The following is a 112,203-nucleotide window of genomic DNA, read 5'->3' on the forward strand; positions in this document are numbered from 1 at the left end:
CTCGCCCACCGTGTCGAACAAAGCGGTGTCCATGGCCTCGCGGGCGGTCTTGCCGGCCCAGACCACGAACTGGAACGCGGGATAATAGCGTTCCACCGCATCGAGGGCGGCTTCCACGATGGCCTCGCACTGGCGATCGGAGGCGGTGGCGCCGCCGGCCAGCACCAGGGCATGGCGGAACATGATGACGCCTTCCTGCGACCACATGTCGAAATGGCCGAGCCACATCTGCTCGTTGACCAGGGCGAGGAGCTTCAGCACCTCGGGGCGCCGGCCTTCCGGCACCTTGAAGTCGAAGGCACAGGCGAGATGCAGGGCCTCCAGCTCGTCCATCCACTGGAACGAGACGTGGCAGTCCGTCCAGCGGCTGGAGAGCGAGAGGGTGATCTCGTCCTCGTCGGAGCGTTCGAACGACCAGTCGCGCAAAGCAGCGAGCTGCTCCACGAGATCAACGGGGTTCGCCGGTGCATCGGCTTCGATGTCGATGAGAGACATGGCCTCGACCTCGCGGTTGGAGGAACGCGGAGAGGGTCGAACGCGGCATCGTCCGCGAGCGAGGCCAGATCAAGGCATGCGCGACGCGGCGTGCCGGGCGGATGACTACTCCCAAAGGTGCGGCCATGACAGGCCCCTTCGGAAAAAACCACCCTGGCGAGGCTGCGCCCCGTCGTATGCCTCAGATACGACGAACCGGCTCCGAATCGCCATGAAAATCAGTATATCGCGGGTGAAGAAGTCGCCGCTACGACAGATTGTGGTCCGCCTTCGCAGCCGTTGCCCCTGCGACCGATTCTCGCAGAGGCGGGGCGTTATCCACTTCCAAATCGTCCCGCCTGGGCAGAATGACGTTACGTCATGCGAGACGATCCGCCGCGGGCCGTCACATGGGATCGGCGGGCGGGACGGGGGCGGGCGGGGCATTGCCCTTCAGCGCCGCTTCGAGCTGGGCGATGCGCGCCGCCAGCCGCTCGTTCTCGGCGCGGGCCTCGGCGGCCATGTCCTTCACCGCCTCGAATTCCTCGCGCTTCACCAGGTCCATGTCGCGAAGGAAGCGCTCCATCTGCGCCTTCATCACGGTCTCGGCCTCCCGGCGCACGCCCTGGGCGACGCCCGCGGCATCGTTCACGAGGCGAGCCATCTCGTCGAAAATGCGGCCCGTGGTCTGGGTCATGGAAGCCTCCTGAGGGTCCGGCCGCGGCAGATGGCCCCCACCTGCCGCGAAAATCTGTAAGCCCCGCGCGGGGCCTCGTTTGGATCAGCAAAGGCGCACGGCGCCCCTGCATCCTGGGTCATGCGTCTTGGCTCATCCACCGGCGCGCCCGGCGCGCCCCTGGCGAAAATGGCGCCCCGGCGCCGCCGACGCAAGGGCACAGAGCCGGCCGGCTTGACGCCGCCTCCCCCGCCGCGGCACATGACGGCGCCTGCGACCAACCGGGGACCAGATGCCGACCCTCGCCCTCCCCTTCCCGGCCATCGACCCGGTGCTGGTGCAAGTCGGCCCCCTCGCCATCCGCTGGTATGCGCTGGCCTATATCGTCGGCCTCGTGCTCGGCTGGCTGCTGGCGCGGCGCATGGTCGCCCGGCCGGCGGTGTGGGGCGGCGTGTCGCCCATGCAGCCGCAGGACCTGGACGACGCCCTGTTCTGGGCCACGCTGGGGGTCATCCTCGGCGGGCGCCTGGGCTATGTGCTGTTCTACAATCCGGTTCATTTCGCCCAGCATCCGGCGGATATCGTGGCGGTGTGGAAGGGCGGCATGTCGTTCCACGGCGGGCTGGCGGGCACCCTTCTGGCCTTGGTGCTGTTCGCCCGCGCCCGCGCCATCCCCGTCCTGTCGCTTCTGGACGTGGCCAGCGTGGTGGCGCCCATCGGCCTGTTCTTCGGCCGCATCGCCAATTTCATCAATGGCGAGCTGTGGGGCCGCCCGGCCGACGTGCCGTGGGCGGTGGTTTTTCCCACCGGCGGCGACGTGCCGCGCCATCCCAGCCAGCTCTACGAGGCGGCTCTGGAAGGGCTGGTGCTGTTCGTGGTGATGCTGGCGCTGGTGCGCTGCGGCGGCCTGAAGCGGCCGGGGGTGGCCGCCGGCGTGTTCGGCATGGGCTACGGCATCGCCCGCATCACCGGCGAGTTCTTCCGCGAACCGGACGTGCAGCTGGGCTATCTGGCCTTCGGCACCACCATGGGCATGTGGCTCTCGGTGCCGCTGGTGCTGGCCGGGGCCGGCCTGCTGCTGTTCGCGCTGAAGCGCAGCAAGGCGCCGTGACCCAGCCGCTGCTGCGGGAGATCCGCACCCTCATCGCCGCCGAGGGGCCCCTGCCGGTCAGCCGCTACATGGCCCTGTGCCTCGGCCATCCGCGCCACGGCTATTACATCACCCGCGATCCCCTCGGCGCTACGGGCGACTTCACCACCGCCCCCGAGATCAGCCAGATGTTCGGCGAGCTCATCGGCCTGTGGGCGGTGGCCATGTGGCAGCAGATGGGCGCGCCCGCCCCGTTCCGGCTGGTGGAGCTGGGCCCGGGCCGCGGCACGCTGATGGCCGACGCCCTGCGCGCGGCGCGGCTGGTGCCGCCGTTCGCCGCCGCCGCCAGCCTGCATCTGGTGGAAACCAGCCCGGCCCTGCGCACGGCGCAGGCGCGCACCCTGGCCGGCCTCGCCCCCGCCCCGGCCTGGCACGACCGCGTGGAGGACGTGCCCGACGGCCCCGCCATCGTCCTCGCCAACGAATTCTTCGATGCCCTTCCGGTGGACCAGTTCGTGTTCGCCCTCGGCGCGTGGCACGAGCGGCGGGTGGGGCTGGAGGCGGACGGCCGGCTGGTGTTCGGCCTCGACCCGGCCCCCTCCCACGCCGCCGCCGCCTTCGCCGCCGGCCTGCCCGGCCCGGCGGAAGGCGCGGTGCTGGAACATATGGAAAGCGGCCCCGCCCGCGCCCTCGCCACCCGCCTTGCCGCCCAGGGCGGCGTGGCGCTGGTGGTGGACTATGGCCATGCCGGCGGCTTCGGCGACACCCTCCAGGCCCTCGCCCGCCACGCCTTCGCCGATCCGCTGGCGGCGCCGGGGGAGGCCGACATCACCGCCCATGTGGATTTTTCCGCCCTCGCCACCCTTGCCCGCGCCGCCGGCCTGAAGGCGTTCGGCCCGCTGGGCCAGGGCGATTTCCTCACCCGCCTCGGCCTGCCGCAGCGGGCGGAACGGCTGAAGCGCGATGCCGGCGCGGCGGCGCGCGCGGCGGTGGATGCGGCGGTGGCGCGCCTTGCCGGCGCGGCGGAAGACCAGATGGGGCGGCTGTTCAAGGTGCTCGTCCTCGCCCATTCTGATGCCGGCGTGCCGCCCGCATTCGACCCGTCCGAGGAGTTCGTCCCATGAAGATCGAGGCGCCATCGCTGGCGGCGCTGCCCGGCATCCGCCACGCCTTCTTCACCCGGCGGGGCGGCGTCTCCCAGGGCATCTATGCCAGCCTCAACGGCGGCACCGGATCGGCCGACGACCCAGCCGCGGTGGCGCAGAACCGCGCCCGCATGGCGGCGGCGCTGGGGGTGGCGCCGGAGGGCTTCCTCGCCTGCTGGCAGGTGCATTCCGCCGATGCGGTGGTGGCCACCGTGCCCTGGACCCGCGCCGATGCGCCGAAGGCGGATGCGGTGGTCACCCGCACCCCGGGCATCGCCGCGGCGGTCTCCATCGCCGATTGCGGCCCCATCCTGCTGGCCGATGCCGGCGCGCGGGTGGTGGCCGCCGCCCATTCCGGCTGGAAGGGGGCGCTGGGCGGCATCGTCGCCGCCACCGTGGCGCGCATGGAGGCACAGGGCGCCCGGCGCGGCGACATCCGCGCCGTCATCGGCCCGCTGATCCGCCAGCACAGCTATGAGGTGGGGGAGGACTTCGTTGCCCGCTTCCTGGCCGAGGACAAGGCCTTCGCGCGCTTCTTCGCCCCCGCCGACCGGTCCCACCATGCCCTGTTCGACCTGCCGGGCTTCATCCGGCTGCGGCTGGAACAGGCCGGGATCGGCCATGTGGAGGACCTCGGCCTCGACACCTATGCGGATGAGGAGCGGTTCTTCTCCTTTCGCCGCACCACCCACCGCAAGGAAGCGGACTACGGCCGGCTGATGGCCGCCATCGCCCTCGCCTGACCTTGAAGCCCCCGCGCGCCCGGACCCCGCCATGCGATCCACCGATGCCTGCCTCCTCATCGTGCCCGGCTGGCAGGGCTCGGAGCCCGACCACTGGCAGAGCCGGTGGGAGCGCAGCCTTTCCACCGCCCGGCGGGTGGAGCAGGCGGACTGGAGCCGGCCGGACCGCCACGACTGGCCGCGCCGCCTGGCCGCGGCGGTGGCGCAGGCGGACAAGCCGGTGGTGGTGGTGGCCCACTCCCTCGGCGTGCCCACCCTGGTGCATGCGGCGCCCCTGCTGCCGCCCGGCAAGGTGAAGGGCGCCTTCCTGGTGGCCCCGCCGGACCTGGACCGGCCCCGCCTCGATCCCCTGCTGGCGGCCTTCGCGCCGGTGCCCACCCATCCCCTGCCCTTCCCCTCGGTGCTGGTGGCGAGCCGCAGCGATCCCTTCTGCACCTATGAGCGGGCGGAGGGCTTCGCCCTCGACTGGGGCGCCGCCATCGTCGATGCGGGGGATGCGGGCCACATCAACCCGGCGGCGGGCTTCGGGCCGTGGCCGGAAGGCTCCATGCGCCTCCTGGGCTTCCTGCAGTCGCTCAAGTGATCCACCGGATCGAGCCCCCACGACGGTAATTCGGGCCACAATTCGGGCGGCAATGATTTTGCCGCCGCGTTAACCAGCCCTTAACCGTTTTTCTGGACCCGGCCCGCGTTTCCCGCTACCCCTTCGGCGAACGGAGCAGCGCCGGGAGCCACCATGCGGGGATATGAGGCACAAGCCGACCGGAACGCGCAGCCGCGCACCCGCTCCGCCTTGAATGCCCTGCCGGCGCGCACCGCCCGGCCCCGCCCGGTTTGCCCGCACGGCCCCGCCCCCACCCGCCTCGCCCGGCTTTTCGCCGCCAGCGGCCTCCTGGCCCTGAGCCTGTCGCTGGGCGCCTGCCAGACCGACGGGGCCGGCATGGCCGCATCCGGCGGCCGCACCCTCGCCTTCGACACCATCGACGGCCCGCCGCCCGCCACCTTCGACAAGCTGGTGGACCAGCTTTCCAGCGAGGCGGAAACCCGGCGCGTGGCCGTGGTCTCCCGCAGCTCCGGCGCCGCCTATCGGGTCAAGGGCTACCTCGCCATGCATGTGGAAAAGGGCAAGGCCTCCGTCGCCTATGCCTGGGACGTGTATGATTCCAGCCGCACCCGGGTGGCGCGCGTCTCCGGCGAGGAGCCGGCCGGCCCGCTGAAGGGCGGCGCGGCCAACGGCTGGGCCGCCTGCGACGACGCGGTGCTCTCGCGCATCGCCGGCCGCTCCATGGCGAGCCTGGCGGAAACCCTTGGCGTGGAAGCCCCCGCCCCGGCCCGCGCCGCCGCCCCGGCGGAGGCGAGCGGGCCCGACGCCGGCAAGCCGGCCGAGGCCCCCGCGCCGGCGATGGAGCCGGGCAGCGGCACGCCCGTGGCCGCCCTCTCCGCGTCCGGCGCAGCCCTGTCATACGCCCAGAACTGAAGTTGCGGCGCGCCGGCGGCCATGGCGCCCCTTTACAAGATTGTGACCGCCCGCATATCAGAACGCCTCAAGCCTTCAGCAGGCCCGGGTGCCGGGCGGAGCATCCAATGTCAGCGGAGAACGGTACCATGAAGCTCGTCGCGGGCAATTCCAACCGCGCGCTCGCGGAAGCCATCGCCGCTTACCTCGCGACGCCGCTCACCAAGGCGGTGGTGCGCCGCTTCGCGGACATGGAGATCTTCGTCGAGATCCAGGAGAACGTCCGCGGTCAGGACGTGTTCGTGGTGCAGTCCACCTCGTTCCCGGCCAATGACCACCTGATGGAGCTTTTGATCATCATCGACGCGCTGCGCCGGGCCTCGGCCAAGCGCATCACCGCGGTGCTGCCCTATTTCGGCTACGCCCGGCAGGACCGCAAGCCCGGCCCGCGCACACCCATTTCGGCCAAGCTGGTGGCCAACCTCATCACCCACGCGGGCGCCGACCGGGTGATGACGCTGGACCTGCACGCCGGCCAGATCCAGGGCTTCTTCGACATCCCCACCGACAACCTCTATTCGGCCCCGGTGATGGTGCGCGACATCAAGGAGCGGTTCGACCTCTCCAACCTCATGGTGGTCTCGCCCGACGTCGGCGGCGTGGTGCGCGCCCGGGCGCTGGCCAAGCGCATCGACGCCCAGCTCGCCATCGTGGACAAGCGCCGCGAGCGCCCCGGCGAGAGCGAGGTGATGAACGTCATCGGCAATGTGGAAGGCCGCTCCTGCATCCTGGTGGACGACATCGTCGATTCGGGCGGCACCCTGGTGAATGCGGCGGAAGCCCTGCTCGCCCGCGGCGCCAAGGAAGTGCATGCCTACATCACCCACGGCGTGCTTTCGGGCGGCGCGGTGGCCCGCATCACCGCCTCCAAGCTGAAGGAGCTGGTGATCACCGATTCGATCCAGCCCACCGAGGCGGTGCGGGTGGCGCGCAACATCCGCGTGGTGTCCATCGGCACCCTCATCGGCGAGGCCATCGCCCGTACGGCGCACGAGGAATCGGTCTCCAGCCTGTTCGACTGAGGCGGGCGGGCTCAGCCGGGACCGGGGCCGTTGCCGCCGCCGGTTCCGTTCTCCGCCTCCACCTCACCCTTGCGCTGCAGCCACACCATCAGCAGCCAGCAGGCCGCGGCCCATGCCGCCCCCAGCGCCCAGCCGCCCAGCACGTCGGTGGGCCAGTGCACCCCCAGATAGATGCGACTGACACCCACCACCATGGTGAGCACCGTGGCGGAGCCGAACAGGAACACCTTCACCCGCGTGCGCGCCTGGGTGCGGGCCAGAAGCGCGCCCAGCGTCAGATAGACCACCGCCGAGAGCATGGCGTGGCCGGAGGGGAAGCTCTGGCTGTAGACCGCCATGCCGTGGGGCACGAGGTCCGGCCGCGGCCGGTCGAAGCCCCATTTCAGCGCCTGCGACAGCGCCGTGCCCCCCGCCACCGACACCGCCACCAGCAGCGCCGCATGGCGCTTGCGGGTGAGCAGCAGGAACACCACCGCCAGCACCGTGAGAAGGGTGAGCACGCCGGTGCCGCCCAGCGCCGTGAAGTCGCGCATGGTCTCCTCCAGCCACGGCGGGCCGAGGGGATCGGAGGCATCGAGCGGGTTGCGCAGGGCGAGCAGGATGTCGCGGTCGATGCGCCCGGTGTCGCCTTCCGCCACCTCGTCGGCCACCTTGAAGAAGGCATAGAAGCCGATGGCGCTGCTGGCGATCACCATGAGCGTCGCCCGCTCCATGGCGCTCACCGAGGCGAGCAGCGGGCCGATGACCGGCAGGGAATCCAGCCGGCGGCGGCCGCGTTGAAAGACCGTTGTCATGGCGCAAGGGTTGGCGCGCCGCAGGGGCCGCGTCAATATCCCCCCGACCGGAGGCTGTCCCGGCTTGAAGATGCAGCGAGGCCGTTGGCGGCCCTTGCGCGCGCGCCTGCCGCCTGCCATCTCGCCCCCATGACCGTGCGTGCCGACCCCATCGCCCTTTATCTCGACGCCGACGCCTGCCCGGTGAAGGAGGAGGCCTACAAGGTGGCCTTCCGCCATCAGGTGCGGGTGTTCGTGGTGGCCAACATGCCGCTGGCGGTGCCGCGCCATCCGCTGATCGAACGCCTCGTGGTGCCCGCCGGGCCGGATGCCGCCGACGACCTCATTGCCGCGCGCGCCTGCCGCGGCGACGTGGTGGTGACCGCCGACGTGCCGCTGGCCGCCCGCTGCGTGGCGGCGGGGGCCGATGTGATCGCCCCCACCGGCAAGCCCTTCACCGGCGATTCCATCGGCATGGCGCTGGCCACCCGCAACCTGATGGACGACCTGCGCTCCGCCGGGGCGGTGACGGGCGGGCCGCGCCCCTTCTCGGCGCGGGACCGCTCGGCCTTCCTCTCGGCCCTCGACCTCGCTCTGGTGCGGCTGAAGCGGGCCGGCTTCAGCGCAGGCGCCGCGCCCGGTGGACGTGCAGACGCCTGACGCAGGGGCACCCCCGCGCCTTCGGCCTCAGAAGCATTCCTCCTCCAGCCGCTTCAGGTCGGCGAGGGCGCGGGCGTCGTCCTGCGCCTCGAACAGCTCCACCATGTAATAGACGTGGGAATGCATCAGCAGCAGCCGGTCGCACAGCGCCGCCGAGCCCGCCTCGGCGGCGGCGAGGCGGGCCCTGAAGCGGTCCCAGAAGGCGTTGCCGAAGGCGGGATCGTCGATATAGCGGAACAGGTGCGCCAGCACCGTGCGCATGTTGCCTTCAAAATCGATGCCCTGGAACGTCAGGTAGCGGTCGGGCTGCTCCAGGGAAACGGGAAGCGACGGAAAGCCGGCAGGTGCGCCCATGGGGAAACCCTCATCCTCGGACCACGCGCAAAATGCGTGGCCTCAAGGGTGCGCAAGGGCGCCCGCCGGGTGCCATGGCGCCGGCACCGGCCCCCGCCGCGGCGCACCAACGGCATCTTGGCTGCACCAACGGCGGCTCACACCGCCAGGAGGCGCCGCACCTGCTCCACCCGGGAGCGGCCCACCGGCACGCGGGTGCGCGCCTCGTCCGCCATCACCAGATGCCAGGCCCCATCCGCGCGCACGGCGGCATGCACGTGGCGGATGTTGACCAGGTAGCGCCGGTGCACCCGCACGAACGCCGCGGGATCGAGCCGGCGCTCCAGATCCGCCAGGGGGCGGGGGCAGAAGGCGGAAAAGGTGAGGGTGCGCGCCTCCGCATAATGGCCCTGGGCCACGAGGCAGGCCACCTGCGCCACGTCGATGAGGCTGATGACGTCGCCCTTGCCCCGCACCAGCGGCAGCTTCAGCAGCGGGCACAGGGCCGCCATGGCCTGCGCGCCGGCGACGGGGAGCGCCGCCCGCGGGGCCGGGTCGTCGCCGGGGCCGGGCGGGGCGGCGCCCATCATGGGCGTGTCGAGGGCGTAGACCATCATGCAATAGCCATCCACCGCGCCGCCGGGGCCGCGCTGCAGCCGGCTCACCTTGGCCACCAGGCTGCCCATCGCGGTGGTGACCACCAGGCTGGAGGTGCCGTCTTCCGCCGCCGCGGCGCGATCCAGCAGGAACGCCACCTTGTCCCGCGCCTCCGGCGGATGCAGATCGAGGATGTGGGCGCCGATGACCCGCGCGCCGGAGGGCGCCAGCAGGCGCAGGGCCACCGGATTCACCGAGCGGATCGCCATCTCGCCATCCAGCACCACCACCCCCACCGCGGTGCGCTGGAGCCGGTATTCGAACGCCGCGGCCGGCGGTGGCGGAGGGTCCTGCGGGGTGGCGGCCATGGCCCACCTTAAAGCGCGATCGGGTTCCATGGAACCGCCGCGGCGCGCCCCGGGGGCCGGGGCTCATCCGCCGGCCGCAAGGCCGGGCGCGCAGCCCCCTCTGCCGCCGCACGCCCAAAGGGCCGGACCCTCCCCGAAAAGCCGTGTTTGCCACGATGAGGCCGCATGGATACTTTACGCGCCCTTTTGCCGGCGCGCCGGCCCACCTGCTCCGCGGACCCCATGACCGACATTTTTCACGAGATCGAGGAAGACCTCCGGCGCGATCGCCTGCGCAAGCTGTGGGACCGCTTCGGCGTGTTCATCATCGCCGCCGCCGTCCTGCTGGTGGCGGGCACGGCCGGCTGGAGCGGCTACAGATACTGGCGCCAGCAGCAGGCGGTGGCCGCCTCCACCGCCTTCCAGGAGGCCGTGGCGCTTTCGGCGGCGGGCAATTTCACGCAGGCTGAAGCCGCCTTCGGCGCCATCGCCAAGGACGGGCCGGCCGGCTACCGCACCCTCGCCCTGTTCCGCGGCGCCAGCGCGGCCGCCGCCCGGGACAAGGCCGCCGGCATCGCCGCGTTCGATGCCATCGCCGCCGACACCCGCCTCGATCCGCTGGTGCGCCAGCTCGCCCAGCTGCGCGCGGCGATGATTCTGGTGGACACCGCCAGCCTTGCCGATGTGACGCAGCGTGTCGGCACCCTGGCCGCCGGCACCGGCCCGCTGCGCCACTCGGCGCGCGAGGTGATGGCGCTGGCCCAGTTCAAGGCCGGCGACCTTGCCGCCGCCAACAAGACCGCTACCGAGATCACCACCGACAGCGAAACCCCGCCGGGCGTGCGCTCGCGGGCGGAACTCGTCCGCCGCCTGACCGCCGGCGCCGCCGCCCCCGCCGAAGGCCCCGCCCCGGCTGCGTCCGCCGGCGGCGCCGCCACGCAGTGAGGACCCCGTTCATGAGCATGACGCGCAGCGCTTCCGGCGCCCTTCGCCTCGCCCTCGCCCTCGCCCTTGCCCTGGCGGCGGCCGGCTGCGAAACGCTGGAGAAGATGAACCCCTTCGAGGAGAAGGAAAAAGCGCTGCCGGGCGCGCGCCAGCCCGTGTTCCCGCAGGGCGTTCCGGGGGTGGATTATTCCACCCCCCTCTCCCAGCCCAGCAACGCCAACGCCCCCATCGACCAGTTGCCGGCGCCGCCACCCAGCGGCCAGCCGCAGCGCTGAGGCGTCCCCTTCGTTCGACCACCCGGCCGGAAGGCCACGAGCCGATCCTATGACCTTTTCCCTGGCCATCGTCGGCCGCCCCAACGTGGGCAAGTCCACCCTGTTCAACCGCCTCGTGGGCAAGAAGCTCGCGCTGGTGGACGATCGCCCCGGCGTCACCCGCGACCGGCGGGAGGGCGACGCGCGCCTCGGCGACCTCGCCTTCCGCATCGTGGACACCGCCGGCCTGGAGGAGGCGGACGCCGCCAGCCTGGAAGGGCGCATGCGCGCCCAGACCGAGGCCGCCATCGGCGATGCCGACGCCATCCTGTTCATGATCGACGCCCGCATGGGCCTCACCCCCACCGACCGCGCCTTCGCGGAACTGGTGCGGCGCGCCGGCAAGCCGGTGATTCTCGTGGCCAACAAGAGCGAGGGCCGCGGCGGCGAGGCGGGCACGCTGGAAGCCTTCGCCCTCGGCCTCGGCACCCCCGTGCCCCTCTCCGCCGAGCATGGCGAGGGCCTGTCCGACCTCTACGACGCCATTTGCGACGCCCTGCCCGACGAGACCCGGCCGGAAGAAGAGGTGGAAGACCCCGCCGAGGCCGCCGCCGAGGCGGACGCCGCCGACGGCGCGCCGCGGCGCCCCATCAAGGTGGCGGTGCTGGGCCGGCCCAATGCCGGCAAATCCACCCTCATCAACCGCCTGCTGGGCGAGGACCGGCTGCTCACCGGCCCCGAGGCGGGCATCACCCGCGATTCCATCTCGGTGGAGGTGGACTATCGCGGCACCCGCCTGGAGCTGTTCGACACCGCCGGCCTGCGCAAGCGCGCCCGCATCGAGGACAAGCTGGAGAAGCTGTCCGCCGCCGATGCCCTGCGCGCCATGAAGTTCGCCGAAGTGGTGGTGCTGCTGGTGGACGCCACCCGCCCGTTCGAGGAACAGGACCTGCGCATCGCCGATCTGGTGGCGCGCGAGGGCCGGGCGCTGGTCATCGGCTACAACAAGTCCGACCTCGTGCCCCGCGGCGGCATCGCCACCCGGCTGCGGGAGGAGGCGGACCGCCTGCTGCCGCAGGTGAAGGGCGTGCCCATCGTGCCGGTGTCGGGCCTCATGGGCCACGGCCTCGACAAGCTGGTGGAAGGTATCTCCAAGGCCCACAAGGTCTGGAACAAGCGCATCGCCACCAATCCGCTGAACCGCTTCCTGCAGCAGGTGACCGATGCCCACCCGCCACCGGCGGTGTCCGGCCGGCGGGTGAAGCTGCGCTACATCACCCAGCCCAAGGCGCGGCCGCCGTCCTTCGTGCTGTTCTGCTCCCGCGCCGATGCCGTCCCGGAAAGCTACATCCGCTATCTGGTGAACGGCCTGCGCGAGACCTTCGACCTGCCGGGCGTGCCGATCCGCCTGACCATGCGCCAGAAGGACAATCCCTACGCGGAGTGAGGCCCCCGGGCGCGCAGTGAGGCAGCGCCCTACCCCGCCAGCGCCGCGATCACCGCATTCAGCACCGGAAAGCCGGCCGCCGTCGCCCGCAGCCGGTCGGCCTCGCGCACCACCAGCCCGTCCGCCTCCAGCGCGGCCATGCGCCCGGGCGCGATCCGCCCGCCCAGGCGGGCATGGCGGGCGAGGTCCACGCCTTCGGCGAGGCGCAGGCCCATGAGCAGCATCTCGTCCGCCTGTTCCTGCGGCAGCAGCGCCTCGTCGGACACCATGCCGTGCCCGGCCGCCGCCACCCGCTGAAGCCAGCCCTCCGGGCTGCGCTCGGTGAAGGTGGCGCGGCGCACCCCGTCCACCACCAGCCGCCCGTGGGCGCCGGCGCCGATGCCGGCATAGGCGCCATAGCGCCAGTAAACGAGATTGTGCCGCGCCTGCGCGCCCGGCCGGGCGTGGTTGGAGACCTCGTAGGCGGGAAGCCCGGCCTGCGCCGTCACCTCCTGCGTCACGTCCCACAGGGCGCGGGAGAGGTCGTCGTCGGGCAGAAGGAGCTTGCCGGCGCCGTAGAGCCGCTCGAACGGCGTGCCCGGCTCGATGGTGAGCTGGTAGAGGGACAGATGCTCGCACCCCTCCGCCAGCGCCCGCTTCAGCTCGTTTGCCCAGGCCTGCGGCGTCTGGCGCGGGCGGGCATAGATGAGGTCGAACGACACCCGCGCGAACGCCTGCCGCGCGATCGCCACCGCCGCCAGCGCCTCGGCCACCGAATGCATCCGGCCGAGGCCCTGCAGGTCGGCATCGTCCAGCGCCTGCACGCCCAGGGACACCCGGTTCACTCCGGCTGCCCGGTAGCCGAAGAAGCGCTCCGCCTCCACCGAGGTGGGGTTGGCCTCCAGCGTCACTTCCGCATCGCCCGTCAGCGGCCAGGCGGCGTCGATGGCCTCCAGGATGGCCCCCACCGTGGCCGGGGCCATGAGGGAGGGGGTGCCGCCGCCGAAGAACACCGTCTGCGCCCGCTGCGGCCCCGACAGCGCCCGCATGTGGGCGATCTCGGCCCGGAAGGCGGCGAGGTAGCGCGCCTCGTCGGGCGGGGCGTGGCGCACATGGCTGTTGAAGTCGCAATAGGGGCACTTGGCCTTGCAGAAGGGCCAGTGGACATAGACGCCGAAGCCGCCGTCGTCGGGCATCGCCGCCCCGGCGCCCTCCCCCGCAGGCGGGAGAGGGTTCGGCCGGTGTCGGCGGGCGCGATCCTGCTCCAAAATTCCCCTCATCCCTTCAGGCAGGCCTGCGACAGCTTCAGAAACGCCCGGGCCCGGTGCGACAGGCCGAAGCCCTTGGGCGGCATGGAATGCTTTTCGTCGGCGGTCATCTCGGCGAAGGTCTTCGCGTGGCCTTCGGGGCGGAACATGGGATCGTAGCCGAAGCCCTTGGCGCCGCGCGGCGGCCAGACCAGGGTGCCGTCCACCACGCCCTCGAACTCCTCCAGGTGCCCGTCCGGCCAGGCGATGCACAAGGCCGAGACGAAGCGCGCCTGGCGCTGTTCCGGCGCGGTGGCGCCCGCCTTCTGCAGCGCCGCCTCCACCTTCTCCATGGCCATCTCGAAGTCCCGGTCCGGCCCGGCCCAGCGGGCGGTGTGGATGCCGGGGGCACCGCCCAGGGCGTCGATGACGAGGCCGGAATCGTCGGCGAAGGCCGGCAGCTGCGCCGCATTGGCCGCCGCCACCGCCTTCAGCCGGGCATTGCCGGAAAAGGTGGTCTCGGTCTCCTCCGGCTCGGGCAGGCCGAGGTCGCCGGCGGAAACCGCCTCCACCCCGTGGGGCTCCAGCAGCATGCGCATTTCAATGAGCTTGCCGGGATTGTGGGTGGCCACCACCAGCCGGCCGGACAGCTGCCGGTGCGCCATCAGCCCACCGCCAGCTTCTGCAGGCCCACCAGCTTGTCCACGCCGGAGCGGGCCAGCGCCAGCAGGGCCAGCAGCTCGTCCTGGGTGAAGGGGGTCTTTTCCGCCGTGCCCTGGATCTCGACGATGCCGCCGGTACCGGTCATGACGAAATTGGCGTCGGTCTCGGCCACCGAATCCTCGGCATAATCGAGGTCGAGCACGGGCGTGCCCTCATAGATGCCGCAGGACACCGCCGCCACATGCTGCTTGAGCGGCATCTCCTTGATCATGGAGCGCTGGCGCATCCACGACAGGCAATCGTAAAGCGCGATCCATGCGCCGGTGATGGCGGCGGTGCGGGTGCCGCCATCGGCCTGGAGCACGTCACAGTCGAGGGTGATCTGCTTCTCGCCCATGGCCACGAGATCGGTGACGGAGCGCAGCGAGCGGCCGATCAGCCGCTGGATCTCCTGGGTGCGGCCGGACTGCTTGCCGGTGGTGGATTCGCGCCGGGTGCGATCGTGGGTGGCGCGGGGCAGCATGGCATATTCCGCCGTCACCCAGCCCCGGCCCTGGCCCTTCAGCCATGGCGGCAGGCGCTCTTCCAGGGTGGCGGAGACGAGCACATGGGTGTCACCGAACTTCACGAGGCAGGAGCCTTCGGCGTGGCGCATCACGCCCCGCTCGAAGGAAACGGCGCGCATCTCGTCGGCGGCGCGCTTGCTGGGGCGCATAGGGATCGTCCTCGTTGTTCCGTGTATCGGGCGCCCCTTTTAGAGCGCGCAGGCCCTGGAGGGAAGCAAGCCGGGCGCGGCGTGCGGGAATGCTTGATGCGGGGCGCCGGAGAGCACACATAATAGGGCGGCGGGCACCCGCCCGCACAGATGGAAGGCATGAGCAAAGTGGCGCTCGATCCGTTCCTGCCCCTCTCCTCCGGCGGCCTCGCCCAGATCGACCAGCGCTCGCGCGAGATCTTCCGGCAGATCGTGGAAAGCTACCTGGCCACCGGCGAGCCGGTGGGCTCGCGCAATCTCTCGCGCCTCATCCCCATGACCCTCTCCCCTGCCTCGGTGCGCAACGTGATGGCCGACCTGGAGGCGGCGGGGCTCGTCTATTCCCCCCACACCAGCGCCGGGCGCCTGCCCACCGAGCGCGGGCTGCGCTTCTTCGTGGATGCGCTGCTGGAAATCGGCGACGTGAACGAGCGCGACCGCACCAACATCGAGACCCAGATGATGGCGGCGGCCAAGACCACCACGGTGGAAGGCGTGCTGCAGGAAGCCTCGGCCATGCTCTCCGGCCTGGCGCGGGGCGCCGGCGTGGTCACCACCACCAAGACCGACCCGCGCCTGAAGCATGTGGAATTCGTGCCGCTGGAGCCCGGCCGCGCCCTGGTGATCCTGGTGTCCGAGGACGGGCAGGTGGAGAACCGCGCCCTGGTGCTGCCGTCCGGCCTGCCGGTGTCCGCCCTCACCGAGGCGACCAATTATCTCAACGCCCGCATCCGCGGCCGCACCCTCAGCGAGGCGCGGGCGGAAATGGAGAGCCTCTTGTCCGAGCTCCGGCGGGATCTCGACGCCCTTACCGCCCGGGTGGTGGAGGACGGCCTCGCCTCCTGGTCCGGCGACGAGCCGGCCGAGCGCAAGCTCATCGTGCGCGGCCAGGCCAAGCTGCTGGAGGACCTGCACGCGCTGGAGGACCTGGAGCGCATCCGCCTGCTGTTCGACGACCTGGAAACCAAGCGCGAGGTGGCCGACCTGCTGGGCCGGGCGGAGGAGGCGCAATCCCTGCGCATCTTCATCGGCTCGGAGAACCGGCTGTTCTCCCTCTCCGGCTCCTCCACCATCGTCGCCCCCTATCGCGACGGGCAGGGCCGGGTGGTGGGCGTGCTGGGGGTGATCGGCCCGACCCGGCTCAATTACGGGCGCATCGTGCCCATGGTGGACTTCACCGCCCGCCTGGTGAGCCGGGTGCTGGGCGCCCCGGGGGTGGATGCGGCGTGAGGCCCATCCGCGGTCGCGACGTCGCGCAGTCTTGATTTTTCCCGCCGTCCCACCGATATGCGCGGGGAATGTTGGCGTTTGTCCGCGCTGGCGGGCGAAATTCATGGCAGGGGAAGAAACCGGATGAGCGAGCAGAAGCGCGCGCCCGAGACCGGCGGCGACGCAAGCGAAAACGGTGCGAACATGAGCGCTGCGAACGAAGCCACGGCCGAGGCGGAAGCCCTCGCCACCGCCGACGCCCAGATCGGCACCGAACTGTTGGCCGAGAAGCAGCGGCTGGAGGCGGAAATCGCCGGCATGAAGGACAAGTTCCTGCGTGCCTTCGCCGAGGCGGAGAACATCCGCCGCCGCGCCGAGAAGGAAGTGGCGGACGCCAGGACCTACGGCATCGCCTCCTTCGCCCGTGACGTGCTGAACGTGGCCGACGACCTCTCCCGGGCGCTCGGCTCGGTGGACGAAGAGGCCAGGGCCGGCGCCGAGGGCGCCTTCAAGGCCCTGCTGGATGGGCTGGAGCTGACCGAGCGCGGCCTCGTCAAGGCGCTGGAGAAGCACGGCATCCGCAAGATCGAGCCGAAGGGCGAGAAGTTCGACCCCAACCTGCACCAGGCCATGTTCGAGGTGCCGGACCCGAGCGTGCCCACCGGCACGGTGGTGCAGGTGGTGCAGGCCGGCTACGTCATCGGCGAGCGGGTGCTGCGCCCGGCCATGGTGGGCGTCGCCCGCGGCGGCCCGAAGCCGGACGTCGCCGCCGCCACCAAGGAAGCCGGCCAGGCCTGAGCCGGCGCGCCGGCCCGTGTGCGAACCGGGCCGGTATTTCCTTTCGCGGGCCGCGGAATGTGACCCGGCGCCGCCCCGTTCGGTGCGAAGAACTCAGCGGCTCCAGGCCGGCGCAAGGCTGGCGCGCCACGCCGGCGGCCCCACCGGCCCGCCGGCGAGGAGCTCGGCCAGCGCATCGGCGATGGCCCGGCTGGTGTAGGGCTTGGCCACCCGGGGCACATCGGCGAATTCCTGCGGCACCCGCACGCTGCCCGTATAGCCCGAGCAGAAGATGAAGGGGATGCCGCGGTCCGCAAGGACAGCTGCCGCCGGATAAACCGGCTCGCCCGCAAGGTTCACATCAAGGATGGCCGCATCCACCCGCTCCACGGCCGCCGCCGTTCGTGCCGCGGCAAGGCTGGAGAACGGCCCGACGACGGTATAGCCGAGGGACCTCAGATTGTCCTCAAGGCCCAGGGCCACAAGGAACTCGTCCTCCACGACGAGCACGCGCCGACCGGAAACATCCATCACCAGGAGCCTTGGATTGTTGCTGTTTTCCGCGACAACGGATGGCGCGCGCAAAAGGTTCCATTTGCACGGCAACACAGGCAACAAAAACGGTGAATGTAGTCTCACATCTCCGGCGCGACACCTTGGCCGGACGGCTCCAATGACTTTGGAATATCGGAAGCGGGGCAGCCGCAGCGCGCGGCGGCTGTCGTTGCACGGGAAAGAGGGGCCCGCGCGGGCGGCAATCTGCCGGCGCGGGCGCGCCTCAGTCCTTGGCGCGCTCCACATAGGAGGCGTCGGCGGTCATGATGACCACGCGGGTGCCGGCGGAGATGTGCGGCGGCACCATGGTGCGCACGCCGTTGGACAGCTTGGCCGGCTTGTAGGAGGACGAGGCGGTCTGCCCCTTCACGGTGGGCTCGGTGTCCACGATCTCCAGCACCACGCGGGCCGGCAGCTCGATGGCGATGGGCACGCCGTTATGGGTGGAGAGCATGCATTCCATGCCTTCCTGGAGATAGACCGCCGAATCGCCCATGACGTCCTTGGACACGGTGACCTGATCGAAATTCTCGGGATTCATGAAGGTGTAGCCGTCCGAATCCTCGTAAAGGAAGGTATGGGGCCGGTCTTCCACGAAGGCCCGCTCCACCTGCTCGGTGGTGCGGTAGCGCTCGGAGATCTTCACCCCGTCCGAGATGCGGCGCATGTCGAGCTGCGTGACCGGCGTGCCCTTGCCGGGATGAATGTTCTCCGCAGTGAGCACCACATAGAGCTTGTCGTCGATATCGACCACATTGCCTTTGCGCAGGGAGCTGGCGATGACCTTGACCACGTCGCGTCTTCCTTGAACTTTGTGCGGCGCCGCGCCGCTGCTGATCTTCGGCGGCAACATAGCGATCTTGGCGCGCAACGCCAGTCTCGCGGTGCCTTTTCCGGGCGCCGCTGCCGGACAGGGAAGGATTCGACCCGCTCATGACGGTATCTGGTTCCGCAAGCCCGCCCCCCGCCAGCCCGTGGTGGGACCGCGGGGTGCACGCCGACCGCCGCCCCTTCCTTCTGGCGCGCGCGCGCATGGCCGGCGCCATACGGGGCTGGTTCGCCGGCGCCGGCTTCCTGGAGGTGGAGACCCCCGCGCTTCAGGTCTCCCCCGGCAACGAGGCGCACCTGCACGCCTTCGCCACCGATCTCGTGGGTCCCGACGGGGCGATGCGGCGCCTTTATCTGCGCACCTCGCCGGAATTCGCCGCCAAGAAGCTGCTGGCGGCGGGCGAGACGCAGATCTTCGAATGGGCGCGGGTGTTCCGCAATCGCGAGCGCGGCATGGCCCACCACCCGGAATTCACCATGCTGGAATGGTATCGCGCCGGGGCCTCCTACACCGTTTTGATGGAGGATTGCGCCCAGTTGCTGGCGATCGCGGCGCAGGCCGGCGGCACGCCGCGCTTCGCCTACCGCGGCCACACCTGCGATCCCTTCGCCGCGCCGGAGCGCCTGACGCTGGTGGAGGCCTTCGCCCGCCATGCGAGGATGGATCTGGAGGCCCTGCTTCCCGCCCCCGGCGCCCCGCCGGACCCCGCCCCTTTCGCCCGCGCCGCCCAAGCCGCCGGCATCCGCACCGCCGCCGACGACACCTTCGCCGACATTTTCTCGCGGGTGCTGGTGGAGCGCATCGAGCCGCAGCTGGGTGCCGGCCGCCCCACCCTGCTGTGCGACTATCCGGTGAGCGAGGCCGCCCTCGCCCGCCCCAAGCCGAAGGACCCGCGCTTCGCCGAGCGGTTCGAGCTTTATGCCTGCGGGCTGGAGCTGGCCAACGCCTTCGGCGAGCTCACCGACGCCGCCGAGCAGCGCCGCCGCTTCGAAGCGGAGATGGACGAGAAGGCGCGGCTCTATGGCGAGCGCTACCCGCTGGACGAGGACTTCCTGGCCGCCCTCGCCCACATGCCGGCCGCCAGCGGCTGCGCGCTGGGCTTCGACCGCCTCGCCATGCTGGCGAGCGGCGCCCGCCGGATCGAGGATGTCCTGTGGGTGCCCGTGGCGCCAGCAGGCGCCACGGTTGCCGGTTGATCTGGCGCCAGCAGGCGCCACGGTTGCCGGTTGATCTGGCGCCAGCAGGCGCCACGGTTGCCGGTTGATCTGGCGCCAGCAGGCGCCACGGTTGCCGGTTGATCTGGCGCCAGCAGGCGCCACGGTTGCCGGTTGATCTGGCGCCAGCAGGCGCCGCCGCCTCAGTTGATCTCGAACAGGGTGGAGAAGCCGGAAATGTCGAACACTTCCCGGATCTGCGGCTGAAGCGAGGAGAGCGTGAGCTTGCGCTTGGCGCCGCGCATGGCCTTGCCCGCCACCAATAGGGCGCGCAGGCCGGAGGAGGAGACGTAATCCACCCCCGCGAGGTTCACCAGGATGCCGCCGTCGGTCATGGAAACCACCTCCATGAGCGCGGCTTCGAACGGCTTGGCGTTGGGCGTGTCGAGCCGCCCCGTCACCTTCAGCTGCACGTCGGACCCGACCTGTTCACGTTCGATGTGCATGGGCCTCTACCTGCATGGGCTCCGCGGCTGCGGGCGTGTTGGGATTAGCGTCATTCTCGCATGCGCGCAACGCCACCGCGATGCGCCGCACCAGCCACACCGCACGCTCGAACAGGCTGGTGGCCAGCAGCAGCTGGCGCGCCTGCGCCTCCGAGGCGGAAGCCGAGCCGGCAAGCTGGCGGCGGATGCGGTTGAGCAGCTCGCTGCGATCGGCGGTCAAGGGGATCAGCATGTCGAGGTCGGCGCCGTCGCCATCGCTCGCGTCGGCCAGGCCGAGGACGATGGTGCGCAACGATTCCGACAGGTTGAACCCCAGCGGCGGCACCGCCTCGAAGCCCTCGATCACCTCGGTGAAGTCGTGCAGCGTATCCTGCAGGGTGCGCACCGTCTCCAGCATGGACTGGTGCTGGAGCGCGATTTCCAGGGTCTGCCGGGTCATGCCGCGGGCGATGAGATCGGCGATGAAATGGTCCGTGGCCACGGCGACCGAGGCGGCACCGCGCCACAGGCCCTGCCGTTCCCCGGCGCCGGGCGCCTCGGTCCGGTCCAGGTCGGGCAGCAGCAGCGGCAGCAGGTGCACGAGGCTGGACACCTCCCGCTCGGCAAGGTCGAGGGCGGTGGCCGGGTCCCTCAGGGCCTCGTGATGAATGAAGCGCGGGCGCGATGCGCTGTCTTCCACCGTGGGCGGGCTGAAGCGCGCCGCCATGTGCCCGGCGGCATCACGCAGGAAGGCCACCGGCAGCGCGCCCGCCACCTGCAGCGCCAGGAACAGCAGCGAGACGGCCGCCGAGGCCTGCCCGCCGCCGGCCGCCGCCAGAAGGTCCAGCGGCGCCAGCCCCGCCGCCTCGGCCAAAGCGAAGGCCGCACCCACCACAAGGCAGCCCACCACCTTGACCAGCACATGGACGAAGCAAAGCTGCCGTCCCGTGCCCTCCAGCCCGCCGGCCGCGATCACCGCCGCCACGCCCGACCCCAGGTTGGCGCCCAAAACGATGAAGAAGGCGTCGTCCAGGCTCATGAGCCGCGCCTGGATCAGTGCCACCACCAGGATGGTGGAGGTGGACGAGGACTGGGTGATCACCGAGGCAAGGAAGCCGAGGCCGAAGCCCATCCAGGGCAGCACCCCCGCCGACACCGCATCGGCAATGGCCGCCACATCGAGGGTGCGCGGCCCCTGCTTGATGAAATCGAGCCCCAGCAGGGCCAGCGACAGGCCGAGGGCCACCCCCATCCATTCGCGCCAGGCGGGCCGGTGATCCAGCCGCAGGTGGTAGAAGAAGCCCACCACCGCCACCAGGGCGAAGATGAGCAGCCGGAAGTCGATGGCAGCGACGAACACCAGCGCCGCCGTGCCCACATTGCCCCCGGCCACGACGGGAATGGCGTCGCGCACGGTGAAGACGCCGCCGCGCACCAGATTGCCGCTCACCACCGCCACCGCATTGCTGGACTGGGTGGCCGTGCCCGCGACGGCGCCGCACAGCAGGCCGATGACGGGGGAGCGCGTGGCCCGGCGCAGGAGATTGCGCACCTTGCGGCCGGTGACCTGCTGAAGCTGCGCCGACATGAGCTTCAGGCCGACGAACAGCAGCCCCAGCCCCGCGAGAATCTCCGCAACCATCAACATGCACGTTCCCCGGCCGCTGGCCTGCCCCCGTTGCGGCGTCCCGGCCCGGGTGCCCGGCCGGGAAGTTCGGATCGCGCCCTAATCCGGGCGCGCCGCCACCAGGGTCAGGCGATTTTCGCCCCCCTCCCGGGCATAGGAGAGGGTCTCCAGGAAATTGCGCATGAGCTGCACCCCGTGCCCGCCGATCTTCGCGTCCTCGATGGAATCGGGGACGACCGGCTCGGAAACGGTGGTGGGATCGAACGGCATTCCATTGTCGATGAGCTGCACCCCCACCTGCCCGCCGGGAAAGCGGTAGCACTCGATGCGGATGCGCGGCACCGTGTCCAGCCCCTTGAAGGCATAGGACACCACGTTGGTCAGCGCCTCCTCCAGGCTCAGCTCCAGGGCGAACCTTGTGGCATCGGGCCAGCCCTCCGCGTCGGCGACGGCGGCGAGCCAGCTCGTCGCCTCGGTGATGTCCTCGATCCGCGCGCCGGCGTCGAGGGTGGAAACCAGCATGCCGGGTTCGGGGGCAGCCATGGGCACGGCGCCGTCAGGCGGGGGCGGTGCCGGCGGGCAAGGCGCCCGCATCGGCCAGGGCCTCCTCCCGCGTGGCGTGGATGGAGACGAGGTGATCCACACCGGTGGAGCGCAGCACCTTCTCCACCTGCGGGTCGCACGCGAACAGACGCATGTTTCCTCCCTTCCGGTGCAGGGCCTTGGCCCCGGTCAGCAGCAGGCGGATGCCGATGGAGGCCATGAACGGGGTGCGGGAGAGATCCACCAGCACCAGCCCCGCGCCATCGCAGGCGGCCTTGAAGTCGCTCTCCACCATCGCGGCCCCTGCAATGTCGAGCCGCCCCTCAAGGGCAACGAGCACCGTACCCGGAGCGAAGGGATTGATTTCGATCTTCATGCGCGAACCGTTTCTCGTACGTCCTTTCGCCAGCCTCCGGCAGGGTGGCCGACGCATGCGACAGTTTAGTGAAGTCCCGCCGCGGCGGAAATAGACACCGCCCGGCGCGCAGCGCTCACCGCGCCGCGCCGGGCGCGACCGGCCGGGCGAACACCACGCCGGCGGCGCCGCTGGGCAGCCGCCCGCGGGAATAGCCGCGCCAGCCCTCCGCGAACAGGGCGTTCTGCCGGTCGGTGTCGAGCGGGTCCACAAGCAGGGTGTGATCGGGATCGCCGGTGGAGCCGTCGCGCACCATGAGGTAGCGGGCATAGCCGCCGAACAGGCGCTGGATGGCGCGGATGGCGAAGCCTTCCGCCAGCAGGCTGGACCAGCTGGGCGTGTTCACCGGCGCGGCGGTGGAATAAAGCAGCATGTCGGCGGGGGCGGCCGCCACCCGCGCGGCGATGAGCGCGCGCTGCAGCCCGCGGCCGCGATAGGCCGGAGCCACCCGCGCGCCGGCAAGCCGGCCCACCGGCGCGCCGGGGGCAAGGCCCAGCGAGGGGCGGGGATCATCCTTCACCGGGTGGTCGTGCTGGAGGATGCCGTAGGCGATCAGTTCCGGCCCGTCGAACACCCCCATGAAGAAGCCGCGCCCCTTGAAGATGCTCTCGAAATAGTCGTGGCTCTCCGGCTTCACCACGTTGGGGTCCACCACCGGGCCGACCGCCAGCTGGTTCAGCGCATCCACCGCGTCGAGGTCGTCCAGGTTCAGTGCGCGCAGCATCAGGGCCGGAGAAGCGGCAGGCAAGACACGCGTCATGTGATCACTTCCGCATAGTTCAGCATGGCGATGGGCGGATAGATTCCCAGCTCCTTCGCGACCTTGAGATTGATGATGAGGGTGAAGCGCTTCACCGTCTCGATGGGGATGTCCGCCGGCGGGCGCCGGTTCACCAGGATGGCGGTGGCCTTGGAGGCCGCGAGCTGGCCCACCGAATAGAAGCGGCTCACCAGCCCCACCAGCCCCTGCCCCTCGCGCATGAAGAATTCAGTGGCGCCGAACGTGGGCATGCCGCTGGCGAGCGCCACCGGGCCCACCCGGCCGAAGATGGAGGCGAGGAAGGTGTCGGCCGGCAGGTAGAGCCAGTCCGCGCCCTGGGAGCGCAGGTTGCGCACGAAGTCTTCCACCCCGTCCGCGGTGGGGCGGTTGCCGTCCATGTTGAGCGGCTGGGCCAGCACGGTGGCGCCGATGCCGGCGCAGAACGCCTTCATCTCCTCGATGATGGCGAGGGAGTTCTTCTCGTTGGGCGAATAGATCACCCCCACCTTGCGGAACGCCTTGTAGCTCTGCATGGCGCGCATCTGCACGTCGGTGGGCACCACGTGCACCGCCCCGGTGACATTGCGGCCGGACGAGGCCAGGGAGGGCGCGATCTTCACCTGCACCGGGGCGGCCACCAGGGCGAACACCACCGGGATGTCGCGCACGAAGCCGGCATCGGGCGGCGCGTCGTAGGGGCCGGCCACCGCCAGGGTGTTGGGCGTGCCGTTGGTGTAGATGAGGTCCGGCCGGAAGGTGGGCAGCACCTCCGCCAGGATGGGCTTCACCTTGGAGGCGTCGCGCTCCACGTCGCGGGTGAGGAATTCGGTCTTGATCTCGTTGGTGGCGAAATAGTCGCGGAAGCCGCGCTCCACGTCGGTGTCGCCGCGGAAGGTGAGCATCAGGATGCGGAACGGCCGGGCCTGTCCCGGCGTCACCACCGCCTGGGCGCGGGCGAGGCCCGGGGCAAGGCCGGCGGCGCCCGCGCCGAGGCCGAGGGCAAGGAGGGAGCGGCGATCCATCAGGCGGAGGTCCCTTCCGATGCGGCCGCGGACGAGGCGCGGCCCGGTTGCGTGACGGCGGCTCTGCCCCCGAGGAGGAGGAACGCCAGTGCCCCGGCAACCACCACGGTGCCCAGGAGCGCCGTTGCCGCCGAGAATCCGATCGCCCCGAGCAGGAAGCCGGCGCTGGCCGGCCCCGCCGCATTGCCGGAGCGCTCCACCAGCCGGAACAGGCCGAGCACACCGGCCGACCGCCCCGCGCCCATGGAGGAGGCGGTGTCGGCGACCAGCGCCGACTGGGAGGCGATGGACATGGCCTGCCCATACCCCAGCGCCACGAGCGCGACAACAATCAGCACGACGGAAGGCTGCAGCAGCACCGCCGTGGCCCCAAGCCCGGCGACGAGCCCGCCGGCCGCCACGAAGCCCGCGCGCATGTTCAGCCGGTCCGCCAGCGCCGCGAAGAACGGAACCGCCATCACCATGATGATGGGATAGATCATCTGGAAGCGGCCGATGGCGGCGGACGAATAGCCCTGGCTCTGGAGCTCCAGCGGCACCAGCAGGAAGCACAGGGCGGCGAACAGGAACTTGGCGGGGAAGGCGCAGCCCAGCAGCAGCGCCATGAGGCCCGGCGCCCGCGCCGCCTGCTTCAGGTCGGACCAGCCCACGCCGGCCGCGGCGCGCGCCTTGTGCAGCGCCGCCGGCAGGGTGAGCCACGCCACCGCCAGCGCCACCACGGCGAGGCCGCAGGAGGTGGAGAAGGCCGCCCAGGCCCCGAGCCGGTCGGCGATGACGCCGCCGATGGGCGGCCCGCACAGGCTCGCCACCATGATGGCGCGCACGAACACCGCGAGGGCGGCGGCGCGCGAGGCGCCGGCCGAATGGTCCACCACATGGCCCTGCGCCGAGACGAAGACGAGGGCATAGCCGGCCGCGGTGGCGATGCGGGCCGCAAGGAAGATGGCGTAGGAGGGGCTGACCGCCGACAGGGCATAGCCCGCCGCGGCGATGGCCGCCCCTGCGGCGAAGCCGTTGCGCCGGCCGAGCCGCTCCGACAGGCCCGCGAACGGCACCTGGCACAGGGCCACCACCGCCATGAAGGCGACGATGGGCAGGCTGGCCGCAAGGTCGATGCCGATGGCGCCGTCCGCCGGGGCGAGGGACTGGGCGAAGCGCGGCAGGAACGGCCGGGTCAGTTCCTCCGCCAGCATGAACAGGAACAGCGCCGGCCGCACCGCGATGGCCGCCTGGCCTTCCGCGGCATGGACGCGGCCGATGCCGGTGCGCTCCTCCACCGCCTGAAGTTGCGCCAGCGCCGCCGCATCGCCGCGGCGCTCGGCCTCCCGGCGGGCGGCCGCGTGGCGGCTCTCCAGCTCTTCCACCTGCCGGTCGAAGGGCGCGACGAGGGCACCGGCGCTGGTGCCGCCCCCCGTCTCGTGGCGCGACAGCCGCCCCTGGGAGAGCGCCCGGATGCGCTGTTCCACCGCCGCCAGGCCGGCGATGCCGCGCGAGCCCACCACCAGAGCCACCAGCTCCAGCGCCACCAGCAGCGAGACGATGCCGATGAAGGCGACATCCACCAGCACCGCGCCCACCTGGGAGGACACGGCCGTGGGGTCCACCACGATGAGGATCTCGCCCACCTGGCGGCCGTCGCGGTCCCTCACCGGCGTGCGCACCTGCGGCGCCGCGTCGAAGGCGGAGGCATCGCCGGCGCGGGCCATTTCCACCGCGCCCGGGTCGAGCAGGCTGATCTGCGCGAATTCCACATTGGCCCGGCGCAGCGTCTCGAAATAGTCGGCGACCCCTACCAGCCGTTCGAAGGGAATGCCCACCGACCCGGCCCGCTCCACCAGATCGGCGGCGGAGCGGCCGACCGACGTGGCCTTGGCGAGGATTTCCGGGGCGATGGTGCGCTGCGCCGCACGCTCCGAGCCCCAGCCGATGACCGCGAGGGCCGCGCACAGAATGACGACGATGGCGATGGAAATACCGCCGCGCAGCCCGATCATGCGTGTCCCCGTTCGCTCTCCGGCCCGCCCGCCGCGAGGCGGGCCGCGCCCCGGTGCGCCGCCGTGGCGGAAACAAGAGCCGCCTTCGCCGCCGGCGGCCAGGAGTCCGGCTGCGCCGCGCGCCGCACCGCCCGGCGCAGGCCGGCGGCCAGCAGCAGCCCCACCAGCACCGTGGCCACGCCGGCGGCGACGAGGGTGGGCAGGGCGATCCGCGTCAGGTCCGCACCGAGCACCTGCGCCCCCGCCGCGAGGATCTGCGGGTCGTAACGCACGACCACCTGGCCGATGGTGGCGCCGAGATCGTTGCGGATGGGACGCGACAGGCCGCGCCGCAAGGCGCCCTCGCTGGTGCCGGCCCGGCCCGGGCTGGAGGAGAACAGCACGCTGCCGCGCTCGTCCACGAGGTCGATGCTGGTAATGGCCGGCTCGCTGCGCGCCTCGCGCTCCAGCATGGTCACCAGCGTGGCCTGGGCCGGCAGCCGGATGCCGAGGGAATCCGCCATCTCGGCCACCTCGGCGACCCGCGTCGCGGCGATGCCGAATCGCGCCTCGATGATGCTGCGATGCGCATTGAGCAGCGTGACGTAAGAGAAGTAGGCGCCGAAGGCGACACAAGCCGCCGCGATCAGTGCGAACACCGCAATGAGCCCGAGGGTCGTCCGCGTCATGCCTGATTGGTTCCCGTGCGAAGGGTTGCGCCACGCCGACGGCCCTTAATGCCATGAAAAGCCGACTGAGTTTGAAGGTTTTTTTTGGCCGCACGGTTTTTTTGTCTGGTTTGGTGCGGAGCGCGCGGTTAACGTCCCGCCGGTCGTTCCCGTGAAGCTCTGCGCATGACTTTCGTAAGCCGGCTCATCCTGGTGGTCGCCGCCTCCGTTATCGCTGCCGTGATCGCCATTGCCGTCGTCGCGTTCGGCGCCAGCGACCGGGTGGGCGCGGAGATCGAGCGGGCGCGCGTCGCCAACCTGCTCGGCACGCTGAAGGCGTCCACCGAAGCCAACCTTTCCATCGGCCTGCTGCTGGACCAGATTTCCCTGCTCCAGCCGCGAATCGAGCGCGAGAAGGCGAACGACCCCTCCATCCTCGCCATCGACATCTTCAATTCCGCCGGGCGGGCCATCCACTCCACCGACCGCAGCCTGATCGGCGAGGAGGTCAACACGGACTGGGTGCGCCGCCTCATCAATGACGACGTGTGGAACTCGGTGGAACGGGGCGACACCGTGTTCGGCACACGGTTCGAGAACGATCTGGGCGTGGCCGGCGGCATCTCGGTCACCGTCTCCGACGAGGCCCGCACCGCCCGGGCCGAGCGGCTCGGCCTCGACCTCGCCGCGCGTACCGCGGTGCTGGCGCTGGCCGCGGCGCTGGCCGCGGCGGTGGCGGCGGCCGTGTTCGCGCAGGTGTTCACCCGGCCGTTCGACCGCGTGGCCCGCATCCTGCGCAGCGACGGGGTGACGTCGGGCGACGATGCCGGCCTGTGCCAGCTGGCCGACGCCACCGTGCAGAGCTGGCGCCACGCCGAAGCGCAGGTGGACCGCGGCCTCGGCCAGATCGGAGCGCTCGACGATGCGGCATGAGCTTCCCGAAGCCGGACGCGGGCGCATGCTCACCGGCCTGTTCGCCCTCCTTCTCACCCTGCTGCTGGGCGGCGCCGCCGCCGCGCTGCTGGTGAACGGCTACCAGGCCCGGGTGGAGGAGAGCGCCCGCCGCGATGCCCTCGTCATCGGCACCTCGGTCGCGCGCACCCTGGCCCAGCAGTTCGAGAAGGCGGCGCGCTTCGGCATCCCGCTGAAGCTGCTGCCGGGGGTGGAAGCCCACCTTTCGGAAACCCTCGCCCGCACCCCCGGCCTCACCCAGATCGTGCTGCGCGGAGCCGACGGCCGCGAGATCCGCAGCGCCATCGGCGAGCAGCCCGGCACCGATTCGGTGAGCGCGCCGGTGATGGTGGACGCCAACACGGTGGCCTCGGTGGAAGTCACCACCAACCCCGCCGCCCTCGCCACCTCCTTCGCCGACATCGGCGTGAAGGCCGCGGTCATCGTCGTCATCTGCGCGGCGCTCGCGGCGCTGGCCGCCGGCCTGTTCGTGGGCACCCCCCTGGAGCACGCCCGCGAGCGGCTGGCGGGGGAGATGACGAAGGCGGTGCGCGGCGACTTCGGCGACGCCGGCGCCCTCCATCGCAGCCCGCGGGGCATGAGCCAGCATGGCGCGGTGGGCCGCGCCTTCCGCGAGCTGCACCACGGCAACCGCCGCGTGGCCGAGCGGCGCGCCGTGTTCGAAGCCTATGCCGAGGAATTGCTGGCGGTTGATTTCGACGGCGGGCTGCGGCCCGACGTGGAGCGGGTGCGGCGCGAGGTGCTGGCGCCCCATACGCCGGCAGACAAGGGACGAGGGCTCTGATGCTGCTGCGCACCCGCATCACGCTCATCGTCGCCACCGGCTTCGCCATCCTGATGCTCGGCATCTGGGGCGCCACCGTGCTGCGCGACCGGGTGGCCGAAGCCCGCGAGGGCGCCCTGGCCATCGACGGGCAGACCGTGCTCTGGCGCGAGATCGTCGCCTTCCAGACCGCCAACCTCGCCCGCATCCTGGAGCGGGTGGACGGCTCGGCCAGCTTCCGCATCGCCCTCGGCTTCTCCGATCGCCCCGGCGTCGCCGCCGCGCTGCAGGAAGTGGGGGTGAACACCACCGACGACGCCACCTATTTCGAGGTGGTGGGCGCCGACCGCGAGACCGTGTTCTCGGTCGGTCCCGCCACCAACCGCAACATCCTCGACGCCGGCAGCCTCGACCGGGCCCTGAAGGGGGAGATCCTCTCCGGCCTCAGGCAGGTGAGCGCCACCCAGGTCATCGTCCTCACCACCCGCACCGTGGACCTGCCGGGGCGCGGCCAGGTGGTGCTGGTGCTGGGGCGCGACGCCGCCCTCGGCATGGAGCGCTTCGCCCGCGGGCTGTCCGCCACCACCACCCTGGTGACCCTGCGCGGGCGGGTGGTGGCCAGCACCGACTTCCGCCTATGGGAGCGGGCGAAGCTCGCCATCACCCCGCGCCGGCCGAAGGCCGAGCGCATAGTTCTGGACGGGCGCAACTACAACATCACCAGCATTCCGGTGGCCGACATCAGCGGCAGCGCCATCGGCGCCCTGGTGACCTTCGCGGACACCACCGAGACCGTGCAGGCCACCGCCGTCATCCGCCAGTCCGCCGCCGCCGCCGCCATCACCCTGGTGCTGTTCGGCGTCATCGGGCTCAACATGTTCCTGTGGTACAGCTTCCGCCCGCTGGAATCGGCCATCGACGTGCTGCAGGCCCTCTCCCGCGGCGACACCTCCGTGACGGTGGAGCACGCGGGCAACGACGAGATCGGCCGCATCGCCACCGCCGTCGTGGCCCTGCGCGGCAACGTGCAGGCCCTCGCCGAAAGCCGCCGCCAGCGCGAGCGCGTGCGCCGGCGCCAGGAGGTGCTCATCTCCGCCGAGCTGCAGGCGCTGGCCGACGCCATCGACCCCACCGACCGCGAGGAGGTGCTGGCGCTTTTGGCCCGCAGCGGCGAGGGCGCCGAGCAGGACGACGACCTCAAGCGCGTGGCCCGCGTGCTGCACGACCTCTCGCGCCGCATCGTGGAGCAGCACACGCGCCTGTCATCCATGGTGGTGGAGCTGCGCGAGGCCCTCATCACCAAGACCAAGCTCGCCGGCCTGCAGCAGGAGCTGGAGATCGCCCGCCAGGTGCAGCTCGCCATCCTGCCCAAGGAATTCCCGCCGGACGCCCGCGTCGCCGTGCACGGCCAGATGACGCCGGCGCGCGAGGTGGGCGGCGACTTCTACGACTACTTCATGGTGGACGACACCACCCTCGGCTTCGTGGTGGCGGACGTTTCGGGCAAGGGCGTGCCGGCGGCCCTGTTCATGGCCATCTCGCGCACGCTGCTGCGCTCCACCGCCTTGTTCGAGCGCTCCCCGGCCGGCTGCATCCGCCGCCTCAACGACCTGCTGGCGGTGGAGAACGAGCAGATGCTGTTCGTCACCGTGCTCTACGGCGTTATCGACCTGTCCTCCGGGCGCGTCACTTATGTGAATGCCGGCCACAACCTGCCCTACCGCATCTCCCGCAGCGGCGAGGTCACCACCGTGCCCAGCACCGGGGGCATGGCGGTGGCGGTGCTGGAAGGCTTCGTCTACCAGGAGCACGAACTCTATCTCGCCCCCGGCGACACCCTCTTTCTCTATACGGACGGCGTCAACGAGGCCTTCGACGTGGACGAGCAGCCCTACGGGGAAGAGCGCCTGGAAGCGCTGCTGCGCTCGGGCGCGGAGGAATGGTCGGTGCCGGAGCTGTCCGAGCGGGTGCTCGCCTCGGTGCACGTCTTCGAGCGGGGCGCGCCGCAGGCCGACGACATCACCTGCCTGACCCTGCGCTATTTCGGCGGCCACGGCCCCCGCCGCACCCGCTAGCGGGCGATTCACCGATCAAATGGACTCGATTTGATCGGTGAATCGCCCTCTCACTTAAGGATAGAGCACGCGTTGTCCGCTCATAGGGTGCCGCGGCCCGGCTCCCTATGAGCGGTAAATCTCTCTAATCCATTGAATAAAAATGGACCCTCGGAGCCGGAGGATGGTTCGGCCGGACCCGGCCCGCTCAGCCCCGCCGGCCCGGGGGTCCATCAGATCCGGGCAGGAGCCCGGAGCATCGCCCGCGGGGAAGACGGCCATGGTTTCCACCGAGTTCGCGCACACCGGCTGGCCCCGCCAGGAAGCCTCCACCCTGGGGGCGGTGGGCGTGGCGCATTTCTGCAGCCACCTGCTGCAGCTCGCGCTGGCCCCGCTGTTCCTCTTCATGCGCGAGGACCTCAACGTCAGCTTCTTCGCCCTCGGCCTGGTGCTCTCCACCTTTTATCTGTGCTCGGGGGTGGGGCAGGTGATTTCGGGCATCCTGGTGGACCGCTTCGGCGCGCATCGCCTGCTGTTGTGCGGCCTGCTGCTGCAGGGCGCCGCCACCGCGGCCATGGGGCTGGCGCCCCATTATGCGCTGCTGCTTCCCCTTGCCGCCCTCGCCGGGCTGGGGAATTCGGTCTACCACCCGGCGGACCTGTCCATCCTCAGCCACCGCATCGCGCCGGCGCGGCTCGGCCGCGCGTTCGCCGCCCATGTGATCGCCGGCAGCATGGGCTTTGCCCTTTCGCCCATCGTCTCCGGCGCCATCGGCCTCGCCTATGGCTGGCGCGCCGCCCTGCTGGCCATGGGCCTCGCCGTGGTGGCCATCGGCTTCGGCCTGGTCGCATGGCGCGGGGCGCTGAAGGTCGCGCCCGCCGCGCCCCATGGCGGCCCCGCGGCGCCGGCGCCGGGCTTCCTCGCGGTGCTGGCCATGCCGGTGGTGCTCATGGCCTTCCTGTATTTCGTGCTCACCTCCATCTCCCTGTCCGGCATCCAGAGCTTCGCCATCGTGGCCCTGCAGGAGGGCTTTGCCGCTTCCGTGGCGCTGGCGACGCTGGCCGTGGCCCTGTACCAGGTGGGAAATTCGGCCGGCGTGGCCCTGGGCGGCTACGTGGCCGACCGCACCGCCCGCCACCATCTGGTGGCCATGGGCGGGCTGGCCGTGGCCTGCGCCCTCGGCCTTCTGGCCGCCATGCTGGTGGTGCCGCCGCAGGTGACGGTCGCCTTGGTGGCGCTGACCGGCGCATCCATGGGCATCACCACCCCCTCGCGCGACCTGCTGGTGCGCGCCGCCGCGCCGGCGGGCGCCACCGGCAAGGTGTTCGGCGTGGTCTATTCGGGCTACGATATTGGCTCGCTCCTGGGCCCGCTGCTGTTCGGCCTGCTGCTGGACCACCACCTGCCGCGGCTGGTGTTCGTGGGCGCGGCGGTGCCGCTGGGCCTTGCTGTGGCCACCGCCTTCGCCGTGCGCCGCCGCCCGGCGGGGTGACGGCCGGAGCCCGCGCCCGGGGCCTTTGGAGCAGATAGCGCCGTCCCCTCAGCTCAGCAGCACCTTGCCGGGATTGACCAGGCCGGCGGGGTCAATGGCCGCCTTCACCGCCGCCATCAGCTCCAGGGCCACCTTGTCCTTGTAGCGCGCCAGCTCCTCCTTCTTCAGGAGGCCGATGCCGTGCTCGGCGGAGATGGAGCCGCCAAGGCCGGCCACGAGGTCGTGGACCAAGCGGTTGAACGCCGCCCAGCAGCCTAGGAAGGCCTGCTTGTCCATGCCCACGGGCTGGCTGAGGTTGAAATGGATGTTGCCGTCGCCCATGTGGCCGAAGGCGCACACCCGCACCCCTGGCATGTGCGCTTCGCACAGGCGGGAGGCCTGCGCGATGAAGTCGGGCACGCGGGACACCGGCACCGACACGTCGTGCTTGATGGACCCGCCCTCGAACTTCTGGGCGTCGGAAAGGCTCTCACGCAGCTTCCACAGGGCCTCGGCCTGAGCCGCGCTGGCGGCGATCACCGCATCCTCGATCTCGCCGGCCTCGAACGCCTCGGCGAACACCTCCAGCGCCAGCGCCGAGAGGTCGTCGTCGCGGCGGGTGGAGGTGAGTTCGGCGAGGGCATACCAGGCATGGTCGCCGGACAGGGCGCGGGTGGTGCCGGGCATGTGCTTCAGCACCGTTTCCATGCCGAAGCGGGGCAGGATCTCGAAGCCGGTCAGGGCATCGCCCGCCACGTCGCGCAGCCGGCGGAACAGGGCCAGCGCCGCCTGCGGCCCGGGCAGGCCGGTGAGCGCGGTGGCGCTTGCGCGGGGCGCCGGATAGAGCCGCAGCACCGCCGCGGTGATGATGCCGAGCGTGCCTTCCGCGCCGATGAAGAGGTTCTTCAGGTCGTAGCCGGTATTGTCCTTCCTCAGGCGCGAGAGGCCGTTCCAGATGCGCCCGTCGGGCAGCACCACCTCCAGGCCGAAGGTCAGCTCGCGCATGTTGCCATAGCGCAGAACCGCCGTGCCCCCGGCATTGGTGGAGAGGTTGCCGCCGATCTGGCAGGTGCCCTGCGAGCCGATGGACAAAGGAAACAGGCAGCCCGCCGCCGCCGCCGCCTGCTGCACCTGGTGCAGGGTGCAGCCCGCCTCGGCGACCACGGTGAGGTCGGTGGGGTCGAGATCGCGGATCGCATTCATCCGCCGCAGCGAGAGCAGCAGGCCGCCGAACGGCACCTGCCCGCCCACGAGGCCGGTATTGCCGCCCTGCGGCACCACGGGCACGCCGGCGGCGGCACAGGCGGCGACGACATGGGCCACCTGCGCGGTGTCGGCCGGCTCCACCATGGCCGGGGTGGCGCCATGGAACAGGCCCCGGCCTTCGACAAGGCGCGGCGCGAGGTCGGCGGCATCCGTGATCACATGGCGGGCGCCGATGCGCGCGGCGATATCCTCCAGCAGCCCGGCAAGGCGGGTGGCATCGAGGAGGAGAGGCTGGGGCGAGGTGCTCGACATGGCGCCAAGGTGCCCCAACCCCAGCCCCGGCCGCAAGCACCGCACCGCCTCCCCCGCAGGAGGGCGCGCTGCCCGCGGCCGGACAGGAGGCTCAGGCGGCCGCCTTGAGCCCCACGTCGGGCAGGTCGGGACGGGACTTGAGCGACACCGCCATCACCTCGCGCACCTCGGCCGCCTCGCGCTCGGGCAGCGGCAGGCGCGGCGGCCGGGTGAGGGACGAGCCGCGGCCCATGATCTCCTCGCACAGCTTGATGCACTGCACGAGATCGGGCCGGGCATCGAGGTGCAGCAGCGGCATGAACCACTCGTAGAGCGTCATCGCCTCGGCGTAGCGGCCGGCGCGGGCGAGGCGGAACAGGGTCTCCCCCTCCCGCGGGAAGGCATTGGACATGCCCGACACCCAGCCCTGCGCGCCCACCGCGATGCTCTCCAGCACCACGTCGTCGAGCCCCGCGAACATGACGAAGCGGTCGCCCACCTTGTTGCGCAGGTCGATGAACCGGCGCGTGTCGCCCGAGCTTTCCTTGAAGCAGACGATGGTCTCGCAATCGGTGAGGGTGGCGATGACGTCGGGCGTCACGTCGTTCTTGTAGATGGGCGGGTTGTTGTAGACCATCACCGGCAGGTCGGTGGCCTTGGACACCGCGCGGAAATGCGCCGCCGTCTCGTGGGGCTTGGAGGAATAGACCAGCGCCGGCATCAGCATCACGCCGTCCACGCCCACCCGGGCCGCTTCCTTTGCCGTATTGATGGCGAACTGGGTGGTGAATTCGGCGATGCCGCAGATGACGGGCACCTTGCCGGCGGCGGCCGACTTGCCGGCCTCCATCACCTGCACCTTCTCGGCGGTGGTCAGCGAGGTGTTCTCGCCCACCGTGCCGCACACGATGAGGCCGGACACGCCGTCGCGGACAAGCCCCTCCATCACCTTGGCGGTGGCCTCCACATCGAGGGAGTAATCGTCGCGGAACTGCGTCGTCACGGCCGGGAAGACGCCTTCCCACGTAATTGCCGGCTTCATCTCTCACATCCTTTCCAGGTGGAGCGGACGGGACCTGCGGCCCCGCCCGCGCGTCGGGTCGGTCGGGGTTCAGGTCACAGGGTGGCGCCCACCTTGCGCAGCTCGGCAAGGATGGGGGCCTTGGGCAGCCAGATCTTGTCGTATTCGGCGATGATCTTCTCGCGGTCGGCCACCTCGGCCACCTTGATCGGAATGGCGGCCTTGAATTTTTCCAGCAGCACCGGCTCGTTCACCACCGTCTCCTGCACCTGGGCATCGAGGGCGATGCGGGTGAAGCGGGTGACGAGGGCCTTGTCGCCGGGCGAGAGGGTCTGCCACACCCGGCCGGAGACCAGGGCGACGACCGGCATGAAGATGGCGTCCATCTTCAGCATGGTCTTCGACACCTTGTCGAAGCGCTGGTTCCAGGAGAAGTCGAGGTCCGCCTCCAGCCCGTCCACCTGGCCGTTGGACATGGCGTCGAACACCTGCGGGGTGGGAATGGGGGTGGGGGCGGCGCCGAGCAGCTGGTAGAAGTCGCGGTAGGCCGGCGTGGTGTTGATGCGCAGCTTCATGCCGTTGAGATCCTTGATGCCCGAGATGGGCTTCGCGGAGAACACGACGCGCATGGTGGTGATGCCCCAGCCGAGGCCCACGGTGCCGGTTTCCTTCGGCAGCACCTCCAGCAGGCTGGTGGCGGGAGCGGTGCCCACCAGCTTGCCGGCCTTGGCGGTGGAATCCACCACCCACGGCGCGTTGATGGCGGCGATGGCGGGAACGCGCGAGCCCAGCTCGGCGGTCATGATCCACCCCATGTCCAGCGCGCCGGTCTGCATCTGCTGCAGCATGGCCGCCTCGTTGCCCAGCTGGCCCGAGGGGAAGACGGCGATGGAGAGGCGGCCCTTGGTCTCCTCCTTCAGCATGGCGCCCACCTTCTCGGCCGCCACGTTCCAGGGATGGCCCACGGGGGTGATGATGCCGAGGCGGAATTCCTTCGCCTCCTGCGCGCGCACCACCGCGGGCGCGGCGAGGGGAAGGGCGGCGCCGGCCGCGGCGCTGAGCAGGAAATGACGACGATTGAGGGACATGTCAGGGCTCCGGAAGGTTGGCTTTGGTTATCTGACGAGGATGGTGGAGAGCTGCGGCACCAGCGACAGCAGCACCAGCAGGGCGCAGGCGGCGACGAAGAAGGGCAGCGTGACCACGAACATGCGCCCCACCTTCGCCCCGGTGACCGCGGAGGCCACGAAGAAGCACAGGCCCACCGGCGGGGAGAGGAAGCCGAGCACCAGGTTGATCACCACCACGACGCCGAAATGGATGGGGTCGATGTGGTAGACGAGGGTCGCCACCGGCAGCAGGATGGGCACCGTCATGATCAGCCCCGGGGCGCCGTCGATCACGGTGCCGATGACGAGCAGGATGACGTTCACCAGCAGCATGAAGGTCACGGGGTCGGCAGCCACCGTCTGCACCCATGCGGCCACCGCCTGCGGCACCTTCCCGTAGACCAGCACCCACGAGAACACCGCCGCCACCGCCACCAGGAACAGGATGACGGAGGAATAGAGCCCGGCCTTCAGCAGCATCTGCGGCAGTTGCGAGAAGCGCAGCTCCCGGGTCCAGTAGCGGCCGATGAAGAGGGCGGCGAGGGCGCCCACCGCCGCCGCCTCGGTGGCATTGGCAAGCCCGGTGAGGATGGAGCCGACGATCACCACCGGGATCAGCAGGGTGGGGATGGCGCCGATGAAGGTATTGGCGCGCTGGCGCCAGCTCATGGCCTCCCCGCGGGGGTAATCGTAGAAGAAGCCCATGAGATAGACGCAAAGGCAGAACAGCCCCGTCAGCAGCACGCCGGGAATGATGCCGGCGATCAGCATGTCGCTCACCGACACCTGCACCAGCACCGAATAGACCACGAACATGATGGACGGCGGGATGATGGGCCCGAGCATGCCCGCATAGGCCGTGAGGCCGGCCGCGAAGGTCTTGTCGTAGCCCTTCTTCTCCATCTCCGGCACCAGGATCTGCGCCATGATGGCCACCTGCGCCGTGGCCGAGCCGAGGATGGACGACACCAGCATGTTGGCGATGAGGTTCACATAGGCGAGCCCGCCCTTCATGCGCCCCACCACCGCCATGGCCATGTCGATGAGCCGGCGGGTGATGCCGCCGCCGTTCATGATCTCGCCGATGAGCACGAACAGCGGGATGGCGATGAGGCCATAGCTGTCCACCCCGCCGAACAGCTGGGTCGGAAAGGTCTGCAGCAACAGGGGATTGCCGCTGGCGAGGATGAAGGCGACGCTGGACAGAGCGATGCACAGGCTGATGGGCACGCCCACCAGCATGGTGATGAGGAAGGCGGCCGTGGTGATCATCAGCTCGCCGCCTCCGCATGGGCCATGGGGAAGCCGCGGTGCACCACGCGCGGGGCCAGCTCCAGGTCCTCCACCAGATTGGCAAGGCCGTGGAGGGTGAGGGAGACCGCGAACAGCGGCATGATGAGGCTCACCGCCCAGGTGGGCCAGTTCAGGGTCTGGGTGTATTCGGTGTAGAGGAAGTTGAAGCTCTGCCCGGCGAATTCCCTGGCATCGAAGCCGGCGGCGGCGATGCCCACCGGGTCCATCCAGATCCAGCACATGTAGGCGAGGGCGAGGCCGAACAGCACCGTGAGCAGGGTGGCGATGGCCCGCGCCACCTTCACCCCGGCGGGGGGCAGGCGCTCGGTGAGAAGGCCCACGCAGAAGTCCAGCCGCAGGCGCGTCATGGCCGAGGCGCCGATGAAGGCGAGCCACACCACCGCATAGATGGCCGATTCGTCGATCCAGTAGAGAGGCACGCCCGCATAGCGGGTGCCCACATTGAGCAGGATCAGGCCGGTGATGAGGCCCATGAGGCCCACCACCGCCGCCCGCTCGACAATGAGCAGCCAGGACGAGAGGACGAGGAGAAAGCCGTAAGGGCCTCCGTCCGCCGCGCGTATCATGTTCGCGTCGTTCATGTTTTTGCTCTGGAAGGCGGACCCTTGTGGGTCTCGAATTCGTGCTTTCCATCTCATCGTAGATTTTATACATTCTACGCGTCAATACCCGCTTGGCGATTTTTCCTGTAGCCCGTCAGATTGCGAAACCCCGTGCCATGAAACTCGCCGAATGAAGCCCGCCGCCATGAAACCCGGCCTCAAGCATCGCACCCTGTCGGCGGCCATCCTCGACCAGCTGCGCCAGGCCATCCTCGACGGCACCCACCCCGCCGGCACCCAGCTGCGCCAGGATGCCCTCGCCGATTCCTACGGGGTCAGCCGCATCCCCGTGCGCGAGGCGCTGTTCCAGCTGGAGGCGGAAGGGCTGGTGCGGATGGTGCCGCAGAAGGGGGCCATCGTCTCCGACCTGTCGGTGGACGAGATCAACGACGTGTTCGAGCTGCGGCGCATCATGGAGCCGCGCCTGCTCGCCCGCGCCGCGCCCCTGTTCGAGGCGGCGGACTTCGCCCGGCTCGACGCCATCCACGCCCGCTTCACCGCCGCCACCGGCGCCCACGACGTGAGCCAGTGGGGCATCCTCAACGCCGATTTCCACATGGCGCTTTATGAGCGCACCTGCCTGCCCCGCACCCGGCAGATCGTCGCCACCCTGCTGCAGACCTCCGATCGCTACACCCGCCTCCAGCTCTCCACCACCGAGGCCATGGGCCGGGCGGAGACCGAACATGCGGAGCTGATCGCTTTGTGCCGCGCCGGAAAGGTGGAGGCGGCCTGCCGCTTCCTCGATGCCCATATCGGCACCGTGCATGCCGATCTCATCCGGGTGATCGAGCATCGCGTCGGGCGCGCCGGCGGCGAAGCCTTGGCAACGGGGCCGAACCTGGGCTAGAGCACGCCCGGTCCGCGCGCACCGCGGGCGGACCGATCACGCGCGCTGCACCTTGCCCCCGGACACGGATCGCCCGAGGCGAGGCGGGCGCGCCGCGGAGACCCGATGGCCGAACGCATTCTCGTCGCCCGCATCGGCGCCCCCCATGGTGTGAGGGGCGAGGTGCGCCTGTTCGTCTTCACCGCCGACCCCGAGGCGGTGCTGGACTATGCCCCCCTCACCGACGCCGCGGGCCGCCGCACCTTCCGCATCACCAGCCTCAGGGCGGCCAAGGATCATTTCGTCGCCCGCATCGAGGGCGTCGCCGACCGCACCGGCGCCGAGGCCCTCACCAATGTGGACCTGTTCGTCCCCCGCGCGGCGCTGCCGGCGCCGGAGGACGAGGACACCTTCTACCATGCCGACCTTCTCGGCCTTGCGGTGGAGGACGAGGCGGGCCTCGTCATCGGCACGGTGACCGCCCTGCACGATTTCGGCGCCGGCGACGTGCTGGAATATGCCGCCGCCCTGCCCGGCCTGAAGGGCAAGACGCTGATGGTGCCCTTCACCCGCGACGCCGTGCCCGTGGTGGACGTGAAGGCCGGCCGCGTGGTGGTGGCCGAGGCCTTCGTGGAGCGCAAGGCGGCCGAGCCGGAAGCCGGCGAGGACACCGGCGGCTGACGGCCTGAACGGCCGCGGCCCGGCCGGCGGCATTTGACTTTGCCCCCTGCCCTCCCCCATCACCCTGCCATGACGTTCCGCGCCACCGTCCTCACCCTCTACCCGGAGATGTTTCCCGGCCCCCTCGGCCATGCCCTCTCCGGCAAGGCGCTGGACAAGGGGCTCTGGGCGCTGGACGCCCTGCAGATCCGTGATTTTGCCCTGGACCGGCATCGCTCGGTGGACGACACCCCGGCCGGCGGCGGGCCCGGCATGGTGATGCGCGCCGACGTGCTGGCCCGCGCCATCGACGCCGCCTCCCCCGCCGGCGATCCGCGCCCGCGCCTGCTGATGACGCCGCGCGGCCGCCCGCTGACCCAGGCGCGGGTGCGCGCCCTGGCCGCCGGCCCCGGCGCCGTCATCCTGTGCGGGCGCTTCGAAGGGGTGGACGAGCGCATCGTCGCGGCGCGCGGCCTGGAGGAGGTCTGCGTCGGCGATGTGGTGCTCTCGGGCGGCGAGGCGGCGGCGCTGCTGCTGCTGGATGCCTGCGTGCGCCTCATTCCCGGCGTCATGGGCAAGGCGGAGAGCGGCACCGAGGAGAGCTTTTCCCACGGCCTGCTGGAATATCCGCAATATACCCGCCCCCAGTTGTTCGAGGGCGCCCCCATCCCCGACGTACTCACCAGCGGCGACCATGCCCGTATCGCCCGCTGGCGCCATGCCGAGGCCGAGGCCGCCACCCGCGCCCGCCGGCCGGACCTGATGGCCGCAAGTCCCGCGCCGGCCTGTGACGGGAGCATGAAGGAAAGGGAATGACACGCTCCATATTCTCATGTATGGAGCGCGCGTCCCCTCAACTTACAACGACAGATGTGGCGCCGGGGCGTTGCGCGATGGGACATCGTGCGATCCGGTGACCGCTAAAGGTTGGCGACAATGAACATCATCCAGACGCTCGAAGCCGAGCAGGCGGCCAGGCTCGCCGAAAAGCGTGCCATCCCTGACTTCCAGGCTGGCGATACCGTGATCGTGAACGTGAAGGTGGTCGAAGGCGACCGCACCCGCGTACAGGCTTATGAGGGCGTCGTGATCGCCCGGTCCGGCGGCGGGCTCAACGAGAGCTTCACCGTCCGCAAGATTTCCTATGGCGAAGGCGTGGAGCGCGTGTTCCCGGTCTATTCGCCGCTCATCGATTCCATCAAGGTGGTCCGCCGCGGCAAGGTGCGTCGCGCCAAGCTGTATTACCTGCGCGACCGCCGCGGCAAGTCAGCCCGCATCGCCGAGCGCCAGGACCGCACCGCCGACGGCAAGATCAAGAAGGGCAAGGGCACGCCCGCTCCCGCCGCGGCCGAGTGAGGCGCGCGCCGAGCTGCGCGGCCTGACCGCGCAGCCGGCTCCGGCCCGGAAAGACAGACGCCGTCGGCCCTGCCGGCGGCGTTTTTTCTTGGTTGGCGCTTTTGGCTGGCGCTTTTGGCTGGCCGTCGCGGGTCGCCGGATGCGGCAGACCCGGCCCCACCCAATTTATTACGTGCTCGGACCCGCCCTCAGGGTGGCGATGAGCCCCGCGGGGTCCGCGTCATAGGCGGCGCGCACCCGTCGCAGCGCGCCCGCGCCGCCGCCGCGATGGCCGGCGCCGCCCACATGCAGCCAGCCGTCGGTGAGCAGGAACGGCTCCGCCTCGCCGGTCTGCGGATCGGTGAGGCGCACCCGGCGGCTGGTCGCCTGCCGCAGCGCCGAGAGGTCGAGATTGCGGTAGAGCACGCGCCAGTTCTGCCCGCCGGTGTCCAGCGTGAGCGGCGTGTCGGTGCCGAAATCCAGGGGCAGGCCCGACACTGCAGAAAAATCGAACACGCTGTAGCCCGGCCACAGGTACCACGCCCGCCCCGCCTCGCCGCGCCCCTCCCCCCGCCGCACCATTCCGTAGCAGGGCTGGCCCCGCACCCGGGCGGCGAGATCGCACGGCTCCAGCGGAACGAGATCGTGGTCCAGCAGGGCGAAGAGGCGCGGCGCCGCGGGCCGGATCAGATTGGCATGGACCCAGTTGAGGGCCACCGCGTGGGAGCGCGAGCCGTTGCGCGCCCCCCGGTAGGGCGAGGGCGGCAGCGACACATAAGCGTGCCCGCGTGCGGCGCACAGGGCGGCGATCAGCGGCCGGGCCGCGGCGTCGGAGGAATTGTCGCACACCACCAGCGCCGCATCGGGCACGAAGCGGGCCATGGCATCGGACAGGAGGGCGATGGCCTCGGCGCTGTTGAAGGCGACGGTGAAGGCGAGCACCGGCGCCGGCTCGTCCTTGAGCCGGGCCACCAGCTTCGCCTGCCCCTCGGCGCGGCGGCGGGCATAAAGGCGGTCCACGGCGCAATTGCGCGCCCGCCGCAGGCGGTGCGCCAAAGGCGCCGCCGTCAGCCAATCCTTCAGGGAATAATCGGAAAGGGCGCGCATGGGTCCCCGCGGTCAGAACGGCGGCGGCGCGAGGCGGCGCAGGGCGGCGGCGGGGTCCGCCGGTGCCGGAGCGCGCGCCGTCACGGCGAAAAGGCGCACCTCCCCCGTCCCGTCGGCGCGCGGGAAGCGGCCAAGGAGGCGGAAGCGGTCGGGATAGGCGGCAATCGTCTGCGCCGCCACCCGGTTCGGCGCCAGCGCGGCGGCGGCCAGCGTCGCCTCCAGCAGCACGGCGGAGGCGCCCATGGCGTCGAGGGCGGCGAGCAGCGCGGCAGGGTCCTCCGCCGGCAGCCGCCCGGCGGGCACCACGAAGGCGCGGCGGGCGCCGTCCCGCTGGGCCACGGCCGCCACAAGAGCCGCCGCCCCCGCCGGATCGGCGGCCACGAACAGCACCGCCGGCGCGCCGGCATCGCGCGCCAGGAACGCCTCGGCGGCGCCGTCCATGCCGATCACCCCCTTGCGCACCGGCTCGATCAGCCCCGGCATGGCCGACAGCAGCAGCACCAGCGCCACCACGAGGCCGGCGACAATGCTCCACCCCGAGGTCAGGAGGCCGAACAGCCCCATGCCCCCATAGGCGGCCAGCATCACCACCGGCGCCAGCAGCGGCACCAGGGCCAGGGGGCCGGATGCGGCACCGGCGGCCAGTTCAAAGGCATAGACGAGGATGAGGGCGGCAAGGGCCGCCATGGCTTCGCCGCTCGCCTCCCGCCGCCAGCCGGCCTTCACCGCGAACAGGAAGCCGCAGGCGCCCAGCACCAGCGGCACGGTGCCCACGGCGGCATCGAGGCCGCGCCAGAGGCCGCGCGGGTCCGCCGCGTCGAACGCCGGCAGGGCGAAGCCCCAGCGCAGGCCGGCGAGCCCCGCCAGGGCCGCCAGGGGCAGCCAGAAGGACCACCGCCGCAGCACGGCGAAGCGGCCCGCCAGCAGCACCAGCACCGGCGGCAGCAGGACGACGCACAGGCCGGCCGGCCCGGTGAGGATGGCGGCAGCCCCCGCCGCCAGGAAGGCGAGGGCATCGCCGGCCGCCCCCCGCCGCGCATGGCGGGCAGAGGCCAGCGCCGCCAGCAGCAGGAACAGGGCCAGGGGCAGGTCCGGGCCGATGACGATGGTGGCCTGCCGCAACATGGGCAAGGCGCTGAGCACGAAGGCGGCGGCCACCCCCGCCAGCACGCCGGCGCCCCGCATCGCGGCCCAGCCTGCACTTACCGCCAGCAGCGCCGCCAGCACGGCCGGCAGCAGCAGGGCGGCGGGCGTGCCCGGCCCCAGCAGGAGCGCCCATGCGCCCTGGAGCCCATGGAGCAGCGACAGGCGCGCCACCGGCTCCACCGCCGGCAGGTGCAGCGCCGTGTCCGCGGCGAAGGCCGCCAGCGGCGGAAAGCCCGCCCTGGCCCAGGCGGCGGCCATGAGGCCGGTGACGAAATGGCGCGCCTCCTGCCCATCGGCGGCGGACAGCTCCGCCACGAAGGCACCGGAGCCGCGCTGCTGGGCCACGAAAACCGTCGTGGCCAGCATGGTGACCACCAGGAAGGCGAGGACGCGCAATGCCATGGCGCTCAAGCTGCGGCGGCCGGTCTCGTCGGTCACGTCTGTCCTCCGCCCGCCGAAAGGCGGGCCTGCGCGGCGTTCGGCCTCTTTCTAGGGGCAGATGCCGACGGTTGGAAGCGGCTCCTGCGCCCGCGTCCGGGGCGGCGATGCCCCCCTTCGCACCGATGAAGGCTTGACCGCGACCGGCGCCGCGGGTGAGGTGGAGGACAAACCGGCACGCCTTCAGGGCACGCCAACCGGCATCCCATCGAATCGGCCCCGCCATGTGTGCAGGGGCGCGACAGCCCACGGGGCAGCATGGCGGAAGACCTTTCGCTTCGGATCGTGATCGTGGATGAAAGCCCGGTCCGCGCGGCCATCCTGGAGGAAGGCCTGCACGAGGCCGGCTTCGCCAACGTGCTGCGCATCGAGGGGCGCAACAATCTCCTGGAGCGCATCTACGCCATCGACCCGGACGTGATCCTCATCGACCTGGAGGACCCCTCCCGCGACACCATCGAGCAGATGTTCCAGGTGAGCCGGGAGGTGAAGCGCCCGGTGGCCATGTTCGTGGACCAGACCGATTCCAAGACCATCGAGGACGCCATCGAGGCGGGCGTCGCCTCCTATATCGTGGACGGGCTGCGCAAGGACCGGGTGAAGCCCATCCTCGACACCACCATCTCCCGCTTCCGCGCCTTCGCCCGCCTGAAGGCGGAACTGGAGGAGGCCAAGACCCAGCTGGAGGAGCGCAAGGTCATCGACCGCGCCAAGATGATCCTGATGAAGATGAAGGGCATCGACGAGGAGGCCGCCTACGGCCTCTTGCGCCGCACCGCCATGAACGAGAAGAAGCGCATCGTGGACATCGCCCAATCCATCCTCACCGCCGCGGAGCTTCTGCGATGAGACGCCTCGCCATCGGCTTCATCCCCCTCACCGATGCCGCGGTGCTGATCGCCGCCGCCGAGCGCGGCTTCGCCATGGCGGAAGGCATCGAGATCGACCTGCACAAGGAAGTGTCCTGGGCCAACATCCGCGACAAGGTGAATGTCGGCCTGCTGGACGGCGCCCACATGCTGGGCCCGCTGGCCATCGCCTCGTCCCTGGGGCTGGGGCATGTGCGGGTGCCTCTGGTGGTGCCGTTCGCGCTCAATCTCAACGGCAGCGCCGTCACCATCGACAAGCACGTCTATGCGGCCATGGGCGAGGTGGGCGAAGACCTCTCCAGCGCGCTCGGCGCGGCGCGGGCTCTGGGCAAGGTGGTGCGCCAGCGCAAGGCGGAGGGGCGCGACCCGCTCACCTTCGCGGCGGTCTATTCCTTCTCCACCCACACCTATCTCATCCGCCACTTCCTCAAGGGCGGCGGCGTGGACCCCGACCGGGACGTGCGGCTCGTGGTGGTGCCGCCGCCCTTCATGGCGGAGAGCCTGCGCGGCGGGCTCATCCACGGCTTTTCCGTGGGCTCGCCGTGGAATTCGGTGGCGGTGGATGCGGACGTGGGGCGCATCGCCGTGCTCGGCGCCGAGATCTTCGGCTGGGTGCCGGAGAAGGTGCTGGGCGTGCATGCCCGCTTCGCCAATGCCGAGCCGGAGCTTCTGCACCGCCTGGTGCGCGCGCTCCACGCCGCGGCCCGCTGGTGCGAGGACGAAGCCAATCACGAGGACCTCGCCCGCCTGCTCGGCGAGCCGCGCCACCTCAACCTGCCGGCGGACGTGCTGCGGCGCACCCTGGACGGGCGGCTGCATTCGGCGCCCGGCGGCGCGCCGCGCTCGCACCCCGATTACCTCATCTTGAACCGCGACGGGGCCAACCGGCCGGAGCGGGACCACGCCTTGTGGATGTACGCCCAGATCGTCGCCGCCGGGCAGGGCGAATTCGCCCTCGATGCCGCGCGCGAGGCCATGTCGGTCTACCGCCCGGACATCTTCGACGCCGCGGTGGGGCCGGTTCCGGTGAAGCACCCCGTGCCCGATTGCGTGGCGACCCAGTTCGGCGAGGTGTTCGACGCGGCCGCCTTCCTCAAGGGCGAGGCCCCCGCCAGAGGCTGACCGGCGCAGCGCACCACCAGCGGCGCCACCTTTCTCGCGGCGCACAATTTTGGTGCATCTGCATACCCGCCGTGCGCATCGACAAAGCAGCCGACGCGACTGCCCGAATTTTCACCACCTTTCATTTAAAGCAATTTCAAACCCTTAGGCGACACGCTCCGGTTGGCCCGCACCTTGCATGACAAGGGATCAAGCGCAGTCAACGACGACCGTGCCTTCCAAAAATTCGTCCCAATGACGGGACCCGCAGCAAAGCCGCTGACACCGATGGCCGACCGGCCGTTGCGCTGTCCTGCGGCTTTTTTCGTTTCGGGTTCCGCCCCTGTCTTCGCCGATCCAGAGGGAATGAGAATGAGCGACGCCACGACCCCCAAGGACGCCATGCCCCCCAGGGCCGAACAGTCTTCTTCCGCCGCGCCGCAGGCGGCATCCCCCGCCGTGTCCCGCCGTTCGCTGCTGAAGGGCTCCGCCGCAGCGCTGGGCACCGCCGCCTTGTTCGATGCCGTGCGCATGGCGTTCCCCGGCGGCGTGCCTTCCGCTCATGCGGCCGCACCGGAAACCACCAAGGCCGTGCTTGGCTATATCGCCCTCATGGATGCCTCGCCGCTCGTGATCGCCAAGGAGAAGGGCTACTTCGCCAAGCATGGCGTGCCCGACGTGGAAGTGACCAAGCAGGCCTCCTGGGGCGCCACCCGCGACAATCTTGTGCTCGGCGGCGACAAGAACGGCATCGACGGGGCGCATATCCTGACCCCGATGCCCTATCTCATCTCGACCGGCAAGGTGACGCAGAACAACGTTCCGACCCCCATGTACATTTTGGCGCGCCTCAATCTCGACGCGCAGGCCATCTCGGTCTCGAACGAATACAAGGACCTCAAGGTCACCACCGACGCCAAATCGCTCAAGGCGGCTTTCGCCAAGAAGAAGGCCGAGGGCAAGGAAGTAAAGGTGGCCATGACCTTCCCGGGCGGCACCCACGACCTGTGGATCCGCTACTGGCTGGCCGCCGCCGGCATCGACCCGGACAAGGACGTCTCGACCATCGTCGTGCCGCCGCCGCAGATGGTGGCGAACATGAAGGTGGGCAACATGGACGCCTTCTGCGTCGGCGAGCCCTGGAACGAACAGCTCGTGAACCAGGGCATCGGCTTCACCGCCTGCACCACCGGCGAAATCTGGCGGAACCACCCGGAAAAGGCGCTCGGCATGCGCGCCGACTTCGTGGAGAAGAATCCCAATGCCACGCGGGCCATCCTCAAGGCGGTGATGGAAGCCCAGCAATGGTGCGACAAGATGGAGAACAAGCAGGAGCTGGCCGAGATCGTCGGCAAGCGCCAGTGGTTCAATGTCCCGGTCGCCGACATCGTCGGCCGCCTGAAGGGCGACATCAATTACGGTAACGGCCGGGTAGAGAAGGGGACCGACCAGTACATGAAGTTCTGGAAGGGCCATGCATCCTACCCGTTCAAGAGCCATGACGCATGGTTCGTCACTGAGGACATCCGCTGGGGCAAGTTCGATCCCTCGACGGATATCAATGCCCTCGTGAACAAGGTCAACCGCGAAGACATCTGGCGCGAGGCGGCAAAGGAGCTTGGCGTCGCGGCATCGGATATTCCCGCCACATCCTCGCGCGGTAAGGAAACCTTCTTCGACGGCAAGGTCTTCGATCCCACGGACCCTCAGGCCTACCTGAAAAGCCTGGGCATCAAGCGCACCGACGCCTGACCCGGCAGATGCCCCCTCTCCCGGGAGAGGGGGCACGCCTCCCCTGCCCGCAAGACGCCCTCTGAAATCCGAACCGGAGCATCCGCACCATGTCCGTCACAGCCCTGAAAGAGCCGCCCAGCGGGACCCGGCGCTCCGGAACCGCAGAAGTGCTCAAGATGAAGCCCGCGGCCGCGCCGCACCCCTCCCGCTGGCCCGGCTATGCCCGGTCCCTGGCCGTCAACATCGTGCCCCCGATGCTGATGGTGCTGCTGCTCGGCCTCCTGTGGGAGCTCCTGTGCTCCGGCCCCGGCGCCACCCTGCCGCCGCCGAGCCGGATCTGGACGGATTCGAAGGATCTCATCCTCGATCCCTTCTTCGTCGCCGGCCCGCAGGACATCGGCCTCGGCCTGCGCGTGCTGACCTCGCTCCAGCGGGTGGCGGTGGGCTTCGGCCTTGCTGCGGTGGTGGGCATTGTGCTCGGCGCCATCGTCGGCCAGTCGGTGTGGGCGATGCGCGGGCTCGATCCCATCTTCCAGGTGCTGCGCACGGTGCCCCCGCTGGCGTGGCTGCCCATTGCCCTCGCGGCGTTCCGCGATTCCAACCCTTCGGCCATCTTCGTCATCTTCATCACCGCGATCTGGCCGATCATCATCAACACCGCGGTCGGCATCCGCAACATTCCGCAAGATTACCGGAACGTGGCGCAGGTGCTGCGGCTGAACCCCATCGAATTCTTCTGGAAGATCATGCTGCCGTCGGCGGCACCCTACATCTTCACCGGGCTTCGCATCGGCATCGGCCTGTCGTGGCTGGCCATCGTGGCGGCCGAGATGCTCACGGGCGGCGTCGGCATCGGCTTCTTCATCTGGGATGCATGGAACTCCTCCCGCTTGCCGGACATCATCGTGGCCCTCGCCTACATCGGCATCGTCGGCTTCGTGCTCGACCGCCTCGTGGCCGGCGTCGGCTCCATCGTCACCCGCGGCACCCAGGCGTCCTGATGCCTGATCCAGAACCGAACAGGAAGCCTGCCATGTCCGCCTATCTCGAGCTCAGCCAGATCGGAAAGACCTTCACCCGCGGCGCCGCCACCACGGAAGTGTTGCGCGACGTCTCCCTCGACATCGCCAAGGGCGAATACATCTCCATCATCGGCCATTCCGGCTGCGGCAAGTCCACCCTGCTCAACATCGTGGCCGGCCTCACCAACGCCACCACCGGCGGCGTGATCCTCGACGGGCGGGAGGTGAACGCCCCCGGCCCGGACCGCGCCGTGGTGTTCCAGAACCACTCGCTGCTGCCCTGGCTCACCGTCTACGACAATGTGCGCCTGGCGGTGGACAAGGTGTTCTCCGGCACCCGCTCGCGCGCCGAGCGGCACGACTGGACCATGCACAATCTCGACCTGGTGCAGATGGGCCACGCCAAGGACAAGCGCCCGGCGGAAATCTCCGGCGGCATGAAGCAGCGCGTGGGCATCGCCCGGGCGCTGGCCATGGAACCCAAGGTGCTGCTGCTGGACGAGCCGTTCGGCGCCCTGGACGCCCTCACCCGCGCCCACCTGCAGGACAGCGTGATGCAGATCCACGCCACGCTGGGCAACACCATCCTCATGATCACCCACGACGTGGACGAGGCGGTGCTGCTCTCCGACCGCATCGTGATGATGACCAACGGGCCGTCCGCGCGCATCGGCGAGGTGCTGGAGGTCAAGCTCGCCCGTCCCAGGAAGCGCCTCGATCTGGTGACCAACGCCACCTACCTCAAGGCCCGCGAGGCGGTGCTGAAGTTCCTCCACGAGCGCCACCGCTTCGTCGAGGCGGCCTGAAGGCCCTGCCGGCCGGGCCGGCTTTGCCCGCCCGGCTCCTTTTCCTTTGCCAGCCATGGAGACCGAGATGACTCCGAGCCAGATTGATTTGATCCAGGATTCCTTCCGCAAGGTCGTCCCCATCGCCGACCAGGCGGCGGGGCTGTTCTACGGCCGCCTGTTCGAGATCGCGCCGCAGGTGAAGCCCCTGTTCAAGGGCGACATCACCACGCAGGGCAAGAAGCTGATGACCACGCTGGGCGTGGTGGTGGCCGGCCTGCGCGACCTGCCCGCCATCGTCCCCGCCGCCGAAACGCTGGCCCGCCGCCATGTGGACTACGGCGTCAAGGCCGAGCACTACGCCCCGGTGGGCGCGGCCCTGCTGTGGACGCTGGAACAGGGCCTCGGCGACGCCTTCACCCCCGAGGTGAAGGCCGCCTGGACCGATGCCTACGCCCTGCTCTCCTCCGTGATGATCAGCGCTGCGGAAGCGCCGGTCGCCGCCCAGTGAGGAGAATACGGTGAGCGAGCCCCTTCTCATCATCGGCAACGGCATGGCCGCAGCCAAGCTGTGCGAGGAGCTGAGCACCCGCGCGCTCGGCCGCTTCGCCGTGGCGGTGATCGGGGCGGAGCCGCACCTTGCCTATAATCGGGTGCTGCTCTCCGAGGTGCTCGCCGGCCACATGCAGGCAGAGGCGGCGCAGATGAAGCCGGCCGCCTGGTGGCGCGACCGGGGCGTGACGCTGCAATACGGCACCCCCGTCGCCGCCATCGACCGGCCGGCACGGGAAGTGGTGCTGGCCGACGGCCGGCGCCTGCCCTACGCCCGCCTCGTGCTCGCCACCGGCTCCCACCCCATCCGCCTGCCCCTGCCGGGCATGGGGCTCGACGGCGTGCACACCTTCCGCGACCTGAAGGATGTGGAAGCCCTGCTTGAGGCCGCCGCCGTGCCGGGCGCCCGCGCCGTGGTCATCGGCGGCGGGCTCCTCGGCCTGGAGGCGGCGGCGGGGCTCGCCGGCGCCGGGGTGAAGACCAGCCTCGTCCATCTCATGGACCGGCTCATGGAGCGCCAGCTCGACGCCACCGCCGCGGGGCTGCTGCGCCAGGCGGTGGAAGCGCGCGGCGTCGAGGTGCTGCTGGAGGCCGCCAGCGCCGCCATCGAGGGCGAGCAGCACGTCACCGGGCTCCGGCTCAAGGACGGCCGCCTCGTCCCCGCCGACGTGGTGGTGGTGGCCTGCGGCGTCACCCCCAATGCGGACCTCGCCCGCGCCGCGGGGCTGGAGGTGAAGCGCGGCACCGTGGTGGACGACACCCTGGCCACCAGCGACCCGGACATCTTCGCCATCGGCGAATGCGCCGAGCACCAGGGCATGGTCTACGGCCTCGTGGCCCCCGCCTATGAGCAGGCCCGGGTGCTCGCCCGCCGTCTCGCCGGGGAGGATGCGCGCTACGCCGGCTCGGTCATCGCCACCAATCTCAAGGTGTCGGGCGTCCACGTCTTCTCCGCCGGCGACGTGACCGGCGGGCCGGGAACCGAGGACATCCTGCTCACCGACCGGGGCCTCGGCGTCTACCGCCGGCTCATCCTCAGGGACGACCGGCTCGTGGGCGCCGTGCTGTTCGGCGATACGGCCGACGGATTGTTCTATCTCGACCTCATCACCCGCCGTACCCCCATCACCGCCCCGCGCGCCGACCTTGCCTTCGGGCGGGACGGACTTGGCGCTGCGGCCTGAGAAAAAGAAGCGAGGAGAGCCAGATGGGCGGAGACTTCACCATCGACCAGAAGCGCTACCTGGAGGGCTTCGTCTCCGGCGCGCAGGCGGTGCAGGCGGTCCGTGGCGGCGCCCGGTCCACGGCCGCGCCAGGCGACGCCGCCGCGACCACCGGCCCCGACGCGGCAAGCCACCAGGCCATGGCCCGCTTCGAGGCGGAAGGCCGGAAGCTCACCCCCGAGGAGAAGGCCAAGCGCGAGGAGCTGGGGCTCGACAGCTACGACCGCATGCGGGCCGCCGCGCGCGAGGGCACCTTTCCCAAGGGGCCCGATCTCCTGCGCTGGAAATATCACGGCCTGTTCCATGTCGCCCCGGCACAGGACAGCTACATGTGCCGCATGCGGATTGCCGGCGGCATCCTCACCCACTGGCAGTTCCGCGGCGTTGCCGACATCGCCTCCACCCATGGCGGCGGCTATGCCGACATCACCACCCGCGCCAACCTGCAGATCCGCGAGATTCCCGCCACCGACGGCATCGCCGTGCTGGAGCGGCTGGTGGACCTCGGGCTCACGGCCAGGGGCGCGGGCGCCGACAACATCCGCAACGTCACCGGCACCCCCACCGCCGGCATCGACCGGCAGGAGCTGATCGACACCCGCCCGCTGACGCACGAGTGGCATCACTACATCCTCAACAACCGCGACATGTACGGCCTGCCCCGCAAGTTCAACGTGGCGTTCGACGGGGCCGGCCTCATCGGCGCGCTGGAGGATACCAACGACATCGGCTTCCAGGCGGTGGAGGTTGAGGACGGCTTCGGCATTCCCGGCGGCGTGTGGCTGCGCCTCGCCCTGGGCGGCATCACCGGCCACAAGGATTTCGCCCGCGACACCGGCGTCGTCGTGCGCCCCGCCGAGGCGACCGAGGTGGCCGCCGCCATCGTGCGCGTGTTCATCGACACCGGCGACCGCACCGACCGCCGGAAGGCGCGCCTGAAATACGTGCTCGACGCCATGGGCTTCGACGGCTTCCTGGCGCGGGTCGAGGACAAGCTGGGCCGCCCCCTCGCCCGCGTGCCGGCCGCGGCGGTGCTGCCCCGCGCGGAGCCGGACCGCCTCGCCCATCTGGGCGTCCACCCCCAGCGGCAGGCGGGGCTGAGCTATATTGGCGTGGGCCTGCCCGCAGGACGGATGACGGCGGCGCAGATGCACGGCCTTGCCGACATTTCCGCCCGCCTCGGCGATGGCGACATCCGCCTCACCGTCTGGCAGAACCTGCTGATCTCCGGCATTGCCGCAGCCCATGTGAAGGAGGCCTGCGCCGCCATCGCGGCCCTTGGCCTTTCCACCGAGGCGACGCCGCTGCAGGCGGGCATCGTCGCCTGCACCGGATCGAAGGGCTGCCGCTTCGCCGCCGCCGATACCAAGGGCACGGCCCGCGCCATCCTCGCCCATTGCGAGGCGCGCCTGGCGCTGGACGGGCCGGTGAACGTGCATGTCACCGGCTGCCACAATTCCTGCGCCCAGCACTATATCGGCGACATCGGCCTCATCGGCGCGCGGGTCCCGGTCAATGACGACGGCGACACGGTGGACGGCTATCACCTCTTCGTCGGCGGCGGCTTCGGCAGCCAGGCCGCCATCGCCCGCGAAATCTATCGCGACGTGAAGGCGCAGGACGCCCCCCTGGTGGTGGAGCGCCTGCTGAAATCCTGGCTCGCCCACCGCGCGGAGGGCGAGGCGTTCGCCCAGTTCACCCGCCGCCTCGATATCGAGGCCCTGAAGGCGCTGGCGGAACAGGAGGCGGCGGCGTGAGCGAACGCCCGTCCCCCCTGCCGCCGGCCGCCGCAGCCGCACGCCCGCAAGCCGGCGCCGACCGCGCCGCCGTCGCGAGGCCCCGCGCCGGACTCCGCGCCGCTGGCGCGCCCACGGATTGAGAGACGCACCATGAGCCTCCAGACCCGCATCCCCCACGTGCCCATCCTGCCGGAGAGCGCGCCCTTCACCGGCGAGCAGCGCGCCTGGCTGAACGGCTTCTTCGCCGCCATCCTCTCCGCCGACCAGGCCCCCGCCGCCATGGCCCTGTCGCCCGGCGACGCCGCGGCCCTCATGCCGGACCTGCCCGCGGCGGTGGAGGAGGACGACGGCGCGCCCTGGCACGACCCGGCCATGCCGCTGGCCGAGCGCATGAAATTGGCGGAAGGCAAGGCCCTGCCCCGCCGCATGATGGCGGCCATGGCCCAGCAGGATTGCGGCCAGTGCGGCTATGTGTGCGAAACCTACGCCAAGGCGCTGGCCACCGGCGGCGAGACCAAGCTGAATCTCTGCGCCCCCGGCGGCAAGGAGACGCTGCGCATGCTGAAGCTGCTGGCAGACGAGACGGCCGCTGCCCCCATCCCCGCGGCGGCGGCGCCGGCGATCGCGACGCCCGCCACCCCTTCGCCGGCGGTCGCCGGAACCCGGGAGAATCCCGGCGAGGTCACCTTCCTCGGCCGCACCCGCCTCAACAAGCCGGGCTCCGGGAAGGAGACGTGGCACATCGAGTTCGACCTTGCCGGCTCGGGCATCGACTATGTGGCCGGCGACAGCTTCGGCGTGTTCCCGGTGAACGATCCCGAACTGGTGGAGCAGGTGCTCGCCGCGCTCCATGCCACGGCGCACTTCCCCATTGCCGACAAGACCCTGGGCGAGGTGCTCGCCCGCGAGGTGTGCCTGAAGTCCGCCCCCGACGCCCTCTTCACCCTCGCCTCCTACCTGATGGGCGGGGAGCGCCGCGCCAAGGCCCGCGCGCTGGCCGCCGGCGAGGACCCAGACGGCGACGCCGCGACGCTCGACGTGCTGGCGGCGCTGCAGAAATTCCCCGGCATCCGGCCCGACCCGGAAGCCTTCATCGAGTGCCTGGAACCGCTCCAGCCGCGGCTCTATTCCATCTCCTCCAGCCCCCGCGCCACCCCCGGCCGGCTCACCCTGACCGTGGATGCGGTGCGCTTCGACCTCGCCGGGCGCACCCGGCTGGGCGTCGCCTCCACCTTCCTCGGCACGCGCCTGGCGCCGGGCACGCGCCTGAATGCCTATATTCAGAAGGCGCACGGCTTCGGCCTGCCGCAGGACCCCGCGCGGGACGTGATCATGGTGGGGCCGGGAACCGGCATCGCCCCGTTCCGCGCCTTCCTGCTCGATCGCCTCGCCACCGGGGCGCCGGGGCGCAACTGGCTGTTCTTCGGCCACCAGCGGCGCGACACGGATTTCTTCTATGAGGACGAGCTGTCCGGCCTCGGGGTGGCGGGCGTGCTCACCCGCCTCGACACCGCCTGGTCGCGGGACGGCGAGCGCAAGGTCTATGTGCAGGACAAGATCCGCGAGGCCGGTGCGGAGCTGTGGGCGTGGCTTCAGGCCGGCGCGCATTTCTACATCTGCGGCGATGCCAAGCGCATGGCGAAGGACGTGGAGGCGGCCGTCACCGCCATTGCCGCCACCCATGGCGGGCTTTCCGAAGAAGCCGCGGCCCGCTTCGTGGCCGACCTGAAGACCGCCGGCCGCTACCAGGCCGACGTATATTGAACCCTATGCCGGCCTCAGGCAGGAAACGCCCCGAATGAACGCCCCCCTCGCCTCCCCTGCCTCGGTGAAGACCACCTGCCCCTATTGCGGGGTCGGCTGCGGCGTGCGGGCCACCCCGGACGGCACTGGCGGCGCCCTCATCCAGGGGGATGGCGACCACCCCGCCAATCTCGGCCGCCTGTGCTCCAAGGGCGCGGCGCTGGGGGAAACGATCGGCCTCGCCACGCGCCTCCTCCACCCCATGGTGCGCGGCGCCGACGGCGTGCTGGCGCCGGCGAGCTGGGACGACGCGCTGGACCACGTGGCGGCGGGCCTGCGCACGGTGCTGGACACCCACGGCCCCGGCGCCGTCGCCTTCTATCTCTCCGGCCAGCTCCTGACCGAGGATTATTACGCCGCCAACAAGCTGGCCAAGGGCTTCCTGGGCACCGCCAACGTGGACACCAATTCCCGCCTGTGCATGTCCTCCTCGGTGGCCGGGCACAAGCGCGGCTTCGGCTCGGACACCGTTCCGGGGGCCTATGAGGACCTGGAGGCCGCCGACCTCATCGTGCTGGTGGGCGCCAACGCCGCCTGGTGCCATCCGGTGCTGTTCCGGCGCATGGAGGCGGCGCGGCGGGCGCGGGGCACGCGGCTGGTGGTCATCGACCCGCGCCGCACCGAGACCGCGGCGGAGGCGGACCTGCACCTGCCCCTTGCCCACGGCACCGACGCCATCTTGTTTTCCGGCCTGCTGGTGCATCTGGCCCGGAGCGCCGCCTTCGATGCCGCTTATGTGCGCGACCACACCGCCGGGTTCGAGGCGGCGCTGGCGGCCGCCCGCGCCGCAGCCCCGGACGCCGCCGCCACCGCCCGCGCCTGCGGCCTTGCCACCGACGACGTGGAACGCTTCTTCGCCCTGTTCACCGCCACCGGGCGCACCGTCACCTGCTATTCGCAAGGGGTGAACCAGTCGGTGGCGGGGACCGACAAGGTCAGCGCCATCCTCAACTGCCACCTGGCCACCGGCCGCATGGGCCGCGCGGGCATGGGCCCCTTCTCCCTCACCGGCCAGCCCAACGCCATGGGCGGGCGCGAGGTGGGCGGGCTTGCCAACCAGCTCGCCGCCCACATGGGCTTCGCGCCGGAGGAGGTGGACCGGGTGCGCCGCTTCTGGGGTGCGCCGCACATGGCCGCCCACGAGGGGCTGAAGGCGGTGGACATGTTCGCCGCCATCGGACGCGGCGAGATCAAGGCGCTGTGGGTGATGGGCACCAACCCCGCCGTCAGCCTGCCCGAGGCGGATGCGGTGCGCCGGGCCCTCGCCCGGCTCGATCTCTTCGTGCTGTCGGAGAATGTCGCCCGCAACGACACCGCCGCCTGCCGCCCCCATGTGATGCTGCCCGCCGCCGCCTGGGGCGAGAAGGACGGCACCGTCACCAATTCCGAACGGCGCATCTCGCGCCAGCGCCCGTTTCTCGCCCTGCCGGGGGAGGCGCGGCCGGACTGGTGGGCCATCGCCGGCGTCGCCCGCCGCCTGGGCCACGGCGCCGCCTTCGACTGGCGGGGGCCGGCAGACATCTTCCGCGAGCACGCCGCCCTTTCCGGCTTCGAGAACGATGGCACCCGCGATTTCGACATTTCCGCCTTCGCGGACCTGCCCGACGCGCACTACCAGGATTTCGCCCCGGTGCAGTGGCCGGCGCCGCCCGGGCGCCGGGAGGGCACCGCGCGCCTGTTCGCGCAGGGCGGCTATTTCACCGCCGACCGGCGGGCCCGCTTCATCGTCCCGCGCCCGGCGGCGGCGGCCGCGACGACGGCGGCCTTCCCCTTCCTGCTGAACACCGGCCGCATCCGCGACCAGTGGCACACCATGACCCGGACCGGCCTTTCGCCCCGGCTCGGCTCCCACATCCCAGCACCGTTCGTAGCCGTGCACCCGGACGACGCCGCCCGGCTGGGCCTGGCGGAGGGGACGCTGGCGCGGGTGTGGAGCGCCCACGGGGCGGCGGTGCTGGAGGTGCGGCACGATGCCGGGCAGGCGCCGGGCACCCTGTTCGCCCCCATCCACTGGAGCGACGCCACCGCCTCCCACGGGCGGGTGGGCGCGCTGGTCCATACTGTCACCGACCCAGTCTCCGGCCAGCCGGATGCGAAGGCGACGCCGGTGGCCATCGCCCCCCATGCCGCCCGGTTCGAAGGCTTCGTGCTGGCGCGGCGCGACATGGCGCTTCCCCATGGCCTGTGGTGGGCGCGGGCGGCGCTGGAGGGCGGCTTCGGCTGGCGGGTGGCGGGGGAGGCCGGACCTCAGGACTGGGCCGCGTGGGTGGCCGCCTGCGGGCCCGCCGACGTGGCCGAGCTGACGGATGCCCCCGCCGGCCTGTTCCGCGCCGCCGCCTTCGACAGCGCCGGGCGGCTTGATTTCGCGGTGTTCTGCAGCCCGGCGGGGCATCGTCCCGCCTGGGACGCGCTGAAGGGCCTGCTGCCGGAGCTGACGGTTTCGGCCGCCGACCGTCGCCTCGTGCTTTCCGGGCGGCGCGCCGGCGCACGGCAGGACGGCGGCCCGCTCGTGTGCGCCTGCTTCGGCGTGGCGCGCGGGGCCGTCATGGAGGCCATCACGGCCGGGGCGCTCGACGCCGCCATGGTGGGGGAGAAATTGAAGGCCGGCACCAATTGCGGGTCCTGCCTGCCGGAAGTCCGGCGGCTCATCGCCGCGGCGACCGTCCCGGCATAGCGCCGGAGCCGGCAACCGCCTGCCCCCGGAACCGCAAGGAGCGGGCACCGGCCCGCTCAAAAACCAAGGAGCGGGCACCGGCCCGCTCAAAAGAAAAGGAGCGGGCCGATGCCCGCTCCAGAGGGGCGCACACGCCCCGGGGGCAGCGCCTCAGCCGACCTTTTCGGCCTTGGCCCGCTCGATGCCTTCGAGAATGAGCTTCTTGGCTTCCGCGGCATCGCCCCAGCGCACGATCTTCACCCACTTGTTGGGCTCCAGATCCTTGTAGTGCTCGAAGAAATGCTCGATCTGCTTCAGCGTGATGTCGGGGAGGTCGGAAAAATTCTCGACGCCGTCATAGCGCTTGGTCAGCTTCGAAGACGGTACCGCGATGATCTTCTCATCCTGGCCGCCCTCGTCTTCCATGAGCAGCACGCCCACCGGGCGGCAGCTGATGACGGCGCCGGGCACGATGCCGCGGGTGTTGGCCACCAGCACGTCGCAGGGGTCGCCATCGCCCGACAGGGTGTGGGGAATGAAGCCGTAGTTCCCGGGATAGCGCATGGCGGTATAAAGGAAGCGATCCACGAACAGGGTGCCAGCCGCCTTGTCCATCTCGTACTTGATGGGCTCGCCGCCGATGGGCACCTCGATCACGACATTCACGTCATCAGGAGGGTTCTTGCCGATCGGGATCGCATCAATGCGCATGTGACACTCGCTTGGAAGCTGACGGTCCGCACGGACGATCGCCCGTACCGCGCCACCGTGGGCGACGCGCGAAGCTCGGGACCGAGCGGGCGGGTGCCCGCTGATGGCCTAAGACCGAGCGGACGGATGCCCGCTCGGGCGCTACCGCTGCCAAGCAAAGGCGATCTTGTCCAGCGATTTCGAGCCGAACTGCTCCACGGAGGATGCGACCGGTTGCCCCCCCAGCGCCTTGTAGAAGCCCACCGCCTTCTCGTTGTCGGCCAGCGCCCACACCACGAGACCTTCGAGCCGGGCAAGGGCAAGGTCGCGCCGGGCGGCGGAGAACAGGCGCTGGCCGAAGCCGAGGCCCTGGTAAAGCGGCTGGAGGTAGATCTCGTAGATCTCGCCGCCATAGGGCAGGCTCTTGGCCCGGTTGCCGCCGAAATTCACGTAGCCAGCAAGGTCGTCCCCCACCAGCAGCACCGAAAGCCGACTGCCGCGGCGGATGGCGGCATCCCACCAGCGCGGGCCGCGCCGCTCCACCATGCGCTCCAGCTCCACCCCGGGGATGAGGCCGCGATAGGCGCCACGCCAGGCCGCGTCATGCACCGCCGCGATCGCCTTGGCATCGCCGGTCTTGGCCCTGCGGATTTCGATGAGGCCCGTGCTCATGGCCTGATGGAAGCAAACCCGGGCGCCGGCTTCAAGGGGTCTTCGACGATTGGCACCCCCGCGCCCTGCGAATGCGCAAGCCCGGCGCCTCTCCCCAGGCGCCAGGAATGCACAAGCCCGGCGCCTCCCCAGGCGCCAGGAATGCACAAGCCAGGTGCATTGCGCGGCGATCTTGCCTAAACCGGACCGCGGGCTTCGGCCCGGGCACACAGACAAGGAGGGCCGGCGCCGGCCATGATCCGTTTCCTGCTCCGTTTCGTCGGCTTCTGGCTGCTTGCCGGCGGCTTCGTGGCCCTGATCGTGGACGGCACACGTTCCATTGCGGCTTCCGCCCTCGTGTTCACATCGGCCGGGGACGCCTGGTTCGCGCTCGCGCCGGCGAGCCTCGAACGCGCGGAGGCGTCGGGTCGCGCCGGCTTTCCAACCGTTTGGAACGGGGTCCTGCTGCCGCTCCTGTCGCTGCCCGCCTTCCTTCTGCTGGTGGTGCTGGGGGTGATGCTGCTGACCCTGGGACGGGTGCGCGAGCGCTCGCGCTTCGAGGTCGGCTGAGGGCCTCCCCCTCGCGCAGCACAGGATGCATCCCCATATTGGGGGTCCGGCCGCGACCCTTAGAGCGCGATCCGCCCCTATGGAGCCGCGGCGTTTCCATCATCCTGTTTCCGCCCCCGCCGGTGTCCCATGCCCGGCGCCGGGGCTGCGAGGAGCCCGCCATGTTCTGGCTGAAGAAGTCCCTCGATCTGCCCACCGCCGCCGATGCCCTGCCCGGGCGCAGCGACCCCCTTCCCACCGCCGACGTGCATTTCGTGACCGGGCACCCGCTGAAGGGGCCCTATCCCGACGGCTTCGAGACGGCGGTGTTCGCCCTCGGCTGCTTCTGGGGCGCGGAGCGCAAGTTCTGGCAGCAGGAGGGCGTGTGGGCCACGGCCGTCGGCTATGTGGCCGGCATCACCCCCAACCCCACCTATGAGGAGGTCTGCTCCGGCCGCACCGGCCATACCGAGGCGGTGCTGGTGGTGTACGACCCCAAGCTGGTGTCCTACGACGAATTGCTGAAGCTCTTCTTCGAATCCCACGATCCCACCCAGGGCATGCGCCAGGGCAATGACGTGGGCACCCAGTATCGGTCCGGCATCTATGTGGCCGACGCCGTGCAGCGTGCCGCCGCGGAAGCGGCAAAGGCGCGCTATGCCCCGGCACTGAAGGCGAAGGGCTTCGGCCCCATCACCTCGGAGATCGCCGACCTCGGGCCGTTCTACTTCGCGGAAGGCTACCACCAGCAGTATCTGGCGAAGAACCCCAACGGCTATTGCGGGCTCGGCGGAACCGGCGTCTCCTGCCCCATCGGCACCGGCGTCGCCGCGCAATAGCGCGCGGCGCAGGGGCGCTCCGACCCCTTCGTGCCATGCGGCGGCGGCGCTCAGGCCGCCGCCGCATGCTGCGGGCGGATGCGCGCGGCAAAGACTGCAAGGTCGGCCCGGCGGGAAGCCGTGGCCCGGCGCAGGGAGCGCAAAGTCGGCCGGCGGGCGCGCCCCATCGGCCTCGCCTCTTTCCCCGGCGGCGGCCGCGCCGTATTCAGGTGCATCCTTTCCCGGAGCGTTCCATGCCGAGCTACGTCTTCCCGCCTCTGGCCATCCCCACCCTTGCCGTTGCCGGCAGCGCGGACCTGTTCCCGGTCCATCGCGTCTACTGCGTCGGCCGCAATTTTGCCGACCATGCGGTGGAGATGGGCCACGATCCCAGCAAGGAGCCGCCCTTCTTCTTCCAGAAGAATCCCGACACGCTGGTGCCCTCGGGCTCCACCATCGCCTATCCGAAGATGACGCACGACCTGCACCACGAGGTGGAACTGGTGGTGGCGCTGAAGTCCGGCGGCGAGGACATTCCGGTGGAACGCGCCCTGGATTGCGTGTTCGGCTATGGCGTGGGCCTGGACCTGACCCGGCGCGACCTGCAGGGCGAAGCCAAGAAGGCGGGGCGCCCGTGGGAAACCGGCAAGGCCTTCGAGGACGCCGCGCCCTGCTCGGCCCTGGTGCCGGCGGAGACCACCGGCCACCCCGCCGCCGGGCGCATCTTCCTGAATGTGAACGGCGTGCTGAAGCAGGACGGCAACCTCAACCAGATGATCTGGAAAGTGCCGGAGATGATCGCCATCCTGTCCACCCTGTTCCGCCTCGCCCCCGGCGACCTCATCTTCGCCGGAACGCCGGCCGGTGTCGGCCCGCTGGTGAAGGGCGATCATCTGGCGGGCGGCGTGGAGGGCGTGGGGGAGATCGCCCTCACCATCGCCTGAGGGCGGGCCCGCCCGGGACCCGATTTGAGTGGTGCGGCACGCCATGGCGGCCGCACCACGGCCCGCGGCCACCCCTCTGCCCATGCCCGCGCGGTGCTGAAGCCGGATCGGCCGAATGCGACACATCCGGCCCGCCCCTATGGGGACGGCCAAAACGCAGGCGAGACGCGGGAAGATATGCGGGGCGGCGCCCTCAGCCCACGGCGCGCAGGGCCAGCACGGCGTTGAGCCCGCCGAAAGCGAAGGCGTTCACCAGCACCACCTGCGGCGCTGCGGCCCGGGCGGCGTTGGGCACGCAGTCCAGCGCGCATTCGGGGTCCGCCGCGCGGAAATTCATGGTGGGGGGCACGAAGCCTTCCGTCAGCGCCAGCACCGATGCCACCACGCCCAGCCCGCCCGAGGCGCCGAGGCAATGGCCGGTCATGGACTTGGTGGAGGAGACGGGAATCGCGTCCAGCCGCGCACCCAGCACGGCGCGCAAAGCGGCGGTTTCGGTCTTGTCGTTGAGCACGGTTCCGGTGCCGTGGGCATTCACATAATCCACCTGCGCGCCGCAGATGCCCGCATCGGCGAGGGCGGCGGCGATGGCGCGGCCGGCGCTGGCGGCATCGGGGGCGGTCAGGTCGGCGCCATCCGCGCTCATGCCGAAGCCGATGACCTCCGCCAGGATGGTGGCGCCGCGCGCGCGGGCGCGCTCCATGTCCTCCAGCACGACCACGGCGGCGCCCTCCCCGAGCACCAGGCCGGAGCGATCCCTGGAGAAGGGCCGGCAGGTGTCGGCGGACAGCACGCGCAGCGCCTCCCAGCTCTTCACCATGCCCAGGGTGAGGGGTGCCTCGCAGCCCCCGGTGACAGCCGCATCCAGCAACCCCGCGCGCACCATGTGGAACGCAAGGCCCATGGCATGGGAGGCGGAGGAGCAGGCCGAGGCGGTGGCAAAGCTGGGCCCGAGGATGCGGTGGGCCATGGAAATCTGGCTGGCGGCCGACGACGGCATGGACCGCGGCACCGTGAAGGGATGGGGGCGCGCGCCATCCACCAGGATGCGCTGGTAGCCTTCCTCCAGGGAGTGGCACCCCACCGCGGCGCCAAAAATGACCCCGGCCCGCTCCGCCGCCACGCCATCCAGCGCCCCGGCGGCCTGCCCCATGGCCTCGCGGGCGGCCAGGAGGGCGAACTGGCTCGAACGGTCGAGCACGCCCAGCTGGCGGGCCTCGAAATGCGCCTCGGCGACATAGCCCGGCACCTCGCCGGCCTGGCGGGCCTTCACCTTGTCCGGTCCCACGAGGGTGAGGGGCGCGATGCCCACCCGCCCCTCGCGCAACCCGGACAGATGGGCCGGCAGGCCGAGCCCCAGGGCCGAGACTGCGCCCAGGCCCGTAATGGCCACGCGACGCATCATGAAGGGGTCTGCGCCGGCGTGACCTTGCCGGCCACGGCATCGCCGGACTTGGCGTCGATCAGCTTCTGGACGTGGTCGAGAAGCTCGAACACCTTCACGTCCGTATTCTCCAGCGGTCCCTCCGAGGGAATCTCGATGCCGAACCGCTCCTCGATCTTGAAGATCAGCTCGATGAGATCGAGGGAGCCGATGCCGAGATCCGCCACGCTCGTGTCCGCGTCCACGATGGCCGGATCAATCGACGCTTCGTCGGCGATCACCTCGAGAATCTCGCCCCTTCGGCCCTCGCCCTGCGCCACGCGACACCTCCGACACACCTGCTGCGACGGGGCAGCCGAAGGCGCCCTGTCCCGAGCGCGGCTAACATGCACAGCCGCCGCACCCCTGTCTACCTCGCCGGATCAACACCGCACCTGAGGTTGCGGCGCCCCTGCCCATTCGCGAGGCCGGACAATGGGTTCGGCGGCAAGGCCGGCGCCGCCGGGAGCGCCGGCAACCGCCCCCGGCCGGAGGCGGCAACCGCCGGCCCGCCGGCTTCAGCTGACGCCGCGGCTCACAAGGTGCAGGCCGAGCACCATGATGCCCACCGCTGACACCCAGCTTCCCGCCGCCCGCAGCGCGATGGGCCGCCAGCCGCCGGCCCCCCGCAGGAAGGCGATCGCCCCACCGGTTCCCAGCGTGACGAAGGCGTAGCCCACCACCGTCACGCCCGACAGGAACAGCAGCCGGTCCGTGCTCGCCACCATGGCTTCGCCATTCTGGTAGCCATGCAGCAGACCGATGCACACCGCGGCGAGGATCAACAGCGGCTGGGGAACCGATGCCTGTACCGCCACCGCCAGCCCCATGAGGGCGACGAAGAACAGCCCCACCGCCGATGAGAACGGCAGGGGCGGCAGGACCTGCGACGCCACGCCGCCGGCCAGCAGCGCCAGCGGAAAGGCGACGATGACCCACCGGCCCCGCTCGGGCCCCTGGAAGGCGGCCAGCACCGCCAGCGCGATCCAGGGCAGCACCTGCTCGAAATCGGTCAATGGATGCAGCGCGCCGGAATAGAAATCGCCGAGCCGCGTGTCCACCAGATGGGCCTGCGCGAGGGTCGGCGCGCAGACGCCCGCGAGGGCGAGGGCGCCGACCGTTCCGATACGCCTCACAAGACGCTTCATTCGATGATCCCGATGGAGCCGAGAAGGAAATACACGCCGACGCAGCCGATGGCCGCGCCGCAGGCCCGCACCGCCTTGGCGCCGGCTTCCCAGCGCACCAGCACGCCCAGCAGGATGCCCACCAGGTGCAACATGCCGGTGGCCACCACGAAGCCGACCGCATAGGCGATGGCATCCGCCGCGTCCGGCAGCTCGCGGCCGTGGGCATAGCCGTGGAAGACGGCGAAGATGCCCACCAGCACGGCGGCAGCCCAGATCGGCGGCCGCACGCTGAGCGCCACCATCAGGCCCAGGGCGACGCCGGACAGGGCGATGATGGGCTCCACGAAGGGCAGGTCGATGCCCATGATGCCGATCAGGCCGCCCACCGCCATCACCAGCGGGAAGGTGACGGGAAGAATCCAGATGGCGGGGTTGCCCAGCTGGGCGCCCCACAGGCCCACCGCCACCATGGCCACCAGGTGGTCCGGCCCGGTGATCGGGTGCAGGAAGCCGCTTTCGAGGCCGACGGCCACGCCGGAACCCGTATGGGCCAGGGCCGGCGAGAGCGGGATGGAAGCGAGCAGGCCGGCGAGCAGCAGGGCCGGGTTGAGCTTGGAGGATTTCATCTCGAACGTCCGTCGGTGAGAGAGAAACGCCGGCCGCCGCGCAGGCGGACCGGCGGAGGAAGTCAGATGCGGATGAGGAACCAGTAGGACGCAACACTGCCGATGACATAAGCGGGGATGGCCGCGCCCCAGCGGGGCAGCAGCGCCTTGGCCTGCCGGTGCGCCCAGATGAGGGCCAGCACCGCCATGACGAAGGCCAGCTGGCCGATCTCGACGCCCACGTTGAAGAACAGGAGGGCGATGGGCAGCGTGGCCTGCGGGATGCCCAGGGTGGTGAGGGCGGTGGCGAAGCCCAGCCCGTGCAGCAGGCCGAAGGCGAAGGCCACGCTCCATGGATAGCGCGCCGTCAGGCCCGCCTCGCCGCGCTGGAGCTTCACGATCTCCACGCCGACGAAGACGATGGACAAGGCGATGGCGGCATTCAGCGGCTGCTCGGGCACCCCCACCCAGCCGAAGGTGGCGGCGGCCAGCGAGATGGAATGGCCCACGGTGAAGGCGGTGATGGTCTTCACCAGTTTCCAGCCGCCCTTCACGATCCAGATGAGGCCCAGCACGAACAGGAGATGGTCGATGCCGCGCAGGATGTGGTCGATGCCGAGGTTGACGTAGGTGTCCGCAAGGTCGGCCCAGATGGCGAGATCGGTGCCCGGGTTGCGGGCCACCATCATCGTCGGCTTCGCGGCGCTCACCGTATAGGCCTCCAGCGGCCCCTCGCGGGGAATGACGCGGATGGTCGCCACCGACTGCTTGCTGCCGAGGCCCATGAAGCTGATGCGGCCGATGAGCCCGCGATCGCCGCACACCAGTTCCGGGGGCTGCCACTTGCAATGGGCGGGAAAGATGGGCTGCAGCGTCGGGTCCACCGGCGGCATGGTCCACTGCCCGATATAGCGGCCGGGGGCGATCTCCCGCAGGGTGATGACCGCCATGCTCGCCTCATGGGCCTGCGCCGTCCCCGACACCGGCACGAGGGCGGCGGGAGCCAGCAGGACGCCCGCCAGGCCCAGCACTGCGGCGACCAGGCGGCGGAGGATCGCCGGGACCAGGGTGCGGCTGATGATGCGGGTCATGGCTCGCTGCGCCGGATCACATAGGCCTTGCCCAGGTCGCGGGTGGCGGCGATGGCGAGGATACGGCGGCGCTCGTCCTTCCAGGCCTGCGCCACCTGCGCGCCCACCTCGTCCAGGTCCACCTTGCGGCCGGGCGAATAGCTGTCGAGGCGCACCACGTGCCAGCCGGCCTGCGACTGCAATACGCGCCATTCCCCCTCGGGAACGGCGATGAGCTGCTCCACGAACGGCTTTCCAAGGGAGGGCTCCAAGGTGGCCGGGGGACGCTCGCCATAGATGAGGGCGCGCATCTGCACTTCTTCCGGCTCCGTGCCGGCGAGAATCTGCTCCAGCACCGCGCGCGCATTCTCCTCGGCCTTCGGGCCGGTGAAGGGCACCGCGATGAAGCTCACCGTATCCGGGATGTCGTAATTTTTCCGCCGCTTTTCATACCAGGCGGCGAGTTCCTCCCGCGTGGGCTCCTTCACCTCAACGCCGTTGAAGACGAGCAGCCGCATCTTGTGGACGATGCGGTCGCGGATCATCTCGTCACCCTTGTCGAGGCCCTGCGCCAGCGCCTCGCGGAAGGTGATCTCGTTGAGAATCCAGACGTCGACGAGCTTGGCATATTCGTCGGCGCCAGGCTCGCGGCCTTCATGCGACGACTTGAAGGCCCCGACGATGGCCTCGCGCACTTCGGGCGTCACCTCGATCAGCCGTTCCTTGCTGACCGGGGGCGTGACGGCGGCATGGGCCGCGAAGATCATGGCGCCCAGGGCCATGAACTGAACCAGCGGCTCGGCCACCAGCCGCCGCAGCCAGCTCCGACCCGTCCGCCCGCCGTCGGGGCGCTGCGCATCGCTGCCGCCCGCCGCGGCAGATTCCTTGCCCGTTCCCGTCAAGACCTTCCCAGCCCCCGATCAATAGCCGGCAAGAAATAGCCGGAAGCGCGCGCCATCTGGCGGCGGCGCATCACCTACCCGGCGACCGGTGTCGGGTTGATGACAGCGGGAGACGATTCCATCGATCGCCAACAAACCTTGCAACCACAAGTATTTCCGACCGATGGTCGGCAAAACTGTTATCCGGCTCACTTCCGGCGGCGTCATCAAAGCTTCAGGAGGTAGTCACAGAAGGTCGCTAGTAGAGCGCAAACGGATCACTGGGCATCCGTTTATTCAAGGGGTTGGAGCATGAAGGGCGGGATGCTGAAGCATCAGCTTATCGCGGGGGCCTCGGTCCTCGCCGTTGCCGGCGGTGTCGGTGCGGTCACCACGACGCCGGCGTTCGCCGACAGCTACATGGCGGGCGATTTCCACAATCACACGCCGTGCTCGGACGGCCGCTCGTCGGTCGAGACCATGGTGAAGAAGGCCGTCGAGAGCTACGGCCTCGAATGGCTGGGTTCCGCGGACCACGGTGGGTCGAGCCCGCGTGACTGCCGCATCGACGATCCGGAAGGCGACGGTTCCACCTCCGGCACCGGCCGCTTCTTCGACCAGGTCGAAGGCCTCGTCATCAAGGGCAACACCGCGACCTCGCAGGGCCACCGCTCCATGTGGCGCTGGCAGAGCGCGGAAGAGATCATCTTCCCCGAGCTCATCCGGCTCGCCAAGGAACTCAACCAGCCCATGCTTTATGCGGCGGTCGAGACCAACGTGCCCGGCCACGAGCACACCTCCATGGCCGTCATCGGCAACCAGAAGCCCGAGAACGCCATCAGCAAGGGCGTGTTCGGCAAGAACAAGACCAAGGACACCGGCGACGCCAGCGCCGTGGCCGAATTCGAATATCGCTTCGACCGCTCGGACACCGACACCGGCCTCGGCGCGCCGAACCACAACTGGGAAGGCAAGGTCGCCAACGCCAGCGGCACCGGTGCGGGCACCACGAACCACAAGAACAAGGCTGTCCCCAGCGTGAAGTGGCTGCAGGACAACTACCCGCTCGACAGCTATTACGTGCCCGCCCACCTGGAGCGTGCCGGCGTGTTCAACCCGAACGGCAACAACGGGTTCAATATCGAGCACCTGCGTGACTTCAACAATGCCGGCCCCACCGTCGCCGTGGGCTTCGAAAGCCAGCCCGGCCACCAGGCCAGCAACAATCGTGGCGAATACCGCGCCAACTTCTGCGGCTCGGGCTGCGATTCGGTGGGCGTGACCACCTTCGGCGGCACCGGCATCTATGCCGCCAAGATCGGCGGCGTGTGGGACGCGCTGCTGGGCGAAGGCCGCAACTGGTTCTTCTTCGCCAGCTCCGACTGGCACAACCGCGGCGCCTTCAGCATCTATGAGCAGGGCAGCACCAACGACTTCTACCCCGGCGAGTACCAGAAGCTCTACGTGCCCCGTCCCAAGGGCCGCAAGAACCTGCGTCCTCAGGCGGTGGTCGATGGCGTGCGCTCGGGCAACTCCTACTCGGTGATGGGTGACATCATCACCGGCGAGCTGACCTACAAGGCCCAGGCCGTCGGCGCCTTCGGTGGCGGCGTGGTGAAGATGGGCGATACCCTGGTCGTCCCCCGCGGCAAGTCGGTGAAGCTGACCCTGGAAGTGAACGTGCTCCAGGGGACGAACAACTCGCCCTATACCTTCAACAACCCCTCCCTGGCCCAGATCGGCATCCAGGAGCCCCTGAACAAGCCGACCCTGCGTCAGGTGCAGTTCATCAAGGGCGACGTGACCGGCGTGGTTTCGCCTGACAGCGCCAACTACACCGCCGGCACCAACACGTCGGCGGCGGTCATCGCCACCTTCAGCGCCAGCAACTGGAAGGCGCGGGGCGCGAAGCGGACCATGGTGGTCACCATCCCGAACGTGCAGAACAACATGTACGTCCGCGTCCGCGGCTCGAACCTGCCGGCGTCCGTCCCGGCCGAGACCGATGCCGAGGGCAACCCGCTGAACGACTGGGACCCCGAGAACACCGCCCAGGGCCCGTTCGTTCCCTGCACCGACGCCGCCTGCCCCTCGCACCTGGTGGTGCGCGACGGCCAGAAGGTCTCCAGCTACGACGTCGCCGGCTGGTCGGACCTGTGGTTCTACACCAACCCCATCTTCATCCGCGTCTCGGACCAGCCGAAGCTCCTCGTGGAGACCAACGAGGAACTGGCGGTTTCTCTCGCCAAGTGAAGTCCCTCGCCAAGTGAGGTCCCTCGCCAAGTGAGGTCGCGCGGCGCGTGATTGCCCCCTCCGGGTGATCACGCGCCGCGCGCAGGATACGAAAGCCGGGGGCCAGGACGGCCCCCGGCCTTTTTGCTTCAGGAAAGTCACGTCCGTCCATGTCCCAAGCACAGGCCGCGCCGGCCGCATCCCTGCCGTCTGCCGCCCGCAGCATCCTCGCTGTCACCCTGGTTGCCGTGCTGTCGGGGTTTGCCGGGCTTGGCTACGAGATCGTCTGGACGCGGATGCTCGCCGTCAGCCTCGGCCACGAGATCGTGGCCGTCCTTGGCGTCATGTCGGCCCTGTTCGGCGGGCTGGCCCTGGGCAGCGTGACCCTCGGCGGGCGCATCGCCGCAAGCGCCCGGCCGGGGCTGTGGTATGCCGGGTTCGAAATCGCCATCGGCCTGTGGGCCCTGGTCCTCATCCCGCTGGCGCCCGTGGTCGGCGACCTCGTTCCCCTGCTGGTGCCGGTGGATGCGGCGCCCGCGCGCCAATGGCTGGTGGCCTTCGCCCTCCCCTTCGTGCTGCTGCTGCCGTCAACCCTCGCCATGGGCGCCACCGTGCCGGCGCTGGAGGCCGTTCTCGCTCCGCGGGTCGCCCGCGGCGTGGCGGTGGGGCAGGTCTATGCCGCCAACACCGCCGGCGCAGTCGCCGGCACCCTGGCCACCGCCTTCCTCATCATCCCCGCCCTGGGCCTTTCCGCCACCCTGCTGGCATGCGCCGCGCTCAACTTCGTCTGTGCCGTGGCCATGTGGACGCAAGCCGGCGCGGAACGCGCGGCGAAGAATGCAAACGCCGGCGCGGAACGCGCGGCAAAGGACGTAAACGCCGGTGCGGAACGCGCGGCGGTGGGCGCAACGGACGAGGCCGGGCGCCGCTCGCGGCGCGCGCTGCCCGGTGCGGCACTGCTTGCGGCCCTCGCCCCGCTGTTCCTCACCGGCCTGCTCGGCATCGGCTACGAGGTGCTCGCCGTGCGGGTGCTGAGCCAGATCCTCGAAAACACCATCTACACCTTCGCCATCCTGCTCGCCGCCTATCTCGCCGGCACTGCGCTGGGCGCGGCCCTGCGGGCCCGCGTGGCCACGCCGCGCGACCCGCAGGCGCTCACCGGCCTGCTGGTGAGCCTGACCGCCCTCGCCAGCCTCGCCGGCGCGGGCGTGCTGGGGGTGTCCCAAACGGTGCTGACCGGCCTGCAGGACCTTCTGCCGGCCACCATGGCGGGGCGCCTGGGTGCCGAATTCGCCATCGCGGCCCTCGCCTTCCTCCCGCCCACCATCGCCATGGGCGCACTGTTCACCGATCTTGCCCAGCGGGCCAGCGACCGCATCGGCGGCGTCGGGCCGGCGCTGGCGGCCAACACCCTCGGTGCCGCCCTGGCGCCCCTGCTGTTCGGCCCGGTGCTGCTGCCGCTGATCGGGGCCAAGCAGGCCTTCGCCCTCATCGCTGTCGCCTATCTCCTCGTGCTGCCCTTGCGGCCGCGCCTGGCGCTGGCGGGCGGCGGGCTCACGCTGGCGGCGGTGCTGGCCCTGCTGCTGGCGCCGGTGTCGCTACGCTTCGTGCCGGTGCCGGTGGGCGGCGCACTCGAATGGCACCGCGACGGGGTGATGGCGGCGGTGAGCGTGGTGCGCAATTCCGCCGGGGACCGCCACCTCCAGGTCAACAACCATTTCCGCATGGGCGGCAGCGCCTCCGTGCGGTCGGACCATCGCCAGGCGCACATCCCGCTGCTGCTGCATCCCGCGCCGCACCGCGCGCTGTTCCTGGGGCTGGGAACGGGCGCCACCCTTTCCGCCGCCGGGGACCATCCCGGGCTGGTGACGGACGGCGTGGAGCTGGTGCCGGAAGTGGTGGAGAGCTTTCCCCTGTTCGATCGCTCGGCCCCGCACCTTGGCCGCAACCCGGACATCCGCATCCATGTGGCCGACGCCCGGCGCTTCGTGCGCGCAGGCGGGGCGCCCTACGACGTGATCGTCGCGGACCTCTACCATCCGTCCGTGGACGGCTCCGGCGCCCTCTATGCCCGCGAGCACTTCGCCGCCATCCGCGACCGGCTCGCGCCGGGCGGGCTGTTCTGCCAGTGGCTGCCGCTGCACCAGCTGGATATCGACACGCTGAAGGTCATCATGCGCACCTTCCTCGACGTGTTTCCCGATGCCAGCGCCTACCTCGCCCAGTTCAGCGTGGAAACGCCGCTGGTGGCGCTGGTGGGGCGGCGCGAGGCCATGGCCTATCCGGCCGGCTGGCTGGCGGCGCGGGTGCGCGAGCGCAGCCTCGCGCGGCGGCTCGACGCCCTCGATCTTTCCGACGGCATGGCGCTGTTCGGCCTCTATCTCGCCGGCACGGACGAACTGCGCCGCTTCGCCGGCCCCGGCCCGCTCAACACCGACGACCGCCCAGTGGTGACGGCGGCGGCGCCGCGCACCGCCTATGCCATGGCGGATCGGCCGGCGGACCGCCTGCTGGCCCTGATCACCGGCCTCGATCCCCGGCCCGGGGCGGTGCTTGATGGCGGCGACGAGGAGGCCCGGCGGCGCCTGGCCGCCTATTGGCGCGCCCGCGACGGCTATCTGGAGATGGGCGCGCACACCCTTGCCGCCCGCGGCCCGCGCGACGTGGCCGGCAGCCTTGCGCCGCGGCTCGTGGATCTGGTGCGCACCAGCCCGGATTTCGAGCCCGCCTACCTGCCGGTGCTGGCCATGTCCCGCCAGTTGGCCGTCAGCGACCCGGCTGCGGCGCGGCGGCTCCTAGAAGCGCTCGATAGGGCGAACCCGGCCCGCCCCGAGGCACGCCGCCTGCTGGCGACGCTGCCTTTGGGGCCGGCGGCGGAGCCGCGCCCGCAACCGCCACGCTGAAGGCGATGGAGCCGCCGTCGGCATGGTGGTGGCGGCGCAGATAGCCATTCCATTCGATGAGGTAATTGCCCGGCGGCAGCGGCTTCGTGGCGCGGAATTCGGTGCGCCGCACCTGCTGCGCCACGCGCGCCCAGTCGGTGGGCCAGACCGACTGATCGTCGAGGCTCACGATCCGCACGTCGTGCAATTCGAACTCGTCGGTGAAATCGATGGCGACGGCGGGCTGCTGCTCGTTCAGCACCTCGTTGGCGTTGGGCACGGACTGGTCGAAGGCGCATTGCGCCTTCGCGCCCGGGGCCGCGAGGCTGCCGATGATCATCCCCGAGAGCAGTGCCGCGAGGGTCAGGCGGTGGGACATCGTCATCTCCTCCAAGGGGGCACCGGCCGGTGCGCCGCGCCGGAAAGGGGATCAGGAAAAGCGGATGGCGTAGCCGAAATTGTCGAGCCGGTCGGGAATGGCATTGAACGCCACCGAGATGCGCCGGCCGCCCCGGTTGGTGGGCACCTCGTGCAGCAGGTAGCTGGGAAACATCACGAGGTCCCCGGCATTGGTCTGCGGCATGGCCCACTTGCCGCCGTTGAAGGCATTGATGCGGGCGTTGGGATTGGTGTTGCCGAAGATGAAGCCGTTGCCGCCGATCGCCTTGTGGAAGACGATGTTGGCGGAGGGGTGGGCCGGGGTGAGGTAGACCACGCCGGAAATGAAGCTGTTGGCATGGGTGTGGATGGCCTGGTGGCCGCCGGGCTCCAGCACGTTCACCCAGATTTCCTTGATCCGCCAGGTGAGCGCCTCGCCGAACAGCGCCTCGCCGAATTCCGCCACGCTGGGCAGCACCCGGGCCCCGAGCCGGGAGAACAGCGCGTTCGCGTCCGCGCCGGTCACGGGGGTGTGGGAGAGAAGGTCCGAATAGGCGTTGGTCATGGAGGTGGCGTCAACCACCTCGGCCGCCAGCGCGCCCGCCTCCTCGGCACCGAACACGCCTTCCACCCGCATCACGGGGGTGGGGAACAATCCAATGATCTGGCTCACTGCGGGGCCCGTCCGTCTGTGGTCTGGAACAGGCAATGCGCGATGGACCGGCACGCCACGACGGGCCGGTCCACCCGTGCCCGTGGGGGAGACGGCCGCACTTTCCCCATCGCCCATGACCGCCCGATGACGCCGGGCGCGCGAGGCACTCACCAGTTCGGGACTCGCCTGCCCGCCGACGCGCGCGCCTTCGCCTGCGCCGAGCTGAAGCGCCGTCATGGCGCAGCCGCCGCTGCGCCGCCCACGGGCTGCGAGCCCTATTGGTCCGGCATCTGAAGGGCGGACCCGCCCCGCCTATTTCCCGGGCGGGAGCGGGCGGGAGGGGTCATGCGCCTGCAGCTGGAGGCGGGTGCGGCGGATGTGGCTTTCCAGCAGGTGCTGCACATCCACGGCGTCGCGCCGCCGGATCGCCTCCATGATCAGGCGATGCTCGGAATGGATGATCCACTGCCCGTCCTTGCCGATCACGTGGGAATAGGCCCGGCGGTAATGCTGGGTCGTGTTCCAGAACCGCTCGATCATGGCCAGCAGCGTCGGCATCCCCGCCGCCTTGTAGCTGAGGAGATGGAAGGCGCGGTCGAGCTTGAGGAACTCCTCCACCTCCTGCGACGCCTCGATCTGCGCGCACAGCCCGGCTAGGCGGGCGATGGTGTCCTCGTCCATGTGGCGGATGCTCTCGCTGAGGGCGAGGGGCTCGATGCGCTCGCGGATCTTGTAGATCTCCACGCACTCGTTGATGTCGGTCTTGGCGATCCAGGCCCCGGAATTGGGCACCAGCACCACGAGGCCTTCGCTTTCGAGGTCCCGCAGCGCCTCGCGCACCGGGATGCGGCTGGTGCCGTAGCGCTCTGCCAGTTCCTCCTGCCGCACGCGGGTGCCGGGCGCGTAATCCCCCGCCAGGATGCCCGCCCGCAGGTCCGCCGCGATGGCATGGCTACGGACCCCCGCCTCCTTTTCCTGACCGTCTGCAGGCCTGTCCATGTCCGATCCGTACCCTTGGGGACCACCCGCACCGCCCCGTCGCGGCGGCGGCGCCATCGCCGGATTGGATACCATGGCGCCACTACGCTGGCAAAATGTATCCAATCAAAGGATATATATTGAACTATAAGCGCAAAATAAGCAGCATCGGATACAATGAGATTGACAGCGTATGCCGCGCTGGGTATCGCTCTGGAAACGGCGCAGATCGTTCGACAGGGTGGGGACAGCGCTCCGGCGCCTGAATTGCCGGTGCGGCAAAGCGCCGGCCGCCCCCCCTTCTGCCGGATGCGCGCGCCGCAATTCTCAACGGGTCGGGTCATGGGCCTTCAGCATCAGCACTCCCCCGCCGCGGCGAACCGCGGCCTGCCCGGCCTCCGGGGCACCGACCATTTCGGCTTCACGGTGCCGGACATCGACGCCGCGGTGCGCTTCTTCGTGGAGGTGATCGGCTGCACCAAGGTCTACGAGCTCGGCCCGTTCCAGGCGCAGGACGACTGGATGGCGCGCCAGCTCCGAGTGGACCCGCGGGCGGTGATGAAGAAGCTGGTGTTTCTGCGCTGCGGCTTCGGCTCCAATTTCGAGATCTTCCAGTACATCGCCCCCGACCAGCGCACGGTGCCGCCGCGCAACAGCGACATCGGCGGGCATCACCTTGCCTTCTACGTGGATGATTTCGACGCCGCCGTGCGGCACCTGGAACAGCACGGGGTCGAGATCTGCGGCGTGCCGGTGACGCGGGACACCGGCCCCAGCGCCGGCCAGACCTGGGTCTATTTCCTCACCCCCTGGGGCATGCAGTGCGAACTGGTGAGCTTTCCCGGCGGCAAGGCCTATGAGCGCACCAGCGCGGTGCGCCTGTGGCATCCGGCCGATCCCGCCGCCGGTGAAGCCACCAGCCCGGCGGCAGGCCCGCCGTGAGCGCGCACGGCCCCTTCCTCCACGCGGGCGCCCGCCCCTCCCCTGTATCCGTGTCTTCGGAGCTGCCGTGATGGCAACCTATGCCGACCTGAAACCCGCCGCCCCCTGGCGCACGCTCACCACCGCGCGCGAGGACTGGAATGCGGCGGACCCGGCGCTGCTCGGCACCATGCTCACCTCCATGGTGCTCATCCGCGCGTTCGAGGAGAAGGTCCTCGAACTCGCCGGCCAGGGCCTCGTCCACGGCCCGGCCCATTCCGCCGTCGGCCAGGAGGGCGGCGCCACCGGCTCGGCGGTGATGATGCGCCCGAGCGACCAGGTGAACGGGTCCCACCGCGCCCACCACCAGTTCCTGGCCAAGTCGCTGGCCTATGTGGCGCCGGACGGATTGTCCCCCACCGCCGACATCTGCGGCGACGTGCGCGACCTGTCCCGCAGGACGCTGGCGGAGATCCTCGGCCTCGCCCAGGGCTTCTGCCGGGGCCGGGGCGGCTCCATGCACCTGCGCTGGGCGCAGGCGGGCAATCTCGGCACCAACGCCATCGTCGGCGGCGGCGTGCCGCTGGCGGCGGGCGCCGCCTTCGCCCACAAAAGGGCGGGCACCGGGGATGCGGTGTTCACCTATTTCGGCGACGGCGCGGTGAATATCGGCTCGGTGCTGGAAACCATGAACCTTGCGGCCGCCTGGAAGCTGCCGCTGTGCTTCTTCATCGAGAACAACCGCTATGCGGTCTCCACCCATGTGGAGGAGGCCACCGCCGAGACCCGCCTCTCGGCGCGCGCCCTCGGCTTCGCCATCCCTTCCTGGAAGGTGGACGGCATGGACCCGCTGGCCGTCAGCCTCGCCACCGCCGAGGCGCTGGAGGTGATGCGCACGGGCGGCGGCCCCACCGTGATCGAGGCGGACGTCTACCGCTTCTTCCACCAGAACGGCCCCCTGCCCGGCTCCGCCTTCGGCTATCGCACCCGCGAGGAGGAGCAGGCGTGGCGCCGACGCGACCCCATCGACCTCGTGGGCCGGGAAATGGCGCAGCGCCAGCTCCTCGGCGAGGACGACCTTGCGGCCCTGCGCGCCCGCGCCCGCGCCCTCATGGAGGATGTGGCCGGCGAGCTGGTCGAGATGGCGGACGGCAAGCGCCGCATCGTCCCCGCCCTTTGGCCCTCCCCGGACTTCCGCGATTTCGGCGTGCGCGGCGACCTCGCCGAGCTGGCCGGCGTGGCGACGCAGGAGCTTGAGACCTTCCCCGGCACCATCGATCCGCAGGCCCGTTTCGTGGACGTGGTGGCGGACGTGATGCACCGGCGCATGAGCACGGACCCGCGCATCGTGGTGATGGGCGAGGATGTGCACCGCCTCAAGGGCGGCACCAACGGCGCCACCCGCGGCCTGCGCGACGCCTTCGGCGACCGGGTGCTGGGAACCCCCATCAGCGAGAACGCCTTTGTCGGCCTGGCCGGCGGCGCGGCCATGGACGGGCGCGTGGTGCCGGTGGTGGAGTTCATGTATCCCGACTTCCTGTGGGTCGCCGCCGACCAGGTGTTCAACCAGATCGGCAAGGCCCGCCACATGTTCGGCGGCGACATCGAGGTGCCCCTCGTGCTGCGCACCAAGGTGGCCATGGGCACCGGCTATGGCTCGCAGCACTCCATGGACCCGGCCGGCATCTTCGCCACCGCGGTGGGCTGGCGCATCGTCGCCCCCTCAACCCCGTTCGATTATGTGGGCCTCATGAACAGCGCCCTGGCGTGCAAGGACCCGGTGCTGGTGATCGAGCATGTGGACCTCTACAATGCCCGCGGCCCGGCGCCGGTGGATGATTTCGACTATTTCATCCCGCTCGGCAGCGCCAAGGTGGTGCGGCCCGGCACGGCCATGACCATCCTGACCTATCTCAACATGGTGAAGCCCACCCTGGAGGCGGTGGAGCGGCTGGGCGTGGATGCGGAGGTGATCGACCTGCGCAGCCTCGACCGTGCGGGGCTGGACTGGGACACCATCGAGGCTTCGGTGGCCCGCACCGGCAACGTGCTGGTGGTGGAGCAGGGCTCGCTCGGCACCTCCTATGGCGGAATGCTGGCGGCGGAGGTGCAGCAGCGCTGCTTCGATGCGCTCGACCAGCCGGTGCAGCGGGTCCATGGCGGGGAGGCCTCGCCCAGCATCTCCAAGGTGCTGGAGCAGGCCGCCTGCGCCGGCCCGGCCGACATCGAGGCGGGCATCCGCCGGGTGATGGCCGAGCAGGGCCTGGCCCTCGCCTGACATGCCCGCCGCCCTCACCATCGCCCGCGCCCCGGGGAGCCGCTGATGCCCAAGGAAATCCTGATGCCCGCCCTGGCGGCCGGAATGGAGGAGGGACACCTCGTCCGCTGGCTGAAGAAGGAGGGCGCACCCGTGAAGGCGGGCGACCTGCTCGCCGAGATCGAGACCGACAAGGCGGTCATGGAGATGGAAGCGGAAGCGGACGGCCGCCTCGGCCCCATCCTGGTGGGGGATGGCACCCGCGCCGTCGCCGTGGGCACCCTCATCGCCTCCATCCTCGCCGAGGGCGAAGCGGCACCCGAGCCGGCGGCGGCGCCAGCCGCAGCAATGGCCACCCTTGCTCCGGCCGCTCCCGCCGCCCCCCCGCAGCCCGCGCCGGTCCGGCCCGCCGCCGCCCCGGTCGCTGCGCCGTCCAGGCCTGTGCCCACCGCCCCCTTTCCCCCCCTCCCCCCCTCTCCCGCCCTTGCCCCCTCCATCGCGGCCCTCGTCACCGCCCGCAAGGTGGTGGCCTCCCCCCTCGCCCGGCGCCTGGCCGACGATTACGGCCTCGACCTCTCCCGCCTTTCCGGCAGCGGCCCGCGCGGGCGCATCGTGCGGCTCGACGTGGAACGGGCGCGCGACGCTTCGGCCCGGCCCGCGCCGGTGCCCCAGCCGCGGCGGTCGGGCGCCGCCGCGCCCGGCCTGCTGCATCACGCCTGGCTCCGGCAGGGCGAGGGCCGGCCGGTGGTGCTGCTGCACGGCTTCGGCTCCGACCTCAACGGCTGGCGTCCCTTCCTTGCCGGCGGCTCCCCTGCGCGGCCGCTCCTGGGTCTCGACCTGCCGGGACATGGTGGTTCCGCAGCCGTGGCCGCCGCCGGCTTCGATGCCCTGGTGGAGGCCGTCGCCGGCACGCTGGAGGGCCTCGGGCTCCTCGACGTGGATGTGGTGGCCCACTCCCTCGGCGCCGCGGTGGCGGTGGCGCTGGCGGCGGAGGGGCATATCGGCGTGCGCTCGCTCTTCCTCCTGTCGCCCGCCGGCCTCGGGCCCGACATCAACGGCGCCTTCGTCGGCGGCCTCGCCCGGGCGCGCACGGCACAGAGCCTTGCGCCATGGATGGGCGAGCTGGTGGCCGACCCGGCGGTGCTGACCCCGGCCTTCCTGCGCGCGGCCGCGGCGGCACGGGCCGACGACACCCTCATCGACGCCCAGCAGCGCCTTGCCGCCGTGCTGTTTCCCGACGGCACCCAGGCGTTCGGCGTGCGCGGACGGCTGGAACAGCTGGCCGTGCCCGTTACCATCGTCTTCGGGCAGGATGACCGCATCATCCCCTGGAGCCACACCCGGCGCGTTCCGGGTGAGGTGGCGCTGCACCTCTTCCCAGGGGTGGGGCACCTGCCGCAACTGGAGGTGCGCGATGCCGTGTGGCGCCTCCTGGACCGCCACCTGCGCACGGCAGGCTGACACGGCTGGAACGGCACCGGCGCGGCCGGTGCGGAACGAAGAAGAAGCCGACCAAACGACGAACCAGATCCAAGGGAGGATCAAGATGAAGGCCAGCACCCGTTTCCTCGCGCCGCTCGCCGCGGCATTCCTCGCCTCCACCGCCGCCTCGGCCGAGCCGCTGAAGATTGCGGTGATCGAAACCCTGTCCGGCCCGCAGGCCTCCACCGGCCTCTTGTTCAAGGCCGGCGCGAAATATGCGGTGGACAAGATCAACGCCGCCGGCGGCTATGCCGGAGCGCCGGTCGAGCTTCTGGAATATGACAACCAGGGCGGCCCGGTGGGCGCCGCCGACAAGGTGAAGGCGGCCATCGCCGACGGCGCGCGCTTCATCGTGCAGGGCGCGTCCTCCGCCGTGTCCGGCCAGATCACGGAAGACGTGCGCAAGTACAATATCCGCAACCCGGGCAAGGAAGTCATCTTCCTCAACGTGGGCGGCGAGGCGCTGGAACTGACCGGCGCCAAGTGCCACTTCCACCACTTCCGCTTCAACCCCAACGCCCAGGTGCGGGTGAAGCCCATGGTGCTGGCCATGAAGGATGCCGGCATCCTCGGCACCCGCGTCTATGCCATGAACCAGAACTACAGCTGGGGCATCGACATGCAGGGCGCCATCGAGGACAACGCCAAGCTCGGCGGCTACCAGGTGGTGGAGAAGACCCTCCACGACGTGAACAAGATCCAGGACTTCTCGCCCTACGTGGCCAAGGTCGCCGCGGCCAATGCCGAGACGGTGATGACCGGCAACTGGTCCAACGACCTGCTCCTGCTGATGAAGGCGGCCCATGGCGCGGGCCTGAAGGCGCGCTTCGCCACCGCCTTCCTGGACCAGCCCGGCAACATCGCCAATGCCGGCGACGTGGCGGTGGGCAATGTGGTGTCCCACCCCTTCAACGCCGAGGCCAACGCCGACACCGCGGCCTTCGCCGAGGACTACAAGGCGAAGATGGGCCACTACCCGGTCTATATCGAGCCGCAGACCGCCTTCGGCGTCGCCATGCTGGGCGAGGCGCTGAAGACTGCACCGGCGGGCAAGGACGGGGCCATCGACGTCAACGCCATCGGCAAGGCGCTGGAGAATGTGAAGCTGAAGACCCCCATGGGCGAAGCCTCCATGCGGGCGGCGGACCACCAGGCGCAGATCCCCATGGTGGTGTCCATCGTCGCCGAGGATGCCAGGTTCAAGGTGGACGGCACCCCCTACGGCTTCAAGCCCATGAAGGTGTTCACCGCCGCCGAGGCCTCCTCGCCGGTGCAGGACGCCTGCAAGATGAACCGGCCGAACTGAGGCGCACCCGCCGGCGCCCGGCGTCCCGAACGGCCAGGCCCGGGCGTGTCCCGGGCATCCGGGCCAGCGCGACGATGGGGCGATGGGACGGGCGCCCGGCCACGGGGCGTGGATGGCCGGGACACGTCCGGCCATGAAAGTTGCGGGGGAAGCCGCAGTGGGCGCATCTGCGGCGCGATCCCTATTCCACGGGCTTTCGGCCTGTATACCTCTGCCTGAAGCGAGGGGACATGTGATGGATCATCTCTTTGTCGCCGTGCTGAACGGGACGATCTACGGATTGCTCCTGTTCATGGTCTCGGCGGGACTGACCCTCATCTTCGGCATGATGGGCGTCCTCAATTTCGCGCACGCATCCTTCTACATGCTGGGCGCCTATGTGGCCTATGCGCTCACGGGGGTGATCGGCTTCGTGCCGGCGGTCGTCGCCGCCCCGCTGGTGGTGGGGGGGGTGGGCGTGGTGGTGGAGCGCTATTTCCTGCGGCGCGTGCACCGCTACGGCCATGCCCATGAACTGCTGCTCACCTTCGGCCTGTCCTTCATCATCGCCGAGCTGATCAAGCTGTTCTTCGGCAATTTCCCGGTGGACTACCGGGTGCCGGCCGCGCTCAATTTCTCTGCCTTCCACATCGGCGTCACCGCCTATCCGGTCTACCGGCTCATCATGGGCGTGGTGGCGCTGGCCATGTTCGGCCTCATCTACGCCCTGCTCACCACCACGCGGGTGGGCATCGTGGTGCGCTCGGCCATCTACCGGCCGAAGATGGCCGAGGCCCTGGGCCACAACGTGCCCCTCGTCTTCATGGGCGTGTTCGGCGTGGGCGCGGCGCTGGCCGGGCTGGCCGGGGCGCTGGCGGGCGCCTTCTACACCACCAACCCCAACATGGCGCTGGAACTGGGCGTGCTGGTGTTCGTGGTGGTGGTGATCGGCGGGCTCGGATCGCTGGAAGGCGCCATGGCCGCCTCGCTCCTCATCGGCATCGTCACCTCGCTGGCGGTGGGCATCGACCTGAGCGCGGCCGACCTGCTGGCCCATGTGGGCCTGGGCGACTGGGCGCGGCAGGTGGGCGGTCCGCTGACGCTGCAGGTGTCGAGCCTTGCCGCCACCATCCCGTTCGCGCTGATGCTGCTGGTGCTGCTGGTGCGGCCCTCCGGCCTGTTCGGCGAGAAGGCGTGAGGCGATGCGCAGCAAGGCCGTCTTCCTCCTCCTCGCCGTCGCCGCCCTCGCGGCGGCGCCCGCCGTCCTCTCCCCCGGCCTCGTGAACGCCGCGATCCAGATGCTGATCGCCGCGCTCTTCGCCTCTGCCTTCAGCCTGCTGTGCGGTCAGGCGGGCATGCTCTCCTTCGGCCATTCGGCCTATTTCGGGCTGGGCGCGTTCGCCACCATCCATGCCATGAACGCCTTCAGCGGCGCCGGCCTCCTGCCCACCCCGCTGATGCCCCTGGCGGGCGCCTTCATCGGCCTGGTGAGCGGCATGGCCGCCGGCTGGTTCGCCACCAAGCGCACCGGCGTCTATTTCTCCATGATCACGCTGGCGCTGGCGGAACTGCTGCACGCGCTGGCCCCGCACCTGAAGGAGGTGTTCGGCGGCGAGGCGGGCATTTCGGCCATGCGCATGCCGGCCTGGGGCTTCACCTTCGGCTCGAACGTGGAGGTCTATTACCTCACGCTCGCCTGGGTGCTGCTTTCCCTGGGCCTGCTCTACCTGTTCACCCTCACCCCGGTGGGGCGGCTGGCCTTGGGCCTGCGCGAGAACGCCCACCGCCTGCGCTTCCTCGGCTACGACATCCACCTCCTGAGCGTGCTGGTGTTCTCGGTCTCGGCCATGTTTTCCGGGGTCGCCGGGGCGCTGCAGGCGCTGAACATCGAGGCCGCCAACTACGTGGTGCTGGACATGCACCTCTCCGCCTCGGTGGTGCTCAACAGCTTCATCGGCGGCGTGAAGGTGTTCCTGGGTCCGGCCATCGGCGCCGCGCTCATGTCCTTCTTCGGCTATGCGGCCTCCGACCTCACGCGGTCCTGGCTGCTGTATCAGGGCGTGCTGTTCGTGCTGGTGATGATGTTCCTGCCCGACGGCCTGGTGGGCGAGTTGATGCGCCGCCTGCGGCAGGGCAACCTGTCCTTCTCGCCGGCGCGGCTGGCGGCGGGCCTGGTGTTCATGGTGGCCCTGGGGGTCTGCGTGGCCGGCTTCGTCTGCGCGGTGGAGCTGGCGCAGCGCTTCTTCTCGGCCGACTACCGCTCCATGGCCGGCACCGGCGCATGGCCGCCGGTGCCGCTGTTCGGGCGGGAATGGCTGCCCTTCTCCCTCTTCACCTGGGCGGTTCCCCTGGGAGCGATGGCGGCCGGGCTCGGCCTGCTCACCCTCGCCGCGCGCCGCCTCGATCCGGACAAGGCGGGCGTGGCATGAGCCTCTCGGTCCTCACCCTCACCGGCGTGCGCAAGTCCTTCGGCCCGGTCGAGATCATCCGCGGCATCGAGCTGGAGGTGGCGCACGGCGAGCGCCATGCGGTGATCGGGCCGAACGGGGCGGGCAAGTCCACCCTGTTCCATCTCATCTCCGGGCAGTTCGCGCCCACCGCCGGCGAGATCCTGCTCGACGGGGTGCCCATCAACGGGCTGCCGCCGCACCAGGTGAACCGCCAGGGGCTCGCCCGCTCGTTCCAGATCACCAACATCTTCCCCGGCCTGACGGTGTTCGAGAACCTGCGGCTCGCGGCCATGCGGCGCTTCGGGCTGGATTTCGTGTTCTGGCGCCGGGCCTCGCAGCTGAAGAAGGTGACGGCCCATGCGGACGAGCTGCATCGGCCAGGTGCGCCTCACCCGGCGCGCCTCGGTGCTGGCGAGCGAATTGTCCTATTCCGAGCAGCGCTCGCTGGAAATCGGCATGACGCTGGCGAGCGATCCCAAGGTGATCCTACTGGACGAGCCCATGGCCGGCATGTCCCACGAGGAGACCGAATATACCGTGGGGCTCATCCGCGAGATCACCAAGGGGCGCACGCTGCTGATCGTGGAGCATGACATGGACGTGGTGTTCTCCCTGAGCGACCGCATCAGCGTGCTGGTCTACGGCCAGATCATCGCCACCGGCACGCCCGACCAGATCCGCGGCAACCCGCTGGTGCGCGAGGCCTATCTGGGCGAGGAGGCGACCAAGTGAGCGACCCCGCCCTGCTGCACATCTCCGGGCTCAACGCCCATTACGGCAAGAGCCACATCCTGCATGGCGTGACGTTCCACGTGGACCCGGGCGAGGTGGTGAGCCTGCTCGGGCGCAACGGCTCGGGGCGCTCCACCACGCTGAAGGCCATCATGGGCCTGGTGCCGCCCACCGGCGGGCAGATCCGGCTGCGCGGGCGCGACCTTGCCGGCGCGAGGCCCTATGCCATCTGCCGCAGCGGCATCGCCTATGTGCCCGAGGAGCGCGAGATCTTCCTCAACCTCACCGTGGACGAGAACCTGCGGATGGGCGAGCAGCCCGGCGTTCCGGGGGCGGCCCGCTGGAGCGTCGAGCAGATGTTCGACTATTTCCCGCGCCTGAAGGAGCGGCGGAACACGCGGGCCGGCAGCCTTTCCGGCGGCGAGCAGCAGATGCTGACCATCTGCCGGTCGCTGCTCGGCAACCCCCTCGTCATCCTCATCGACGAGCCCACCGAGGGCCTCGCCCCCAAGATCGTCACCGTGGTGGGGGAAGCCATCGCCGACATCAACCGGCGCGGCGTCTCGGTGCTGCTGGTGGAGCAGAAGCTCACCATCGCCCTCAAGGTGTCGTCTCGGGTCTGCGTCATGGGGCACGGCCGCATCGTCTTCGAGGGCACGCCGGACCAGCTGACATCCAATGCGCGCGTGATGGAGGAATGGCTGGCGGTGTAGCCGCCGGCCGGGCGCAGGTTGTCCGTCAGACGCGCCGCCGGGCCCGAGGCGCAGCCCACCCCCTCGCCCGTCGCCAAGCCGGCTTCGGGCCGGCGCGCCTGAACTTTGCCCTGCCGCCTCTCCACTTTTGGCATAATACGAAGGGCGGACCGGTCAGTTGTGTCCGTCTAAGGTATAAGAGGCCCCATGGCGCCGGAAAAGCTGCCGGACCCGCGTCAAACTTGCGAAAATGTGCCGGCTCATTCGGCCTCGAATACACCTAAACTGTTCATTTTCGGCGATTCTTCCCAAGACATCGGGGCCACGGCCACGTTTGACCATGTCGCTGGGGTATCGCCGAAAGTACGGTATTTACCCAACTAGCGCCCGGCACGCGTCTGGTCCAGATTGCCGGCGCGACGCATGGCCAGCTGCGGCCTTTGCGTGGACCCAAGATAACAACCAGATCCGCGGGACACCCGTGGTTCGCAAGGGGGGCTTCCAATGGATGCATCTCTGGCCGCTCGCATCGCGGCCGATCCCAATTATCAGCGCCTGAAGGCAGTGCGCTCCCGCTTCGGCTGGACGCTCACGCTGGCGATGCTGATCGTCTATTACGGTTTCATCCTGCTCATCGCTTTCCGCAAGGACATTCTGTCGGCGCGCATCGGCGACGGCGTCATGACCTGGGGCATTCCCATCGGCTTCGGCGTCATCGTGTTCACGATCCTCATCACCGCGCTTTATGTCCGCCGCGCCAACAGCGAATTCGACGATCTCTCCGAGAAGATCAAGCAGCAGGTGCTCAAGTGATGTCGATGCATGCTCTCATCGGCAAGGCGTCGCGCCTTGCGGGCCTTGCGGCCCTCGCCCTCCTGCCCACGGCGGCGTTCGCGGCGGAAGCCATCGGCGCCTCGGAGAAGCAGGCCACCAACTGGACCGCGATCGCCATGTTCGCGATCTTCGTCCTCGGCACGCTCTACATCACCAAGTGGGCGGCGGCGAAGACCAAGTCGGCGGCGGACTTCTACACCGCCGGCGGCGGGATCACCGGCTTCCAGAACGGCCTGGCCATCGCCGGCGACTATATGTCCGCGGCGTCCTTCCTCGGCATTTCCGCCGCGGTGATGAGCTCCGGCTTCGACGGCCTGATCTACTCGATCGGCTTCCTCGTGGGCTGGCCCATCCTCACCTTCCTCATGGCCGAGCGCCTGCGCAACCTCGGCAAGTTCACCTTTGCCGACGTGGCGGCGTTCCGCTTCGCCCAGACCCCGGTGCGCGTCTTCGCCGCCTCGGGAACCCTGGTCGTGGTGGCCTTCTACCTCATCGCCCAGATGGTGGGCGCCGGCCAGCTCATCAAGCTGCTGTTCGGCCTCGACTACTGGATCGCGGTGGTGATCGTCGGCGCGCTGATGATGATCTACGTGCTGTTCGGCGGCATGACCGCCACCACCTGGGTGCAGATCATCAAGGCCTGCCTGCTGCTGGGCGGCGCCACCTTCATGGCCCTCATGGTGCTCTGGCGCTACGGCTTCTCCCCGGAGCAGCTGTTCGCGGCGGCGGTGGGCGTGAAGACGCAGCTGGCCACGGCGAAGGGCGCGGCGCCCGAGGCTGCGGCCACGGCCGGACAGGCCATCATGGGCCCGGGCACCTTCATCAAGGACCCGATCTCGGCCATCTCGTTCGGCATGGCGCTCATGTTCGGCACCGCCGGCCTCCCGCACATCCTGATGCGCTTCTTCACGGTTCCGAGCGCGAAGGAAGCCCGCAAGTCGGTGATGTGGGCCACGGGCTGGATCGGCTATTTCTACCTGCTCACCTTCATCATCGGCTTCGGCGCCATCACCTTCGTCCTCACCAACCCCGGCTTCCTGGATGCCAAGGGTGCTCTGGTGGGCGGCAACAACATGGCGGCGGTGCATCTCGCCCAGGCGGTCGGCGGCAACATCTTCCTCGGCTTCATCTCGGCGGTGGCCTTCGCGACCATCCTCGCGGTGGTGGCGGGCCTCACCCTGTCGGGTGCCTCGGCGGTGTCGCACGACCTCTATTCGACCGTGATCAAGAAGGGCAAGGCGGACAGCGCCTCGGAGCTGAAGGTGTCGCGCATCACCACCCTGTGCCTCGGCGTGCTGGCCGTGGTGCTGGGCATCGCCTTCGAGAAGCAGAACATCGCCTTCATGGTGTCCCTGGCCTTCGCAGTGGCGGCCTCGGCCAACTTCCCGGTGCTGTTCATGTCGGTGCTGTGGAAGGACTGCACCACCCGCGGCGCGGTCATCGGCGGCTTCCTCGGCCTCGCCTCCTCGGTGGTGCTGACCGTGCTGTCGCCGTCCGTGTGGGAAGCCACCCTCGGCAACCCGGCGGGCTCGGCGCCCTTCCCCTACACCTCGCCGGCCCTGTTCTCCATGACGCTCGGCTTCTTCGGCATCTGGCTGTTCTCGATCCTCGACACCAGCGCGCGGGCCAAGATCGACCGGGCAGGCTTCCCGGCGCAGCAAGTGCGCTCGGAGACCGGCATCGGCGCCTCGGAAGCCTCGGGTCACTGAGGCGGGCAAGCACCATGCCGCGGCCGGATGAAACCCAGCCCGGCGCCAAGAGCGAGGACAACCGGGCAAACGAGCCCCGGGCCCAGAAGGCCCGGGGAGAAGAAACCGGCGACGACGAGGCCCGCGCCAGCGCAGGTCCCGTCCCGCAAGATCCGGCCTCCCTTCGCGACCCGCCCCTCACCGGGCGGGTTTCGACGCTGAGCCGGGAGCGCCGCGAACTGGTCTCGCTGATGACCTCGCGGGTGCGCGACGTGTTCGTCCGCAAGCCCTTCTTCGTGGACGGCGACACCGACATCATCAGCCTGTGCCGGGCGCTGTCCGAACGCCGGCTCTCCGATGCGCTGGTGCGCGATGGCGGGCGTATCGGCATCTTCACCACCACCGACCTGCGCGACGCGCTGCTGCGCGACACCCCGCCCGGCCTGCTGCCGGTGCGGGCGGTGGCCACCTTCGACCCGTGGGCCGTCAGCCCGGACGACGAGCTCTACGACGCCCTCATCCTGATGCTGCGCCACCGCATCCACCGGGTGCTGGTGCGCGACGCCGCCATCCCCGGCGCGGACGGCATCGTCGGCGTCCTCGGCCAGCTCGACCTCATGGCCTTCGTGGCCAACCATTCCCACCTGATCGCTTTGGAGGCGGCGCAGGCCACCAGCCTCGGCGAGCTGAAGAGCGCGGCCCGCCAGATCGACAGCCTGGTGGCCGTGCTGGACGGCGACGGCGTGCGCGTGGAGGTCATCGCCGCCCTGGTGGGCGAGCTCAACCGGCAGGTGTTCCGCCGCCTGTGGGACATGCTGGCCCCGGAGGAGCTGCGGGCCAATTCCTGCCTCGTGGTGATGGGCAGCGAGGGCCGCGGCGAGCAGATCATCAAGACCGACCAGGACAATATGCTGCTGATCGCCGACGGCTTCAGCCTGTCTGGCCTGGACGACATCACCGCCCGGTTCACCGCCGCGCTGATCGATTTCGGCTATCCGCCGTGCCCCGGCGGCATCATGCTGAGCCGGCCGCTGTGGTGCCAGCCGCTGTCCGCCTTCAAGGACACGCTCAAGCGCTGGATCCATGGCGGCGACCCGGAAGGCCCCATGAACCTCGCCATCTTCCTCGATGCGGCACCGGTGGCGGGAGACGGCACCCTGCTCGCGGCGGCGCGCGGGCATGTGGACTTCCTGATGATGAACGATGCCGGCTATTTCGCCCGCTTCGCCCAGGCGGTGGACCGCTTCGGCCAGGAGGGGGGCTGGTGGTCGCGCCTGCCGGGGCTCACCGGGCGCGCGGCGGCCGAGATCGACCTGAAGAAGCTCGGCATCTTCCCGCTGGTGCACGGCGTGCGCGCGCTGGCGCTGGAGCATCGCATCGCCGCGCTGGGCACCGCCGACCGGCTGAAGGCGCTGGTGGAGACCGGGCACATGGACCAGGCCTTCGCCCGCGACCTCACCGATGCGCTGCGCTTCCTCATCGGGCTCAAGCTCGCCAGCAACCTGCGCCAGATCGCCGAAGGCCGGCCGCCGGGCAACGCCATACGCCTGTCGGAGCTCGGCACGCTGGAGCGGCAGGCGCTGAAGGATTCCCTCGCCATCGTCCGCGGCTTCAAGCAATGGCTGGGCCGGCACTACCGGTTCGACGCCCTATGAGCGAGAACCGCACCAGCGCTGCTCCCCCGCCGGCCGCCGAAGGTGCGGGCGGGGCGGAGCGCGGGCCACGCCCCCAGCTGCTGGTCGCCCTGTTTGCCGCCGCGGTGGTGGCCTTCAACTTCCCCATGCTCATCGTGTGGGACGCGGATGCGACGGTATTCGGCCTGCCTTTGCTGCCGGTGGCGCTGTTCACCATCTGGGGCGGCTTCATCGCGGCGCTGGCCGTGGCCAGCGAGCGGCGGCCGCGGCCAGCGCCGGACGTGCTGCCCCCCGCCGCGCCCCGCGCCGGCGGCGGGCCCTGAACCGGCGAGGGGCGAGGACGACATGAAGGCGCCACGCCACATCACGCCGCCTGCGTTCTGCATCCGCCCGGCCGGCGCGCCGGCGCATCGGCCGGGTGCGCGTGCGCCCGAGGGCCGGCCGGCGCGCCGGCGAACCCCGGCGAGGGCGCCATGATCTCCGCCCCGGTCGTGGTGGGGGCGGCGCTCGCCTATCTTGCGCTGCTGTTCGCCGTCGCCGCCTTCGCCGACCGGCGCGCGGCGCAGGGCCGCTCGGTCATCGGCAACGCCTGGATCTATGCCCTCTCCCTGGCGGTCTACTGCACCGCCTGGACCTATTTCGGCAGCGTCGGGCGCGCCGCCACCACCGGGGTGTGGTTCCTGCCCATCTATCTCGGCCCCATGCTCGCCATGCTCCTGGCCTGGATCGTGGTGCGCAAGATGATCCGCATCGCCCACACCTACCGCATCACCTCCATCGCCGATTTCATCGCCAGCCGCTACGGCAAGAGCCCGCTGGTGGCGGCGCTGGTCACCCTCGTCACCGTGGTGGGCATCGTCCCTTACATCGCCCTGCAGCTGAAGGCCGTGTCGTCGGGCTACGTGCTTCTCACCGGTTCCGGCGCGCCCCATGCCGGGCCGGGCCCGGCCTGGTGGCAGGACGGCACCCTGCTGGTGGCGCTGGCCCTGGCGCTCTTCACCATCCTGTTCGGCACCCGCCACCTCGACAGCGCCGAGCGGCACGAAGGCATGGTGGCGGCGGTGGCCTTCGAATCCCTGGTCAAGCTGCTCGCCTTCCTGGCGGTAGGGCTGTTCGTCACCTACGGCCTGTTCGACGGCATGGCCGACATCTTCGCCCGCGCGCAGGCCCTGCCGGAGCTGAAATCGCTGCTGCGGCTGGGGGGCGAGGGCGGGGCCGGGGCGTTTTCCTACGCCCAGTGGTTCAGCCTCACCCTGCTGTCCATGCTCTCGGTGCTGCTGCTGCCGCGGCAGTTCCAGATGATGGTGGTGGAATGCGTGAACGAGCGGCACCTCAAGCGTGCCGCCTGGGTGTTCCCGGCCTATCTGCTGGCCATCAACATCTTCGTCCTGCCGCTGGCGCTGGGGGGCATGCTGCTGTTCGGGCCCAGGGGGGCGGACCCGGAAACCTTCGTCCTGTCCCTGCCGCTGGCCCACGGCGCCACCGGGCTGGCGCTGTTCGCCTATGTGGGCGGGCTTTCCGCTGCCACCGGAATGCTGATCGTGGAAACCATCGCCGTGTCCACCATGGTCTGCAACGATCTGGTGATGCCCACGCTGCTGCGGCTGAAGGTGTTCGGCGCCACGGCGGGCGGCGACCTCACCCGGCTGCTGCTCAACATCCGGCGCGCCGCCATCCTGCTCATCCTGCTGCTCGGCTACCTCTATTTCCAGGTGGCGGGGGAAGCCTATGCGCTGGTCTCCATCGGCCTCATCAGCTTTGCCGCGGTGGCGCAGTTCGCGCCCGCCCTGTTCGGCGGCATGTACTGGCGCGATGCCACCCGCCTCGGCGCCATCGGCGGGCTCGCCGGCGGTTTCCTGGTGTGGGCCTATACGCTGATGCTGCCCTCCGTAGCGAAATCGGGCTGGATCGACGACGCCATCCTCACCCACGGCCCGTTCGGCATCACCGCCCTCGCCCCGGAGCGGCTTTTGGGCCTGGAGGGGCTCGACAACCTGTCCCATTCCCTGTTCTGGAGCCTGCTGCTCAACGTCTGCCTTTATGTGGGCCTGTCCCTGTGGCGCGCGCCCTCCGGGCGGGAGGCCAGCCAGGCGCTGCTGTTCGTGGACGTGTTCGCGCGCGGGCGCACCGCCGGGGCCGCCGCCCCGGTGTTCTGGCGCGGCCGAGCCCGGCCCGCCGACCTGATGGCGCTGGCGAGCCGCCTGCTGGGCCCGGAGGCGGCCGGCCAGATCTTCGCCGAGCACGCGCGCGAGGCCGGCACGGCCGAAGGCGGCGACCCCACCGCCGATGCCCGCCTGGTGGATCGCGTGGAACGGCGCATCGCCGGTGCCGTCGGCAGCGCCTCGGCCCGTGTGCTGGTGGCCGCGGTGGCGGAGGAGGAGCCGCTGGGCGCCGCGGACGTGATGGAGATTCTCAACGAGGCCTCCCAGCTGCGCATCTATGCCCGCGCGCTGGAGGAAAAATCCCGCTCCCTGGAAATCGCCTCGGCCGAGCTCACCGCAGCCAATGCGCAGCTGCGCACGCTGGACGAGCTGAAGGACGACTTCATGTCGTCCGTCACCCACGAATTGCGCACCCCCCTCACCGCCATCCGCGCCCTGTCCGAGCTCATGCTGGACACGCCGGACATGGACCCGCCGCAGCGCGCGGAATTCCTGCAGATCATCGTCGGCGAGAGCGAGCGCCTCGGCCGCCTGGTGAACCAGGTGCTGGACATGGCCAAGATCGAATCCGGCCAGGGCGAATGGCACAACACCGAGGTGGACCTGCGCCGCATCGTCGGCGACGCCGTGAAGGCCACCACCGAGCTGGCCCGCAGCCGCGGCGCCGAGATCCACTTTTCCGCGCCCGAAGCGGTGCCCCCCCTGCGCGCCGACCCGGACCGGCTGACCCAGGTGATGCTGAACCTCATCTCCAACGCCGCCAAGTTCGTGCCCGCCCGCGGCGGGCGCATCGACGTCAGCCTCGCGGTGGCGGACGACGGCCTCGTGGTGCGCGTCGCCGACAATGGCCCGGGGGTACCGCTCGCCGACCGCGACACCATATTCGAGAAGTTCCGCCAGGGCGGCGACGCCCTGACCCGCCCGCCCGGCACCGGACTCGGGCTTCCGATCAGCCGCCAGATCGTGGATCATTTCGGCGGCAAGATGTGGCTGGAGCAACAAGAAGGCAGTGGTGCGCGATTCGCGTTCCGCCTGCCCTTCCAGCCGAAGACGGAGGAAACGCCATGATCGCGCAGACCAGCCCGGCACCGGGAACCGGCAACGGCTCCAAGGTGCTCATCGCCGACGACGAGCCCAACATCGTCGTGTCGCTGGAATTCATGATGAAGCGCGAAGGCTTCGAGGTGCTGGTGGCCCGCGACGGGCCGCAGGCGCTGGAGGCCATCCGGCGGGAGCATCCCTGCCTCGTCCTGCTCGATGCCACCATGCCCGGCATGTCCGGCTTCGACGTGTGCGAGGCCGTGCGCGCCGATGCGGACGTGCGGGGCACCCGAATCGTCATGCTCACCGCCAAGGGCCGAGAGACCGACATGGCGCGCGGCGTCGGCGCAGGGGCGGATGCCTATGTCACCAAGCCCTTTTCCACCCGCGAGCTGGTGCAGAAGGTGAAGGACATGCTGGCATGAGCCTCGGCCGGCCCCCGGCCCTCGTTCCGGCGCACCTTGTTCCCCTGCTGGTGGCTTTGGCCCCCGGCGTCGCTCTCGCCCTCTGGGGCCTCGGCGGCGCGGCGGCGCTTTATGCCGCCCTGGAGCCGGAAGCCCGCGCCGCCGTCACCCAGGCCCTGGCGCCGCTGCTCGACAGCCACGGCATGCTCCTGGTGCTGTGGTGGTTCCTCGCCGCCGCCGGCGCCGGCCTTCTCGCTCGCCGCCTCCACGGCGCCTATGTGGACGCTCCCGCCCGCCTGGCCGACGCCACCCGCGCCGCCGCCGGCGACCCCTCGGCCCGCCTGCCGGTTGCCGAAGGCAGCGCGCAGACGCGGGACCTGGCCGAGGCCATCGGCGCGCTGGCGCAGCAGCGCCGCGCCCTGGTGGACGACATGGGCCGACTGGTGGCCGAGGCGAGCCGCGACGTCGCATTCCAGCGCGACCAGCTCGCTGCCCTGATGGCCGAGCTGCAGCAATCGGTGGTGGTGCTGAACCTGGAAGGGCGCATCCTGCTCTACAATGCGCGGGCGCGCGCCCTTTTCCGGCGCCAGTCCGCCGCCCCCGGAGGGGCCGGCGGCGCGGAGCTGATCGGGCTCGGGCGCTCCATCCACGCGGTCATCGACCACGCCCTCATCGCCCATGCCCGCGAGGGCATCGAGCGCCGCATCGCCCGGGGCGATGCGCGAGCCTCGGCCCGCTTCGTCACCACCACGCCCCTCGGCCACCTCATCCAGGTGTCCATCGCGCCGGTGCGCGCGGCGGAGGATGCGGCGGGCGCCATCACCGGCTTCGTCCTGCTTCTGGACGACATCACCGACGAATACGAGGCGCAGGCGCGCCAGGACCGGCGCTGGCTCGACCTTTCGGAGGCCAGCCGCGCCTCCTTCGCCAGCATGCAGGCGGCGCTGGACATGCTGGATTACCCCGACCTGGAACCCGCCGACCGGGAGCGTTTCCAGCAGGTGGTGCGCGACGAGGTGACGGCGATGAGCCAGCGGCTCACCGGCCTTGCCGCCGACGCCTCCCTGGACATGAAGACCCGCTGGCCGCTGCAGGACATGCTGGGGGCCGACCTCGTGGCCGCCACCGCCCAGCGCATCACCGCCGAGACCGGGCAGGAGGTGGCCACCGCCGACATGGCAGCCGACCTGTGGCTCAGCGTGGACAGCTTCGCCCTCATCAAGGCTATCTCCTTCCTTGCGGCCCGGCTGGCCGAGGCGACGGCGGAGCCGGGCTTCTCCCTGCGCCTGTCGCCGGCCGGCTCCCGCGCCCATCTCGACCTTGCCTGGCAGGCCGAAGGGGCGCTGGCGCCAAGCCTCGCCGGCTGGCAAACGAGCCCCATGCAGGGGGGCAACTCCCCCTCCCCCCTTTCGGTGCGCGACGTCGTGGAACGGCACGGCGGGGAGATCTGGCTGGAGCGCGCCCGCGACGGCTCCGGCGCCTTCTTCCGCTTCCTTTTGCCCGTAGCCTCCGGCGCGGCACCGGACCTGCCGGCCCCTGGCGAGAGCCGGCCGGCCTATTTCGATTTCGACCTGTTCGCCGCCAGCGCGCAGAGCCGCGAGAGCGATGACCGGCTCCTGGGCGAGATCGCCTACACGGTGTTCGACACCGAGACCACCGGCCTCGACCCCACCGGCGGCGACGAGATCCTGCAGATCGGCGCCACCCGCATCGTCAACGGGCGATTGCTCGCCAGCGAGTGCTTCGACCAGCTGGTGGACCCGCAGCGTTCCATCCCGGAGGCCGGCATCGCCGTGCACGGCATCCGCCCGGAGATGGTGCGCGGCAAGCCCGCCCTGCCGCAGGTGCTGCCGGCCTTCCACGCCTTTGCGGCCGATACGGTGCTGGTGGGCCACAACGTGGCCTTCGACATGCGCTTCCTGACCCTGAAGGAGGCCGCCAGCGGGGTGCGCTTCGACCAGCCGGTGCTGGACACCCTGCTCCTGGCCGGCATCGCCTATCCCGGCGAGGACAGCCACAATCTGGAAGCCATGGCGGCGCGCCTCGGCGTCACCGTCGCGGGCCGCCACACGGCGCTGGGCGATGCGCTGGTGACGGCGGAAATCTTCCTGAAGCTGCTGCCGCTGCTGCGCCAGCGCGGGATAACCACCCTGGGGCAGGCCCGGGCGGCGGCGCAGGACTCCTATTACGCCCGCCTCAGCTATTGAGCCGTGCCCCCGGCCGGGCGACGGGCCGATGCGGCTTGACACCCTGCTTGCGGCACAAGAAGAGAATCCCGGCCGGCAGCCCGCAAAAATTGCATTTCCGGCGCGATTGAAAGCTTCCGGTAACGAATCGCTCGTGCGAGTCTGACCTCACACACGACTGATTCGAGATTATTCCATGGCTTATGCCCGTCCCGTCCCCGCGGAGCGGCGGCTTGTTGCGACCCTATTGCTGGCCGGCACCTTGTTTTTGGTCAGCGTGATGATGCTTGCCGACGTGATCTTCTCCATCCCGGCCTGGGCGTCCGCGGCCCAGGGTGCCAGGGGCGCGCCGGCGCAGCTGGCGTGGGTGGCCGATGCAGGCACGCACCAGGGCACAATGCCTGTGCCGCCGCGTTCCACGCCCTCCCTTTCCCGATAGGGCACGATCCCGTCATCGCGAACCGCTCGGCGGTTCCCCATGATCGGCCGGTCGCCCGGCACCCGTGCGCCGCGCCCCCGGCCTCACATCATCGCCGCCCGCTCCTCCGCCGCGCGCCGGCTCTCGGCCCGCTTCGTCACGATGGAGGCGATGATGACCACCACGCTCACGATGGCGATGAGAATGGTGCTGATGGCGTTGATTTCCGGCGTCACGCCCAGGCGCACCTGCGAGTAGATGCGCATGGGCAGCGTGGTGGCGCCGGGGCCGGTGGTGAAGCTCGCGATCACGAGATCATCCAGCGACAGGGTGAAGGCCAGCATGAAGCCCGACACCACCGCCGGCAAAATGAGCGGAAGGGTGATCTTGATGAAGGTCTGGAACGGCGGGCAGCCCAGATCCAGTGCCGCCTCCTCCAGCGTCCGGTCGAAGGTGACGAGGCGCGATTGCACCACTACCGCCACGAAGCACATGGTGAAGGTGACGTGGGCGAGAAGCACGGTCCAGAAGCCGCGGTCGAAATTCACCGCCACGAACAAAAGCAGCAGCGACAGGCCGGTGATGACTTCCGGCATGACGAGGGGCGCATAGATCATGCCCGAGAACAGGGTCCGCCCGCGAAAGCGGCCGTAGCGGGTGAGCGCCAGCGCCGCCATGGTGCCGAGCACGGTGGCCAGGAGGGACGAGAAAAAGGCGATGCGCAGCGTCACCCAGGCGGCGTCCATGAGCTGCTCGTTCTCCAAAAGCGCCCAATACCACTGGGTTGAGAAGCCGGCCCACACGGTGACGAGCCGCGAGGCATTGAAGGAATAGATCACCAAAAGCAGGATGGGGATGTAGAGGAAGGCGAAGCCGAGCACGATGGCCGTGACGTTGAACCAGGTGAGGCCCTTTTTCATCGTCCCGCCTCCAGCTCGCGCTGCTGGATGTTCTGGTAGATCACGATGGGGATCACCAGAACCAGCAGCAGCAGCACCGCCACCGCGGACGAGACCGTCCAGGAGCGGTTCACGGTGAATTCCGTCCACAGCGACTTGCCGATCATCATGGTGTCGGAGCCGCCGAGCAGGTCGGGGATGACGAACTCGCCCACCGCCGGGATGAAGCACAGCAGCGCGCCCGCCGCCACGCCGGGCAGGGACAATGGGAAGGTGATGGTCCAGAACGCCTTGGTGGGCGGGCAGCCGAGGTCGGCCGCGGCCTCCAACAAGGTCAGGTCGAGCTTCTCCAGCGCCGAATAGAGCGGCAGCACCATGAAGGGCAGGTAGGAATAGACGATGCCGATATAGACGGCGAGGTCGGTGTTCAAGATCTCCAGCGGCGTGTCGATGACGCCGAGCGCGAACAGCGCCTGGTTCAGCAGCCCCTCCTGCGACAGGATGCCGATCCAGGCGTAGACGCGGATGAGGAAGGAGGTCCAGAACGGCAGGATCACCAGCATCAGCAGCGTCGGCTGGATGGAGCGCGGCGCCCGCGCCATGGCATAGGCGATGGGATAGCCCACCAGCAGCAGCAGCACGGTGGAGATGCCCGCAATGACCAGGCTGGAGCCATAGGCCTCGACGAACTCGTTCGAGAAATCCAGCACATAGCTGTAATTGGCGAAGGAGAGCCCGGACAGGAATTCAGTGACGCCGGCCCAGCCCTGGGCCAGGTCCAGCTGCGGCGCATAGGGCGGCTGCGCCACCACGTCCTGCGACAGGGAAATCTTGAACACGATGAGGAAGGGCGCGAGAAACAGCGCCACCAGCCACAGATACGGCAGGGCGATCACGAACCAGCGGCCCCGCCCCTTCTCTCCCGCCATCGGCATCGCGCGCTCCTCAGCGGGTCAGAAGGACGCCGGCATGGGGCGCGAACGTCACCCACACCTTGTCGTCCCAGGAGATGGGCCGCGCCACGAGGCGCGACAGGTTCGGCTGGGACACCTTGATTCGCTGCCCGCAGGCGAGCTCCACATGATAGATGGAGAGGTCGCCCAGATAGCCGATGTCCCAGATCTCGCCCTCGAAGCAGTTTTCCGCCATGTCGGCGGGGCGATCGAGGGAGATGCGCAGCTTCTCGGGGCGGATGGCGATGCAGGCCTTGTCCCCGGCCTTGGCGTCGAGCCCCTGGGCAACCACCAGCTGGCAGGGGGTGACCGGCGACACGAGGCGCGTCTCCTCGGCGCCGGCGGCCGTCACCGTGCCCTCGATGAGATTCACCTCGCCGATGAAGTCCGCCACATAGCGGGTGGCCGGCTGCTCATAGATCTCCGACGGGGGCGCCACCTGCACCAGCACGCCTTGGTTCATCACCGCGATGCGGTCCGCCACCGTCATGGCCTCTTCCTGGTCGTGGGTCACGATCAGGAAGGTCATGCCGAGGTCCATCTGCAGGTCCATCAGCTCGAACTGGGTTTCCTCGCGCAGCTTCTTGTCCAGCGCGCCCAGCGGCTCGTCCAGCAGCAGCAGCTTGGGGCGCTTGGCCAGGGACCGGGCGAGGGCCACGCGCTGGCGCTGGCCGCCGGAGAGCTGGTGCGGCTTGCGCTTGGCGAAGCTCTCCAGCTTGACCAGCTTCAGCATCTCCTCCACCCGGGCGCTGATCTCGCCCTTGGCCATCTTGTCCTGCTTGAGGCCGAAGGCGATGTTGTCGGCCACATTCATGTGCGGGAACAAGGCGTAGGATTGGAACATCATGTTCACCGGCCGCCGGTAGGGCGGCACGCCGGCTAGGTCCTGGCCAGCGAGGATGACACGGCCTTCGCTGGGCTCCTCGAAGCCCGCCAGCATGCGCATGAGGGTGGTCTTGCCGCAGCCGGAGGGGCCGAGCAGGGCAAAGAATTCCCGCTCGTAGATGTCGAGGCTCACATGGTCCACGGCGGTGAAGTCGCCGAAGCGCTTCACCACATTCTCGAACCGGATCAAGGGGGTCTTCGTGGGGTCGGCCCAGGGAGCAAATGTGCGCCGGACAGCGCCGATGGTTTCCTTGCGCGCCTTCTCCGCAGCCATCACGTCCCCCGAACTGGCCTCGTTCTGATGAAGCTAGCCCCGGAACAGGAAACGCTCAAGCCGTGTGCACGGGCAAATATGGGGCTGCGGCTGCCCAGCCGGAAAGCAGCGGGCGCAGGCACCTGTGCGTAGCGCCCCGAAAAGCCCTTCGCGGCGCCTCCCCCCCTTGCACCCGCTCCCCGCATATGGCAGAGGAGGCCCCATGACGACGGTCATGCACCCGTCGCCACTCGGGACGCGCCCCTGTCCGCCGTCCCGATGGCACGCTGCGGTAGCTCAGTGGTAGAGCACTCCCTTGGTAAGGGAGAGGTCGAGAGTTCAATCCTCTCTCGCAGCACCATTCCAACCCATTGAAATCCCAAAACGATGGGCAAGATCAAAGGCTTGAAACGGCGGTTGCTACAGTCTCCTGCTACAGTCGGAGACGAAATGAGCAAGCCTCAGAGGCTGTTTTGCCGCGGCGGTCGGTGGACCTTTCGAGCGTATGTGCCGGAGGAACTCCGGCCGATCATCGGCAAGCGGGAAATCTGGAAGAGCCTGGGCACCATCAGCCACCGTGAGGCAGTCCGCCTTTCGCACATCGAGTCGGTGAAAGCAGACGCGCTATTCGTCGAGGCCCGGGCCAAGCTCACCGGCGTCGACAGCGGCATGGGGCATCACGAGCCTGCGGGCGTCTCGGATGCCGATCTCCATCAGTTGGCCAGGTCCTATCTCTACAGTTTGGAGCGCCAGACGCCGCCGGTGCCCTTCTCTCAGGAGGAACGGGACGCTCGGCGAGATGCAGCAGACGATCAGGCCGCAGCCATTGCGCAAGGCATCGAAGACGCCGGCCTGCAGAGCCTTGCCAAGGCGGCAGCCCAGGAGAGAAGGCTGCGTCTCGCGGACGGGCGTGACATCCTGCGCGCCACGGAAGCCCTGCAACGTGCCTTGCTTGAGCACTACGCGAGAGATGCGGATCGGGCAGAACTAAAGGAAGGGCGCGTCCGTGACCCACTGTTCATGGGTGTCTCTAGGGTCGAGACTCAACGTAGCCAGCATGAGACGAGAGCGGCGAGGCACAAGGAAGCGAGATAGTTCCGCGCGAGCTTGTCGTAGCGTGCACAGTACACGACTCTTTCATGCTGGATGTGGGCCTGCTCTGGGGCCTTGTGGATTTGGAGGTTGCCCTGTCATGATGGCGTTCCAGCATTGAACGGCTTCGCGTCCTCCTTGGATCAGGATTTTTCTCAGCAGATCGAAGCCGACGCGGAAAATCGACTTTGCCTTGCGCTTGTGGGTCTTGATGATAATTGGTCGATGTCTGGCGCTCCATTCCCCAGTTGTATGAGCGAAGGTGAAGGCGACGGCCAGCACGGCGATGAGCTTGGCGATCCGCTCCGGGTTGGTGATGTGAGTGTCCTCGAGGTTGAGACCGCGCGTCTTGCTGGCCGCGAACAGGGTTTCGATTTCCCAGCGCCGCCGATAGTTGGCCAGGGCGATCCCGGGATCGGTGTTGGTTGCCACAACGAGCAGTTCCTTACTGGCCAGTCGTGTCGCCGCGAGCTTTACGGGCGGCCCGAGAGCGCTGCCGCGTGAACCGAGGCGGCAATCTTCGCGCACGTAGCGGCGTCCGCCGATGGCGAGCTTCCGGAACAAGGAAACGACCGGGCAGCAGCGGCCATCAGCCAGACGGATCTGGAAGGCGTCCTTGATGCGCAGGATGAACGGGATGTTGTTCTCGACCAGAAAGGCCATCCAGGCCGTGCCGACGAATTCCCGATCAGCGATCAATCCGGCTACAGCCTCGGCACCGAAGACATTGCAAAAGCGGGACAGCAGGGCTTCGCGATGGGCCGTGGTCGAGTTGCCGGCTCTGTCGAGCACGTCCCACATGAGCGGGATGGCGATGCCGTTATGGACGATGGCGAGCATCAGGACGTTGACGTCGCGTCGCCCGAACTTCCAACTGGTGCGGTCGAGGGCAAGAAGCCAGGGCCCCGATCCGATCCGTGCGATCCTCACCACGACGCGGGCCAGTTGATCGCTATCCAGCTCGACCTGCTCGAAGAAACGCTGGAGGCGGCGATAGTTTGAAGCAATCTCCGCCCGCGTCGGGAACATCCCGGCAAGGTGACTTAGATTGACGGTGCGCGACAGCAGAACGCCGACGACAAGGACGCAGAAGCTCTCAAGCCGGCTCTTGCGCATCGACAAGTGCTTGTCCAGGCAATGCCTCAAAGCGGCGATGATGTCTCTTCTCATGCAAAATCCCGATCCGCTCTCCGCCGAATCGGAAATCCTACTGATCGATCAAGGCCCTACCAAGAATCGTCGTGTACTGTGCGTATCGTGTGGCGATGCGCCTGAAGTCCTTGAGGCGGCAGAACATGCGCTCGATGGCGTTGCGCTTTTTGTAGCGCCTTTTGTCAAATGGGTGGAGATACTTGCGCGTGGGATTGTTGGGAATGACCACACGCATGTTCCGCCCGGCCAGATCGTCTCGCACCGTGTCGCTGTCGTAGGCGGTGTCGGCGAGAAGCTCGCGGGCCGGGGGCGCGGCGTCGAGCATCACCGGCAGCATCTTGATGTCGGCGGCCTGGCCGGGCGTGAGCGCAAGGACGAGGGGGCGGCCCTTGCCGTCGCTCAGGGCATGGATCTTAGAGCACGTTCCGCTCAGCTTGCATCGCAAGCTGAGCGGTAAAACGTTCTCTATCAATAATTTAGAGACTGATTCAACCTGATCGGTGAATCAGTCTCTAGTCGTTCGACCGCCGCGGGAGCGACCAATCGCCTGACGTTGGTCCCCCCTTTTTCGGCGCCGGCCGCCGAGCGGTGCGCCTTCACATGGGTGCTGTCGGCCAGAAGCTGGCGGGGTGTCCGCGCATCGCCGGTGATCGCGGCGTAGATCCTCTGCCAGATCCCCTTGCGGGACCAGCGGTTGAAGCGGTTGTATACGGTTGTGTATGGGCCGTAGTCGGAAGGGCAGTCGCACCACCGGCAGCCGCAGCGCAGCACATGGATGATGCCGGACAGGATGCGCCGGTCATCGACGCGGGGCGGACTGCCGTAGTGCGGCAGAAGCGGCTCGATCTTGGCCCACTGCTCTTCATTCAACCAGAACAACCGGCTCATGGCGAATCATCCTCCAATGAGCCAATTGAATCACACTTAGAGCGTTGGGTTTAGAGCCTAAACCGCTGCCGCGGTAGGCGCCCTGCATGACGGGCGGTTGGGTACTTTCCATGTGGCGCCCGGCATAGGCGGGCGGACCATCACGGGGTTTCTTCGGACAGGCGAGGCCCATGGACGCTTCTGAGCACCCACCAGCACGCGGCCGGCCGTCAGCCCGCTGCGGCAGCGGATGATCGAGGACATGACCATCCGCCGGTTCGGCGAGCACACCCAGCGCGATTATGTCCGCCAGGTCGCCGAGTTCACTGCCTTCCTCGGCCGTGCGCCGGACCAGGCCGAGCCGGAGGACCTGCGGCGCTACCAGCTGCATCTGGCCGGTCTTGGCGCCAGCTATGCCCGCATGAACCTTGCCTGCACGGCGCTGCGCTTCTTCTTCCACATCACGCTGGGCCGGGCCGGCTTCGGCGACCGGATGGCGCGGATCCCCAGCCCTGAGCGCCTGCCCGTGGTGCTCAGCACCGAGGAGGTGGCGCTGCTGCTCGCCCATGCGCCGAACCTCAAGTATCGCGCTGCGCTGAGCATCGCCTATGGCTGCGGCCTGCGGGTGTCGGAGGTGGCCCACCTCAAGGTTGCCGATATCGACAGCGCGCGGATGCTGATCCGCGTCGAGCAGGGCAAGGGCCGCAAGGACCGCTACGTGAGGCTCGCGCCCGATCTGCTCGACCTGCTGCGCCGCTGGTGGAAGGAGCGCCGGCCGCAGGGTTGGCTGTTCCCCGGCCGCGATCCCGGCCAGCCCATCACCACCCGCCAGCTCGACCGGGCCTGCAGGACGGCGGCCTCCGCCGCCCGGCTCGACAAGCGCGTCTCCATGCACACCCTGCGGCACAGCTTCGCCACCCACCTGCTGGAGCGCAAGACCGATATCCGCGTCATCCAGGTGCTGCTCGGCCACAGGAAGCTCGACACCACGGCCGTCTATACCCGCGTCGCGCTGAAGGCCCTACGCGAGGTGGAGAGCCCGCTCTCTTTGCTGACGCCACCACCTCTGTAGTCCGTACCGGTCCATGGCGCGGCCTGCGCTGGAGGTCGCGGATATCCTGAACGCCCATGGCGATGCCTATGAGAGGGCGCACGCCGGGCATCTCAGCCGCGGCCAGTTGAAGGTGATGTGGGCGATCCGGTCCTGCCGCACGGTGGTGCTCGGCGGGCATGTGTCGCGCTGCGCCGACTGTGCCCATGTGGAGATCGCCTACAACTCCTGCCGCAACCGGCACTGCCCCAAGTGCCAGGGGGCCACGGCCCGGGACTGGCTCGCGGCCCGTCAGGCCGAGCTTCTGCCCGTGCCCTATTATCATCTCGTCTTCACTCTGCCGGCCGCAATCGACACCATCGCCTACCAGAACAAGGCGGCGGTCTACGACCTCTTGTTCAAGGCCTCGGCCGAGACGCTCACCACCATCGCCGCCGATCCGAGGCATCTCGGCGCCCGCATCGGCATCACCGCCGTGCTCCACACCTGGGGATCGGCGCTCACCCATCATCCCCACATCCATGCCGTGGTGCCCGGCGGGGGGCTTTCGACCGACGGCTCCCGCTGGATCGCCGGCCGGGTCCGGTTCTTCCTGCCGGTGCGGGTGCTGTCGCGCCTGTTCCGGCGGCTCTTCCTCGACGGTCTGCGTGCGCTCCACGCCACCGGCCGGCTGGCCTTCTTCGGTGATCTCGCCCCCCTGGTGGATACGCCTGCCTTCGAGGCGATGCTGGCATCCCTGCGCCGGGCCGAGTGGGTGGTCTATGCCAAGCGTCCCTTCGCCGGACCTGCAGCGGTGCTGGCCTATCTGTCGCGCTACACCCACCGCGTGGCGATCTCCAACAGCCGGCTCCTCTCCATGGACAACCGCGGCGTCACCTTCCGCTGGAAGGATTATCGCGCCCGGGCCAAGGCCGTCGGCAATGGCTGGATCAAGACCATGACCCTGCCGGCGGACGAGTTCATCCGCCGCTTCCTGCTCCATGTCCTGCCCGACGGCTTCCACCGCATCCGGCACTACGGCCTGTTTGCGAGCGCGGTGCGCGCCGCCAACATCGAGAGGGTCCGCGCGCTGCTCGTAGACCAGCAGATGCGCGCCTCGCCGGAGGGAGCCACGCCTGCCGAAACGATACGACCAGAGGCCACGCTGCGCTGCCCGTGCTGCGCCGGCATCATGACCATCATCGAGACCTTCGCCCGGGGCTCGGCGCCGAAGACCTGGCCCGCCGCCTCCATCAGGATCGACACCTCATGAGCGGCGCCACCTCTCTCGAACTCCAACTGCATCCGGCAGGCCGCGTCGTAGACGCAAAGGATAGCTTCGTCCTCGCGCCGACCATCCCGCGCTCAGTCTCGTCATGGAACCCGGCCGCACACGCATCAACGGGTGCTGGCAGCCCCACGGCACTGTTCCGGACTGTCAGGTGTTCTGGCAACCGTCACCAGCAAGACCACACAGCCCCCAGCCCAGACCCAAAATCCCCATAGCACCGCGACGACCTCGACCGTCGCGCACGTCGGACCGCGGTTTCCTCCCCTGGAGGCTTTCCGACGCCGGCCCCGTGACCAGCCCCACCGTCGTGATCGGGCCGGCATCCGAAACCCTTCACAGAAGCGGGCATTGGCGTGTTGCCCGGGAGCGGACATTCGGCCATGCGCCGCATCTCGTTCGCCTAGGTCAAATGGAATAGGCTCCCCGGATACGACTTTCGACCCAGGGAGCATTTATAGGGTTCGGCGCGCTTCCCGTTCAGAACAGCGTATACATGCGCAAATTGACACGATTTCCTTCACTGAAGCCATTCTCGACGGCCACGTCGCGCCCATAAACTGCCATAATATTCCAACTTGGCGCAAAATTATAGGCGAATCCGGCGCGTATATTAGCCGTTCGCGTCTCGTCATTGTTGCTGATTCCGTCGACTTTGGTCTCACCACCAATGAAGTAGCTGGCTCCAAAGCGAACGTCGAAATCCTTCGTGACATTGTATTTCAGCCACGCTTGGAATTGGCCCATCGGCGCCTGGCTCAGGGTCTGCCCGTATAATCCATAGTTGGTGTTGTCGCCGTAGAAGGTCACGTCCGCGGTGAGCTGAAGCGTGAGATCCTTGGTGAAGATGGGCATCACATAACCCGCCTGGAGGCCGCCCTTCCACCGGTTTTCACCGAGATTGATCTTGTTGCGCGGGTTATAATCGCCGGTCGGGATGTAGACGATCGGCGTCACGCCGAAATAGTATCCGCTTTCAATATTGCGATAGAGCCACACCGTCGAGGCGAGGATGAGGTCGCCGATGCCTGCCGAAGAGCCCAATCCACTCATGCTGTCCGTGCCGTAGAGGTGGCCGAAAGGCAGGAGGAACTGGGGATCGGCCAGAAAGCCCCCGATCTCGATGAAGCGGGCATAGCGCAGGATACCGACGCTTGAATCGAGGTTGCCGCCGGCGACCGCATTGCCGTTGGCATAGAGCGTGTCGCGGGTTGCGAACTGATAATAGGCGGCGGCGAGATTGGTGCCGGCAGGCAACGCGCCGGCGCTGTAGTCATCAGCGTCCGAATCGAGCGCGAAGGCCGTGCCGTGCTGCGAGAGAACAAGCGCGACGATCAGGCAGATCGCCCTTATGCCCGACGCCCAGACAGAACCGGTGGCGCAATTTGCCGATCTTTCCATCGCCATCTTCTTCCTCCCCAAAAGGCAACTGCTGGTGCGTGCCTTGTTTTGTTATCCCGTGAAGACGTTGAGCCACGTCGACGGAGCTGGAAGGATTGAGGAAACAGGCGGGAGGGACCATCACCGCACCAGATAAAAATGCACGCCGCAGGTTAGCTTTGGCGTGCTTTCCGCTCGCCCCGGCCCACCGGAATCGCTCCGCATTCTTGTGTTGACGCGTTTTCTTCAAGCGAACCGGTATCCACTTCACTCGAAAGCACCCTGACGTGCTTTCCGATCCGGCGCACAGCTCGACGTCATCAGGCGAGCACGTGTGGTATGGCGGTCAAGAAACCGGATGGTCGTCGCGCGGGATCGAGCTCACGCACCGTCATCAAGGAGCGTCATGAGGCGGATACCGATGTCCGCAAGCACGCGATCCTGGTGACGCGCGAGGTTTAGCCCGGTAAGGCTGCCGACCTTTTCAAGGCGATAGGCAACGGTTTTATTATGCACGTGCAGCCGGGCGGCCGTGGAGATCTGCGAGCAGTCGCAGTCAAAGAAGGCCTTCAGCGTCTCCAGCAGCACACCGCGGCTGGGTTCCGGTTCCGACAGCAGGCCCCCGAGGATTTCCTCGCCGACACGGCGCATGTCCGCCTTGCCTCGCAGATTGACCAGCAGCCCCATGATGCCGATATCGCCATAGCGGGCGACGGGATTGCTGCGCCGATGCCGCGCTACCTCCAGCGCGACCAGCGCCTCGCGGAACGCGGCGGGCAGGGAGCGCCAGTCGCTGTGGAGACCGCTGAGACCCATCGGGATGGCAGGCACCCGCAGCTCGGCCTTCAGGCGATCGAGCAGGCCGTTCAGGGCTGCGCTCCGGGCGGCATCCGGATTGCCCTTGCAGATGAGGCACAACTGGTTGCCGCGGATGCCAGCCATGAGCACCAGCGCCCCGAGGCCGTATTGCTCGGTGGCGGCAAGGATCCGTTCGTGCCTGATGGGGTCAAGGTCTGCCGAATGGGCGGTCGCGTTCGGGGGCAGTGCGATCACCGCCACGAAAACCGAATCCCGGATGTGGACGCGCAGTTCCCGCGCCCGATCGTGGGCTACGGTCCGGTCGACCAGTTCGCCTTCCAGCAGGCTCCACATGACGCTTTCGAGCGTGCCCAAGCGCTCGCGCGCAATTCTACGCCGCTCGAAACAATAGAGCCCCGCCGCCAGCGACACATGCCGAAGCGCAAGCCGCACACGCTCCCCCGGCTGGACCTGACCGAGCCACACCAGCCAGCCCAGCGTCTCCACCCCGGACGTGACCGGAAGCACATGGGCCAACCGTCCTTCGAACGGCGCGCTGAACGGGGCATCCCCGACCCGCTTGGCCTTGGATAGCAGGCCTGTGAGGACCGTGATCTGATCCTCGCCGGGACGCTCGGCGACGGGCATCGCGCATTCGAGGTGCCGGTCGGCATCGAAGAACAGGATCGTCGCGTCCGTGAATTCCGCCGTGAGATCGAGGATCTTGGGCAGGGAATGGTCGACCAGCATCAGGCCGGCGATCTGCTCCTGGAAGCTCGCGGCGCTGGTGATGACGCTGTAACGTTCTGTCAGTTCGCCATAGGCGATGGACAGGCGTTCGGCAGCCTCGGCATGGGCGCGCAGCAGCAGCGCGTTGTCGATGGCGATGGACGCGAGCCCCGCGAGGGCCAGAAGAAGGGGCGTGTCTCCGGCATTGAACACCGAAGGGCGTCGACGCCACACCTCCAACACACCGATGATGGAATCGCGGGAAAGGATGGGCACGGCGAGGGCCGAGCGCACCTTCTCCACCCGCGCGAGCGGCACGAAATCGCGGGTGATGATGTCGCTCTCGACGTAGTTGCGCACCATGCAGGGCTCGCCGGTGGCCAGCACCTGCCCCGCCACGCCGACGCCTGATTGCATGCGCAGCCGCGGCATGGTGGGCGAGATATGCCCGACGCAGCTTTTCATCACGACCTGGTCGCCTTCGCAGAGCATGACGCCGCAGATGTCGGCATCGAGCAGGCGCTTGGCCTCGTGGCTGACCAGGAGCAGGATCTCATCGAGATCGCGCGTTTCGAGGATGCGCGCCGCGACCGCCCGCATCACGTCCAGTTCGCTGACACTGCGCGCAACCGTGGTGCGCCCTGTCCCCACGTCGAGCGCCAGGGCGACGCAGCCGGCCAGAAGGCTGAGGGCATCCTTCAGGGCCGGACCGCCGTCGTCGTCGAGCAGGACCGCGATCGTCCCGGTCCGGATTGGAAATGCCACACGCCCCGGAAACGCCTCGGCCAGGGACAGGACATGCGGACCGGGGTCCTCCTCCGGCACATCGAGTTGCTGCCACCGCCGCCACAGGCCGGCGGAATTGACGACGATCTCGGCGGTCCCGGAGGTCAAGTCCGCAAAGCAGCTCTCGGCCTCGGAGAAGACACGCGGGTTTCCATCGTTCGCCGCCGCCGGCAAGCCGGCGACGAAGGCCGCCAGCGTCTCGATGCAGCCGCTCCTCGCACCGGCAGGTCGCAGCTGCGACACCGTCCGAGCAACGTCCGCGGACTGGCCGACCGCAGGTGATCCATGGCCTTCTCTTCGACCCAATGTCCGGCTGCCTCCCATGTCATGTCGAGCCCACTCTAGCATGGACCCGACGCCCCGCCGCCTTTCCGAGAAGGGCACGGGTGAGGTCCCGCTGTTCGGGTGGGACACTGAAGAGGCGGAAGCCGTGGGCGTGCAGCCATTCCAGGAGCGTGCCGTTGCAATCGGCTGGGCACAGGACCCCGACACGCTCGCTTCCCTGCGCAGCCGCCTGCTCGAACAGGGCCGCGAGGAACGGCTTGAGTACCTTGCGCGGATGCGAGCCAAGCTTGCCCTGCGCGACATATTCATTGAGCACTGCCGCCGACGCATACGCCTTCGGCAGGAAGCCATGGGCGGAGTCGATCACCTCGTCGAGGTCGATCCAGATCCACCCGTCGACCTGTGCCAGCATGGCGGGGACTGCCTCCAGCCCGGCCACGTTCTGGATCACCACGCCGGCCTCCAACTGAGGGAAGGCGGCCAGGTCACGCTGGTGGCGGGTCCATTCGGCCGCGTCCGTGACGCCGCCCAGCAGGACCGTGAGCGGGCCGCGCCCTTCGGCGCTGCGAGCCAAGCCGGTGAAGATGGCGTTCTGGTAAGCGGTGTTACCGAGGGGCAGGAACAGGCGCTGGTCCAGTTCCAGCCAGTCCGGCACCACGAAGCGCGCGCGCCGCGAACCTGGCTGGGGCAGCCGGACGTGGACCGGCAGACCCATGACCGCGTCGAGCACGGCGGCGCCCACGACCGCGGCGGCTTCGCTCAGCACGGCGGCTGCAGTTTCCGGTTCGCGCGCCAGATTTGCCATGCCATCGGCGAAGCGTTCGACGACGCCTTCTGCGATGGCCACGTCCGCCATGTTGACGACAGCGATACCCGCCGGCGTTGCGCCGGAAACTGGGCGCGCCGTCGTCCAGACCGACGCCCCGGAGAGGCGGTCCGCCGTTTCGAGCAATTGCGTCAGGCCGCAGAACTGGCCTTCCGGTTCGACCAGATCAATCTGCCCATCGTAGACGCGACCGGACGCGCCGTCGATGGCAATGGCGTCGCCCTCCTGCCACACGCGGCCACCCACGCTGAAGGTGCGCGCGTCGAGATCGAGATCAAGCACCTCGCACCCGACCACGCAGGGCCGATCCAGGGCACGGGATACGACCGCCGCGTGGCTGAGGGCGCCCCCTTTCGCGGTGAGAATGCCCGCCGCCGCGATCATGCCGCGGATGTCCAGCGGGCTGGTGGTGGGCCGCACCAGGATGACCGGATCACCCGCGGCGGCGCACTCGGCGGCACGGTCCGAATCCAGGATGGCGATGCCGCTCGCCTGTCCGGGCGATGAGCCGACGCCAGTGGCGATGGTCTGCGCGCCGGCCACCTGCCGGGGATCGAAGACGGGACGCAACAGCCGCTTGATCTGTTCGGCGGAGACACGCTCCAATGCTTCCTCGCTCGTCAGGACGCCTTCAGCCGCGAGGTCGGCGGCGATCCGGACGGCGGCCGCGGCGGTGCGCTTGGCAGGGCGAACCTGCAGCAGATAGAGCCGTCCGCTCTCCACGGTGAACTCGATATCCACCGCGTCGCGATAAAGGACCTCCAACACCCGGGAATGCTCCTCGAGTGCCGCGCACAGATCGCCATGCCCGCCCGACTGCGACGAAAGGTCGACCGGTGTCGCGGTGCCGGCGACAATGTCCTCGCCCTGCCGGCCGGGCAGGTATTCACCATAGAGCACTGGTGCGCCGGTGTTGGGATCACGCGAGAAGGCGACGCCCGAGCCGGACCTGTCGTCGGCGTTTCCGAACACCATGGCCTGGACGGTGACCGCGGTGCCGAGATCATGGGAGATGCCCTGATGCTCCCGGTAGGCCTTGGCGCGCGGACTGTTCCACGATGAGAAGACGGCGGCTATGGCGCGGTCCAACTGGTCGCGCGGGCTGGTGGGCGCCTCCTCGCCTTCGTCCTCGATATAAGCAACGATCGCCGCTTCCAGCGCCTTGAGATCGCCACCCTCGGCTTCCGCCGCCGTCCGCGCCGCGGACAAGGCGTGCAGAAAGTCCTCGGCGTCGAGCCCGAGCACGATTTCCACGTACATCTTCCAGAAGCGCATCCAGCTGTCGATGACGAAGTGCCGGCCGTGCCCGCGCGCGATCATGGATGCCGCCCCGCGCGCATCAAGGCCGAGGTTCAGCACCGTATCCATCATTCCCGGCATGCTGACCTGAGCGCCGGAGCGGACCGAAACCAGAAGCGGATCGGCGATGTCGCCGCCGGAGAATATCCGCCCGACCTGTTCGCCGAGGCGAGCCACGGCCACGTCCACCTCGTCCCGCAGGCCGGCGGGCAATTGCCGCCCGCCGGCCTGGAACGCGCGGAACGCGTCAGTACTGATGGCGAAAGCCGGTGGAACCGGGATGCCGGCACTGGCCATGCGGGACAGGCCCGTGGCCTTGCCGCCGAACAGGTATCCGTCCTGTGGGTCGAGGACGCGGATGTCGTACACGAAGGGAGGAGCCATCATATCCATCTCGAACATCCCGATCTTTCACACGTCCCGCGGACGACCGACCACCGCGAGGATGTCCTCGTGGAACTCGAACCAGATGTTGTGCATGGAATCGACCGTGGGCTTGCAGACGAAGTCCGTCTCGCCCCGGTCGGCCCGTGCCATGGCGCGCTCGAACCGGTGCGCGTAGCGGCCATAGCGCGGCACCTTGGGGATGGCGGCCTCGAGGTGGCGGATCATGCGCTCCACGAGCCGGGCCATCTTGTCCTGGGCACGGGCATCACCGTCGGATGTCTGCCAGTCGCTCACGGCCTTGATGAACTGTCGGTTGAGCCCGGTCTCGAACTTCTCGTACCAGCCGATGATCTCGCCATCCGAACGCAGGGGCGCGTAGCGGTCCCTGTAGAAAGCGAGGACACGGGCGGTACCTTCCTCCATGAGGAGGAAGGCGCCTTCGAGGTCGAGGACCGCGGTGGCGTCCGCCTGGTCCGTGAGCACCGCCGACACCTGGTCGAGCGGCAGGCCCGTCACATCGGCAATGTGCACGGGCGTCGCCATCTTGTGGAGATAGATGGCGTTCAGTACCTCGAAGCTCGCGTCGTCGATCAGGTCGCGGCGGGCCTCGGCGGCGATGGCATCGGCGGGGGCGGGCATGGCTCAGCCCCAGAAATACTTGGAGCGACCAAGATCCGTCCCCTCGGGGAAGGGAAGGTAGCCCTCGCCCGAGAATATCTTTTGCGGTACCACCGTCTGCGCGAATCCTCTCTTGTTGATCTCGTAATAATAGTTGGCGACGCGCTGGTCGATTTCCCAGAAATCGTAGTCCTTGCACGCCTTCTCATAGGTACCGGCCAGCCGCAGGTGCGGAAGGATCATGTCGATGTAATAGGTGTACATTCCGTTGGTGATGAGCTGGCGACGCGACATGCGCGACAGCTTGGTGTAGAGGCCGAGCGTCGCCTGCTGGATGCCTTCCACGCGGGGCGCGAGATCGGCGATCTTGACCGGATACACCTCCGACATGGGCGTATTCCAGGTCTCGCGCACCAGCACGGCGCCGCCGACGATGTGCTCGATGTAGTTCTTCGGCCGGGTGAAGATGGTCGAGATGTCGTTGACGCGGATCTCCTCCAGCTTCATCGCCTCGGCGTCGAGCACCAGCAGCAGCGTGTAGCAATGGGGCACGCCGGCCGCGTCACACACGTCGCTCCAGTGGTAGGCCTCCTCGTTGGTGAACAGGTCGCGGATGATGAGAAGCTTGCCGTCCGGCAGTTCGTAGGGGCCGGTGTCGCCGAGGCCGAGCCGGTTGTCGAAATGGTCGAGGAACGCGAGCAGTTCGGCCGAGGCATTGAAGCGGGTGAAGTTTTCGTGCGCGTCGCTGCCGGGCTCGAACCATTCGATCTGGGTCACGAGGGAATCGATCACGTCCTGATCGTGGATCGCGCAGCGATAGCGGTCCTGCGAGTTCAGGATATAGCCGTCCTGGCGCTTGCCCCAGAGCACGCGTTGCATGAACTTCAGGATTTCGTTGCTTTCCTCCACATAGTCGTGCGGCTTGATGGCCTCGAGGGCCAGCAGGCCGCAACGGCCCATGCCGAAGCCCACCGCGCCGATGCACCAGTCATGCACCGCATTGACCTTGATGCCCACTTCGCGCCGCGCCGTCGCGCCGATCTGAATGACGCCTTCGGCTCCGATCTCGCGCGTAGTCATGCGCAGGATTTCAGGCCACCGGTAGAACTCGTTCATGAAAGCGAGGATTTCGTATTCCTGGCGCGGGATCATACCCGACACGCCTTCCGTGGCGCGCATCACCAGCACGTCCCAGATGTTCCAGGCGAGATAGTTGTTGAGGTCGTTCAACTCGTCGAGGGTGAACTGGTCCTTGAGCACATCCTCGCGGGTGACGCGCTCCAGAACCTTGGACTTGGCCCGGCTGCGCATGACCCGGTCGCCGATGACGCCGTCACGCACCGGCTCCATGCCCTTGAAGTTGCCGTGGTAGACGAGGTCCTGGAACCTCAGGCCGTTGTCGCCGTCCTGGTAGCGCTGCTTGTAGGTGCTGGTGCCGATTTTCGCGATCTCGTTCATTTCAAGCCACCTCCAGAACCTTGCCGTGCTCACTGTCGCTGCAGTCAAGCCTGACGCGCTTGCCCTGGAGCTTCTCGATCATGGCGTTGAAGTGCAGGGTATTGTCGCCGCCGGTGACGTAGCGCGTGTCGGCATCCACCAGATAAGTGGTCATCACGCACGGCATCTGGAATTCCCGCGACAGGATGCCGAGATGGGATTCCGGCGCGCCCGAAAGCGTGATCACGCCGAGCGCGCCCATGGACAGGGCCGGGGAAAGGAAAGTTGTCGTCCCGCCCTGTACCAGCAGGATATGCTGCTTGAGCTTGCCGCTCTGGATCAGCTTGATGACCGACTGCGGCGTGGGCAGATAGATGATCTCCCCCTCCGGTGCCTTTTTCGTCTCGAAACTGTTGAATCCTTGGGCAATAATATTCATTTTCTTCCTCCTGTGATTTTTGATGATTTTTGTTTTTTGTTGAACCCTGAGGGCCGGAATTCGAATTTCCCGTGCCCTTCGATGCTCTCAGCCTCCCTGCGGCACAAGCTTGGCCATCGGCCTGCGGACCCACGACACGATCTCCATGGGCCACTGGGCAACGAAGTCGGCGCCCGCGTCTTCCAGCCGCCCCGGCTCATGCAGGCCCCAGGTGACGCCGATGGTGTGGATGCCACAGTCGCGGGCCTGGCGCACGTCGCCCACCGTGTCCGTGACCAGGGCAACCTCGCCCGGAGCGAAGGGCACCGGTGGCACCTCCTCATAGGCGTTCGAGCAGCGGCGCAGAGTGGCGTAGCTCGGTTCCTCAAGGAACTGGCGGATGGCCACGCGCTTGTCCGGAATGACATCGCCACCGAAGATATGCGCGATGCAATTGCCGATCCCGGCATCCACCACGATGCGGCGGATGGCGGATACCGCGTTGCTGGACACGATCCCGAGCACGCATTCGCTGGACAGGGCGCGCACCACGTCCACCATGCCGGGCACCAGCGGCGGCGCGTATTCCTGTCGCATCAGCTCCAGGAAGTGCGCGATGACCGCTTCCGCCCTGGCCTCGCCGTAGATCCGAGGCAACGCCTCGAACATGTTGTCGCGGAAGAGATCGAAATACGCCTCGGGCGTATCGATGCCCAGGTCGAAAGCCCGGTTGGTGCGCTCAAACAACCGCCACGTGCTGTCACGCGCCTGCACGAGCGTTCCGTCGAGGTCGAAGAGGACTGCGCGAAGGGGCGCCATCGCTCAGGCCGCCGCGACGACGCGCGTCGCGTCCTGGGCATTCAGGCGGGTGAGCTGCGGTAGCTCGAAGAAGTCCTGGATCTCTCCGTAGCCGGTCTGGCCGTCCATTTCCCAGCGGGCGAGGACATTGAAGGCCACCATGTTGGCCCAGCATTGCCACGGGAACGTAGTCAGGCCCTTGGCGGCGAGCTTCCACACGCGCCCGGTGCGGTCTGTCAGCTCCAGCTCCACCTGATCCGCGAAGCGGTCGCGGAGCCGGACCGTGTGGCCATGCCCGGCCTTGAGGCCGAACACTTCGCCGCGCTCCACGACATAGCCGTGGGTCAGCGAGAGGTCGCGCGCGTTCTGCTCGGGGTCGAAGCTGAAAATGGCATGGACGGCGAGGTCCTTGGAGAAGTGAGCGTGCAGCCAGCTCATGTTGGGCGCGCCGCGCTCCGGCCGCGGTCCCCAGCTGTGGTCCATGGTGGAAATGCAATCGATGGGAATCCGCTTGCCGCGCAGGGTCACCGTCCCCACAAAGTGTCCGGTCTGATCGAAATGGCCGTTATATGCCGTGCCCCAGGCGAACTTGCCGGCATGGGCACCAACCATCGGATCCATCTGCGGGTCATGGATGTCGAAGGCCGGCATGAGGGAGCGGTAGGTGACGTCGATGGCGGTGCCTTCACCGTCGTCGAAACGGATCTCCCACACCATGTTGGGCTCGACACACCGCACACTGAGGCCGTTCGCGAGCGTGTAGTCCAGCAGGCTGCAGCCCTCGGGCATGGGGATCACCGACTGATAGTCCACATAGTCGGCCTGCCAGGGTGCTGCGGCGAAACCTGAGTTCATGCAGATGGTGGAGTTGACTGTGCGTAGGTTGGTGCGGAACAGGGCATAGACGCCCACGTTCAGCTTTTCTTCGGCGTTGTAGAAGCCGAAGAAATTGGTCTCGGCCCAATTCAATTTGTCCTTGTCCGGCGCGTGGAATTCGGCGTCGCAATCCTGGATCATTTCCATCATCCTCTGAGCTTCAATGAGAAGCCATGGCCGCAGTCGGTCCTGGCCTCAGATCATGTCCGCGCGGGGCCGGGGCGGCTCCCGCCACCGGTGCGCCTCATGCAGCAGTGACGACCAGGGTCTGCGCGTTGGTGTATTCGCACAGACCATCGATCGCATTCTCGATGCCGATTCCAGATTGCTTGTGGCCACCGAAGGCGACGTGGGGCGAAAACGTGTGGATCTCATTCACCCACACCGTGCCGGCCTCGATACGCTCGGCAATCTTGCGCGCCGCGGCGACGTCCTTGCTCCAGATTGAGGCCGCCAGCCCGTATTCTGAGCGATTTGCGCGCGCGATCACGTCGTCTAGGTCGTTGAACTTCAGCAGTGGCAGGACAGGGCCGAACGCCTCCTCCACCACCACGCGGCTGTCTTCTGGGGGATTGTCGACGATGGTGACGGGGACAA

103 protein-coding genes, 1 tRNA gene and 3 pseudogenes (2 of these 107 running past the window's edge) are annotated in these 112,203 nt (G+C 69.4%); 56 read left to right on the forward strand and 51 right to left on the reverse strand.

All coding sequences use genetic code 11. The features are described 5' to 3' along the window. Positions 1–495, reverse strand: partial view of a type III secretion system chaperone family protein gene (locus tag ACI7BZ_RS00250; protein ID WP_414115211.1) — the 5' portion only. Its footprint begins 6 nt before the window's first position; 495 of the gene's 501 nt are visible here — the first part of the coding sequence; the start codon lies at positions 493–495; its stop codon lies off the left edge, out of view. 385 nt (positions 496–880) lie between these two features. Further along, positions 881–1,171 (reverse strand): accessory factor UbiK family protein, encoded by a 291-nt coding sequence (locus ACI7BZ_RS00255; protein WP_414115212.1) that lies wholly within the window; start codon positions 1,169–1,171, stop codon positions 881–883. A gap of 271 nt (positions 1,172–1,442) precedes the next feature. On the opposite strand from ACI7BZ_RS00255, the gene lgt reads away from it, so the two are divergent. The 6 genes from lgt (at position 1,443) to ACI7BZ_RS00285 (ending at position 6,666) form a co-directional block, all read left to right on the forward strand. Continuing rightward, positions 1,443–2,261, forward strand: coding sequence for a prolipoprotein diacylglyceryl transferase (gene lgt / locus ACI7BZ_RS00260; protein WP_414115213.1), 819 nt, complete (start codon positions 1,443–1,445; stop codon positions 2,259–2,261). Beyond that, positions 2,258–3,364, forward strand: a complete 1,107-nt coding sequence (locus ACI7BZ_RS00265) for a class I SAM-dependent methyltransferase (protein WP_414115214.1) — start codon at positions 2,258–2,260, stop codon at positions 3,362–3,364. The genes lgt and ACI7BZ_RS00265 overlap by 4 nt, the downstream gene beginning before the upstream one ends. Further along, positions 3,361–4,128 carry a peptidoglycan editing factor PgeF gene (gene pgeF, locus ACI7BZ_RS00270; RefSeq protein ID WP_414115215.1) on the forward strand — a complete coding sequence of 256 codons (768 nt, stop codon included), beginning with the start codon at positions 3,361–3,363 and terminating at the stop codon, positions 4,126–4,128. Before ACI7BZ_RS00265 ends, pgeF begins: the two co-directional genes overlap by 4 nt. A gap of 31 nt (positions 4,129–4,159) precedes the next feature. After that, on the forward strand, positions 4,160–4,711 hold the full coding sequence (locus ACI7BZ_RS00275) for an RBBP9/YdeN family alpha/beta hydrolase (protein ID WP_414115216.1): 552 nt from the start codon (positions 4,160–4,162) through the stop codon (positions 4,709–4,711). 153 nt (positions 4,712–4,864) lie between these two features. Then, positions 4,865–5,605: a hypothetical protein gene (locus tag ACI7BZ_RS00280; RefSeq protein ID WP_414115217.1), complete on the forward strand. Its 741-nt coding sequence runs from the start codon at positions 4,865–4,867 to the stop codon at positions 5,603–5,605. Between the two features lie 107 nt (positions 5,606–5,712). After that, positions 5,713–6,666: a ribose-phosphate pyrophosphokinase gene (locus ACI7BZ_RS00285; RefSeq protein WP_414115218.1), complete on the forward strand. Its 954-nt coding sequence runs from the start codon at positions 5,713–5,715 to the stop codon at positions 6,664–6,666. A gap of 11 nt (positions 6,667–6,677) precedes the next feature. On the opposite strand, the gene ACI7BZ_RS00290 is transcribed toward ACI7BZ_RS00285, so the two are convergent. Beyond that, entirely contained in the window at positions 6,678–7,460 is a 783-nt protein-coding gene (locus tag ACI7BZ_RS00290; protein ID WP_414115219.1) for a phosphatase PAP2 family protein, read from the reverse strand. 129 nt (positions 7,461–7,589) lie between these two features. Between ACI7BZ_RS00290 and ACI7BZ_RS00295 the strand changes: the two genes are divergently transcribed. Then, on the forward strand, positions 7,590–8,099 hold the full coding sequence (locus tag ACI7BZ_RS00295) for a YaiI/YqxD family protein (protein WP_414115220.1): 510 nt from the start codon (positions 7,590–7,592) through the stop codon (positions 8,097–8,099). A 27-nt stretch (positions 8,100–8,126) separates the two neighbouring features. On the opposite strand, the gene cowN is transcribed toward ACI7BZ_RS00295, so the two are convergent. Both cowN and ACI7BZ_RS00305 read right to left on the reverse strand, forming a co-directional pair. Further along, on the reverse strand, positions 8,127–8,453 hold the full coding sequence (gene cowN / locus ACI7BZ_RS00300; RefSeq protein ID WP_414115221.1) for a N(2)-fixation sustaining protein CowN: 327 nt from the start codon (positions 8,451–8,453) through the stop codon (positions 8,127–8,129). Positions 8,454–8,590: 137 nt separating this feature from the next. Beyond that, positions 8,591–9,397 carry a PAS domain-containing transcriptional regulator gene (locus ACI7BZ_RS00305; RefSeq protein WP_414115222.1) on the reverse strand — a complete coding sequence of 269 codons (807 nt, stop codon included), beginning with the start codon at positions 9,395–9,397 and terminating at the stop codon, positions 8,591–8,593. Between the two features lie 165 nt (positions 9,398–9,562). On the opposite strand from ACI7BZ_RS00305, the gene ACI7BZ_RS00310 reads away from it, so the two are divergent. Genes ACI7BZ_RS00310 through der form a run of 3 tightly spaced genes read left to right on the forward strand, consistent with a single transcriptional unit; the run spans position 9,563 to position 12,022 of the window. Further along, positions 9,563–10,321, forward strand: a complete 759-nt coding sequence (locus ACI7BZ_RS00310; protein ID WP_414115223.1) for a tetratricopeptide repeat protein — start codon at positions 9,563–9,565, stop codon at positions 10,319–10,321. An 11-nt stretch (positions 10,322–10,332) separates the two neighbouring features. Next, positions 10,333–10,596, forward strand: coding sequence for a hypothetical protein (locus ACI7BZ_RS00315; protein WP_414115224.1), 264 nt, complete (start codon positions 10,333–10,335; stop codon positions 10,594–10,596). Between the two features lie 49 nt (positions 10,597–10,645). Continuing rightward, a complete protein-coding gene (gene der, locus ACI7BZ_RS00320; protein ID WP_414115225.1) occupies positions 10,646–12,022 on the forward strand; it encodes a ribosome biogenesis GTPase Der in 1,377 nt (458 codons plus the stop codon). A gap of 29 nt (positions 12,023–12,051) precedes the next feature. Here the strand turns inward: der and hemW are convergent, their stop codons facing one another. The 3 genes from hemW to rph form a co-directional block, all read right to left on the reverse strand. After that, positions 12,052–13,197 (reverse strand): radical SAM family heme chaperone HemW, encoded by a 1,146-nt coding sequence (gene hemW, locus ACI7BZ_RS00325; RefSeq protein WP_414115226.1) that lies wholly within the window; start codon positions 13,195–13,197, stop codon positions 12,052–12,054. Positions 13,198–13,277: 80 nt separating this feature from the next. Continuing rightward, positions 13,278–13,913, reverse strand: a complete 636-nt coding sequence (rdgB, locus tag ACI7BZ_RS00330; RefSeq protein ID WP_414115227.1) for an RdgB/HAM1 family non-canonical purine NTP pyrophosphatase — start codon at positions 13,911–13,913, stop codon at positions 13,278–13,280. Beyond that, entirely contained in the window at positions 13,913–14,626 is a 714-nt protein-coding gene (gene rph / locus ACI7BZ_RS00335; RefSeq protein WP_414115228.1) for a ribonuclease PH, read from the reverse strand. Before rph ends, rdgB begins: the two co-directional genes overlap by 1 nt. A 159-nt stretch (positions 14,627–14,785) precedes the next feature. Between rph and hrcA the strand changes: the two genes are divergently transcribed. Together hrcA and grpE are read left to right on the forward strand one after the other, a co-directional pair. Then, positions 14,786–15,895 carry a heat-inducible transcriptional repressor HrcA gene (gene hrcA, locus ACI7BZ_RS00340; protein ID WP_414115229.1) on the forward strand — a complete coding sequence of 370 codons (1,110 nt, stop codon included), beginning with the start codon at positions 14,786–14,788 and terminating at the stop codon, positions 15,893–15,895. A 123-nt stretch (positions 15,896–16,018) separates the two neighbouring features. Continuing rightward, entirely contained in the window at positions 16,019–16,672 is a 654-nt protein-coding gene (grpE, locus tag ACI7BZ_RS00345; protein WP_414115230.1) for a nucleotide exchange factor GrpE, read from the forward strand. Between the two features lie 93 nt (positions 16,673–16,765). Here grpE and ACI7BZ_RS00350 read toward each other — a convergent pair whose 3' ends face one another. Next, entirely contained in the window at positions 16,766–17,182 is a 417-nt protein-coding gene (locus ACI7BZ_RS00350; RefSeq protein WP_414115231.1) for a response regulator, read from the reverse strand. Between the two features lie 247 nt (positions 17,183–17,429). Beyond that, entirely contained in the window at positions 17,430–17,999 is a 570-nt protein-coding gene (efp, locus tag ACI7BZ_RS00355) for an elongation factor P (protein WP_414115232.1), read from the reverse strand. A 140-nt stretch (positions 18,000–18,139) separates the two neighbouring features. Between efp and epmA the strand changes: the two genes are divergently transcribed. Beyond that, positions 18,140–19,231, forward strand: a complete 1,092-nt coding sequence (gene epmA / locus ACI7BZ_RS00360) for an EF-P lysine aminoacylase EpmA (protein WP_414115233.1) — start codon at positions 18,140–18,142, stop codon at positions 19,229–19,231. A 161-nt stretch (positions 19,232–19,392) separates the two neighbouring features. Here epmA and ACI7BZ_RS00365 read toward each other — a convergent pair whose 3' ends face one another. From ACI7BZ_RS00365 to ACI7BZ_RS00400, 8 genes are all read right to left on the reverse strand, one after another. Then, positions 19,393–19,695: an STAS domain-containing protein gene (locus ACI7BZ_RS00365; protein WP_414115234.1), complete on the reverse strand. Its 303-nt coding sequence runs from the start codon at positions 19,693–19,695 to the stop codon at positions 19,393–19,395. Continuing rightward, positions 19,679–21,322: a Na/Pi symporter gene (locus ACI7BZ_RS00370; protein ID WP_414115235.1), complete on the reverse strand. Its 1,644-nt coding sequence runs from the start codon at positions 21,320–21,322 to the stop codon at positions 19,679–19,681. The genes ACI7BZ_RS00365 and ACI7BZ_RS00370 overlap by 17 nt, the downstream gene beginning before the upstream one ends. 78 nt (positions 21,323–21,400) lie before the next feature. Then, positions 21,401–21,844 (reverse strand): ATP-binding protein, encoded by a 444-nt coding sequence (locus ACI7BZ_RS00375; protein ID WP_414115236.1) that lies wholly within the window; start codon positions 21,842–21,844, stop codon positions 21,401–21,403. Between the two features lie 13 nt (positions 21,845–21,857). Next, positions 21,858–22,220: an STAS domain-containing protein gene (locus tag ACI7BZ_RS00380; protein ID WP_414115237.1), complete on the reverse strand. Its 363-nt coding sequence runs from the start codon at positions 22,218–22,220 to the stop codon at positions 21,858–21,860. 115 nt (positions 22,221–22,335) lie between these two features. Continuing rightward, complete coding sequence (locus ACI7BZ_RS00385; protein ID WP_414115238.1) at positions 22,336–23,019, reverse strand: GNAT family N-acetyltransferase; 684 nt, start codon at positions 23,017–23,019, stop codon at positions 22,336–22,338. Further along, a complete protein-coding gene (locus ACI7BZ_RS00390) occupies positions 23,016–24,041 on the reverse strand; it encodes an ABC transporter substrate-binding protein (protein WP_414115239.1) in 1,026 nt (341 codons plus the stop codon). The genes ACI7BZ_RS00385 and ACI7BZ_RS00390 overlap by 4 nt, the downstream gene beginning before the upstream one ends. Further along, entirely contained in the window at positions 24,041–26,035 is a 1,995-nt protein-coding gene (locus ACI7BZ_RS00395; RefSeq protein WP_414115240.1) for an MFS transporter, read from the reverse strand. Before ACI7BZ_RS00395 ends, ACI7BZ_RS00390 begins: the two co-directional genes overlap by 1 nt. Beyond that, the gene (locus ACI7BZ_RS00400; protein ID WP_414115241.1) at positions 26,032–26,703 is read right to left on the reverse strand and encodes a hypothetical protein; all 672 of its coding nucleotides are present in this window, start codon (positions 26,701–26,703) and stop codon (positions 26,032–26,034) included. Before ACI7BZ_RS00400 ends, ACI7BZ_RS00395 begins: the two co-directional genes overlap by 4 nt. Positions 26,704–26,868: 165 nt before the next feature. Here ACI7BZ_RS00400 and ACI7BZ_RS00405 point away from each other — a divergent pair, with 165 nt between their 5' ends. The 4 genes from ACI7BZ_RS00405 to ACI7BZ_RS00420 all read left to right on the forward strand — a co-directional run bounded on the left by ACI7BZ_RS00405 (position 26,869) and on the right by ACI7BZ_RS00420 (position 31,963). Further along, positions 26,869–27,615 carry a hypothetical protein gene (locus ACI7BZ_RS00405; protein ID WP_414115242.1) on the forward strand — a complete coding sequence of 249 codons (747 nt, stop codon included), beginning with the start codon at positions 26,869–26,871 and terminating at the stop codon, positions 27,613–27,615. After that, positions 27,605–28,438, forward strand: coding sequence for a hypothetical protein (locus tag ACI7BZ_RS00410; protein WP_414115243.1), 834 nt, complete (start codon positions 27,605–27,607; stop codon positions 28,436–28,438). Before ACI7BZ_RS00405 ends, ACI7BZ_RS00410 begins: the two co-directional genes overlap by 11 nt. Further along, complete coding sequence (locus tag ACI7BZ_RS00415) at positions 28,438–30,492, forward strand: SpoIIE family protein phosphatase (RefSeq protein ID WP_414115244.1); 2,055 nt, start codon at positions 28,438–28,440, stop codon at positions 30,490–30,492. The genes ACI7BZ_RS00410 and ACI7BZ_RS00415 overlap by 1 nt, the downstream gene beginning before the upstream one ends. A 259-nt stretch (positions 30,493–30,751) precedes the next feature. Then, positions 30,752–31,963 (forward strand): MFS transporter, encoded by a 1,212-nt coding sequence (locus ACI7BZ_RS00420; RefSeq protein ID WP_414115245.1) that lies wholly within the window; start codon positions 30,752–30,754, stop codon positions 31,961–31,963. A 48-nt stretch (positions 31,964–32,011) separates the two neighbouring features. Here the strand turns inward: ACI7BZ_RS00420 and ACI7BZ_RS00425 are convergent, their stop codons facing one another. From ACI7BZ_RS00425 to ACI7BZ_RS00445, 5 genes are all read right to left on the reverse strand, one after another. Next, positions 32,012–33,460 carry an FAD-binding oxidoreductase gene (locus ACI7BZ_RS00425; RefSeq protein WP_414115246.1) on the reverse strand — a complete coding sequence of 483 codons (1,449 nt, stop codon included), beginning with the start codon at positions 33,458–33,460 and terminating at the stop codon, positions 32,012–32,014. Between the two features lie 91 nt (positions 33,461–33,551). Beyond that, on the reverse strand, positions 33,552–34,481 hold the full coding sequence (locus ACI7BZ_RS00430; protein WP_414115247.1) for a dihydrodipicolinate synthase family protein: 930 nt from the start codon (positions 34,479–34,481) through the stop codon (positions 33,552–33,554). A gap of 74 nt (positions 34,482–34,555) precedes the next feature. After that, on the reverse strand, positions 34,556–35,548 hold the full coding sequence (locus tag ACI7BZ_RS00435; RefSeq protein ID WP_414115248.1) for a TRAP transporter substrate-binding protein: 993 nt from the start codon (positions 35,546–35,548) through the stop codon (positions 34,556–34,558). Positions 35,549–35,575: 27 nt separating this feature from the next. Next, positions 35,576–36,841: a TRAP transporter large permease gene (locus ACI7BZ_RS00440; protein ID WP_414115249.1), complete on the reverse strand. Its 1,266-nt coding sequence runs from the start codon at positions 36,839–36,841 to the stop codon at positions 35,576–35,578. After that, complete coding sequence (locus ACI7BZ_RS00445; protein WP_414119053.1) at positions 36,841–37,449, reverse strand: TRAP transporter small permease; 609 nt, start codon at positions 37,447–37,449, stop codon at positions 36,841–36,843. The genes ACI7BZ_RS00440 and ACI7BZ_RS00445 overlap by 1 nt, the downstream gene beginning before the upstream one ends. A gap of 181 nt (positions 37,450–37,630) precedes the next feature. On the opposite strand from ACI7BZ_RS00445, the gene ACI7BZ_RS00450 reads away from it, so the two are divergent. The 4 genes from ACI7BZ_RS00450 (at position 37,631) to rplS (ending at position 40,330) form a co-directional block, all read left to right on the forward strand. Further along, on the forward strand, positions 37,631–38,335 hold the full coding sequence (locus ACI7BZ_RS00450) for a GntR family transcriptional regulator (protein ID WP_414115250.1): 705 nt from the start codon (positions 37,631–37,633) through the stop codon (positions 38,333–38,335). A gap of 105 nt (positions 38,336–38,440) precedes the next feature. Beyond that, a complete protein-coding gene (rimM, locus tag ACI7BZ_RS00455) occupies positions 38,441–38,995 on the forward strand; it encodes a ribosome maturation factor RimM (RefSeq protein WP_414115251.1) in 555 nt (184 codons plus the stop codon). 69 nt (positions 38,996–39,064) lie between these two features. Continuing rightward, the gene (trmD, locus tag ACI7BZ_RS00460; RefSeq protein ID WP_414115252.1) at positions 39,065–39,790 is read left to right on the forward strand and encodes a tRNA (guanosine(37)-N1)-methyltransferase TrmD; all 726 of its coding nucleotides are present in this window, start codon (positions 39,065–39,067) and stop codon (positions 39,788–39,790) included. Positions 39,791–39,910: 120 nt separating this feature from the next. Next, positions 39,911–40,330: a 50S ribosomal protein L19 gene (rplS, locus tag ACI7BZ_RS00465; protein WP_414115253.1), complete on the forward strand. Its 420-nt coding sequence runs from the start codon at positions 39,911–39,913 to the stop codon at positions 40,328–40,330. Positions 40,331–40,498: 168 nt separating this feature from the next. Here rplS and ACI7BZ_RS00470 read toward each other — a convergent pair whose 3' ends face one another. Then, a complete protein-coding gene (locus ACI7BZ_RS00470) occupies positions 40,499–41,416 on the reverse strand; it encodes a hypothetical protein (protein WP_414115254.1) in 918 nt (305 codons plus the stop codon). 12 nt (positions 41,417–41,428) lie between these two features. Beyond that, positions 41,429–43,000 carry a hypothetical protein gene (locus ACI7BZ_RS00475; RefSeq protein WP_414115255.1) on the reverse strand — a complete coding sequence of 524 codons (1,572 nt, stop codon included), beginning with the start codon at positions 42,998–43,000 and terminating at the stop codon, positions 41,429–41,431. A gap of 258 nt (positions 43,001–43,258) precedes the next feature. Between ACI7BZ_RS00475 and ACI7BZ_RS00480 the strand changes: the two genes are divergently transcribed. The 10 genes from ACI7BZ_RS00480 to ACI7BZ_RS00525 all read left to right on the forward strand — a co-directional run bounded on the left by ACI7BZ_RS00480 (position 43,259) and on the right by ACI7BZ_RS00525 (position 56,502). After that, positions 43,259–43,849 (forward strand): ANTAR domain-containing response regulator, encoded by a 591-nt coding sequence (locus ACI7BZ_RS00480; protein WP_414115256.1) that lies wholly within the window; start codon positions 43,259–43,261, stop codon positions 43,847–43,849. After that, on the forward strand, positions 43,846–44,991 hold the full coding sequence (locus ACI7BZ_RS00485; RefSeq protein WP_414115257.1) for a CmpA/NrtA family ABC transporter substrate-binding protein: 1,146 nt from the start codon (positions 43,846–43,848) through the stop codon (positions 44,989–44,991). Before ACI7BZ_RS00480 ends, ACI7BZ_RS00485 begins: the two co-directional genes overlap by 4 nt. A 381-nt stretch (positions 44,992–45,372) precedes the next feature. Beyond that, complete coding sequence (locus ACI7BZ_RS00490) at positions 45,373–46,722, forward strand: CmpA/NrtA family ABC transporter substrate-binding protein (protein ID WP_414119054.1); 1,350 nt, start codon at positions 45,373–45,375, stop codon at positions 46,720–46,722. An 89-nt stretch (positions 46,723–46,811) separates the two neighbouring features. Continuing rightward, the gene (gene ntrB, locus ACI7BZ_RS00495) at positions 46,812–47,705 is read left to right on the forward strand and encodes a nitrate ABC transporter permease (RefSeq protein WP_414115258.1); all 894 of its coding nucleotides are present in this window, start codon (positions 46,812–46,814) and stop codon (positions 47,703–47,705) included. 32 nt (positions 47,706–47,737) lie between these two features. Beyond that, positions 47,738–48,532, forward strand: a complete 795-nt coding sequence (locus ACI7BZ_RS00500; RefSeq protein WP_414115259.1) for an ABC transporter ATP-binding protein — start codon at positions 47,738–47,740, stop codon at positions 48,530–48,532. 67 nt (positions 48,533–48,599) lie between these two features. After that, positions 48,600–49,022 (forward strand): globin family protein, encoded by a 423-nt coding sequence (locus ACI7BZ_RS00505; protein ID WP_414115260.1) that lies wholly within the window; start codon positions 48,600–48,602, stop codon positions 49,020–49,022. A 10-nt stretch (positions 49,023–49,032) separates the two neighbouring features. After that, complete coding sequence (locus ACI7BZ_RS00510; RefSeq protein WP_414115261.1) at positions 49,033–50,247, forward strand: NAD(P)/FAD-dependent oxidoreductase; 1,215 nt, start codon at positions 49,033–49,035, stop codon at positions 50,245–50,247. Positions 50,248–50,270: 23 nt separating this feature from the next. Beyond that, positions 50,271–52,043, forward strand: a complete 1,773-nt coding sequence (locus tag ACI7BZ_RS00515; RefSeq protein ID WP_414115262.1) for a NirA family protein — start codon at positions 50,271–50,273, stop codon at positions 52,041–52,043. Positions 52,044–52,175: 132 nt separating this feature from the next. After that, complete coding sequence (locus ACI7BZ_RS00520; RefSeq protein ID WP_414115263.1) at positions 52,176–53,789, forward strand: sulfite reductase subunit alpha; 1,614 nt, start codon at positions 52,176–52,178, stop codon at positions 53,787–53,789. A gap of 34 nt (positions 53,790–53,823) precedes the next feature. Further along, positions 53,824–56,502 carry a nitrate reductase gene (locus tag ACI7BZ_RS00525; RefSeq protein ID WP_414115264.1) on the forward strand — a complete coding sequence of 893 codons (2,679 nt, stop codon included), beginning with the start codon at positions 53,824–53,826 and terminating at the stop codon, positions 56,500–56,502. Positions 56,503–56,652: 150 nt separating this feature from the next. Here ACI7BZ_RS00525 and ppa read toward each other — a convergent pair whose 3' ends face one another. Next, positions 56,653–57,192 (reverse strand): inorganic diphosphatase, encoded by a 540-nt coding sequence (gene ppa / locus ACI7BZ_RS00530; RefSeq protein ID WP_414115265.1) that lies wholly within the window; start codon positions 57,190–57,192, stop codon positions 56,653–56,655. Between the two features lie 141 nt (positions 57,193–57,333). Next, positions 57,334–57,843 (reverse strand): GNAT family N-acetyltransferase, encoded by a 510-nt coding sequence (locus ACI7BZ_RS00535; RefSeq protein WP_414115266.1) that lies wholly within the window; start codon positions 57,841–57,843, stop codon positions 57,334–57,336. Positions 57,844–58,077: 234 nt separating this feature from the next. Here ACI7BZ_RS00535 and ACI7BZ_RS00540 point away from each other — a divergent pair, with 234 nt between their 5' ends. The 3 genes from ACI7BZ_RS00540 (at position 58,078) to ACI7BZ_RS00550 (ending at position 60,133) form a co-directional block, all read left to right on the forward strand. Beyond that, positions 58,078–58,392 (forward strand): hypothetical protein, encoded by a 315-nt coding sequence (locus ACI7BZ_RS00540; protein ID WP_414115267.1) that lies wholly within the window; start codon positions 58,078–58,080, stop codon positions 58,390–58,392. Between the two features lie 161 nt (positions 58,393–58,553). Further along, a complete protein-coding gene (msrA, locus tag ACI7BZ_RS00545; RefSeq protein WP_414115268.1) occupies positions 58,554–59,210 on the forward strand; it encodes a peptide-methionine (S)-S-oxide reductase MsrA in 657 nt (218 codons plus the stop codon). A gap of 233 nt (positions 59,211–59,443) precedes the next feature. Then, entirely contained in the window at positions 59,444–60,133 is a 690-nt protein-coding gene (locus ACI7BZ_RS00550) for a fumarylacetoacetate hydrolase family protein (RefSeq protein ID WP_414115269.1), read from the forward strand. Between the two features lie 193 nt (positions 60,134–60,326). Here ACI7BZ_RS00550 and ACI7BZ_RS00555 read toward each other — a convergent pair whose 3' ends face one another. The 7 genes from ACI7BZ_RS00555 to ACI7BZ_RS00585 all read right to left on the reverse strand — a co-directional run bounded on the left by ACI7BZ_RS00555 (position 60,327) and on the right by ACI7BZ_RS00585 (position 65,467). After that, complete coding sequence (locus ACI7BZ_RS00555) at positions 60,327–61,535, reverse strand: beta-ketoacyl-[acyl-carrier-protein] synthase family protein (protein WP_414115270.1); 1,209 nt, start codon at positions 61,533–61,535, stop codon at positions 60,327–60,329. Continuing rightward, positions 61,532–61,834 (reverse strand): acyl carrier protein, encoded by a 303-nt coding sequence (locus ACI7BZ_RS00560; protein ID WP_414115271.1) that lies wholly within the window; start codon positions 61,832–61,834, stop codon positions 61,532–61,534. Before ACI7BZ_RS00560 ends, ACI7BZ_RS00555 begins: the two co-directional genes overlap by 4 nt. Positions 61,835–62,071: 237 nt before the next feature. Then, positions 62,072–62,701, reverse strand: coding sequence for a HupE/UreJ family protein (locus ACI7BZ_RS00565; protein ID WP_414115272.1), 630 nt, complete (start codon positions 62,699–62,701; stop codon positions 62,072–62,074). Continuing rightward, entirely contained in the window at positions 62,698–63,309 is a 612-nt protein-coding gene (locus ACI7BZ_RS00570; RefSeq protein ID WP_414115273.1) for a HupE/UreJ family protein, read from the reverse strand. Before ACI7BZ_RS00570 ends, ACI7BZ_RS00565 begins: the two co-directional genes overlap by 4 nt. Before the next feature lie 62 nt (positions 63,310–63,371). After that, positions 63,372–64,379, reverse strand: a complete 1,008-nt coding sequence (locus ACI7BZ_RS00575; protein WP_414115274.1) for a HupE/UreJ family protein — start codon at positions 64,377–64,379, stop codon at positions 63,372–63,374. After that, positions 64,376–65,260, reverse strand: coding sequence for a peptidylprolyl isomerase (locus tag ACI7BZ_RS00580; protein WP_414115275.1), 885 nt, complete (start codon positions 65,258–65,260; stop codon positions 64,376–64,378). The genes ACI7BZ_RS00575 and ACI7BZ_RS00580 overlap by 4 nt, the downstream gene beginning before the upstream one ends. A gap of 18 nt (positions 65,261–65,278) precedes the next feature. Then, positions 65,279–65,467, reverse strand: a complete 189-nt coding sequence (locus ACI7BZ_RS00585) for a hypothetical protein (protein ID WP_414115276.1) — start codon at positions 65,465–65,467, stop codon at positions 65,279–65,281. Between the two features lie 96 nt (positions 65,468–65,563). Here ACI7BZ_RS00585 and ACI7BZ_RS00590 point away from each other — a divergent pair, with 96 nt between their 5' ends. Both ACI7BZ_RS00590 and ACI7BZ_RS00595 read left to right on the forward strand, forming a co-directional pair. Continuing rightward, positions 65,564–67,492: a hypothetical protein gene (locus ACI7BZ_RS00590; protein ID WP_414115277.1), complete on the forward strand. Its 1,929-nt coding sequence runs from the start codon at positions 65,564–65,566 to the stop codon at positions 67,490–67,492. Positions 67,493–67,641: 149 nt separating this feature from the next. Then, positions 67,642–70,374: a fused MFS/spermidine synthase gene (locus tag ACI7BZ_RS00595; RefSeq protein WP_414115278.1), complete on the forward strand. Its 2,733-nt coding sequence runs from the start codon at positions 67,642–67,644 to the stop codon at positions 70,372–70,374. 52 nt (positions 70,375–70,426) lie between these two features. On the opposite strand, the pseudogene ACI7BZ_RS00600 reads toward ACI7BZ_RS00595, so the two are convergent. The 3 genes and pseudogenes from ACI7BZ_RS00600 to ACI7BZ_RS00610 form a co-directional block, all read right to left on the reverse strand. Beyond that, positions 70,427–70,738 (reverse strand): annotated as a pseudogene (locus ACI7BZ_RS00600) (hypothetical protein); the annotation flags it as partial. 45 nt (positions 70,739–70,783) lie between these two features. Continuing rightward, positions 70,784–71,404: a TIGR02466 family protein gene (locus tag ACI7BZ_RS00605; RefSeq protein WP_414115279.1), complete on the reverse strand. Its 621-nt coding sequence runs from the start codon at positions 71,402–71,404 to the stop codon at positions 70,784–70,786. Between the two features lie 294 nt (positions 71,405–71,698). Further along, positions 71,699–72,385, reverse strand: coding sequence for a GntR family transcriptional regulator (locus tag ACI7BZ_RS00610; protein WP_414115280.1), 687 nt, complete (start codon positions 72,383–72,385; stop codon positions 71,699–71,701). A gap of 321 nt (positions 72,386–72,706) precedes the next feature. On the opposite strand from ACI7BZ_RS00610, the gene ACI7BZ_RS00615 reads away from it, so the two are divergent. The 16 genes and pseudogenes from ACI7BZ_RS00615 (at position 72,707) to ACI7BZ_RS00690 (ending at position 92,571) form a co-directional block, all read left to right on the forward strand. Then, positions 72,707–73,306 (forward strand): VOC family protein, encoded by a 600-nt coding sequence (locus ACI7BZ_RS00615; RefSeq protein ID WP_414115281.1) that lies wholly within the window; start codon positions 72,707–72,709, stop codon positions 73,304–73,306. Positions 73,307–73,376: 70 nt separating this feature from the next. Beyond that, positions 73,377–75,563 (forward strand): alpha-ketoacid dehydrogenase subunit alpha/beta, encoded by a 2,187-nt coding sequence (locus tag ACI7BZ_RS00620; RefSeq protein ID WP_414115282.1) that lies wholly within the window; start codon positions 73,377–73,379, stop codon positions 75,561–75,563. 45 nt (positions 75,564–75,608) lie between these two features. Then, positions 75,609–77,003 (forward strand): acetoin dehydrogenase dihydrolipoyllysine-residue acetyltransferase subunit, encoded by a 1,395-nt coding sequence (locus tag ACI7BZ_RS00625; protein ID WP_414115283.1) that lies wholly within the window; start codon positions 75,609–75,611, stop codon positions 77,001–77,003. A gap of 79 nt (positions 77,004–77,082) precedes the next feature. Next, positions 77,083–78,330, forward strand: a complete 1,248-nt coding sequence (locus ACI7BZ_RS00630) for a branched-chain amino acid ABC transporter substrate-binding protein (RefSeq protein ID WP_414119055.1) — start codon at positions 77,083–77,085, stop codon at positions 78,328–78,330. 235 nt (positions 78,331–78,565) lie between these two features. Further along, positions 78,566–79,507: a branched-chain amino acid ABC transporter permease gene (locus ACI7BZ_RS00635; RefSeq protein ID WP_414115284.1), complete on the forward strand. Its 942-nt coding sequence runs from the start codon at positions 78,566–78,568 to the stop codon at positions 79,505–79,507. 4 nt (positions 79,508–79,511) lie between these two features. Beyond that, a complete protein-coding gene (locus ACI7BZ_RS00640) occupies positions 79,512–80,738 on the forward strand; it encodes a branched-chain amino acid ABC transporter permease (RefSeq protein WP_414115285.1) in 1,227 nt (408 codons plus the stop codon). Then, a pseudogene (locus tag ACI7BZ_RS00645) lies at positions 80,735–81,491 on the forward strand (ABC transporter ATP-binding protein). The gene ACI7BZ_RS00640 and the pseudogene ACI7BZ_RS00645 overlap by 4 nt, the downstream one beginning before the upstream one ends. Continuing rightward, positions 81,488–82,204, forward strand: coding sequence for an ABC transporter ATP-binding protein (locus ACI7BZ_RS00650; RefSeq protein WP_414115286.1), 717 nt, complete (start codon positions 81,488–81,490; stop codon positions 82,202–82,204). The pseudogene ACI7BZ_RS00645 and the gene ACI7BZ_RS00650 overlap by 4 nt, the downstream one beginning before the upstream one ends. 483 nt (positions 82,205–82,687) lie before the next feature. Then, positions 82,688–82,996, forward strand: coding sequence for a DUF485 domain-containing protein (locus ACI7BZ_RS00655; RefSeq protein ID WP_414115287.1), 309 nt, complete (start codon positions 82,688–82,690; stop codon positions 82,994–82,996). Beyond that, positions 82,996–84,726, forward strand: a complete 1,731-nt coding sequence (locus ACI7BZ_RS00660; RefSeq protein ID WP_414115288.1) for a cation acetate symporter — start codon at positions 82,996–82,998, stop codon at positions 84,724–84,726. Before ACI7BZ_RS00655 ends, ACI7BZ_RS00660 begins: the two co-directional genes overlap by 1 nt. Before the next feature lie 14 nt (positions 84,727–84,740). Beyond that, positions 84,741–86,360 carry a putative nucleotidyltransferase substrate binding domain-containing protein gene (locus ACI7BZ_RS00665; RefSeq protein WP_414115289.1) on the forward strand — a complete coding sequence of 540 codons (1,620 nt, stop codon included), beginning with the start codon at positions 84,741–84,743 and terminating at the stop codon, positions 86,358–86,360. Continuing rightward, complete coding sequence (locus ACI7BZ_RS00670; RefSeq protein ID WP_414115290.1) at positions 86,357–86,662, forward strand: hypothetical protein; 306 nt, start codon at positions 86,357–86,359, stop codon at positions 86,660–86,662. Before ACI7BZ_RS00665 ends, ACI7BZ_RS00670 begins: the two co-directional genes overlap by 4 nt. Positions 86,663–86,812: 150 nt before the next feature. Beyond that, positions 86,813–89,569 (forward strand): ATP-binding protein, encoded by a 2,757-nt coding sequence (locus tag ACI7BZ_RS00675; RefSeq protein WP_414115291.1) that lies wholly within the window; start codon positions 86,813–86,815, stop codon positions 89,567–89,569. Beyond that, positions 89,566–89,967: a response regulator transcription factor gene (locus tag ACI7BZ_RS00680; protein ID WP_414115292.1), complete on the forward strand. Its 402-nt coding sequence runs from the start codon at positions 89,566–89,568 to the stop codon at positions 89,965–89,967. Before ACI7BZ_RS00675 ends, ACI7BZ_RS00680 begins: the two co-directional genes overlap by 4 nt. Further along, positions 89,964–92,153, forward strand: a complete 2,190-nt coding sequence (locus tag ACI7BZ_RS00685) for a 3'-5' exonuclease (RefSeq protein ID WP_414115293.1) — start codon at positions 89,964–89,966, stop codon at positions 92,151–92,153. Before ACI7BZ_RS00680 ends, ACI7BZ_RS00685 begins: the two co-directional genes overlap by 4 nt. A 175-nt stretch (positions 92,154–92,328) precedes the next feature. Further along, positions 92,329–92,571 (forward strand): hypothetical protein, encoded by a 243-nt coding sequence (locus ACI7BZ_RS00690; protein WP_414115294.1) that lies wholly within the window; start codon positions 92,329–92,331, stop codon positions 92,569–92,571. A gap of 83 nt (positions 92,572–92,654) precedes the next feature. On the opposite strand, the gene ACI7BZ_RS00695 is transcribed toward ACI7BZ_RS00690, so the two are convergent. From ACI7BZ_RS00695 to ACI7BZ_RS00705, 3 genes are read right to left on the reverse strand one after another with little or no spacing between them, the layout of a single operon-like run. Continuing rightward, positions 92,655–93,470 carry an ABC transporter permease gene (locus ACI7BZ_RS00695; protein WP_414115295.1) on the reverse strand — a complete coding sequence of 272 codons (816 nt, stop codon included), beginning with the start codon at positions 93,468–93,470 and terminating at the stop codon, positions 92,655–92,657. Next, positions 93,467–94,384, reverse strand: a complete 918-nt coding sequence (locus ACI7BZ_RS00700; protein ID WP_414115296.1) for an ABC transporter permease subunit — start codon at positions 94,382–94,384, stop codon at positions 93,467–93,469. The genes ACI7BZ_RS00695 and ACI7BZ_RS00700 overlap by 4 nt, the downstream gene beginning before the upstream one ends. A gap of 10 nt (positions 94,385–94,394) precedes the next feature. Continuing rightward, positions 94,395–95,561 carry an ABC transporter ATP-binding protein gene (locus ACI7BZ_RS00705; protein WP_414115297.1) on the reverse strand — a complete coding sequence of 389 codons (1,167 nt, stop codon included), beginning with the start codon at positions 95,559–95,561 and terminating at the stop codon, positions 94,395–94,397. 265 nt (positions 95,562–95,826) lie between these two features. Here ACI7BZ_RS00705 and ACI7BZ_RS00710 point away from each other — a divergent pair. Next, positions 95,827–95,901: transfer RNA gene (locus tag ACI7BZ_RS00710), tRNA-Thr, on the forward strand. A gap of 89 nt (positions 95,902–95,990) precedes the next feature. After that, positions 95,991–96,635, forward strand: a complete 645-nt coding sequence (locus ACI7BZ_RS00715) for a DUF6538 domain-containing protein (RefSeq protein ID WP_414115298.1) — start codon at positions 95,991–95,993, stop codon at positions 96,633–96,635. 42 nt (positions 96,636–96,677) lie between these two features. Here the strand turns inward: ACI7BZ_RS00715 and ACI7BZ_RS00720 are convergent, their stop codons facing one another. Together ACI7BZ_RS00720 and ACI7BZ_RS00725 are read right to left on the reverse strand one after the other, a co-directional pair. Next, positions 96,678–97,802, reverse strand: a complete 1,125-nt coding sequence (locus tag ACI7BZ_RS00720) for an IS4 family transposase (protein WP_414115299.1) — start codon at positions 97,800–97,802, stop codon at positions 96,678–96,680. 37 nt (positions 97,803–97,839) lie between these two features. Next, positions 97,840–98,672: pseudogene (locus ACI7BZ_RS00725) on the reverse strand (IS5 family transposase). A gap of 229 nt (positions 98,673–98,901) precedes the next feature. Here ACI7BZ_RS00725 and ACI7BZ_RS00730 point away from each other — a divergent pair. Both ACI7BZ_RS00730 and ACI7BZ_RS00735 read left to right on the forward strand, forming a co-directional pair. After that, positions 98,902–99,723 (forward strand): tyrosine-type recombinase/integrase, encoded by an 822-nt coding sequence (locus tag ACI7BZ_RS00730; RefSeq protein WP_414115300.1) that lies wholly within the window; start codon positions 98,902–98,904, stop codon positions 99,721–99,723. 13 nt (positions 99,724–99,736) lie between these two features. After that, complete coding sequence (locus ACI7BZ_RS00735; protein WP_414115301.1) at positions 99,737–100,954, forward strand: IS91 family transposase; 1,218 nt, start codon at positions 99,737–99,739, stop codon at positions 100,952–100,954. 495 nt (positions 100,955–101,449) lie between these two features. Here ACI7BZ_RS00735 and ACI7BZ_RS00740 read toward each other — a convergent pair whose 3' ends face one another. From ACI7BZ_RS00740 to ACI7BZ_RS00780, 9 genes are all read right to left on the reverse strand, one after another. After that, positions 101,450–102,376, reverse strand: a complete 927-nt coding sequence (locus ACI7BZ_RS00740) for a transporter (protein WP_414115302.1) — start codon at positions 102,374–102,376, stop codon at positions 101,450–101,452. A 354-nt stretch (positions 102,377–102,730) separates the two neighbouring features. Beyond that, on the reverse strand, positions 102,731–104,905 hold the full coding sequence (locus ACI7BZ_RS00745; RefSeq protein WP_414115303.1) for a helix-turn-helix domain-containing protein: 2,175 nt from the start codon (positions 104,903–104,905) through the stop codon (positions 102,731–102,733). An 82-nt stretch (positions 104,906–104,987) separates the two neighbouring features. Further along, the gene (locus ACI7BZ_RS00750) at positions 104,988–107,474 is read right to left on the reverse strand and encodes a pyruvate, phosphate dikinase (protein ID WP_414115304.1); all 2,487 of its coding nucleotides are present in this window, start codon (positions 107,472–107,474) and stop codon (positions 104,988–104,990) included. A gap of 9 nt (positions 107,475–107,483) precedes the next feature. Continuing rightward, a complete protein-coding gene (locus tag ACI7BZ_RS00755; protein WP_414115305.1) occupies positions 107,484–108,098 on the reverse strand; it encodes a hypothetical protein in 615 nt (204 codons plus the stop codon). A gap of 3 nt (positions 108,099–108,101) precedes the next feature. Next, positions 108,102–109,535 (reverse strand): hypothetical protein, encoded by a 1,434-nt coding sequence (locus ACI7BZ_RS00760; protein WP_414115306.1) that lies wholly within the window; start codon positions 109,533–109,535, stop codon positions 108,102–108,104. A gap of 1 nt (position 109,536) precedes the next feature. Next, positions 109,537–109,953 carry a PEP-utilizing enzyme gene (locus ACI7BZ_RS00765; RefSeq protein WP_414115307.1) on the reverse strand — a complete coding sequence of 139 codons (417 nt, stop codon included), beginning with the start codon at positions 109,951–109,953 and terminating at the stop codon, positions 109,537–109,539. Positions 109,954–110,040: 87 nt separating this feature from the next. Next, a complete protein-coding gene (locus ACI7BZ_RS00770) occupies positions 110,041–110,751 on the reverse strand; it encodes an HAD family hydrolase (protein WP_414115308.1) in 711 nt (236 codons plus the stop codon). A gap of 3 nt (positions 110,752–110,754) precedes the next feature. Continuing rightward, the gene (locus ACI7BZ_RS00775) at positions 110,755–111,756 is read right to left on the reverse strand and encodes a DUF7064 domain-containing protein (RefSeq protein ID WP_414115309.1); all 1,002 of its coding nucleotides are present in this window, start codon (positions 111,754–111,756) and stop codon (positions 110,755–110,757) included. A gap of 94 nt (positions 111,757–111,850) precedes the next feature. Next, positions 111,851–112,203 carry the end of an aldehyde dehydrogenase family protein gene (locus tag ACI7BZ_RS00780; RefSeq protein WP_414115310.1) on the reverse strand. Its footprint extends 1,072 nt past the window's final position, so 353 of the gene's 1,425 nt are visible here — the last part of the coding sequence; the start codon falls outside the window, past its right edge — the gene reads right to left on this strand; it ends in the stop codon at positions 111,851–111,853.

Source organism: Xanthobacter sp. AM11, from assembly GCF_047444035.1.
Taxonomy (GTDB): Bacteria; Pseudomonadota; Alphaproteobacteria; order Rhizobiales; family Xanthobacteraceae; genus Xanthobacter.

Coding starts and splice junctions, on each gene's coding strand:
- ACI7BZ_RS00575 (WP_414115274.1), bottom strand. CDS start 64,379: ATGACCCGCATCATCAGCCGCACCCTGGTCCCGGCGATCCTCCGCCGC.
- ACI7BZ_RS00470 (WP_414115254.1), bottom strand. CDS start 41,416: ATGCGCGCCCTTTCCGATTATTCCCTGAAGGATTGGCTGACGGCGGCG.
- ACI7BZ_RS00660 (WP_414115288.1), top strand. CDS start 82,996: ATGTCGATGCATGCTCTCATCGGCAAGGCGTCGCGCCTTGCGGGCCTT.
- ppa (WP_414115265.1), bottom strand. CDS start 57,192: ATGCGCATTGATGCGATCCCGATCGGCAAGAACCCTCCTGATGACGTG.
- ACI7BZ_RS00535 (WP_414115266.1), bottom strand. CDS start 57,843: ATGAGCACGGGCCTCATCGAAATCCGCAGGGCCAAGACCGGCGATGCC.
- ACI7BZ_RS00440 (WP_414115249.1), bottom strand. CDS start 36,841: ATGATCACCACGGCCGCCTTCCTCATCACCATGCTGGTGGGCGTGCCC.
- ACI7BZ_RS00525 (WP_414115264.1), top strand. CDS start 53,824: ATGAACGCCCCCCTCGCCTCCCCTGCCTCGGTGAAGACCACCTGCCCC.
- ACI7BZ_RS00655 (WP_414115287.1), top strand. CDS start 82,688: ATGGATGCATCTCTGGCCGCTCGCATCGCGGCCGATCCCAATTATCAG.
- ACI7BZ_RS00390 (WP_414115239.1), bottom strand. CDS start 24,041: ATGGATCGCCGCTCCCTCCTTGCCCTCGGCCTCGGCGCGGGCGCCGCC.
- pgeF (WP_414115215.1), top strand. CDS start 3,361: ATGAAGATCGAGGCGCCATCGCTGGCGGCGCTGCCCGGCATCCGCCAC.
- der (WP_414115225.1), top strand. CDS start 10,646: ATGACCTTTTCCCTGGCCATCGTCGGCCGCCCCAACGTGGGCAAGTCC.
- ACI7BZ_RS00350 (WP_414115231.1), bottom strand. CDS start 17,182: ATGGATGTTTCCGGTCGGCGCGTGCTCGTCGTGGAGGACGAGTTCCTT.
- ACI7BZ_RS00375 (WP_414115236.1), bottom strand. CDS start 21,844: ATGGCTGCCCCCGAACCCGGCATGCTGGTTTCCACCCTCGACGCCGGC.
- ACI7BZ_RS00675 (WP_414115291.1), top strand. CDS start 86,813: ATGATCTCCGCCCCGGTCGTGGTGGGGGCGGCGCTCGCCTATCTTGCG.
- ACI7BZ_RS00275 (WP_414115216.1), top strand. CDS start 4,160: ATGCGATCCACCGATGCCTGCCTCCTCATCGTGCCCGGCTGGCAGGGC.
- ACI7BZ_RS00410 (WP_414115243.1), top strand. CDS start 27,605: ATGCGGCATGAGCTTCCCGAAGCCGGACGCGGGCGCATGCTCACCGGC.
- ACI7BZ_RS00290 (WP_414115219.1), bottom strand. CDS start 7,460: ATGACAACGGTCTTTCAACGCGGCCGCCGCCGGCTGGATTCCCTGCCG.
- ACI7BZ_RS00430 (WP_414115247.1), bottom strand. CDS start 34,481: ATGAAGCCGGCAATTACGTGGGAAGGCGTCTTCCCGGCCGTGACGACG.
- ACI7BZ_RS00550 (WP_414115269.1), top strand. CDS start 59,444: ATGCCGAGCTACGTCTTCCCGCCTCTGGCCATCCCCACCCTTGCCGTT.
- ACI7BZ_RS00755 (WP_414115305.1), bottom strand. CDS start 108,098: ATGCCCGCCCCCGCCGATGCCATCGCCGCCGAGGCCCGCCGCGACCTG.
- rplS (WP_414115253.1), top strand. CDS start 39,911: ATGAACATCATCCAGACGCTCGAAGCCGAGCAGGCGGCCAGGCTCGCC.
- ACI7BZ_RS00415 (WP_414115244.1), top strand. CDS start 28,438: ATGCTGCTGCGCACCCGCATCACGCTCATCGTCGCCACCGGCTTCGCC.
- ACI7BZ_RS00305 (WP_414115222.1), bottom strand. CDS start 9,397: ATGGCCGCCACCCCGCAGGACCCTCCGCCACCGCCGGCCGCGGCGTTC.
- ACI7BZ_RS00715 (WP_414115298.1), top strand. CDS start 95,991: ATGAGCAAGCCTCAGAGGCTGTTTTGCCGCGGCGGTCGGTGGACCTTT.
- ACI7BZ_RS00420 (WP_414115245.1), top strand. CDS start 30,752: ATGGTTTCCACCGAGTTCGCGCACACCGGCTGGCCCCGCCAGGAAGCC.
- ACI7BZ_RS00485 (WP_414115257.1), top strand. CDS start 43,846: ATGAGACGCCTCGCCATCGGCTTCATCCCCCTCACCGATGCCGCGGTG.
- grpE (WP_414115230.1), top strand. CDS start 16,019: ATGAGCGAGCAGAAGCGCGCGCCCGAGACCGGCGGCGACGCAAGCGAA.
- ACI7BZ_RS00405 (WP_414115242.1), top strand. CDS start 26,869: ATGACTTTCGTAAGCCGGCTCATCCTGGTGGTCGCCGCCTCCGTTATC.
- ACI7BZ_RS00565 (WP_414115272.1), bottom strand. CDS start 62,701: ATGAAGCGTCTTGTGAGGCGTATCGGAACGGTCGGCGCCCTCGCCCTC.
- ACI7BZ_RS00395 (WP_414115240.1), bottom strand. CDS start 26,035: ATGATCGGGCTGCGCGGCGGTATTTCCATCGCCATCGTCGTCATTCTG.
- ACI7BZ_RS00680 (WP_414115292.1), top strand. CDS start 89,566: ATGATCGCGCAGACCAGCCCGGCACCGGGAACCGGCAACGGCTCCAAG.
- ACI7BZ_RS00450 (WP_414115250.1), top strand. CDS start 37,631: ATGAAACCCGGCCTCAAGCATCGCACCCTGTCGGCGGCCATCCTCGAC.
- ACI7BZ_RS00595 (WP_414115278.1), top strand. CDS start 67,642: ATGTCCCAAGCACAGGCCGCGCCGGCCGCATCCCTGCCGTCTGCCGCC.
- ACI7BZ_RS00750 (WP_414115304.1), bottom strand. CDS start 107,474: ATGTTCGAGATGGATATGATGGCTCCTCCCTTCGTGTACGACATCCGC.
- ACI7BZ_RS00285 (WP_414115218.1), top strand. CDS start 5,713: ATGTCAGCGGAGAACGGTACCATGAAGCTCGTCGCGGGCAATTCCAAC.
- ACI7BZ_RS00730 (WP_414115300.1), top strand. CDS start 98,902: ATGATCGAGGACATGACCATCCGCCGGTTCGGCGAGCACACCCAGCGC.
- ACI7BZ_RS00705 (WP_414115297.1), bottom strand. CDS start 95,561: ATGGCTGCGGAGAAGGCGCGCAAGGAAACCATCGGCGCTGTCCGGCGC.
- ACI7BZ_RS00685 (WP_414115293.1), top strand. CDS start 89,964: ATGAGCCTCGGCCGGCCCCCGGCCCTCGTTCCGGCGCACCTTGTTCCC.
- ACI7BZ_RS00480 (WP_414115256.1), top strand. CDS start 43,259: ATGGCGGAAGACCTTTCGCTTCGGATCGTGATCGTGGATGAAAGCCCG.
- ACI7BZ_RS00280 (WP_414115217.1), top strand. CDS start 4,865: ATGCGGGGATATGAGGCACAAGCCGACCGGAACGCGCAGCCGCGCACC.
- ACI7BZ_RS00610 (WP_414115280.1), bottom strand. CDS start 72,385: ATGGACAGGCCTGCAGACGGTCAGGAAAAGGAGGCGGGGGTCCGTAGC.
- ACI7BZ_RS00555 (WP_414115270.1), bottom strand. CDS start 61,535: ATGATGCGTCGCGTGGCCATTACGGGCCTGGGCGCAGTCTCGGCCCTG.
- ACI7BZ_RS00740 (WP_414115302.1), bottom strand. CDS start 102,376: ATGGCGATGGAAAGATCGGCAAATTGCGCCACCGGTTCTGTCTGGGCG.
- ACI7BZ_RS00385 (WP_414115238.1), bottom strand. CDS start 23,019: ATGACGCGTGTCTTGCCTGCCGCTTCTCCGGCCCTGATGCTGCGCGCA.
- lgt (WP_414115213.1), top strand. CDS start 1,443: ATGCCGACCCTCGCCCTCCCCTTCCCGGCCATCGACCCGGTGCTGGTG.
- ACI7BZ_RS00620 (WP_414115282.1), top strand. CDS start 73,377: ATGGCAACCTATGCCGACCTGAAACCCGCCGCCCCCTGGCGCACGCTC.
- ACI7BZ_RS00445 (WP_414119053.1), bottom strand. CDS start 37,449: ATGATACGCGCGGCGGACGGAGGCCCTTACGGCTTTCTCCTCGTCCTC.
- ACI7BZ_RS00365 (WP_414115234.1), bottom strand. CDS start 19,695: ATGCACATCGAACGTGAACAGGTCGGGTCCGACGTGCAGCTGAAGGTG.
- ACI7BZ_RS00770 (WP_414115308.1), bottom strand. CDS start 110,751: ATGGCGCCCCTTCGCGCAGTCCTCTTCGACCTCGACGGAACGCTCGTG.
- ACI7BZ_RS00255 (WP_414115212.1), bottom strand. CDS start 1,171: ATGACCCAGACCACGGGCCGCATTTTCGACGAGATGGCTCGCCTCGTG.
- epmA (WP_414115233.1), top strand. CDS start 18,140: ATGACGGTATCTGGTTCCGCAAGCCCGCCCCCCGCCAGCCCGTGGTGG.
- msrA (WP_414115268.1), top strand. CDS start 58,554: ATGTTCTGGCTGAAGAAGTCCCTCGATCTGCCCACCGCCGCCGATGCC.
- ACI7BZ_RS00670 (WP_414115290.1), top strand. CDS start 86,357: ATGAGCGAGAACCGCACCAGCGCTGCTCCCCCGCCGGCCGCCGAAGGT.
- rph (WP_414115228.1), bottom strand. CDS start 14,626: ATGCGCCCCAGCAAGCGCGCCGCCGACGAGATGCGCGCCGTTTCCTTC.
- ACI7BZ_RS00540 (WP_414115267.1), top strand. CDS start 58,078: ATGATCCGTTTCCTGCTCCGTTTCGTCGGCTTCTGGCTGCTTGCCGGC.
- ACI7BZ_RS00570 (WP_414115273.1), bottom strand. CDS start 63,309: ATGAAATCCTCCAAGCTCAACCCGGCCCTGCTGCTCGCCGGCCTGCTC.
- ACI7BZ_RS00735 (WP_414115301.1), top strand. CDS start 99,737: ATGGCGCGGCCTGCGCTGGAGGTCGCGGATATCCTGAACGCCCATGGC.
- ACI7BZ_RS00775 (WP_414115309.1), bottom strand. CDS start 111,756: ATGATGGAAATGATCCAGGATTGCGACGCCGAATTCCACGCGCCGGAC.
- trmD (WP_414115252.1), top strand. CDS start 39,065: ATGACGTTCCGCGCCACCGTCCTCACCCTCTACCCGGAGATGTTTCCC.
- ACI7BZ_RS00695 (WP_414115295.1), bottom strand. CDS start 93,470: ATGAAAAAGGGCCTCACCTGGTTCAACGTCACGGCCATCGTGCTCGGC.
- ACI7BZ_RS00295 (WP_414115220.1), top strand. CDS start 7,590: ATGACCGTGCGTGCCGACCCCATCGCCCTTTATCTCGACGCCGACGCC.
- ACI7BZ_RS00520 (WP_414115263.1), top strand. CDS start 52,176: ATGAGCCTCCAGACCCGCATCCCCCACGTGCCCATCCTGCCGGAGAGC.
- ACI7BZ_RS00515 (WP_414115262.1), top strand. CDS start 50,271: ATGGGCGGAGACTTCACCATCGACCAGAAGCGCTACCTGGAGGGCTTC.
- ACI7BZ_RS00700 (WP_414115296.1), bottom strand. CDS start 94,384: ATGCCGATGGCGGGAGAGAAGGGGCGGGGCCGCTGGTTCGTGATCGCC.
- ACI7BZ_RS00720 (WP_414115299.1), bottom strand. CDS start 97,802: ATGAGAAGAGACATCATCGCCGCTTTGAGGCATTGCCTGGACAAGCAC.
- ACI7BZ_RS00690 (WP_414115294.1), top strand. CDS start 92,329: ATGGCTTATGCCCGTCCCGTCCCCGCGGAGCGGCGGCTTGTTGCGACC.
- ACI7BZ_RS00635 (WP_414115284.1), top strand. CDS start 78,566: ATGGATCATCTCTTTGTCGCCGTGCTGAACGGGACGATCTACGGATTG.
- ACI7BZ_RS00370 (WP_414115235.1), bottom strand. CDS start 21,322: ATGTTGATGGTTGCGGAGATTCTCGCGGGGCTGGGGCTGCTGTTCGTC.
- ACI7BZ_RS00590 (WP_414115277.1), top strand. CDS start 65,564: ATGCTGAAGCATCAGCTTATCGCGGGGGCCTCGGTCCTCGCCGTTGCC.
- ACI7BZ_RS00665 (WP_414115289.1), top strand. CDS start 84,741: ATGCCGCGGCCGGATGAAACCCAGCCCGGCGCCAAGAGCGAGGACAAC.
- ACI7BZ_RS00380 (WP_414115237.1), bottom strand. CDS start 22,220: ATGAAGATCGAAATCAATCCCTTCGCTCCGGGTACGGTGCTCGTTGCC.
- ACI7BZ_RS00615 (WP_414115281.1), top strand. CDS start 72,707: ATGGGCCTTCAGCATCAGCACTCCCCCGCCGCGGCGAACCGCGGCCTG.
- rdgB (WP_414115227.1), bottom strand. CDS start 13,913: ATGGCGCACCGGCAGCTGTCCGGCCGGCTGGTGGTGGCCACCCACAAT.
- ACI7BZ_RS00585 (WP_414115276.1), bottom strand. CDS start 65,467: ATGACGCCGCCGGAAGTGAGCCGGATAACAGTTTTGCCGACCATCGGT.
- ACI7BZ_RS00505 (WP_414115260.1), top strand. CDS start 48,600: ATGACTCCGAGCCAGATTGATTTGATCCAGGATTCCTTCCGCAAGGTC.
- ACI7BZ_RS00400 (WP_414115241.1), bottom strand. CDS start 26,703: ATGACGCGGACGACCCTCGGGCTCATTGCGGTGTTCGCACTGATCGCG.
- rimM (WP_414115251.1), top strand. CDS start 38,441: ATGGCCGAACGCATTCTCGTCGCCCGCATCGGCGCCCCCCATGGTGTG.
- ACI7BZ_RS00490 (WP_414119054.1), top strand. CDS start 45,373: ATGCCCCCCAGGGCCGAACAGTCTTCTTCCGCCGCGCCGCAGGCGGCA.
- ACI7BZ_RS00315 (WP_414115224.1), top strand. CDS start 10,333: ATGAGCATGACGCGCAGCGCTTCCGGCGCCCTTCGCCTCGCCCTCGCC.
- hemW (WP_414115226.1), bottom strand. CDS start 13,197: ATGCCCGACGACGGCGGCTTCGGCGTCTATGTCCACTGGCCCTTCTGC.
- ACI7BZ_RS00435 (WP_414115248.1), bottom strand. CDS start 35,548: ATGTCCCTCAATCGTCGTCATTTCCTGCTCAGCGCCGCGGCCGGCGCC.
- ACI7BZ_RS00310 (WP_414115223.1), top strand. CDS start 9,563: ATGGATACTTTACGCGCCCTTTTGCCGGCGCGCCGGCCCACCTGCTCC.
- hrcA (WP_414115229.1), top strand. CDS start 14,786: ATGAGCAAAGTGGCGCTCGATCCGTTCCTGCCCCTCTCCTCCGGCGGC.
- ACI7BZ_RS00425 (WP_414115246.1), bottom strand. CDS start 33,460: ATGTCGAGCACCTCGCCCCAGCCTCTCCTCCTCGATGCCACCCGCCTT.
- ACI7BZ_RS00500 (WP_414115259.1), top strand. CDS start 47,738: ATGTCCGCCTATCTCGAGCTCAGCCAGATCGGAAAGACCTTCACCCGC.
- ACI7BZ_RS00625 (WP_414115283.1), top strand. CDS start 75,609: ATGCCCAAGGAAATCCTGATGCCCGCCCTGGCGGCCGGAATGGAGGAG.
- cowN (WP_414115221.1), bottom strand. CDS start 8,453: ATGGGCGCACCTGCCGGCTTTCCGTCGCTTCCCGTTTCCCTGGAGCAG.
- ACI7BZ_RS00640 (WP_414115285.1), top strand. CDS start 79,512: ATGCGCAGCAAGGCCGTCTTCCTCCTCCTCGCCGTCGCCGCCCTCGCG.
- ACI7BZ_RS00760 (WP_414115306.1), bottom strand. CDS start 109,535: ATGAACGAGATCGCGAAAATCGGCACCAGCACCTACAAGCAGCGCTAC.
- ACI7BZ_RS00765 (WP_414115307.1), bottom strand. CDS start 109,953: ATGAATATTATTGCCCAAGGATTCAACAGTTTCGAGACGAAAAAGGCA.
- ntrB (WP_414115258.1), top strand. CDS start 46,812: ATGTCCGTCACAGCCCTGAAAGAGCCGCCCAGCGGGACCCGGCGCTCC.